Origin of the sequence: Bacteroides luti (genome assembly GCF_900128905.1) — a bacterium.
In the GTDB taxonomy this organism is placed as follows: Bacteria; Bacteroidota; Bacteroidia; order Bacteroidales; family Bacteroidaceae; genus Bacteroides; species Bacteroides luti.
In genome coordinates this window covers 57,672-173,014 of the sequence record NZ_FQTV01000004.1, presented here as the reverse complement: position 1 = coordinate 173,014, position 115,343 = coordinate 57,672, and the positions used below count along the sequence as shown (strand labels likewise).

At 36.4% G+C, this 115,343-nt stretch carries 94 protein-coding genes and 2 pseudogenes (2 of these 96 cut by a window edge); 34 read left to right on the top strand and 62 right to left on the bottom strand.

Going from position 1 to position 115,343, the window contains the following annotated elements; genetic code table 11:
• A protein-coding gene (locus BUC21_RS05120; RefSeq protein ID WP_073399887.1) for a Crp/Fnr family transcriptional regulator crosses the window boundary here: on the bottom strand, positions 1-239 show its start. 424 nt of this gene lie to the left of the window's left edge; only the first 239 of its 663 coding nucleotides appear in the window; its start codon is at positions 237-239; the stop codon falls past the left edge of the window.
• Between the two features lie 189 nt (positions 240-428).
• Between BUC21_RS05120 and ric the strand changes: the two genes are divergently transcribed.
• From ric to BUC21_RS05105, 3 genes are read left to right on the top strand one after another with little or no spacing between them, the layout of a single operon-like run.
• On the top strand, positions 429-1,127 hold the full coding sequence (gene ric, locus BUC21_RS05115; RefSeq protein ID WP_073399885.1) for an iron-sulfur cluster repair di-iron protein: 699 nt from the start codon (positions 429-431) through the stop codon (positions 1,125-1,127).
• A 31-nt stretch (positions 1,128-1,158) separates the two neighbouring features.
• On the top strand, positions 1,159-1,350 hold the full coding sequence (locus tag BUC21_RS05110; protein ID WP_073399883.1) for a 4Fe-4S domain-containing protein: 192 nt from the start codon (positions 1,159-1,161) through the stop codon (positions 1,348-1,350).
• A 10-nt stretch (positions 1,351-1,360) separates the two neighbouring features.
• The gene (locus tag BUC21_RS05105) at positions 1,361-1,906 is read left to right on the top strand and encodes a hemerythrin domain-containing protein (RefSeq protein ID WP_083547603.1); all 546 of its coding nucleotides are present in this window, start codon (positions 1,361-1,363) and stop codon (positions 1,904-1,906) included.
• Between the two features lie 69 nt (positions 1,907-1,975).
• Here the strand turns inward: BUC21_RS05105 and BUC21_RS05100 are convergent, their stop codons facing one another.
• The 3 genes from BUC21_RS05100 to BUC21_RS05090 all read right to left on the bottom strand — a co-directional run bounded on the left by BUC21_RS05100 (position 1,976) and on the right by BUC21_RS05090 (position 4,421).
• Positions 1,976-2,704: an SDR family NAD(P)-dependent oxidoreductase gene (locus BUC21_RS05100; RefSeq protein WP_073399881.1), complete on the bottom strand. Its 729-nt coding sequence runs from the start codon at positions 2,702-2,704 to the stop codon at positions 1,976-1,978.
• Positions 2,705-2,835: 131 nt separating this feature from the next.
• Entirely contained in the window at positions 2,836-3,588 is a 753-nt protein-coding gene (locus BUC21_RS05095) for an early set domain-containing protein (RefSeq protein ID WP_073399878.1), read from the bottom strand.
• Between the two features lie 20 nt (positions 3,589-3,608).
• Positions 3,609-4,421, bottom strand: coding sequence for a J domain-containing protein (locus tag BUC21_RS05090; RefSeq protein ID WP_073399876.1), 813 nt, complete (start codon positions 4,419-4,421; stop codon positions 3,609-3,611).
• A 163-nt stretch (positions 4,422-4,584) separates the two neighbouring features.
• Here BUC21_RS05090 and BUC21_RS05085 point away from each other — a divergent pair, with 163 nt between their 5' ends.
• Complete coding sequence (locus BUC21_RS05085) at positions 4,585-5,931, top strand: alpha-L-fucosidase (protein ID WP_073399874.1); 1,347 nt, start codon at positions 4,585-4,587, stop codon at positions 5,929-5,931.
• Positions 5,932-6,172: 241 nt separating this feature from the next.
• Here BUC21_RS05085 and BUC21_RS05080 read toward each other — a convergent pair whose 3' ends face one another.
• A complete protein-coding gene (locus tag BUC21_RS05080) occupies positions 6,173-6,952 on the bottom strand; it encodes a LuxR C-terminal-related transcriptional regulator (protein WP_073399871.1) in 780 nt (259 codons plus the stop codon).
• A 210-nt stretch (positions 6,953-7,162) separates the two neighbouring features.
• Between BUC21_RS05080 and BUC21_RS05075 the strand changes: the two genes are divergently transcribed.
• Positions 7,163-7,360 carry a ferredoxin gene (locus BUC21_RS05075; protein WP_073399869.1) on the top strand — a complete coding sequence of 66 codons (198 nt, stop codon included), beginning with the start codon at positions 7,163-7,165 and terminating at the stop codon, positions 7,358-7,360.
• A 30-nt stretch (positions 7,361-7,390) separates the two neighbouring features.
• Here BUC21_RS05075 and BUC21_RS05070 read toward each other — a convergent pair whose 3' ends face one another.
• On the bottom strand, positions 7,391-8,485 hold the full coding sequence (locus BUC21_RS05070) for a nucleoside hydrolase (protein ID WP_217653503.1): 1,095 nt from the start codon (positions 8,483-8,485) through the stop codon (positions 7,391-7,393).
• Positions 8,486-8,669: 184 nt separating this feature from the next.
• Positions 8,670-8,882 (bottom strand): hypothetical protein, encoded by a 213-nt coding sequence (locus tag BUC21_RS05065; RefSeq protein ID WP_073399867.1) that lies wholly within the window; start codon positions 8,880-8,882, stop codon positions 8,670-8,672.
• Positions 8,883-9,042: 160 nt separating this feature from the next.
• Between BUC21_RS05065 and BUC21_RS05060 the strand changes: the two genes are divergently transcribed.
• Positions 9,043-9,240 (top strand): ferredoxin, encoded by a 198-nt coding sequence (locus tag BUC21_RS05060; protein ID WP_073400067.1) that lies wholly within the window; start codon positions 9,043-9,045, stop codon positions 9,238-9,240.
• A 34-nt stretch (positions 9,241-9,274) separates the two neighbouring features.
• On the opposite strand, the gene BUC21_RS05055 is transcribed toward BUC21_RS05060, so the two are convergent.
• The gene (locus tag BUC21_RS05055; protein WP_073399865.1) at positions 9,275-10,009 is read right to left on the bottom strand and encodes a lysophospholipid acyltransferase family protein; all 735 of its coding nucleotides are present in this window, start codon (positions 10,007-10,009) and stop codon (positions 9,275-9,277) included.
• A gap of 273 nt (positions 10,010-10,282) precedes the next feature.
• Here BUC21_RS05055 and BUC21_RS05050 point away from each other — a divergent pair, with 273 nt between their 5' ends.
• The 3 genes from BUC21_RS05050 to plsY are packed head-to-tail and all read left to right on the top strand — an operon-like array spanning position 10,283 to position 13,524.
• Complete coding sequence (locus BUC21_RS05050; protein WP_073399863.1) at positions 10,283-12,079, top strand: DAK2 domain-containing protein; 1,797 nt, start codon at positions 10,283-10,285, stop codon at positions 12,077-12,079.
• A 27-nt stretch (positions 12,080-12,106) separates the two neighbouring features.
• The gene (locus BUC21_RS05045; protein ID WP_073399861.1) at positions 12,107-12,883 is read left to right on the top strand and encodes a DUF1295 domain-containing protein; all 777 of its coding nucleotides are present in this window, start codon (positions 12,107-12,109) and stop codon (positions 12,881-12,883) included.
• Positions 12,884-12,897: 14 nt separating this feature from the next.
• Positions 12,898-13,524, top strand: a complete 627-nt coding sequence (gene plsY / locus BUC21_RS05040) for a glycerol-3-phosphate 1-O-acyltransferase PlsY (RefSeq protein ID WP_083547602.1) — start codon at positions 12,898-12,900, stop codon at positions 13,522-13,524.
• 199 nt (positions 13,525-13,723) lie between these two features.
• Here the strand turns inward: plsY and BUC21_RS05035 are convergent, their stop codons facing one another.
• The 4 genes from BUC21_RS05035 to BUC21_RS05020 all read right to left on the bottom strand — a co-directional run bounded on the left by BUC21_RS05035 (position 13,724) and on the right by BUC21_RS05020 (position 20,400).
• A complete protein-coding gene (locus tag BUC21_RS05035; RefSeq protein ID WP_073399859.1) occupies positions 13,724-16,480 on the bottom strand; it encodes a hybrid sensor histidine kinase/response regulator transcription factor in 2,757 nt (918 codons plus the stop codon).
• A 97-nt stretch (positions 16,481-16,577) separates the two neighbouring features.
• Positions 16,578-17,465, bottom strand: a complete 888-nt coding sequence (locus BUC21_RS05030; protein ID WP_073399857.1) for a carbohydrate kinase family protein — start codon at positions 17,463-17,465, stop codon at positions 16,578-16,580.
• A gap of 4 nt (positions 17,466-17,469) precedes the next feature.
• Positions 17,470-18,621, bottom strand: coding sequence for an MFS transporter (locus BUC21_RS05025; protein ID WP_073399855.1), 1,152 nt, complete (start codon positions 18,619-18,621; stop codon positions 17,470-17,472).
• 21 nt (positions 18,622-18,642) lie between these two features.
• Positions 18,643-20,400, bottom strand: coding sequence for a glycoside hydrolase family 32 protein (locus tag BUC21_RS05020; protein WP_245797070.1), 1,758 nt, complete (start codon positions 20,398-20,400; stop codon positions 18,643-18,645).
• A 345-nt stretch (positions 20,401-20,745) separates the two neighbouring features.
• On the opposite strand from BUC21_RS05020, the gene BUC21_RS05015 reads away from it, so the two are divergent.
• Genes BUC21_RS05015 through BUC21_RS05000 form a run of 4 tightly spaced genes read left to right on the top strand, consistent with a single transcriptional unit; the run spans position 20,746 to position 28,499 of the window.
• Positions 20,746-23,850 carry a SusC/RagA family TonB-linked outer membrane protein gene (locus tag BUC21_RS05015; protein ID WP_073399851.1) on the top strand — a complete coding sequence of 1,035 codons (3,105 nt, stop codon included), beginning with the start codon at positions 20,746-20,748 and terminating at the stop codon, positions 23,848-23,850.
• A 14-nt stretch (positions 23,851-23,864) separates the two neighbouring features.
• Positions 23,865-25,547 carry a RagB/SusD family nutrient uptake outer membrane protein gene (locus tag BUC21_RS05010; RefSeq protein ID WP_073399848.1) on the top strand — a complete coding sequence of 561 codons (1,683 nt, stop codon included), beginning with the start codon at positions 23,865-23,867 and terminating at the stop codon, positions 25,545-25,547.
• A 33-nt stretch (positions 25,548-25,580) separates the two neighbouring features.
• On the top strand, positions 25,581-26,960 hold the full coding sequence (locus BUC21_RS05005) for a DUF4960 domain-containing protein (protein WP_073399846.1): 1,380 nt from the start codon (positions 25,581-25,583) through the stop codon (positions 26,958-26,960).
• A 15-nt stretch (positions 26,961-26,975) separates the two neighbouring features.
• Complete coding sequence (locus tag BUC21_RS05000) at positions 26,976-28,499, top strand: glycoside hydrolase family 32 protein (protein WP_083547601.1); 1,524 nt, start codon at positions 26,976-26,978, stop codon at positions 28,497-28,499.
• A gap of 237 nt (positions 28,500-28,736) precedes the next feature.
• Here the strand turns inward: BUC21_RS05000 and BUC21_RS16410 are convergent, their stop codons facing one another.
• Positions 28,737-28,898, bottom strand: coding sequence for a hypothetical protein (locus tag BUC21_RS16410; protein ID WP_175550482.1), 162 nt, complete (start codon positions 28,896-28,898; stop codon positions 28,737-28,739).
• Positions 28,899-29,177: 279 nt separating this feature from the next.
• Between BUC21_RS16410 and BUC21_RS04995 the strand changes: the two genes are divergently transcribed.
• The 3 genes from BUC21_RS04995 (at position 29,178) to BUC21_RS04985 (ending at position 32,910) form a co-directional block, all read left to right on the top strand.
• The gene (locus BUC21_RS04995) at positions 29,178-31,259 is read left to right on the top strand and encodes a BT4734/BF3469 family protein (protein ID WP_073399842.1); all 2,082 of its coding nucleotides are present in this window, start codon (positions 29,178-29,180) and stop codon (positions 31,257-31,259) included.
• Between the two features lie 297 nt (positions 31,260-31,556).
• Positions 31,557-31,895 carry a type II toxin-antitoxin system MqsR family toxin gene (locus BUC21_RS04990; RefSeq protein ID WP_073400063.1) on the top strand — a complete coding sequence of 113 codons (339 nt, stop codon included), beginning with the start codon at positions 31,557-31,559 and terminating at the stop codon, positions 31,893-31,895.
• Positions 31,896-31,914: 19 nt separating this feature from the next.
• Complete coding sequence (locus BUC21_RS04985; protein WP_175550481.1) at positions 31,915-32,910, top strand: type II toxin-antitoxin system antitoxin SocA domain-containing protein; 996 nt, start codon at positions 31,915-31,917, stop codon at positions 32,908-32,910.
• Between the two features lie 248 nt (positions 32,911-33,158).
• Here BUC21_RS04985 and BUC21_RS04980 read toward each other — a convergent pair whose 3' ends face one another.
• From BUC21_RS04980 to BUC21_RS04950, 7 genes and pseudogenes are all read right to left on the bottom strand, one after another.
• Positions 33,159-33,617, bottom strand: a complete 459-nt coding sequence (locus BUC21_RS04980) for a DNA-processing protein DprA (RefSeq protein WP_245797064.1) — start codon at positions 33,615-33,617, stop codon at positions 33,159-33,161.
• A gap of 288 nt (positions 33,618-33,905) precedes the next feature.
• The gene (locus BUC21_RS04970; protein WP_245797063.1) at positions 33,906-36,578 is read right to left on the bottom strand and encodes an Eco57I restriction-modification methylase domain-containing protein; all 2,673 of its coding nucleotides are present in this window, start codon (positions 36,576-36,578) and stop codon (positions 33,906-33,908) included.
• The gene (locus tag BUC21_RS16585) at positions 36,512-37,141 is read right to left on the bottom strand and encodes a hypothetical protein (protein ID WP_245797062.1); all 630 of its coding nucleotides are present in this window, start codon (positions 37,139-37,141) and stop codon (positions 36,512-36,514) included. Before BUC21_RS16585 ends, BUC21_RS04970 begins: the two co-directional genes overlap by 67 nt.
• Positions 37,142-37,143: 2 nt before the next feature.
• A complete protein-coding gene (locus BUC21_RS04965; protein WP_073399836.1) occupies positions 37,144-40,536 on the bottom strand; it encodes a helicase-related protein in 3,393 nt (1,130 codons plus the stop codon).
• Between the two features lie 331 nt (positions 40,537-40,867).
• Positions 40,868-41,461: pseudogene (locus BUC21_RS04960) on the bottom strand (BRO-N domain-containing protein); the annotation flags it as partial.
• A 44-nt stretch (positions 41,462-41,505) separates the two neighbouring features.
• Positions 41,506-41,679: pseudogene (locus BUC21_RS04955) on the bottom strand (transcriptional regulator); the annotation flags it as partial.
• 48 nt (positions 41,680-41,727) lie between these two features.
• The gene (locus tag BUC21_RS04950) at positions 41,728-44,304 is read right to left on the bottom strand and encodes a family 78 glycoside hydrolase catalytic domain (RefSeq protein WP_073399832.1); all 2,577 of its coding nucleotides are present in this window, start codon (positions 44,302-44,304) and stop codon (positions 41,728-41,730) included.
• Positions 44,305-44,505: 201 nt separating this feature from the next.
• Between BUC21_RS04950 and BUC21_RS04945 the strand changes: the two genes are divergently transcribed.
• Positions 44,506-44,808, top strand: coding sequence for a GNAT family N-acetyltransferase (locus BUC21_RS04945; protein WP_139261283.1), 303 nt, complete (start codon positions 44,506-44,508; stop codon positions 44,806-44,808).
• 77 nt (positions 44,809-44,885) lie between these two features.
• Here the strand turns inward: BUC21_RS04945 and BUC21_RS04940 are convergent, their stop codons facing one another.
• The 18 genes from BUC21_RS04940 to BUC21_RS04855 form a co-directional block, all read right to left on the bottom strand.
• Positions 44,886-48,749: a TIM-barrel domain-containing protein gene (locus BUC21_RS04940; RefSeq protein ID WP_073399828.1), complete on the bottom strand. Its 3,864-nt coding sequence runs from the start codon at positions 48,747-48,749 to the stop codon at positions 44,886-44,888.
• 336 nt (positions 48,750-49,085) lie between these two features.
• Positions 49,086-50,177: a competence protein CoiA family protein gene (locus BUC21_RS04935; RefSeq protein WP_073400059.1), complete on the bottom strand. Its 1,092-nt coding sequence runs from the start codon at positions 50,175-50,177 to the stop codon at positions 49,086-49,088.
• 502 nt (positions 50,178-50,679) lie between these two features.
• Positions 50,680-51,027 carry a hypothetical protein gene (locus BUC21_RS04930; RefSeq protein WP_073399826.1) on the bottom strand — a complete coding sequence of 116 codons (348 nt, stop codon included), beginning with the start codon at positions 51,025-51,027 and terminating at the stop codon, positions 50,680-50,682.
• A gap of 20 nt (positions 51,028-51,047) precedes the next feature.
• Positions 51,048-51,398: a hypothetical protein gene (locus BUC21_RS04925; protein WP_139261273.1), complete on the bottom strand. Its 351-nt coding sequence runs from the start codon at positions 51,396-51,398 to the stop codon at positions 51,048-51,050.
• A gap of 199 nt (positions 51,399-51,597) precedes the next feature.
• Positions 51,598-55,977: a tape measure protein gene (locus tag BUC21_RS04920; RefSeq protein WP_073399822.1), complete on the bottom strand. Its 4,380-nt coding sequence runs from the start codon at positions 55,975-55,977 to the stop codon at positions 51,598-51,600.
• Between the two features lie 8 nt (positions 55,978-55,985).
• Positions 55,986-56,297 (bottom strand): hypothetical protein, encoded by a 312-nt coding sequence (locus tag BUC21_RS04915; protein WP_139261270.1) that lies wholly within the window; start codon positions 56,295-56,297, stop codon positions 55,986-55,988.
• Between the two features lie 64 nt (positions 56,298-56,361).
• Positions 56,362-56,568: a hypothetical protein gene (locus tag BUC21_RS04910; RefSeq protein ID WP_073399819.1), complete on the bottom strand. Its 207-nt coding sequence runs from the start codon at positions 56,566-56,568 to the stop codon at positions 56,362-56,364.
• Complete coding sequence (locus BUC21_RS04905) at positions 56,555-57,157, bottom strand: hypothetical protein (RefSeq protein ID WP_073399817.1); 603 nt, start codon at positions 57,155-57,157, stop codon at positions 56,555-56,557. Before BUC21_RS04905 ends, BUC21_RS04910 begins: the two co-directional genes overlap by 14 nt.
• Positions 57,158-57,196: 39 nt before the next feature.
• Positions 57,197-58,183 carry a helix-turn-helix domain-containing protein gene (locus BUC21_RS04900; RefSeq protein ID WP_073399815.1) on the bottom strand — a complete coding sequence of 329 codons (987 nt, stop codon included), beginning with the start codon at positions 58,181-58,183 and terminating at the stop codon, positions 57,197-57,199.
• Complete coding sequence (locus BUC21_RS04895; RefSeq protein WP_073399813.1) at positions 58,161-58,397, bottom strand: helix-turn-helix domain-containing protein; 237 nt, start codon at positions 58,395-58,397, stop codon at positions 58,161-58,163. The genes BUC21_RS04900 and BUC21_RS04895 overlap by 23 nt, the downstream gene beginning before the upstream one ends.
• Before the next feature lie 2 nt (positions 58,398-58,399).
• Positions 58,400-58,693, bottom strand: coding sequence for a helix-turn-helix domain-containing protein (locus BUC21_RS04890; RefSeq protein WP_073399811.1), 294 nt, complete (start codon positions 58,691-58,693; stop codon positions 58,400-58,402).
• Between the two features lie 139 nt (positions 58,694-58,832).
• Entirely contained in the window at positions 58,833-59,546 is a 714-nt protein-coding gene (locus tag BUC21_RS04885) for a hypothetical protein (protein ID WP_073399809.1), read from the bottom strand.
• 53 nt (positions 59,547-59,599) lie between these two features.
• The gene (locus BUC21_RS04880; RefSeq protein WP_073400057.1) at positions 59,600-60,769 is read right to left on the bottom strand and encodes a site-specific integrase; all 1,170 of its coding nucleotides are present in this window, start codon (positions 60,767-60,769) and stop codon (positions 59,600-59,602) included.
• 188 nt (positions 60,770-60,957) lie between these two features.
• On the bottom strand, positions 60,958-62,346 hold the full coding sequence (gene mnmE / locus BUC21_RS04875; protein ID WP_073400055.1) for a tRNA uridine-5-carboxymethylaminomethyl(34) synthesis GTPase MnmE: 1,389 nt from the start codon (positions 62,344-62,346) through the stop codon (positions 60,958-60,960).
• Positions 62,347-62,353: 7 nt separating this feature from the next.
• Positions 62,354-63,223 carry a nucleoside phosphorylase gene (locus BUC21_RS04870; RefSeq protein WP_073399807.1) on the bottom strand — a complete coding sequence of 290 codons (870 nt, stop codon included), beginning with the start codon at positions 63,221-63,223 and terminating at the stop codon, positions 62,354-62,356.
• A gap of 89 nt (positions 63,224-63,312) precedes the next feature.
• The gene (gene floA, locus BUC21_RS04865) at positions 63,313-64,311 is read right to left on the bottom strand and encodes a flotillin-like protein FloA (RefSeq protein ID WP_073399805.1); all 999 of its coding nucleotides are present in this window, start codon (positions 64,309-64,311) and stop codon (positions 63,313-63,315) included.
• A gap of 12 nt (positions 64,312-64,323) precedes the next feature.
• Positions 64,324-64,806, bottom strand: coding sequence for an NfeD family protein (locus tag BUC21_RS04860; protein WP_073399803.1), 483 nt, complete (start codon positions 64,804-64,806; stop codon positions 64,324-64,326).
• A gap of 44 nt (positions 64,807-64,850) precedes the next feature.
• A complete protein-coding gene (locus tag BUC21_RS04855; protein WP_073399801.1) occupies positions 64,851-66,287 on the bottom strand; it encodes a tetratricopeptide repeat protein in 1,437 nt (478 codons plus the stop codon).
• A 153-nt stretch (positions 66,288-66,440) separates the two neighbouring features.
• Here BUC21_RS04855 and BUC21_RS04850 point away from each other — a divergent pair, with 153 nt between their 5' ends.
• Both BUC21_RS04850 and BUC21_RS04845 read left to right on the top strand, forming a co-directional pair.
• Complete coding sequence (locus BUC21_RS04850; protein ID WP_073399799.1) at positions 66,441-67,187, top strand: PP-loop family protein; 747 nt, start codon at positions 66,441-66,443, stop codon at positions 67,185-67,187.
• Positions 67,188-67,213: 26 nt separating this feature from the next.
• The gene (locus BUC21_RS04845) at positions 67,214-67,582 is read left to right on the top strand and encodes a DMT family protein (protein ID WP_073399797.1); all 369 of its coding nucleotides are present in this window, start codon (positions 67,214-67,216) and stop codon (positions 67,580-67,582) included.
• A gap of 441 nt (positions 67,583-68,023) precedes the next feature.
• Here BUC21_RS04845 and BUC21_RS04840 read toward each other — a convergent pair whose 3' ends face one another.
• From BUC21_RS04840 to BUC21_RS04820, 5 genes are all read right to left on the bottom strand, one after another.
• The gene (locus BUC21_RS04840; RefSeq protein ID WP_073399795.1) at positions 68,024-70,318 is read right to left on the bottom strand and encodes a bifunctional dihydroorotate dehydrogenase B NAD binding subunit/NADPH-dependent glutamate synthase; all 2,295 of its coding nucleotides are present in this window, start codon (positions 70,316-70,318) and stop codon (positions 68,024-68,026) included.
• A 179-nt stretch (positions 70,319-70,497) separates the two neighbouring features.
• Positions 70,498-71,772: a serine--tRNA ligase gene (gene serS, locus BUC21_RS04835; RefSeq protein WP_073399793.1), complete on the bottom strand. Its 1,275-nt coding sequence runs from the start codon at positions 71,770-71,772 to the stop codon at positions 70,498-70,500.
• Positions 71,773-71,930: 158 nt separating this feature from the next.
• The gene (gene rpmA, locus BUC21_RS04830) at positions 71,931-72,200 is read right to left on the bottom strand and encodes a 50S ribosomal protein L27 (protein ID WP_073399791.1); all 270 of its coding nucleotides are present in this window, start codon (positions 72,198-72,200) and stop codon (positions 71,931-71,933) included.
• 22 nt (positions 72,201-72,222) lie between these two features.
• Positions 72,223-72,540, bottom strand: a complete 318-nt coding sequence (gene rplU, locus BUC21_RS04825; protein ID WP_073399789.1) for a 50S ribosomal protein L21 — start codon at positions 72,538-72,540, stop codon at positions 72,223-72,225.
• Positions 72,541-72,736: 196 nt separating this feature from the next.
• Entirely contained in the window at positions 72,737-73,186 is a 450-nt protein-coding gene (locus BUC21_RS04820; RefSeq protein WP_073399787.1) for a cupin domain-containing protein, read from the bottom strand.
• A 255-nt stretch (positions 73,187-73,441) separates the two neighbouring features.
• Here BUC21_RS04820 and BUC21_RS04815 point away from each other — a divergent pair, with 255 nt between their 5' ends.
• Positions 73,442-73,807 carry a winged helix-turn-helix transcriptional regulator gene (locus tag BUC21_RS04815; protein ID WP_073399785.1) on the top strand — a complete coding sequence of 122 codons (366 nt, stop codon included), beginning with the start codon at positions 73,442-73,444 and terminating at the stop codon, positions 73,805-73,807.
• Between the two features lie 4 nt (positions 73,808-73,811).
• Positions 73,812-74,207: a VOC family protein gene (locus BUC21_RS04810; protein ID WP_073399783.1), complete on the top strand. Its 396-nt coding sequence runs from the start codon at positions 73,812-73,814 to the stop codon at positions 74,205-74,207.
• 344 nt (positions 74,208-74,551) lie between these two features.
• Here the strand turns inward: BUC21_RS04810 and BUC21_RS04805 are convergent, their stop codons facing one another.
• From BUC21_RS04805 to BUC21_RS04775, 7 genes are all read right to left on the bottom strand, one after another.
• Positions 74,552-75,436, bottom strand: coding sequence for a TraB/GumN family protein (locus BUC21_RS04805; protein WP_073399781.1), 885 nt, complete (start codon positions 75,434-75,436; stop codon positions 74,552-74,554).
• Positions 75,437-75,473: 37 nt separating this feature from the next.
• Positions 75,474-76,181 carry an ABC transporter ATP-binding protein gene (locus tag BUC21_RS04800; protein WP_073399779.1) on the bottom strand — a complete coding sequence of 236 codons (708 nt, stop codon included), beginning with the start codon at positions 76,179-76,181 and terminating at the stop codon, positions 75,474-75,476.
• A 43-nt stretch (positions 76,182-76,224) separates the two neighbouring features.
• Positions 76,225-77,706, bottom strand: a complete 1,482-nt coding sequence (locus tag BUC21_RS04795) for a DUF5687 family protein (RefSeq protein WP_073399777.1) — start codon at positions 77,704-77,706, stop codon at positions 76,225-76,227.
• Positions 77,707-77,785: 79 nt separating this feature from the next.
• The gene (locus tag BUC21_RS04790; protein ID WP_073399775.1) at positions 77,786-80,617 is read right to left on the bottom strand and encodes a M16 family metallopeptidase; all 2,832 of its coding nucleotides are present in this window, start codon (positions 80,615-80,617) and stop codon (positions 77,786-77,788) included.
• Between the two features lie 218 nt (positions 80,618-80,835).
• Complete coding sequence (trxB, locus tag BUC21_RS04785) at positions 80,836-81,783, bottom strand: thioredoxin-disulfide reductase (RefSeq protein WP_073399773.1); 948 nt, start codon at positions 81,781-81,783, stop codon at positions 80,836-80,838.
• 8 nt (positions 81,784-81,791) lie between these two features.
• Positions 81,792-82,403, bottom strand: a complete 612-nt coding sequence (locus tag BUC21_RS04780; protein ID WP_073399771.1) for an outer membrane lipoprotein periplasmic chaperone LolA1 — start codon at positions 82,401-82,403, stop codon at positions 81,792-81,794.
• Between the two features lie 37 nt (positions 82,404-82,440).
• Positions 82,441-84,903 carry an FtsK/SpoIIIE family DNA translocase gene (locus BUC21_RS04775; protein ID WP_073399769.1) on the bottom strand — a complete coding sequence of 821 codons (2,463 nt, stop codon included), beginning with the start codon at positions 84,901-84,903 and terminating at the stop codon, positions 82,441-82,443.
• Between the two features lie 317 nt (positions 84,904-85,220).
• On the opposite strand from BUC21_RS04775, the gene BUC21_RS04770 reads away from it, so the two are divergent.
• The 9 genes from BUC21_RS04770 to BUC21_RS04730 all read left to right on the top strand — a co-directional run bounded on the left by BUC21_RS04770 (position 85,221) and on the right by BUC21_RS04730 (position 94,100).
• Entirely contained in the window at positions 85,221-85,796 is a 576-nt protein-coding gene (locus tag BUC21_RS04770; RefSeq protein WP_073399767.1) for a DUF5063 domain-containing protein, read from the top strand.
• The gene (locus BUC21_RS04765) at positions 85,793-86,431 is read left to right on the top strand and encodes a 3'-5' exonuclease (RefSeq protein ID WP_073399765.1); all 639 of its coding nucleotides are present in this window, start codon (positions 85,793-85,795) and stop codon (positions 86,429-86,431) included. Before BUC21_RS04770 ends, BUC21_RS04765 begins: the two co-directional genes overlap by 4 nt.
• A complete protein-coding gene (locus tag BUC21_RS04760; protein ID WP_073399763.1) occupies positions 86,432-87,616 on the top strand; it encodes a class I SAM-dependent rRNA methyltransferase in 1,185 nt (394 codons plus the stop codon).
• Between the two features lie 249 nt (positions 87,617-87,865).
• Positions 87,866-88,441: a bifunctional nuclease family protein gene (locus BUC21_RS04755; protein WP_073399761.1), complete on the top strand. Its 576-nt coding sequence runs from the start codon at positions 87,866-87,868 to the stop codon at positions 88,439-88,441.
• 19 nt (positions 88,442-88,460) lie between these two features.
• Positions 88,461-89,159, top strand: coding sequence for a 16S rRNA (uracil(1498)-N(3))-methyltransferase (locus BUC21_RS04750; protein WP_073399759.1), 699 nt, complete (start codon positions 88,461-88,463; stop codon positions 89,157-89,159).
• A gap of 15 nt (positions 89,160-89,174) precedes the next feature.
• Positions 89,175-90,710: a DUF4836 family protein gene (locus BUC21_RS04745; RefSeq protein WP_073399757.1), complete on the top strand. Its 1,536-nt coding sequence runs from the start codon at positions 89,175-89,177 to the stop codon at positions 90,708-90,710.
• Between the two features lie 26 nt (positions 90,711-90,736).
• Positions 90,737-91,381 (top strand): ATP-binding cassette domain-containing protein, encoded by a 645-nt coding sequence (locus BUC21_RS04740; protein ID WP_073399755.1) that lies wholly within the window; start codon positions 90,737-90,739, stop codon positions 91,379-91,381.
• On the top strand, positions 91,378-92,583 hold the full coding sequence (locus BUC21_RS04735; RefSeq protein WP_073399753.1) for a hypothetical protein: 1,206 nt from the start codon (positions 91,378-91,380) through the stop codon (positions 92,581-92,583). Before BUC21_RS04740 ends, BUC21_RS04735 begins: the two co-directional genes overlap by 4 nt.
• A gap of 581 nt (positions 92,584-93,164) precedes the next feature.
• Positions 93,165-94,100, top strand: coding sequence for a DUF5106 domain-containing protein (locus BUC21_RS04730; protein WP_083547599.1), 936 nt, complete (start codon positions 93,165-93,167; stop codon positions 94,098-94,100).
• A 56-nt stretch (positions 94,101-94,156) separates the two neighbouring features.
• Here BUC21_RS04730 and BUC21_RS04725 read toward each other — a convergent pair whose 3' ends face one another.
• From BUC21_RS04725 to BUC21_RS04695, 7 genes are all read right to left on the bottom strand, one after another.
• Positions 94,157-99,064, bottom strand: coding sequence for a T9SS type A sorting domain-containing protein (locus BUC21_RS04725; protein ID WP_073399749.1), 4,908 nt, complete (start codon positions 99,062-99,064; stop codon positions 94,157-94,159).
• Positions 99,065-99,076: 12 nt separating this feature from the next.
• Complete coding sequence (locus tag BUC21_RS04720; RefSeq protein ID WP_073399747.1) at positions 99,077-100,342, bottom strand: hypothetical protein; 1,266 nt, start codon at positions 100,340-100,342, stop codon at positions 99,077-99,079.
• A 13-nt stretch (positions 100,343-100,355) separates the two neighbouring features.
• On the bottom strand, positions 100,356-102,134 hold the full coding sequence (locus BUC21_RS04715) for an Mfa1 family fimbria major subunit (RefSeq protein ID WP_073399745.1): 1,779 nt from the start codon (positions 102,132-102,134) through the stop codon (positions 100,356-100,358).
• A gap of 29 nt (positions 102,135-102,163) precedes the next feature.
• Complete coding sequence (locus BUC21_RS04710; RefSeq protein ID WP_073399743.1) at positions 102,164-103,156, bottom strand: FimB/Mfa2 family fimbrial subunit; 993 nt, start codon at positions 103,154-103,156, stop codon at positions 102,164-102,166.
• A 228-nt stretch (positions 103,157-103,384) separates the two neighbouring features.
• Entirely contained in the window at positions 103,385-104,881 is a 1,497-nt protein-coding gene (locus BUC21_RS04705; RefSeq protein ID WP_073399741.1) for an Mfa1 family fimbria major subunit, read from the bottom strand.
• A gap of 45 nt (positions 104,882-104,926) precedes the next feature.
• Entirely contained in the window at positions 104,927-106,387 is a 1,461-nt protein-coding gene (locus BUC21_RS04700) for a DUF3868 domain-containing protein (RefSeq protein WP_073399739.1), read from the bottom strand.
• 17 nt (positions 106,388-106,404) lie between these two features.
• Positions 106,405-106,974 carry a DUF3575 domain-containing protein gene (locus tag BUC21_RS04695; RefSeq protein ID WP_073399737.1) on the bottom strand — a complete coding sequence of 190 codons (570 nt, stop codon included), beginning with the start codon at positions 106,972-106,974 and terminating at the stop codon, positions 106,405-106,407.
• 1,068 nt (positions 106,975-108,042) lie between these two features.
• Between BUC21_RS04695 and BUC21_RS16405 the strand changes: the two genes are divergently transcribed.
• Positions 108,043-108,219 carry a hypothetical protein gene (locus BUC21_RS16405; RefSeq protein WP_175550479.1) on the top strand — a complete coding sequence of 59 codons (177 nt, stop codon included), beginning with the start codon at positions 108,043-108,045 and terminating at the stop codon, positions 108,217-108,219.
• 55 nt (positions 108,220-108,274) lie between these two features.
• Here the strand turns inward: BUC21_RS16405 and BUC21_RS04690 are convergent, their stop codons facing one another.
• The 3 genes from BUC21_RS04690 to BUC21_RS04680 form a co-directional block, all read right to left on the bottom strand.
• Positions 108,275-109,324, bottom strand: coding sequence for a Gfo/Idh/MocA family oxidoreductase (locus BUC21_RS04690; protein ID WP_073399735.1), 1,050 nt, complete (start codon positions 109,322-109,324; stop codon positions 108,275-108,277).
• Positions 109,325-109,426: 102 nt separating this feature from the next.
• The gene (locus tag BUC21_RS04685) at positions 109,427-109,924 is read right to left on the bottom strand and encodes a flavodoxin family protein (protein ID WP_073399733.1); all 498 of its coding nucleotides are present in this window, start codon (positions 109,922-109,924) and stop codon (positions 109,427-109,429) included.
• 2 nt (positions 109,925-109,926) lie between these two features.
• The gene (locus BUC21_RS04680) at positions 109,927-110,988 is read right to left on the bottom strand and encodes a DUF2027 domain-containing protein (protein WP_073400053.1); all 1,062 of its coding nucleotides are present in this window, start codon (positions 110,986-110,988) and stop codon (positions 109,927-109,929) included.
• Between the two features lie 91 nt (positions 110,989-111,079).
• Between BUC21_RS04680 and BUC21_RS04675 the strand changes: the two genes are divergently transcribed.
• Genes BUC21_RS04675 through BUC21_RS04665 form a run of 3 tightly spaced genes read left to right on the top strand, consistent with a single transcriptional unit; the run spans position 111,080 to position 113,109 of the window.
• Entirely contained in the window at positions 111,080-112,297 is a 1,218-nt protein-coding gene (locus tag BUC21_RS04675; RefSeq protein WP_073399731.1) for an S-adenosylmethionine:tRNA ribosyltransferase-isomerase, read from the top strand.
• Positions 112,298-112,309: 12 nt separating this feature from the next.
• Positions 112,310-112,828, top strand: coding sequence for an NUDIX hydrolase (locus BUC21_RS04670; RefSeq protein WP_073399729.1), 519 nt, complete (start codon positions 112,310-112,312; stop codon positions 112,826-112,828).
• A gap of 38 nt (positions 112,829-112,866) precedes the next feature.
• On the top strand, positions 112,867-113,109 hold the full coding sequence (locus BUC21_RS04665; RefSeq protein WP_073399727.1) for a GlsB/YeaQ/YmgE family stress response membrane protein: 243 nt from the start codon (positions 112,867-112,869) through the stop codon (positions 113,107-113,109).
• Between the two features lie 588 nt (positions 113,110-113,697).
• On the opposite strand, the gene BUC21_RS04660 is transcribed toward BUC21_RS04665, so the two are convergent.
• Positions 113,698-115,077 (bottom strand): glycoside hydrolase family 28 protein, encoded by a 1,380-nt coding sequence (locus tag BUC21_RS04660; protein ID WP_083547611.1) that lies wholly within the window; start codon positions 115,075-115,077, stop codon positions 113,698-113,700.
• A 194-nt stretch (positions 115,078-115,271) separates the two neighbouring features.
• Positions 115,272-115,343, bottom strand: partial view of a phosphoglucosamine mutase gene (gene glmM, locus BUC21_RS04655; RefSeq protein WP_073399723.1) — the 3' portion only. Its footprint extends 1,317 nt past the window's final position; the window shows 72 of its 1,389 coding nt (coding positions 1,318-1,389); its start codon lies off the right edge, out of view — the gene reads right to left on this strand; its stop codon occupies positions 115,272-115,274.

Genomic DNA, 115,343 nt, shown 5'->3' with positions numbered 1-115,343 from the left:
GGCATTACAGCTTCCAGCATTTCTATTTCAACGGCATTACCTTCTTGTGTAATCATTTGGGTACGTACAATGCCTTTAACCAGTAAATACATGTAATTGATAACTTCTCCCTGTCTCACAACAGTTTCTCCTTTTTTATAATTAATTACCGCCTTTACATTTCTTTGTAAGAATTGATCATGTTCTTCCTTATTCATGTCTTTGAATAGCGGACAGATGGTTAAGTTATTATAGTTCATGATTACTGTGATTTGTAATATTCATTTTTGCTAAATAAGTAAACTTTATTTGCTTAGAATAAATAAATGGATTAAAGATTGTTAAACGTCTGGTAGTGTAATCCAGGTTACAGTTTAGGAGGTGTTGTGCCTGTATCTTTGTCGAACAAAAAAGATAGTGATTAAAACTAACCATTAAAACCACAGAATATGAAAGAGTTTAAGAAATTGAGAATTGGTGAGATTGTAGCTGATGATTTCAGAGCAGCGGAAGTCTTTAAGAAAGCGGGTATTGATTTTTGCTGTGGTGGAAATCAAAGTTTGGAAGAAGTGGCCAAAGAAAAGGATCTGAATATAGCTGAACTTGAAAATAAACTGAATAACCTGGAGACTGTTGTTCAGGGCAGTCAGCCCAATTATAAAGACTGGAATCTGGACTTTTTATGCGATTACATTGTAAATGAGTATCATAGTAAGGTTTATAGAGTTTTACCTCAAATAATGGATTACTTGAATAAGATAGTTCAGGTTCATGGAGCCGGTCACCCGGAGCTAAAGGAAATTGCTGATTTGTTTTCATTGGTAAATACAGAATTACCAATACACCAGCAACAGGAAGAAAATGTGTTTTTCCCGGCTATCAAAGAAGCTTTGAGTTCAAATTCAGCAAAAGCAAAAGAGATAGTAAATTCGCAAATTGCCCTGATGATGGAAGAACATGAACTGATAGGTGGTACGGTAGATAAGATAAGTTTGTTAAGCAATCACTACTCAGTACCCGATGATGGCTGTAATACTTATCATGTTACTTATAAGTTATTAGAAGAATTTGAGGAAGACTTACACGTACATGTGCATCTTGAGAATAATATTTTATACCCAAAAGCTTTGAATCTGACTAAATCTTAAAACGAAATCAAACAATTTAAATTTAGATATTATGGATGTTAAAAAAGTATGGATGGAAGAGGGCTGTATTGCCTGTGGAGCATGCGAAGGAATTTGCTCCAAAGTGTTTAGAGTAGAAGACATTGCCTATGTAAACGAAGGGGTTGACTATTCTGAATATTCTGAGGAGATTGAAGAAGCAGCAGCAAGTTGTCCTGTTGAAGTAATTAAATATTCTGAGTAAATTTACAATTATGATAAATGCTAGTGAAGAATTAAGACGTGAACATGAGTTAATTAAAACAGCTCTGAATTTGCTCGAAAAGATAGCATCTGGAATTGTACAAAAAGTAAATCCAGATGTAAGTGACTTAACGGAATTAATCAATTTTGTAATTGTATTCGCTGATAAATGTCATCATGGAAAAGAGGAAGATTTGTATTTCCCTTCTCTGGAAGAAGCTGGAATCCCTAATCATGGCGGACCTATCGGTGTAATGCTTTCAGAACATGATCAAGGAAGAAAATATATCCGTGAGATGAAAGAAAATATTTCCGGACAGAACTCTGATCTACAGGTTTTTGCAGATGCGGCTTTTGCTTATGTTGCTTTAATGAGAAATCATATTGAAAAAGAAAATAATATTTTATTTATGATGGGTGATCGTGTGATGCCGGAAAGCGTGCAAAATGATTTACTAATCAGGTTTAAAGAACATGAGGAAAAAGTAATAGATAAAGAGAAGCATGAAGAATTTTATGCATTAATAGAAAGACTCTCACAGAAATATCTGCACTGATTTTATAGACCTGTTTTTACTTTGGGATTCTTAAGGATACAAATGAATCCCAAAGTAAAATGAATACTACTATTTGCTTCGTACTGGAAGTCGTTCCCAAAGCCAATCAGGAATTAGTTTCCAGAAAAATACTATAAATGCATATCTCTTATCAATAATAATAACGCGTTTTTTACGGCTTAGAGCATTGATAATCTGTTCTGCTACCCTTTCCGGCTTCATTAGCAACGGATAATTCCCATCTTTCAATAAATCCGTCTGCACAAATCCCGGTCGGATATCAGTAAAGTGAATTTTTAACTTCTCCATGCGAGATAGCTGCGCCAATGAATCGATATATGTATTCTGAAAACGCTTTGTAGCCGAATAAGCTGGAGCAACGCCCAGTCCTTTTGTCCCTGCAATAGAACTGATTACTGCCAGATGTCCGCCTCCTTTTTCCTTGAAATAGTGAAAAGCAGTTGTTACCAGACGAATAAAACCTCCTACATTAGTTCGGGCCGTATTTATTTCAATATCAGCTTTTAATGTTTTGTTTTGAAATCCAATTCCCGAACTAAGCAGAAACAGATCCATTCCGCCCAATTTATTTATCAGTAACAATAACTTCTCAGGAGCATCCTCTTTTGTAACATCCAGTACCTGAGTTTCAATATTTTCGGGGTTGGTAGCCTTGAATTTTTCCAGCGCGCTTTCTCGCCTGCCTGCAACACCTACTTTCCAACCCTGTTTGAGATATCCTTTTGCTACCTCATATCCAATTCCGGAAGTTGCTCCTATAATTATGATTCGTTTCATCTATTTTTTCGCTTTAAATCCCGCAAATATAACTTATTTAGTTTGTTTGTTCTTTCGTATATTCAAACATTCTGCAATTATAATCCTATAGGTAACCTCAAGTGAGTATTCGATAATCCAGGTTGTAAGTTTTATTTAGAATTCGGCTTTAGTTTTTCAATAAGATTCATGATAAGTGTAGGAGAATCCTGATTTTTCATCATTTCTCTTATTTTTTGTTTTTGTTCAGGAGTAAGAGCGTCCGTCATTTGTTTCATGATACCGCCTAATGAATCAAGGATTTGTGTCACCATTTCCCCAAGTTCTTTGTTGCACTGTTTGTTTAGAGCATCATCCGGCTGATCGGATAGCATATTGAGATTTCCTTTTTGCATAATTTCCAAAAGACGAGGTAAAATAGCTGGTAAAGTTTTACCAACTGAGTCATTTAATGATTTAATGATTGCCATTTGTTTCTTGTTCAGTAAAAGAGTTGTATCCATTGGCGCAGCAGGAGCAGGTTGATTCCACAAAGCAACAACATCTTTAATTTTAAGTTTCTTTTTTGAAACGAATGTCCGGTTATCTATTTCTTTATTATCTATAGCTTTTTCAACACCCTTCCAGCTGCCTAGCGTATACTTGTAAGAGTACTTTTTATTCATGAAACAAGGAATTTCCAGAGTGTAGTGTTTACTGTCTATTCGCTTCATGCAATAACTGCTATCAGAAGGATTCCATCCGTTAAAGCTTCCGGCAATAAACACGGCGGAGTCTTTTTGAATGCCGTTACCCGGCAATTCAACATTAAGATGAACAGAACCCACTTGCGCATTTACATGTTGTGAAAAAAGCAAACTACCTGCCAGGCAAAGCAGCATGCAATAAAATTGTTTTGTTTTCATAATATTCTGTTGTTAAAATTCTAATTTGTTAATCCTGGTTTCCATTCTTCTATGACCTTAAGGTACAATACCTGTTTTTCCTTCTCTTTTGTAAGATTCGCAATATCTTCATCTAGTTTTTTCTGTATGGAAGTTAGCCATTCCTCATCATTTAATTCTTTTCTGTAAATGAATGGAAAACTGCGTTCCAGTTCCTCAATTTGCTTGCGTAAATTCTTAACCTTCTTTTCTAATTGCAAAACAATCCCTGTAAATTCCTCGGATTGAGAAATAGAATCTGCAGAATCTTTGGCTAAATCCAGTGATAGGAGTATTTCCCTTAAAGCCATGAAACTTCCAAGATGATAAGCAGCCTGAGCTTTGATAAAAAGTTCGGTTTCATATTCTGAAAGACCGAGATTAATGTCCGGATGTAGTTTCTTTATTATAATACGATAAGTCTCTTTCATTTCCTTCATTTCATCCGCCGAGATTAAAGAGTTTTTCAGATACTCTTTTGCTGCTGCCAGTTGCCGTACATTCTCTTCAATCTTTTTCTTGTGATCGGCAAAACGTATATGAATTTCCTCATCAACAGTTTTCAGTTCCGGTATCTCGTTTCGGTTTATGTAGGCCTGAATCAGCTCTATGCGTAGTTTTATTGCTGCAATTTTAGTACGCAAACAGAAAACCTCGTGCTGTTTTTCTCCCACAGTACTCAGGTATAGTGAGGTAAGACTGCTTTCTTCGTAAGTCTGCATTTCATTCTTTCTGGCAAAGAGTTCAGTAAACTCTTTCCGTAACGAACAGAATTGTTCCCGCAAAACTTGTTGTTCAGGTGTTAAATCAAGCATATTAACTACTTTTTAATTGCAATAATTAAAATATGAACACCTCAAATATAAATAATATTTTTGACATTTTTCATTCTTTATTCAAAAACATCCGTTACCTGTTATTACTATCTTTATACTATCCGTTTTTTTGTATCTTTGTTCCACACTAACAAATATAACGATGAACTTAAAATCAATCACATTAACATTGTTGGCCTTTTTAACTTTAGGCACAACCAAAGCTCAGCCCTTCAAGGAGTCGAAGGAAGAAAAAGAAAAGAGAATGCAATGGTTTCAGGATGCCAAATTAGGTATCTTCATTCATTGGGGAATCTATTCGGTAAGGGGAGTTACAGAGAGCTGGTCCTTTTATAATAACTATCTTTCTTACGATGAGTATATGTCTCAGTTGGATGGATTTACTGCTAAAAGCTATAATCCGGCAGAATGGGCTAAACTGATTAAGGAGTCAGGAGCAAAATATACTGTAATTACCTCCAAACATCATGATGGAGTAGCTTTATGGGATACTCAGGCCAGTGATCTGAATACAATAAAGAAAACTCCCGCATCACGAGATTTGTTGACACCCTTTACAAAGGCTGTTCGAAAAGAAGGCCTGAAACTGGGAATATATTATTCATTGCTTGACTGGTCGAATACTGATTATCCCTATGCAACACGTAATTCTACGCGTTATCAGATAAAAGAAGATTCAGCTCGCTGGCAACGTTTTCTAGATTTTGATAATAGACAACTAGCTGAATTGAACAAGCAATTCAAACCCGATTTATATTGGTTTGACGGTGATTGGGATTTCAGCCCGGAAACCTGGAAGGCCAAGGAATTATCAACCATGCTTCGAACCTTTAACCCTAAAGTTATCCTAAATTCACGTATTCAAGGTTATGGTGACTATGCCACACCCGAGCAGGGAGTGCCCATCCGTCGTCCCGATTCTCAATGGTGGGAGTTATGTATGACGATGAATGACAGTTGGGGATATGCACCAACAGATACGAACTATAAAACAGCTAATATGTTGCTTCGTACATTTGTAGATTGCATTTCCAATGGAGGAAACCTGCTTCTTGACATTGGTCCCAAAGAGGATGGAACCATTCCACAAGAACAAGTGGATATTTTAAAGGAATTTGGCCGATGGACAAAGAAACATGCCGACGCCATTTATGGAACACGGGCAGGAATTCCCGAAGGTCATGTTATGGGATATACCACATTGAATAAAAACCAGGATATTCTTTACGTCTTTCTTCCATATAAACCCAATGGACCTATTTCTGTAAAAGGATTAAAGAATAAAGTAAATCGTGCCTGGGTAGTAGGTAACGGGGCACTTTTGGAAACAAAGGTAGTAGGCAAAGCTTATTGGAGCAGCGTTCCAGGTATTTTATATTTCGATGTTCCTGAAAGTGTTCAGGATTCTCAAATAACAGTAGTTGCACTTCTGCTTGAAGGTAAGATTGATCTTTATCGTGAAGCAGGACAGGTTATTACAAGTAATTAATATTATTTTTTCACCCGAATTATAGGATATTGTGTGAAAATGGTTATAAATGGTTATTGCCGATAACAATATAACATACTACTTTTGCACAAAATCCTATATAATGTTAGTGAATAATAATAAAAAGGATTGCAGAAGATTTTTAAATCTCTTAAATTTAACTGGTTATGTGCAAAACAAACAATTTTTGTATTGTTAGTCAATCTTAAGGTTGAGTGACGGTACAAAAATTGGTTTTGTATTAAATTAATCCTAGTCTTGTAGCATAAAGCACAGCCTGTGCAGTATTTTCTGAATTTGTTTTTTCCAAAATGCTATGTCGATGTTTGTTTACAGTGTTTATACTTATAAAAAGGCGATCTGCTATTTCTTTACTGCAATAACCTTCCGAAAGAAGTTTTATAACATCTATTTCACGTTTCGATAGAACAGGTTTTTCAACTATATCAGTGTCATCAAAATAGTTGAAAGTTTTTCCTGTGTTTACATTTATCAGAATCCTTTTTGGCTTTCTGTTTTGATCCTGATTTGGAATAATATCTGATAAAAATAGTAGAAGCCAAAGATCACCATTGCTGTCGAGTTCGTAAATTACAATTCTAAAATTAACCCATACGTATTTTCCGGTTTTGCTTTTTACTCTGAATTCGTACTTCATAATACAACCGGTACGTTCCGAAGGAGGTACGCTATATGCATAATCATAACTCATAAGGCCAGTTTCTAGTGCAAAATACAAATCATCCGGATGAATATTATCATAGAAAGCCTCAAAACTATCTTCATCTATCCCTACAAAAACCGGATGATCAAATTTATCAGACTTCTGATTATCCCTGAATATGAACTGCATTTTGTTCAAATCAAAAATAGACATTTTCCTATTTTCTATCTTAGATAGCTGATCTATTGCTTTTTTTATTTTTTCGGCATCTTCGTAAGCATTGTCTGATACATTGCAACGATGATTTTCGAAAAGATCTTTATGACGCTTTTTGAGAGATTCTATAGAACTTGGCATAGAAAATGGTTATAAATGATTATTGCATGCAAATATAATCCATTTTATCCTTTGTTAAAAGCTTTATGATGTTATAGATAATTTTATTTTAAAAATGAGAAGGGTTATTAACAAATAACTAACAGATTTTATTAAACTTCTTTCTATTAGTATTTGTTATACCCTTTGTGATAATCTTATAAATTAATAATAACCTAAAAAGTTGAAAATATGGCAATTAAGAGTGTATGGCTTGACGAGAGTGAGGACGAATGTCTCTGTTGCGGGGGATGTGAAGCTATATGCCCTGAGGTCTTTGAGGCACCTGAAAAAATGTTGGTAAAAAAATGTGTTAACTATGATTTATATGAGGATAAAATAAAGGAAGCAGCTCAAGACTGTCCTTCAGGAGGTATAAAATATGATTAATGTGCATTATTTTTTCTCTTTGTCCTCTTTTTATTGTTGATTGAATAATTTCAATTTGGCAATCATATCAGCATATATTAATCTGCTGTCAATGCGATCATATACTCTGATAAAAGACTTTCCTGATTTATTTTCGTAATCTCCGTTCTTTTTTATTTCAGGCCTTGAAATGTTTACGTAGTGTGAGGAACACGCGTCAGCTTCAAAACCAGACTGTAGGGCTGTGAGAAGTACAAGAGGGCTATCCCCTAAAATGTATGTTTCTCCCATTTTCCAGTTCTTTGCAACGAGGTCGTTTAAAAAATTAAATAATTTATCAGCCAGATAACATCCTATTTTGCCTTGTGGCTCTATATCTGCCTTTATCTCAGCAAAGCTATACAGGCACTGTCGATAAGTATCTCTTGGAACTTGCCATACAGGCATTGATGAGTTGTTAAAAATTACCTGGGCGGCCGGAACAGAGATTGAAATATTATATTCAACGGCACCACCTCGTTTAGTTAGGATTGGTGATAGTTGTGAGTGGAAAGAAGAATCATATTCTTTCCCTCCAATCCATACAAGAGTAATTTTATCCGCAATTTTGGGTTCCATCAAATAGGCACTTGCTATATTGGTTAATCCAGCGCCACAAACTATATAGAGTGGAAGTTTAGTATCTTTACGCATTGCTTCTTTAATAATAAACTCTGCTCCTTTGCTTTGTTGAGGCTGAAATGATTCAGTTAAAGCATAATCGGCACCGGCTATAACGGGAACTTTGTTTTCTAATCCAAGTATCTTTACCACCTCTTTAGCTCTGGCAACTGCTGAATCCGCACTAAAAGGAAAGTAACCGCCAAAATCTGTATTTGGGGTTAGGTGTGAACCAATAATAGCTCTAACTTCTATTGAAGGACTTAATAACTGGTGAGCTAGCTGGAATAATCCGTCAGGGTCTCCTCCGAAGTCATTGTCTATAATAACTCGTGCCCGGGGAATGATTATAGGCTTTTTTCCAAAAAGTTCTGGAGAGGAAACTTGGGCTGATAATATATTATTAATAAAAAAGAATGCGATAAGAAATATAGAGGTTTTAAGAACTTTCAGCAGAAATGTAATATCTGTTTTTTTGTTTTTCATAAAATATTATTGATATTGTTTACCTTATTCCTAAACAAAGTTTATTTTGAGATTGCTAAAGTAATGTTTTTGTTTTCCATAACACATATATTTATCTGGTATTTTTATTTGAACTAACAAAAAAGGCAATCTGAGATTTCAGACTGCCTTGTTATTTGAAGGTGGCTTAATGAAAGATCTGTTTTTATTCTCCTTTAACACTCTTTCCAATCCGTTCTTTCAACTCTTCTGCTTTGCCTTTAGCAGCATCTACTACATTCTTTAGTTCATTCTTTGACATAGTATAGTACTTGTCGGCATATTCGCCAACGCACTCAAACTTGCCCTCTTCCTGCAGTTTCCTGACAATATAGCCTATTGCACAACCAACAGCTAAACCCCAAATAACTCCTTTCATAATTTAAGTTTTTAACAGTTAGTAAATTAGTGAACTCTCTATAAATAAAACACCTGAAATGGGTGCTTTGTTTAGCATGAACATCTTCTGTTTTTAATTGTTTTTTTATATGCTGAAGAGAGTAAAGTTGATGTTTGATAAACCTAAATACTTAAATAATATGGCAATAAAAAGAGTATGGCTCGATGAGAGTGAAAACGAATGTATTTCATGCGGCGCATGCGAAACTGCATGCCCGCAAGTGTTTGAGGTGCCCGATAAAATGGTAATTAAAGCAGGTGTTGACTTCAATCAATATGAAGCCGAAATACTTGATGCTGTGGATGGCTGTCCTACAGAAGTTATAAAGTACGAATAGATGTTTTTATTTGCATTAAAAAGATATTCGGGTATTATAGTCTGATTCCGGAAACAACAGCTTGTTCACTTTTCTCAAGTAAAGAATCGAAATCGCATTCGCTGACTTTAATAGGAGGATGAACTGTGAACGTTAAGCGGTTGCCTAATCCCAGTGGGAAGGAACCATATTGGAACATTTTCCAGGAGTCGTTAATTGTTACAGGTACCACATAGGCACTTGGTGCATATTTACATAAAATCTTTAAGCCATTAGGAGAAAATCTTTTTGGCTTTCCTGTTTTAGAACGAGTACCTTCGGGGAAGATTACTGCCGAACGAGAGTTGGTTTCAATATATTCGCCCAGTTTCTTTATTGCAGGCAATGCTTGTTTCGGGTTCTTCCTGTCTATCAGTACCGAACCACCGTGATTTAAATTGTAGGAAATACTTGGAATATGTTTTCCAAGCTCAATTTTACTAACAAATTTAGGGTGAAACTTTCTGAAAAACCATACAAAGCCCATAATATCAAAAAGACTCTGGTGATTTGACACAAAAATCAAAGGTTTACCTTCGGGAATGAGATCTAAGTTTTCAACTTTTGAGGATGAAAATGTAAAAACCATTGTTTTTAGTAGAAAAAAGCCTAAATAATCCACACTTTTCTTATGTGCATTATATCCAAACCAGTTCAGACAAACCCATTGAATAGGGTGAAATACACAGATTACTAACAAAAAGTAAAAATACGCAAGTAATGATAGCGGGTATGATAATAGTTTTTTCATCTTTTGGAAATTTTCTGCAAAAATAGGATTTTAATTGATTCTTGTTTATATATTGCCTAAATCTTTAGCTTTTATTTTAATAGTTTTCCTTCTTTCCAATTGCATTATTTAATACTGTATATTAAATAATTATTTAATTTTATTTTCTTCTTAAATATTGCTGTATGTAAATATTCTATATTATATTTGTTATGTTTATAATACCACAAAAAATTGAGGATAATATATAAAGAAGCAACAGTCATTGAGTAACCTATATTTTATAATTGAAAAATGAAAAACTCTAATATTCTTGAAATAGATGGACGGTCTTTATATTATGCCTTTATTGCCGGAGGTAATAAAATTCTGCAAAATCAGGCTGAAATAAACAAGATAAATGTATTTCCGGTTAAAGATAATGATACTGGAACAAATCTGGCATCCACCATTCGTTCTGTTATGGATAGTATTAATCCCGAAAAATCTTATAAAAATACGATAGATAATATTGCTGAAGCCGCATTAGTTGGCGCACGTGGTAACTCTGGGGTAATATTTGCTCAGTTTTTGTTTGGAATAAGCAAGGAAACCGAGTCTAAACACTGTGTCACTGTTTCTGAATTTGCGGCAAGTGTTAAGAAATCTATTCCCTATATGTACGAAGCCATTTCAAATCCGGTGGAAGGAACCATGCTTACAGTAATCAAAGAGTGGTCCGACTATATATTTAGTAAACAGTCTGTCATTAAAGATTTTAAGAGAATTCTAGTAAGTTCGTTAGAGGTCCTTCATCAATCGCTTGTCGATACAACATCTAAACTCAAGGTTTTAGAAAAGAGCAAATTGGTTGATGCCGGAGCAAAAGGTTTTGTTTTTTTTATGGAGGGTATTATTGATTTCATCAAAAGTAATAATATCCGTAAAATTGTATCACTATCAAATGAAAATATATCTCTTATACATTCCGATGATACATCTAATGAAGATATTAATTTTCGTTATTGCACAGAAGCCCTTTTAAGAGATTTATCTTTAAATAAATCCGATATACAGAAGCTGCTTATTGAAAATGGTGATTCTGTTGTTGTAGCCGGATCCGATTCTCTTTGCCGAATACATGTTCATACCAATCATCCGGCTGCGCTATTTAACACCCTTAAAAATTATGGAACAATATCCTATCAAAAAGTAGATGATATGGTTCGCCAAAATGAATATGTAAAGCATAGAAAGTGGAATATTGCACTGGTTACCGATTCTGCATGTGATTTGTCGCAGGAACTTATTGATTATTACCAGATAAATATGCTTCCGCTTAATATTAATTTGGATGGTAATTATTATCTTGATAAGGTGACTATGCAGCCCGATCAGCTCTATGATTTACTTGACAGTAGTGATGAACTTCCCAAAACTTCGCAAATAAACGAACGTACATTCACTAATCTATACTCTCAACTAGCCTCACACTACGATGCCATTATTGCCTTGCATCTTACGCAACAGTTTAGCGGAACTTATCTTAATAGCCTGAAAGCCGCAGAGCGAATAAAGAGCGAGTTTAATAAACCAGTGTATGTTATCGATTCGAAAAACCTCTCGGGCGCTCTGGGATTGCTGGTACTCAAAATAGCAAAAGCCATAGAAGAAGAGATGCCAATACAAGATATAGTTAAATCTGCAGAGGAGTGGATTAAGAATCTAAAAATATTTGTCAGTGTTAAGGATCTTAAGTATATGATTAAGGGGGGAAGAGTGTCAAAGAATAAAGGTTTCCTAGCCACTTTGCTAGGTATAAATCCGGTTGTTTCCATGGATAGTGAAGGTAAAGCAATGTTGTTTGGGAAAAGCTTTGGGCAGAAAGCAAATATCAATAAAGTGATAAACCATATCCGCACACTTACTGAGCGACAACAAGTATGGAATTATATTGTTTTGCATGCCCATAATAGAAAAGGTGCCGATATTTACATAAACAAAATGTATGCTCTCACAGGTAAACAGCCGGTTTCTGTAGTAGATATATCACCGGTTATAGGCATGAATGCCGGTATTGGGTCTATAGCTGTGTCTTTATTACTGGAATAGTTTATTTAAACTTTAATCTGTAATATTATGATTCAAATCTATTTAAACGCTCTGATTTTAATCATCAGTCTGATGTCAGTTTTGTGGATAGTCAGCATATTGATTAACAATGTAAGCATTGTAGATCTATTCTGGGGGCTGGGGTTTGTGATGACAAATACATATTATTATTTTGCTACTAAAACCTTTTATCCTGTTCAGACAGTTCTTTTTGTTATGGTTCTTATCTGGGGAGTGAGACTTTCAGGATATCTTGCCTGGAGGAATATTGGTAGGGGAGAAGATTTTCGTTATCAGGAGTTCAGGAGAAAGTATGGCGATAAGAATTATCGCTGGATTAGTTTCTTCCAGACTTTTTTGCTTCAGGGAGTACTTATGTGGATTATTTCTGTTACATTGCTGGGAGTAAACATGTATGCCAGTCCACATGGACTTACATTCCTTGATTATGTCGGCATATTTGTATGGCTTACGGGATTGTTTTTCGAGGCGGGAGGTGACTACCAGCTGGCAAAGTTTAGAAGTAATATTAATAATAAGGGTAAAGTTCTTAATACCGGTTTATGGCGATATACCCGTCATCCCAATTATTTTGGAGATTCCGCCGTATGGTGGGGATATGGATTGCTCTGCTTGTCGGCTGGCAGTTATCTACCGGTGATCGGGTCGCTTCTTATGACCTTACTTATTATTAAAGTGTCGGGTGTGGCATTGCTTGAAAAAACAATTAAAGACAGAAAACCCGAGTATGCAGAATACATTCGTAAAACAAGCGCTTTTATACCCTGGTTTCCTAAAAAATAAGATTAAATAATGATATGCTGATCAGTGCCTTATTTATATTAGCGGCTTATTTGCTGGGCTCGGTGCCATTTGGTTATCTGTTTACAAAATATGCAACCGGTAAGAATGTGCTCGAATTGGGAAGTATGAGTATTGGGTCCACCAATGTGGAGCGTGTGGCAGGTAAAAAGATCTCTGTATTAACACAGGTTTGTGATATGTTGAAAGGTCTTTTGCCTGTAGGTATTGCAATTGTGCTTCAAAAAAATAATATAATATTTCTTGAAGATTATTTTATCTGTCTTATAGCACTGGCAGCAATATTGGGGCATGATTTCTCAATTTTTCTGAAGCTGAAAGGAGGAAAAGGTGTGAATACCACTTTGGGGGCTTCAATATTGCTTGCACCTATACAGGTACTGGCTTCGGTAATCATTTTTTTCGTTGTAAAGAAGTTCACTAAATACGTATCTGTTGGTTCAATCTGTTTGGGCATATCATTACCCCTTACCGGACTATTCTTTCCCATATCCTATTGTTTTTACTATTTACTTACAGTTGCCCTGCTTATTGTAATTATGCACATTCCCAATATCAGCAGATTGATACGGGGTAACGAAAATGCAACTGCTTCTCAACAGAAAAAACAAAAAAATGCATAATCATCTCCCACCTGCTACTAAAATAGGTCTAATATTCATATAATCAGATTGTTATTCTGGTGGGAGATAAATGTTTTATACATTTTTATCTGCTACTAAATCCTGCTTTTCTTGAACTATGCTGAGGCGCGAAAGTTCACATTTTCAAACTCAACAGAAACTGCACGAATCTCATCTTTCTCTATTACCGGACGGGATTTCAGTTTGGCTGAGAAATTCCAATTTTTTTTAAATACTCAGTAGGACTTTCACCAAAATATTCTTTATAGCATTTGCTAAAGTACGATGGAGAAGTAAATCCTACTTCGTAACATATCTCTGCTATAGTCATATCTGAAGAGGACATCAGCGCAGATGCTTTCTTTAAGCGAGTTATACGAAGTAGCTCATTGGGAGCATAATTTGTCAGAGCTTTTATTTTTCGATAAAGTTGCACTCTACTGAGTCCCATGTCTTTGCCCAGATCTTCTACATTGAGTTCAGAGTTGCTAATCCCTTCTTCTATAAGTTTTTTGAACTTTTCGATAAAAACTTTATCAATGTCGCAGATAGGTTCTTTTTCGAGTATATTATTATCACCAAAGAATTTTTTCATTCGTTTGTGTCCGTCAATAAGATTTCGGACGCGTGTTGTAAGTACCAATGAATTGAAAGGCTTGGAAATATATGAATCTGCTCCATTCTCAAATCCTTCGATACGCTGTTCATCAAGAGAGCAGGCTGTAAGAAGAATTATAGGAATGTGGCAGGTTTGTAATTCACCTTTCAGACGTCGGCAGCATTCTATACCATCCATGCCAGGCATCATTATATCGCTTATAATTACGTCTGGTATATATTTCATAGCCTTACGGATACCTTCAGTTCCGTCTTTAGCTTCTATCACTTCATATTCTTGCTGAAGTAGTTGGCGTATATAAGAACGGATATCAGGATTATCATCAATAACAAGTACTGTCTCACAATTTTCAGAATGAATTTCATCAATAGAGAATTCGTCCGGTAATTCAAATAATTCTTGTTGAGTTTCGGAAGAAATAGTTGTAACCGAAGTTGCTTCACAAAACAATGCCTGTTCAAAAGGTAAGTCTACGGTAAAGATAGTGCCTCTTTGTTTATCACTTTCCACCTGAATATTACCCTTGTGCATATCTACAAAGGCTTTAACAAGTGCTAGTCCGATGCCGGAACCTTCGTGGTGCAAATCTGTTTTGTAGAATCGTTCAAAGATGTTCCGAATATGTTCAGGAGAAATAGCAGTGCCGCTGTTGGCAATAGTGAAACGTATATATTTTTTCTCTTCTAGCTCTATCGTAAGGAGATTCACATGTATCACTCCATTTTCCGGAGTGAATTTGAATGCATTGGATAGCAGATTAAAGTAAATCCGTTCCAGCTTCTCTACGTCAACAACAGCATGAAAATCCGTATTTGGAAGAACATCATAGATAAATTTTATATGTTTCTTTCTAACAACTGCGCGGAATGCCGAATTCCATTCTTCAAATGAAACTGCGAGATTGATCTTATTTAATACTAACTCCAGCTTCCCGTTCTCAAATTTGCGGAAATCCAATATTTGGTTCACTAGACGGAGCAGAATATTTACATTCTTTTTCACCAGTTGCAATGATTGTTGTTGGTTATTAGTGAGGCTTTTATCACCAAGAAGTTGATCAATAGGATCGGCTACTAAGGTAAGAGGTGTACGGAAATCATGTGATATGTTAGTAAAGAATACCAGTTTGGCATTTGTGGCTTCTTCCAGCTGCTTAGAAAGCTCTATTAATTGATCTCGCTGCAATTCCAGCTGTTCTTTTTGGTTAGTAATTTCATCATTCCTTTTTGATAGTTCTTTGTTTAATCTGTTTTTAGTATGCAGAGATTTCCATAAAATCAGAAACATTCCTGCAAAAAGCAACAGAACTATGAAACTTCCGTATAAAATAATCTTTTGAGTAGCATAACTAGTCAGATAATTATCTATGCGAGTATTTAGAAGTCCAATCTTCTTCTCGTTTTCGGCAATATGGTCAGTTTGCAACTTCATTACCCGGGCATTGGTCCTGTCTACAACGGCTGTGCTGAGTATTGTTTCCCGCGGATAGCTCTTCTTTTCAAGAATTTTCATAGCTATCTGCATTACACGGTCGCCTCCTGTGGGATAAATGAAAGTTGCATCCAAAACATTTCTAAGCACAAGGTCCACACCTAAATTTTTGCCAGGAAGAGCATCAATACCTATAAAGGCTGTACCTTTTTCTCTTTTCTGCTTCTTTGCAGATAGATAAGCTCCTGCAGCCATACGATCATTATGAGCAAAAACTATATCAATTTTTGGAAAACGAGTAAGGATTGAATTCATTTTCTGTTTAGCCTGAAATTGAAGCCACCCGGCATCTTCTTTACATAACAAAGTTATAGAGGGGTATTTACTGATAGCACTCATAAAACCCTGATGGCGATCAATGGCAGGTGTTGAACCACTCAGACCGGTTAGCTCTGCAATTGTTCCTTTTCCTTTAAGTCGTGCTGCGATGTATTGACCTACGGTTTTACCAATCTCATAATTATCTGCACCCACGAAAGCAGTGTATTTATCTGAAAGTATCTTGCGATCAACTACAATGACTGGAATTCCTTTATTATATGCTTCTTCAACAATAGGTGTCATAGGAGCTGCTTCATTAGGGGCAACAATCAGAAGATCTACTTTTTTATTAATAAAGTAATAAATATCTTTAGCCTGCTTTTGATTGTTATCCTTGGCTGTGCGTATCTCAACCTTAACTCCACTGTAAAACTGAGCTTCACGAAGTATTTCGTCGTTCATCTTGTGCCTCCATTCGTCATCACTGCATTGTGACACTCCAATAATGTATCTGGAAGAATCTTTTTTGCATGAAGATGACAAGAAAGTAAGGATAAACAAAATAATCAAGGTTATGTATTTCATTGTGTTCTCCAAAATGTAATTAAGGTACAAAGATAAAAAAAGGAGGAGCATCTGCAATAGATGCTCCATTAGAAGCTAAGGTATTATAATAATTCGACTATCTTAATCGCTTTTTAAGAGTTTCCGGCAAAACAGGCATGGCCCCACTTTGTGTACAAATATAAGCAGAAACATCTACAGCTAATTTATGGGCTTCCCGGACGGATTTGCCTTTAATTATTGAAGCACAGAATGCTGCAGTAAATGAGTCACCGGCCCCAACAGTGTCGGCTACGTTAACATTTGGTGTTTCAAGGAAAGAAACCTCTCCCGAAGCAAAGACATAACTGCCATTCGTACCACAGGTAAGAATCAGCATTTTTAGCTCATATTTGTTGATTAACTTCCAGCAAGTGTCCTGAAGGTCAATGCCGGGATAGCCAAACATACGAGAGATGATAACTAGTTCTTCATCGTTTATCTTGAGTATATTACATTTATTTAAAGAGTTCTCAATAATCTCTTTGTCATAAAAGTTCTGACGAAGGTTTATATCAAAAATTTTGCATTGTCCTTCTCCATCTGGCATCGTGTCAAGAAACCGGTTTATTGTTTCTCTTGATACTTTGCTACGTTGTGCAAGTGAGCCAAAACAAACGGAACGTGTAGAGAGGGCCAGAGTTTGCAGCGCTTCGGTGAATGGAATGTTATCCCATGCTACTCCTTCTTTTATTTCATAACAAGGTACACCCTCAGCATCCAGTTCCACCTGAACTGTACCTGTTGGGAAGTTTACCTTTTCCAATTGATATTTCAGATTCTTTTCATGAAAAACATCTAGTATTTCATTCCCCAATGCATCGTTGCCAATAGCACTTACTACACAGCTCTCAAGACCAAATTGTGATACGTGATAAGCAAAATTAGCAGGTGCTCCGCCTATTTTTTTCCCTTCAGGCAGCATATCCCAAAGTGCTTCACCCAATCCAACAATTATATTATTCATAATACTAAAATTTTATGTTTCTTGTTAATAATAAAAGATAAGCAACTCCAATGGTCATAACTAAAACTGCACCAATCTGGGCTAACATTATATCGGATACTATCCCCATCACAAGTGGAAATATTGTACCACCAAACAATCCCATAATCATCAGTCCGGATACTTCGTTCTGTTTGCTTGGCTTGTGCAGCAATGCCTGGGAGAAGATAATGGAAAAGACATTGGAATTCCCGAAACCAATCAATGCTACGCAGGCGTAAATAGTTATTTTTGTATCTACAAAATAGAGGCCACCCATACCAAGAGCCAACATGATAACACTTATTGCGAAAAACATCTTTCCGGAAACTTTAGCCAAAATAAAAGCTCCTGATAGACATCCTATGGTACGGAAAAGGAAATATACACTGGTAGCATATCCTGCATCAGCCAATTCCATACCCAAACGTTCAATCAGAATTTTTGGAGCAGTTACATTTGTTCCTACATCAATACCCACATGGCACATAATACCAAGGAATGACAATAGAATAAGTTTATCGCCCAATAAAGCGAAGCATTCGCCAAAACTGGAACTTTTACCTTCAATCTTTTTTTCTTCAATAGATGTAGAGCTAAGAACAACAATAGCAATAATTGCAATAATGGTAAAGATGGGGAACAGAATTTGCCAATAAGAAAATTGTATTGCACCCCAAGCTGCAAGAATTGGTGCCACAAATGAGGCTATGGCTTTTACAAACTGCCCTAATGTTAAAGAACTAGCTAATCTTTCTCCACTTACAATGTTGGAAATAAGCGGATTGAGAGATACCTGCATCAATGTATTGCCGATCCCTAATAATGAAAACGAAATCAGCATACCTGCATATGAATGGCTAATAATAGGTACAATTAATGCCAGTATTGTAACAACGAGGCTCAGCAATACAGTCCTTTTTCTTCCTATACGGTTCATCAGCATACCTGTTGGGACTGAGAATATCAAGAACCAGAAAAATACCATTGAAGGAAATATATTTGCCTCCGTGTCAGTGAGACTTAAATCTGCTTTTACATAATTAGTGGCAATACCTACAAGGTCTACAAATCCCATTGCGAAGAAACAGAACATCACTGGGATAAGCTTAGCATATATTTTTTTTGTATTTTTCATAAATTAACTTATGAATTAGGATTATTTTAAACCGAGTTTATATGTAGTAAACGAAGTAACATTATAAGAACCGCCTTTCGCATAAAAACTAATACGATTGTAAGGCTCAGATGGAAAAATAAGATTTGTCATAACAAAACGTCCTCCATCACCAAAAGCTTCAATGCTGGACTTATCAACAAATAATCGAAGTGTCATCTCTTTATCATTTCTCAAGGGAGCAGTTGTTACTGCTGGGAATTCTTTACTAAAAGACGTTATCCCACTTTTTGTTCTATCTATAGAAAAACTCTTTTCCACCAAATTATAGGTTACATCTACTTCTTCACCCTTAGAATTAAAGAGTTGAAAGCCTATGATTTCTGCATTCTTATTCTTTATAGTCATTTCTATCTCATATGCTCCGGAATTATCTGTCATTAACTTATCCACATTGTACGTCCGATCTACTTTAAATGAACGCTTTTTTATCTGTTCGCCACGTAACTTCAGTAATTCGGGAGAAGGGGTACTCTTCAAATAAGTTCCACCTTTGTAAGTATAAAGACTTAAGTCGCGTGGAACAGAGTTTGCACTACGATACTGTTTCGTAGGTACATCATTGGCATATTGCCAATTACTCATCCATGCCAACGCTATGTGGCGTCCTTCTAATGCATTACTCCAGGTTACGGTTGCATAATGATCTTTTCCCCAGTCCATCCACTTATTCACATTCGGAGATTCGTTTATGAATTTCTTTCCATCGAAATTACCAACAAAATATTGTGTTGCCGAACCACCAAATGGTCCACCAGGATTTATATTACAGATAAGTACCCATTTTTTCAGTTCGGTTCCTTCAATGGGTAATTCAATAAGATCAGGACATTCCCATACACCACCGTGTGCACCTTGTCCATCACCAAATCGGCTCTCCATAGCCCACTCCTTGAGGTCGGAAGAAGAATAAATTCTCATCTCTTGTCCGGCTGCAAGAATCATAACCCACTTTCTTGAAGGCTCATGCCAAAATACTTTCGGATCACGAAAATCACGTATAGTAGAAGTTAGAATCGGGTTTCGTGCATATTTAATAAATGTACGGCCATTATCAAGACTATACGCCATACTTTGCACCTGACGATCACCGGCCGAAGTATAAAAAGCCACAAGAGCTCCTGCGCCAAATCCTGCTGTATTATCTTTATCAACAACGCAACTACCACTAAAAATGCTTCCCAATGCATCGGGAGCAATAGCTACAGGAAGGTGCTCCCAATTCACTAGATCTTTGCTTACAGCGTGTCCCCAATTCATATTTCCCCACATGGAGCCGTATGGATTATGTTGATAGAATAAATGATATTCTCCATCTTTATAAACCATTCCATTGGGATCATTCATCCATCCGTAAGCTGGTGTAAAATGGTAGACTGGACGAAAGGCTTCAATATTCCTGGTATCAAAAGAGTCAGCTAGTTTCATCTCTTTCCAGCATACAGCAGAATCAGGAATGAATTGGAAGTTGAAAGTAATGCTCTTGTTCTTATAAGCAGAAATTTCAACCGGAACAAAATAATCAATTTTATTTATAGCCAGACGGACATTGATAGTTTTTACCACATCATTATCAACAATCATGTATAGCTTAGCTTCTCTTGAGGTTTCCTGAACTGGCAAGAGCAGATATTTTTTGTGTGCATCAATTTGGACGATGCTTTGTTCATCGCCCAAATGTTTAATCACTAATTGTGGATTAGAAGCCTGACAAGACAAAAGCAAAGTAAACAGTCCCATTAATAAGGAACTAAAAGATCGTTTAACTGTTTGGCATAATTTACTTAGTGAAATCATGTTTTTATTGGTATTACATTCAATTAATAAATAGTTGCCCGGGAAAGCATATTGCAAAGAAAGAAAATAATAAAACAGAATGATATAAGAATTGTTTCATAATGTATTAAATATGATTCACTGTTCTATTAAATTTTATGCATGAAACAAAAATAATCATCTTTGAAACAAAAATTATAGTTCACCTAAATAGAAATTATTTCCTTTACGACATGAAATTTAAGCCGGGAAAGCTTTTCTTGAGAATTGAATTTTTAAAATGTTAATCTTTTTAATCTATAATGAAATATGAGAAATCTTATCATTATGATTTTCCTTCTATCTTTCTGTGGTATCTTAAACGCGCAGAATGTTACGATTAAAGGAAACGTAAAATCAGCTGCTGGCGGCGAGCCTCTTATTGGCGTAAATGTAAGTGTCAAAGGTAAAGCAGTAGGGACAGTTACAGACCTCGATGGTAATTACCAATTATCAGTACAAAAAAATGAGATACTCACCTTTTCTTTCATTGGATACGATAAACAGGAAGTAATTGTAGGTGCACAAACTATTATTAATGTTGCTTTAAAGGAATCTTCCCTATTATTAGATGAAGTTGTTGCTGTAGGTTATCGCACAGAACGTAAAGCTGACCTCACCGGAGCTGTTTCTGTCGTGAAAGTGAACGATATGATGTCCGCAGCCGAAAACAATCCGATGAAGGCGCTGCAAGGACGTGTTGCCGGTATGACAGTCACTTCTGACGGAACACCAAGTGGAGCTGCCACTATTCGTATTCGTGGTATCGGAACGCTGAACAATAATGATCCGCTATATATTATTGATGGTGTTCCTACTACTTCAGGCATGCACGAACTAAATGGAAATGATATTGAAAGTATCCAGGTACTTCGCGATGCATCGTCTTCAAGTATTTATGGTTCGCGTGCGGCAAACGGTGTCATTGTTGTTACAACAAAGAAAGGAAAGAAAGGCCTTGTCAAGGTAAACTTTGATTCATATGTTACGATGTCCAGCTATACTAATAAAATAGATATTCTTAGTTCAAAAGAGTATGCTGAAGCTATGTGGAAAGCCTCTGTAAATTCAGGAAAAGATGCTAATGATAATAATATAGGTATCCGTTATCAAGAAAGTATTGATGCAGCAGGCAACAAAGTTTTAAACAACGTTTTATTTCCGGAATATCTTGACGATGCAAAAACTATGAAACCGGCAAATACTAACTGGTTTGATGAAGTTACACGCACAGGCATCGCACAGTCGTATAATCTTTCTGTTAGCAATGGTACAGAAAAAGGAAATAGTTTTTTATCACTGAGTTACTATGATAATGAAGGACTGGTAAAATACACTGATTTTAATCGTATTTCTGCCCGAATGAATAGTGACTATAAACTATTGGGCGATATTGTTACAATAGGGGAGAATTTCACAATAAACAAAACTTCCGAAGTAACTCAACCATATCAGATAATTGAAGCTGCATTGATTGCAGTTCCTTTTATACCAGTGCATACAGAAGATGGGAAAAACTGGGGAGGTCCTATAACCGGACTTCCGGATCGTCAAAATCCAGCCCGATTAGTAAATGATAATAAAGACAACCGTTATAATTACTGGCGTACATTTGGTAATGCTTATATAAACATTCAACCCATTAAAAAACTGAATATTCGTTCTAGTTTTGGCTTGGATTATGGCAATTTTTATAAAAGATCGCTCACATATAGTTATCAAACAGGTTATCTCCAAAGTGATAAAACCAAATCCTTGATAGAGCAGGCACACTGGACAAAATGGACATGGTCGAATACTGCAACATACGATTTTGAAATTGGGAAAAATCGTTTTGAAACTATGCTAGGTATGGAAATGTTTCGTCAGAGTGATATCAATTTTTCAGCTTCACGTGAAGGCTTTGCTGTAGAAACTCCGGATTATATGTGGCCAGATCTTGGAACAGGAACCAGTGAAGGCACTGGTAGCTCTACTGCCTATTCACTGCAATCATACTTTGGTAAAATTAATTATGCATACAACGAAAAGTATCTTGCTTCTGTAACATTACGTCGTGATGGATCATCTCGTTTTGGAAAGAATAATCGCTGGGGTATGTTTCCTGCCTTTAATCTTGGATGGAAAATTAATCAGGAAGCTTTCATGGAAAAAACGCATGACTGGTTGTCTGATTTAAAGCTTCGTTTTGGTTGGGGACAAACAGGTAATCAGGAAATGGCAAATACAGCAATATATGATATTTATGTTACTGATTACGGAAAAGGAGATCCTACATGGAATGCAGTATGGGGGACAGCTTATGACTTGAATGGAACAGGTTCTGGATTGCTAAGTTCAGGCTTTAAAAGAACACAACTTCAAAATCCTGATTTAAAATGGGAGACAACTACACAAACCAATATTGGTCTTGATTATGGATTCTTTGGACAAGCTCTTTACGGCTCAGCTGAATACTACATTAAGAAAACAAAAAATATTCTTTATTTACCGGGCTATGCCGCAATCATGGGAGAAGGAGCAAATAAATGGTATAATGGTGCTGCTATGGAGAATAAAGGCTTTGAGTTAACATTAGGTTATCGCGGAAAAATGAATTCAGGTTTGCAGTATGACATAACTGGTAATATATCAACCAATGCAAACAAGGTGACTTACCTGCCTGAATCGGTGAAAAAATCTTATGGTGGTAACGGTACCTATGATAACATACTGGGACGTCCACTAGGTTCATTCTATGGATATGTGGCCGACGGTATTTTTAAAACACAAGACGATCTTGATCAACACTCTAAACAAGATGGTAAGGCTTTGGGACGCATTAGATACAGAGATCTGAACAATGATGGCGTAGTAAATGATAAAGACCGTACATGGATTGGTGATCCGTTTCCTGATTTTGCTTACGGTTTAAATATAGATTTGTCATATAAAAACTTTGATTTGATAATGTATTTTCAAGGTATTCAAAATGTAGATGTAGTTAATTCTGTAAAATATACAACAGATTTCTGGAGTGTATCAGATACCCGTTCAAATAAAGGCGCTCGCCTTCTTAAAGCTTGGGATCCAGTTACTAATCCTAATTCAAATATTCCGGCATTATCTTATAGCGATACTAATAATGAATCTCGTTTTTCTTCTTATTTTGTTGAAAATGGTTCATACCTGAAACTCCGTAATATCCAGTTAGGATACAATATACCTCAGCAAGTATTGCATAAAATAAAAGTAGAAAAATTCCGCATCTATGCTAGTGCTCAGAATCTATTTACGATCAAAAGCAAAAATTTTACAGGCGTTGACCCTGAAAATCCAGGATGGGGTTATCCTATTCCTTTGACAGTGACCTTTGGTGTTAATGTTTCATTTTAAAAAGACCTCGTACAATGAAAAAAATTAAATATTTAGTTTTGGCTTCTGTTTCAGCATTAATGCTCAATAGTTGTAACTTTCTTGATGAAACTCCTCAGGGAATCCTTGATGAAGAACAGGTTAAAGGTCCTGAGCAGATAGAAGGACTAGTATCTGCAGCTTATTCTTCTTTAGGAAACGACCATTATGATAAACCTTTCAGTCTTTGGCCATATGGTAACGTACGTTCCGATGATGCATATAAAGGTGGTAATGATGAAAATGATATTGTAAACTTTCATTTTTATGAAATATCAGAAAATATAAAATCAGATTTTGGTGAAGCAGATGGCTTATGGTTTTTTATTTATGAAGCAATCTCGCGTGCCAACTCTGCACTTAGTGTTTTGAAAAGTGTGGATAAATCTCAATTTCCTAATAAAGACGCCCGTATGGGAGAAATGTATTTCTTGAGAGGACATTTCTACTTTATGCTAAAAGAAGTTTTTGGACATATTCCTTTGGTTGATGAAGATACTCCGTTGAATGAGTATGATAAGGTACCTAATACATTACCTAATGACAAACAATGGGAATTTATTTGCAATGACTTTCAAAAAGCATACGATTTATTACCGGTAGCTCAAAGTCAGGTTGGAAGAGCCAATAAGATTGCAGCGGCTGCTTATCTTGCAAAAGCGTACATTTTCAAGGCTTACCGTCAGGATGAGAAAAATAGTGTGACAGAAATAAACGCTCAGGATTTAAATCAGGTATTAGATTATACCCAGGTAGTGATGAATTCTTCTTATAAGTTAGAGCCGGATATAGCATGTAACTTTTTACCGGGAGCCTATCAAAACGGACCTGAATCATTGTTTGCAGTACAATATTCTACAGGAGACGGTACTATGTTTGGTCGCTTGAATTGGGGAGATGTACTTTCTGTGCCAATGGGATTAGGTTGTTGTGACTTCCATAAACCAAGTCAAAATTTGGTGAATTCTTTTAAAACAGCTAACGGATTACCAGAATTTGACTCCTTTAATAATAAAAATTACGATAAAACTCTTGATAAAGTAGACCCACGTTTATATCATACAGTTGCTCTTCCTGGAGTACCCTATAAGTACAATGAAGAGTTAATTTATCAAGAGAAATGGAATAGAAATCCTTCTGTTTATGGTCTGTATGCTTCTTTAAAAGAAAATGTAGATCCTTCATGTGACTGTTTTGTAAATGTCTCTCCATTTTATGGAAACTCTAAAAATAGAATTGTACTACGTTATGCAGATGTTATATTAATGCGTGCTGAGGCTCTTATAGAACTGAATCGTGAACAAGAAGCACTTCCACTTATCAATATGATTCGTGAACGTGCCAAGAATAGTACTACATTTATTCCGTATGCAAATAATCTTAATATTTCCTTGTATAAAAATGGAGTAAATTGTGTATGGAATAAAGATTTTGCTCGTCAGGCACTTCGTTGGGAACGTCGTTTGGAACTAGCAATGGAAGGAAATCGTTTCTTTGATCTTGTACGTTGGGGTATTGCCAGTCAGGTTATGAACAATTATTTCAATAGCGAGTCTGCCCGACGTTCATTCCTTTCTGCTGGTAAGTTTGATAAGAATCAGGATGAATACATTCCAATACCTCAGCAACAGATAAATTTCACAAATGGGGTGTATAAGCAAAATCCAGGATGGAAATAATGTAGTCAAATTACAATTTAAAGATATATTAAAATGAAAAAATCTATATACATATTCTTATCTTTAATAATGATACTAAATTTAGTATCATGTAGCGAAGATTACAACGGAATAAGCAATTCGGGTGAGGTGAAAATCAAGACCTTTTCTGCGAATGCTAAATTAGAAACATTGAATGAAACATCTGGTCTTATTGAATTAGTTTTCCCTTCTGCAACCGATTTAACCAAGATCACACCTGTTATAACTCTATCTGAAGGTGCACATATTGTAAGCCCTGAAAATCCTGAAGGGCCAATTGACCTTTCAAAAGTGACAGTTTACCGTGTTGTCAATGGGAATCTTTATCATGATTATAATGTTGTGGCTTCTCATGTAAGTGATAAAACAAAAATCCTAACGTTCTCAATCGGCAAATATAAAGGGGTTATTCATCAGTCAGTCCGTACTATTACAGTACTTTATCCAAAAGGGGAAGATGTTACAGCTTTAACTCCCAAATTTACAATTACCGATGGGGCAAAAGTAGTATCACCAACTGCAACGACTCTTGATTTTACGAGTCCGGTGGATTACAATATCTCCTATCTGGACGAAACATTTACCTACAAAGTAACAGTAGTGCCTACAGATCTTACTCCGGTAGGATTCTTAGGAGAAGCTGCTACTGCCGGTGAAATTACTAATTTGGATGAAAAAGCTGCATGGAACTGGTTATCTGAGAATTTTGTAGACCCTGTATATATATCCTTCGATGCTATCAAGAAAGGGGCCGATTTAAGTAAGTATGGTGTGCTTTGGTATCATTGTGACCCTGATAAACTTGAAATTCCGTCTATTGCTACCGATGCAACAGTTATTGATGCGTTGAAGAAGTTCCATACACAAGGAGGAGGTTTATTACTTACTTCTGCAGGTGCTTCTTTGGGAGCATCACTTGATATTGCCAAAAATGGGAAAATGTGGAATAATGACTGGGGATATGGAAATAGTCCTTCAACCTTAGGCGAAAATTGGGGAATGAGATTCACCGGTCACGAAAACCATCCTATCTTTAAAGGTTTGCGCATGGAAATTGGAGAAACATCACGCTTCTACATAATGGGCAAGGGAGTGAAAGTAAAAGGACACAATGCCATCTGGAACTTTGATACATGGACAGGTTACAATTTTGATGTAGCAAAATGGCAAAACGAGAATGGTGGTAAACAACTAGCTAGTTTCTATTGGGACGATGCTATGAATCAACGTTCCATTATTACTGAATACGAACGTCAAAATGGTAATGGAGCTACTATCACCATTGCTGTAGAAAGTTATGACTGGTATAATGAAGATGGATCACCTGCTAATTCTTATCTTGACAATTTGGAGACTCTGACTGGGAATATTTTGAATTATCTGGCTAAATAATAAAATTGAAGAATTATGAAACTTAATTATATTGTAACAACTCTCCTTTCACTTGCAAGCCTTACGGCTTGCAGTGATCAGGAATACGTGTGCAACGATCCAAATGCAGATCTTTCTGCTCCTTCTTATTTTGATGTAAACGACTTACACCAGACGTATGCTTCCTTCTGGAAGCCATCCAATGGCTGGGTGGGGGACCCAATGCCTTTTTACGAAAATGGGAAATTTCATGTGTTCTACTTGTTTGATGCACGTGATGGAGCTGCCACTTTTCACCCTTGGGCAAAGACAACTACAAGCGACTTTATGACGTATGAAGATAACGGCGAAGTAATTCCTTGCGGAGCGGACGGAAGTCAGGAAGATGCTTTGGGTACAGGTTCGGTAATAAAAGCGGGCGATACCTATTATGCTTATTACACTGCACACAATGCAAATCTTAATCCTGCCGAGAAAATTTATTTAGCTACATCAAAGGATATGAAAACTTGGACTAAGCAAACTAATTTTTCACTTCAGGCTGCCAACGGATATGATGCTAATGAATTCCGTGATCCATTCGTGATGAAAGAAGGTAACGTTTATAAGATGTTCATTACTACCCGTGGTTATGTGGCAGCAGTGAATGATTGGCAAGCAGTTATTGCACAATACTCTTCTACCGATTTGTTGAACTGGAAACTGGAAGACCCCTTCTACTTTAATGGAGAACGAGTAATGGAATGTCCGGATGTATTTACTATGGGAAATTACCAATATTTGGTATACTCTAACTGGGACTGGGCTAATAATGACCGCAAAGTGCACTATCGTTATCGGGTTGTAGGAACTAACGACTGGAAAGTTCCTTCCTATTCAGCTCTGGATGGCATTGCTTACTATGCCGGAAAGACTGCAAGTGACGGTACAAATCGTTTCTTATTCGGATGGTGTCCTACCCGTAGTGGAAATAATGATACCAGTGATTATGGTTGGGCAGGATCATTGGTTGTTCACCAGTTGACACAAAATAGTGATGGAACGCTGAATGTAACTATCCCCGCATCGGTTGATCAGAAACTAAACAACGAAGTAGCTCTAAAGGCCTTGGTAAATAACAATGCACAAGTGCAAGACAATAGTTATACATTGAATGGTACAAGTGGCAAGGCCATAGCACTGTTTGATCGTCAAAAAGGAACATATAAAATTACGACTACAGTAAAAGCAAGTACGGCTACCCGCTTTGGCTTTGAGTTTGGTGCCGGAGGTGCTCGCAGTGAGGTACATGATCTGGTATTCGATTTAACTAGTAAAACGTTGAAACTGGACTACATAAAAGACGGCAACGTATTGGCTACGCGCACTTCAACTCCTCTTACAATACCTGAAAATAAACAATTTAAAGTGACTATTGTTATAGAAAACTCTGTTTGTGTTATTTATGTAAATGGTGTAATTGCATTGAGTAACCGAATTTATCAAATGAATCAGAACCCCTGGGGTATATTTGCCGAAGGTGGTGAAGCAGTATTTACAGAGGTAGCACTGAATAAGTAAAGAACTGGCAAACTTTACAATTGCAATTATTTTGAATTAAGCGGATAGATTAAATACAATCTATCCGCTTTTTCTATTAGAAAAAAACGAAAAAAGCATTATCATCTGCTACCTGCCACTAAAATGCATCTAATAATCCTATAATCAGATGTTTAATCTGGTGGCAGATAAATGTTCTATACATTTTTATCTGCTACTAAATCCTGCATCTGCCACTAGTTTGTAATGGCTCAATTTTTATTTTTTATGCTCAAAGAAAGCAGAGAAATTTCTTCCGGAAATACCCGTGATGGAGTAGTTCTTTTTCGACATAATGCGTGAGTGTAGTGATTGCTTTTCTCCATTCATTTTAGGGTTTAAGCCTCTTCCTGAAAGTCGGTTACTGCTATCGTGTTTCATTTAGTCTGTTATATAATTCTTTCCTTAATGCTAAGTAAGCCCGCAGCCGTGAACCGATAAGCCCGCATTCAGGGGCCCATGGGTTTACGGCTGCAGACCGATGGGCCCTCGAATGCGGGCTTACTAATATTTCTTTAAGTTTTTGCTTATGTTACGCCAGTAAATAGCTTAATTCTCTTGTTATTATGTAGTAAAAAATAATTAAATAATAGTGGTGTTTTTATTTGGTTTTTAATAGTTTTTGATATTATCTTTATACCACAAAACAATAAAATAAATATGAATATAACGCAGATTAGAAGCCTTGGAGAGAAGAAGACACAACGTATGGTAAAGTTAGAAACTTTATTAGATAGCATGAAAAATGAGGGTAAAGAGCACTTGGTTACAACCATGAGACATTCTTTACAAATTCATTATGATACCGAAAGCAATATTTATGCAAAAAAAGTCCCTCGGATACTATTTGCCGCAGGATTTAAAAAAGAAAATGAAACTCAGGTGATGAAGCAGTACAACGGACTGGTATTGCTGGAAGTTAACAATCTTTCCGGTACGGATGAGGCCGCCAGTATTCGCCACATTGCATCCGGTTTTCCACAGACAAAAGCAGCGTTTATCGGCTCTACAGGCAAAACTGTGAAGATACTTGTGCCATTCACCCTCCCTGACGGCACTCTGCCGCAAACGTACAGAAAAGCGGAACTGTTTCATGCACATGCCTATCGCCGTGCAGTCCTGTTATATCAGTCGCAGATACCATTTCCTATAACAATAAACAAGCCATCATTGGAGCATAGTTGCCGTCTCTCTTTTGATCCCGAACTATATGTTGCGCCCCATGCACACGCCATCCGTCAGGAACAGCCCACAGAAATGCCTGCCGAAACCACCTATCAGGAGGCAGTGCAGGAAGAGAACAATCCTCTGCAGCGACTTGTTCCGGGATATGAACGAAGCAGAGTTGTTTCCACCCTGTTTGAAACCTCTTTGAATGCCGCATTGATCGAAACTGGAGGTTGTTCGGGAGAAGAAGGAGTGAAGCCGCTTCTGGTGGCACTGGCAAATAACTGCTTCAAGTCCGGCATTCCCGAAGAGGAGGTGGTGAATGGCGCAATACTTCATTTTGGCATGAAAGAAAAAGAAGTAGAAGTGAGGCAAACCATTCATAATGCGTATCTCATTGGCAAGAGTTTCGGCAGTAAGCCTTGCATCCGTCCCGAGCAAAGTATGGCGATGAAAGCTGATGAGTTTATGAAGCGCCGTTATGAATTCCGCTATAACACACAGACCACCGAGGTGGAGTACAGAGAACGCAATTCATTTATCTTTGATTTTCGTCCTATCAGTGACAGAGCCTTGAACAGCATTGCCCTCAATGCCCAGTTTGAAGGGCTGCAACTGTGGGATAGAGATGTGAAACGTTACGTTTACTCAGACAGAGTTCCGCTATTTTCACCCATTGAACACTATCTTTCCGCACTTCCCAAGTGGGACGGGAAAGATCGTATTCGTGCTTTAGCCAATACAGTGCCGTGCGACAATCCACATTGGCCCAACTTTTTCCACCGCTGGTTCCTTTGCATGACCGCCCATTGGAGAGGAACAGATAAAAAGCACGCCAACAGCACAGCACCATTGCTCGTTGGTCCGCAAGGATATAAAAAGTCCACCTTCTGCCTCAATATAATTCCGCCACCGTTGCGTGCATACTACACGGACAGTGTCGACTTCAGCCAGAAGCGCGATGCCGAGCTCTCCCTTAATCGGTTTGCGCTGATTAACATTGATGAGTTCGACCAAATTAGCGCAGGCAATCAAGCCTTTCTGAAGCATATTCTTCAGAAACCGGTGGTGAACACCCGCAAGCCGCACAAAACCGCTGTGCAGGAGCTTCGCCGTTATGCATCGTTCATAGCCACGAGTAATCATGCCGACTTGCTGACCGATGAATCCGGTGGCCGTCGTTTCATCTGTATCCTGCTAACCGGAAAGATAGACGACACACAACCCATTAACCACGAGCAACTCTACGCCCAGGCAATCAGTGAGCTGCAAAGCGGAGAACGCTATTGGTTTAACGCAGACGATGAGGTTATACTAATGAACAAGAACCGCGAGTTCGAGCAAACCCCGGCAGCCGAGCAACTCTTCCACCAATACTATCGCCCCGCAGAAGCAGGCGAGGAGAGCAGTGAACTTCTTGCCGTGGAGATTTTCACCCAGTTACAGAAGAAAAGTGGAATTAAGCTAACCGCCACAAGAGCCATTCATTTTGGGCGTATCCTTAAAAAGCTAAACATCCCCAGCCGAAGGATTAACGGGAATACCTATTATGATGTTGCGGAACGCCCAATTTAGTGGGAGATAGTTTTGATTTAGTAGCAGATGAAAAGTTGAACTTTTTTATCTGCTACTAGTTGAAAGCCCTTTTGTTAGGGCTTTTTAGGTGTTTTAGTGGGGGATATGGGAGATGAATTTGAGAAATTGCGATAAATTGTGGAACTATTATTTTATACTAAATAAGTAAGGTATAATATCTTCTTTTATTTCAATTATTTTCATTTTATAGTTAAATATAAATATTATATTAAACTTTAAAGTGGATATCTTTGTTTCATAGATTAGAAATCCTTATTTTTGTTTTCAAAAGAACAGATGGTAAAATCAGAGCAAGAAGTTGAGGCATTTCTCCGACAATTCAAACCTAAATTCAGCCTATGGGGAATTATTTTCTTGAATAGAGATAAGAATATTGAAGCTTTGAAATTACTAGGCATCACTCCACATGCCAGAGAGGAAATTATCAAAGAGATAGAGGTTGATGATTATGTTGAGACTATTGATGCTATTGGTTTTGGAGATATGTGGGTGTTTGGCAAAGATTATGATGGTACAGAATTGTATATTAAGATATCTATGGGTAATACAAATAACAGAACCATTTGCATTTCTTTTCATACAGCAGAATTTCCGATGAAATATGCATTCAAATAGTATTTAAAAACAAATGAATATGGAAAAATATGTAGATATGGTTAGTCCTTTTACCGGTGGAAAGGTTAAGGAATTTAGTACTGTAGAAGAACATGAGTTCCGAAAAGAAACATATTCGGTACATGTTTGCTATTATATGTGCGAAGACACTGGAGAAAAGTTTACTACTACAGAACAGGACGAACTCTTATTCAACGATCTCTATTCTCAGTATAGAGTAAAACATGGTATTCCTTTTCCTGAAGAAATCAAAGAAATCCGAACACGCTATAAGTTGAACTACTCCCAAATAACAAGAATATTAGGATTTGGAGCTAATCAGTATGCCCAATATGAGAATGGACAAATACCATCTGAATCAAATGGGAAAATGATTCTGGCTATGCAAAACAAACAAGTTATTTTAGGACTTCTGGAAGCCAGTAAGGAGGAATTTGAAATAGATGAATATCTAAAAGTATCAGAAGCAATAAGTTGTGCTTCCGATAAAGTAACGTGTTCAGCTCAACAGAGTCTTTTTTATAAAGATATTAAGCGGTCTGTTTATAATGGTTTTAAGCATCCTAATGTTCAAAAACTTATGGAAATGATAAAATACTTTGTATGTAATTCCAAATCCATATTTCCTACAAAATTGAATAAAGAAATGTTTTATGCTGACTTCTATCATTACAAGCGTTTCGGTATTTCAATCAGCGGACTTAATTATCAGGCTATTCAATTTGGTCCGGTTCCGGTTCATTATAATACCATTTATGATAACATTGATGGCATAAACAAAGAAATAGTACTTGCTCACGATATGGAAAGCACACGCCTAACTTGTGATGAATATGATTTATCGTTGTTCGATGAAAAAGAAAAAGAGACTTTGGAAACGATTGTTCGTATCATCCAGCCTATGAAAACAGATGAGATTGTAGCCGAAAGTCACAAAGAAGATGCATGGATCAATTACTCTCAGGAAAATAAACTGATTCCATATTCTGAAGCTTTTAGTTTGAGACTAATTTAGGTATTATCTGCTTTATTCTAAAGGCCTCGAATTCGAGGCCTTTAGAATAAAGCAGATTAAATATTTCTCTCACAATTCAATTCATGCTGAACCAGACTAAGTGCCTGTTTTATGGTTTCTGTTAACAAAAGGAGGGATTATTTTCTTTCTCCAACTCGTGATTTTTTTAGTAGCTCATTGCTCGAATTTAAAGCTGCATTTTTTAAAAGTATTGATTGCTGTGTATAATTCTTTTTACTTTGTCATAACTATAATACTTTTATCGGTTTTCCATTAGCTTTAGCTTTTTCATATAAAGGATATAGTGAACTTTCTTTATTAAGAGAACCGAAGACTATCTCGTCTGCAATAGAGATTATATATTTATTTCTAGCAAAAGCAGTCTCGTTTGATTGTCTCATTGCGTCAGATATTGATATTATTAGTAACCTTTCTTCACTAACTGCAACTTCAAACTCTTTGGGTAGTTTCTTGTATGGCGCGCGTCCTAGAACTAATATGGTTGGAGTTTTACTCTTTAGTAGGAAGTGCAAAACATCTTTTTCGAGTTTTGAATGAAACCCGCTAACTACGCAATTGCCTAATTTTTTTTGCTCAGTTGCCCAATCATAACATTTTAGTACCGTTTCCGACGATATAGTGCGAGAGGCAAGAAATGCTACTATTGATAATTTTATTAATTCCTTATTTCCAAGATTAGTATTCATTATAATTTAATTCATAACGTTTTTCATAACTTAGTGTTGAAGACAGGAATATCCTTATAACACTTGCTAAATCAATATATATAAAGGATATATAGATGGCAAGACTAAGTAAATCATCTACGATTATCAATTCAGTTGCTTTTTCAATATTGAATTGTTTCTTTATTCTATTAATTAACATGTAATAATGTATCCAAACATCGACTCTACTTGACATTGATAATATCATCTTTTACGTTGAAAATAGTAGACGTTGCTTTCCTTCTTTAGTTAATGGCCTTTTATTGTTCATTCTCCTCCCTCCAATTCGTCCCCCATACGGTATTTGATATCGTAGTTTATGATGAAATCAAGCTCCTCATCGTTGAACCCATAGTGTTTTGTTAAGGCTTTGTCAATTTCATCAATAATTAGCTTCGATTTCTTTTTCTTATATACAAACGAAGCTACGGTTCCTCTTGTCTTACTATTGGTAATTAATTCATTTTTATTATTATCTAAGTCTAATTCTAATTTATATGCCAAATCGATCAATGCTTTATCATATATATAATTTAATCTAAAATTGAAAATCATATAATCTTTAAGATTAAACATATCATAATTGATAGCATAATACCACCAAAACAAGTTAGAGTTAAAAACACTCATATAGAATGGAGCCATATCTCTTTCAATAAATGATGATTCTTTATTGCTTAGTGAATCAGAGTTAAACCCATTTAAGAGAAACATTATCCAATATCTAACTCCTGCTGTACGATAACATATTTTGTTCTCTGTTTTGAATGTTTGTGATAAGTATAAAGAAACAGGATTATGCTTAATAAATTTAGCATAAATTTGACTTTCAATTGTAGATGATAATCTCCAAATATTATTATTATTAAATGATTTTGCATATTTTGTAAGTCTAAAAAGCGAATTTCTATCTTCGGAACGCCATCTTGTAACAGAAGTACTATATATTTTTTTGAAAGTCTCTTGCCTGATGATAAAAATAGACAGCCTCTGTTCTACGCCTTCGAATAATTTTGCTGGACGTATTTCATAGTGACTAAAATAAACAGTTCCAATATTACAGATATAGTTTCTTAATATCTGCATATTATTATTAGATGCTATTGTTAAGGGAACAATAATTCCAATATTATTATTTCTAATTATAGTGCAACTTCTTTCAATGACAAAAGCGTATAAGTTGTTACATTTAATTGTTTTGTATTTTTCAAGTTTATATTTATCACAAATAGCTTTATGAGTTTGTTTATCTTTCTTGGTATATTCCACATATGGTGGATTTCCAATAATAACATCAAACCCACCATTGCCTTGTATAATCTGATAGAATTCAGCTAGCCAGTGGAACGGTTGGTGTGAAGAATGCCAATCTTCGTAGGTGAGCGCGTTGTTTATACCATACAATCTGTGATTAAGAACATCATTCAAGATTGCAAGGCGTTCAGTAAGAGCTATTTTTGCTTGTTTGAATACAACTATATCATCTTGTTGGTTAAGTTGAATCTCCTTGAAGCGTTCATAAGCCATAGCAACCTTTTCCATTTCGTTCTCTACTTTTTCTTTGAACTCTTGATTGGCAAAAAAATCGCCATAGGTTAAATCTTTATTTAGTTCTTCTTTAGTGGCATATCCTACCAATGTATTTCCACAACGGATATTAAAATCAATATCTGGTAGAGGGTCTAAACCAAGGTTGTCTGCATGTCTATCAACATCGACTACAGCTACCATCTTTAGGAATAGACGCAGTTTGGCAATCTCAGTAGCTTCAACCATTATATCAACTCCATAAAGGTTGCGAAGTATAATGCTTTTGTATATAAAGTGTTGTATATTACTACGATATTTATTTTCTATTTCGCTTAATTCATTTGTGAATAGTTTCTCGTTAGTTGTATTAAATTCTTCCATACGAGAAATACATATCTCGTAAAGTGGTTCTAATATATTAAGTGCTGCAAATAAAAATGCGCCAGAACCACAGGTAGGGTCTAAGATTGTGACTTTCTGTAATGCTGTATAGAAATGTTTAACGAAAAGGTGATCGGTAGTATTTGCTAACAAATCATATACAAACGAGCGGATATCGAGATTATACGTAATAAAATCATTAATTTGTGTGATTTCGCCTGCATTGATTTTATTTATTATATCGTTATATCGAGAGCGTCTTTCAATCGTTTCACGCCATATTTCTGTAGGAAGTGCCAGTTGTTCATCAGTCTTTTCATTCCAACGAGCACGGCGTTCTAATAAGTTTGGTTTTGAGGTGTTAATACCTTGTTCAATGTAATCGGGGAGTGACAATTTTACACCTTTTTTAACAGCATCGTAGATGTATTTATCTCCGCTTTCGCGTAGCATTTTCCAAACAAAACCTTCTGACTTGAAGTCTTTAGCTGATGAAGTTTTGGTAATTTCGTCAATCAAGAATGGTATAATACAGTTTTTGCCTATATATTCAGTAATATCCTCTTTCGTGTAATATGCTCCCATATTAGCTCGGTCGTTGATGTACTGTTCAAATATATAACCTAGCACATCGGGGTTTATGTCCTTGCCGGTAGCGGTTATTCGGATGTCAAGATGCCAACACCATTTATCAAAGAAAGCGAATAGATTTTCAAAAGCGTCATCAGCAATATCTATATCGGCATATTGCTTTTCCAATTGATGCTCATCGAACATACCTCCATTAAGGTATGGTATACGTCCGTAAACCTTTTCAAAATCAGAATTGTGCTTTGGATTATTCAAACCTCCATGGAATAAAGCGCGCAAAAAACCTTTATAGAAACTTTTGAAAAATTTATCTTCGCCACGTTGCTTCTGGCTCAATTCCAAATTATGACGCAAGTAATCTGCATCGAAATTCAAAAAACCTTTCTTCTGAATAAAGTAGAAAACATCAGACGGTTGAGCATTACAGAAGCGTACCACTGTTTATCACCATCTACTTCAATGCCTTGTATAAATGAAGCAAAAGAATTGTGTTGCTTCTTGAATCCCGCATAAAAATCTTTAGTGATTTTGCTTGAATTTACTTCAAAAGCCTCATGTATACGAGCTGTTACATCGACAATTGTAACATTTTCATCTATATCGAAACTAATACTGTCTAATTTGCTAAATAAGAAATCGGCTTGCGCTGAGGTTGCATATTCAATTGTTACTAAATCTCTTTTTTCAACAGTTTTAATAGGTGCAATCCATAAATGATGTTTGCTGTTACGTTGTACAAAGATTAAGATGTAGTCGTTTGAATATTTACGCAATCGCATATCAATTTTACGGCACGTAGCATTTTGAGGTATTATATCAACCTCGCAAGTATAAACAATAAATCCACTTTTACGAGTAATAGCTTTCATCTCATAATTTATCTCATCAATAGAGATTGACGCATCGTATTGGTAAGCAGGAATATTGTCCCAACCTAATTCATTAAATAAAGTGCTGAAATTAGCATCTGTGATATATCTATTAAATAGCGTTCTGTTCATAACTATTCTATGTTTTTTAATCCCATTGAGCAAATAATCTGTGGTTCGTTATGTTGTGAATCTTCTTCGTTAATGATACACAGTTCATCGTTTTTACGAAGCTCTGTTACCATATCGACAATATCCTCAATTTTTGCACCTCTTTTGAGTTGTTGGCCCAAAATGTATTTTGCGTTATCACGAAGTGGGTAGTTGTATATGTCGTCTGTAGCTAATTTAACTTCATCGCTTAAGAACAAAGAGCCTTGTTCACGTTTGCAATATCCGTCAAGTAGTGTATATAGCCTATATTTAGTACTAAATCTGCTACCCAATATACCACTTGTGCGCACTTCTTGTTGTTGCATTAGGGCTAATGACTTTGCAACAATATCGTGATGAGAATCTATGGCTGTTTGTGCTGGTTCATCAATGGAACAAGATAACGTTTTAAGTATGGTTTGTTGAGACTGAGTGACAACGTTGTTTTTCTTATCCATCCAAGTTAGCATATCATTACCTTCAGGTGTTTTTGCGTAAGTGATAACCCCTTCTTTTAACGTTCCATAAGTGTTAGTCTTGGTTGAATATACAACATTGTTAAGGCTCGGAATAATTTTCTTTAATTTAGGATTTGCTTCTGTAGCTGTTTTCCATATTTGGAATGCTTGTGACGCTAAGTCTACTTCACCATCATCTTCTTCATCCAGCACTCCATTTTTTTCATTGTATAAATCTGTTAGATTTTGCTCATTACCTTCAAAAAAGATTTCGTCACCTCCAACAATATCTGCACTTTCATTGATTCTGTCATTTAATCTTCGTTTAAGATTAATAATGTTCTCAACCCCATCTGCTGGAAAGAATGAATAACAAAAAATCTCTTCTGCAGTTTGTCCTATTCGATCAACACGACCAGTTCTTTGAATAAGGCGTATGATAGCCCAAGGCAAATCAAAATTTACTACGATATGAGAATCTTGCAAGTTTTGTCCCTCACTTAATACGTCGGTTGCAATTAGTACTCTGTATTGTTTGTCCAAAGTTAATGGATACTCAACTTTATTGCTAATAGGAGAAAAGCGTTCGACCATATCAGATGGATTGGCAGTCTCACCTGTTACGCAACCTACATTATTAACCCCCATGTTCTGTAGTTGATTTGCGATGTAGTTTGCAGTATCGGAGAATTGAGTAAATACGATTATTTTATCATTTTTATGACTGTTTTCAATTATATCCATCAATGCCTTCAATTTTTGATCCTCGGCTGGCTTCCATAAACCACACAATTTTAACATTTGTATTAAAACGTCACAGTCTTGCTTTAAAGTTTGTTTAAGTGTACGTGTGAAATATTGACTACTAATCCATGATACATTACTTCTATTATCTGCTGAAATTATGTTATAATGCTTTTCGCCAAGTTTAATGTATTTTTCATACTCATCACAAAAACTAATCACATTGTATTCTTCGTTATTCTTGTTTTTGTCTATATTCTCATCAAACAATGAATTTTCAACATCCTCATCGTCTCTGTATCCATCTGGTAAATTACTCTCGACTCCAATAGGGAGTGGAAGCTTCTTATCAATAGCATACAAGTAAATAGAATTTCTCAAGATGTGGCGATATAAAGATATCAAAAATGATATTCCACTGCTATCTAATCTTTTGAAAAAATTTGTTCGACAGAATCCCATCATACGAATTCCTGCGCGAGATAAATTCTCCAAAACTTGCATTTCAGATTCAGAAGCTTCTGCTTGTTTTTTTTCCGATATATAGCGACTCAATCCATAACGAGGTAATTTTAATGCCCCCATTAAATCCATCATTTCTTGAGAATATAATCGACTAAATTGGTCACCTTCTTTTATAGGAAATTTTATTGCTTTAGGTAGCCTTTCAGGGAAATATGATTTGGTACCGTCTTTAAATTCGAGGTATTTTCGATTATTATTCGGATCTGTTGGTGCGTAATTATCCTTAATAAATGTTCGAGTCCTTCGAACTAAGAATAATCTCATTAATTCCCGCCAATCATCAGTATCTGTACTTCTTTCAAAGGCTTTTATGCTTCTAATAAAATCTTCGCTATGTTTCATCGAGAATTCTCTACTTCCGCCTAATTGACGAATGTAACCTTCTGGTTGAATACCAAGATCAGTATCTTCTCCTATGAATAATTTTAATTGGTTACTTAAATCTCTGTAATCTTTGTTATATGGAGTAGCTGTAAGAAGCAATACTTTACTACCTTGATATTCTATGAGCTCTTTGATATTTCTGTATCTGGTCCCTTCGTTATTTCTAAGATTATGACTTTCGTCTACTATTACTAAACGGTAATATTTCATATGCTTGTAATCAAGCTTTTTAGAAATAGAAACGACATCTGCTTTTAAGTCATATTTAATGATGTATTTCTTCCACATCTCTTGAAGATTAGCAGGACAAATAATCAGTGTACTACAAGCATTTCTCATCTCATATACTTTAGCTATAGCACAAGCTGTAATGGTTTTACCCAACCCTACAACATCACCAATCATAGCCCCCCCTCTTTTATCCAAATGGCGTGCTGCTAACTTCACGGCAGTTTCCTGAAATTCAAATAAATCTTCTTTAAATTCAGTAGGTAATTCATATTCATTAATACCATTACGTGCTTCCTGGCTTAAATGATATGCAGTTTTTAAGTATATGTAATATGGAGGAATAATATTGTCGCTCGCCCAACTTTCATCTATAATTTCAATCAACTCCTTCGTAATATCGACACAATACCTATCTTCCCAACGATCATCAAACCATTTTGCTAATTTCTTAGCACTATCACTATCTCCAAATTCGGCATTTAATTCACCTTGCTTCGACAAACCGCTATAAGTTAGATTACTACTTCCCATTATAGCTTGAATCTTATTAAAATGGTCATCAGGTCTATAAGCTAAGTATAATTTAGCATGAAGTGGCTCTTTTAAGTATAATTTTACACAAGTCCGTTCTTCCTTCATCTGAGCTGATAACCTTCTAAGAGTCCATTCGTCTGAAGCGGTTGGAATTCCCATAGTTAACTGTTTGCGGAACTCATTCGCTATTTGTCGTTTGCATTTTTTTACAGATTCAGTATCTATCAAATCATTTTTATTTATCGAGTAAAATGATTTAATCAAATCATCTGGTGGTCTGTGCATTCCTATAAGAAGACGGCATGTCCTAGAAATACGTTCATCTTTTTCAGACACAAAATCACCCGGAAGTTTATCTATTTCATTTACAATTGTTTTCCATCCTCTTAAATTGAAGTATCCCACACAAAAATCAACTCTTTTAACACCATTGTTTGAAATTATACCTTTTAGACCTTCTGTGAATGAAATCTCGATATTATCATATATACGTGCCATATTTTTTTATTTGCTTTTATTCAATAAATTTCGTCTACCGACTTTAGGTGGTTTTGCTATTCTATACTAAAGTTTTTGACTTCGGTATTATTGTACGAATTGAAACCGTTTTGAGCTTCCTTTACTCAGCTATTAAAACAACTATTTCCTTTTGATTTAATGGATTTTATGGATTTAACACATCGATATGCTGAATTTGTTGCACCATTTTAGTTTATAATAAGATACTATTTACCAGTAATTAATTATGATTGTAAAGATATGAAGAAATACTTTATAATCAATTTTGTAGAGCTGAATTTATAAGTGCTTAATTTTTTGCTATTTCTTTTTCTTTTTTCAATCCCTTGAATTGTTTGTATTCTTTGGCTGTTCTGTCTGCCCAGGTTTGGTAGATTATATCAGTTAAAGTAGCAAAATGTATATCTTCCAGTAAACCATGCTTCTTCTATTCATCCGTCAAGTCCTTACGTATCTCGATAGACTTTAGCCGTTGATTTATCCAATTATCAGAATATCCAAGACATTTATAGTCCATCATTGTCTGCTCAATAAAAAGTTCCGGATCCTGAATCTGGTCTAACCGCTCACTTGCAACGCTTGCCATCCATTGTTTGAAAGGTTCAGCTTTAGGTGAAGGTATAGATTGAATAAGACGGAATAGTTGTTCGGTATCGGCAACATCAGTTAAACGCATTTTCCCATCTGCTGCTTGCATTTTCAACTGGTGACAATTTGTCACCGTTTCATTTCCTTCTTCTTTGAGTCTCTTTTTCAGCTTATTCCAATATTTTCTGCCGTCAGCACTATCTGTTAAGATGCTAACTACGTCAACAATAGAAAAATACCATTTCTCCTGTTCATCGTCCCAAATTGTGCGTACTTGTTTTTGCTCAAAGAGCTGTATTGCTTGTTTTTTGGTCATAGACTCATTTCTTAAATCACAAACGATAAAATATGTGAGTAATATTAACCTTTCTTTGAAGCTCTTTCCCGTTGCTTCAGATTCAAGTCTTGTAGCGCTTTGCCCATAGTATCTTCTTTGGCTAAAAGAAGAATATCATCATCTAACTGCAGAGCATAAAGAATTCGCAGATAGATACCGATAGCTACTGTTGGTAACCCTTTTTCCACACGAGATACATTTTATATGTTTGAGTGAAATTCCTCCTACTCGATTGAAACAAAGAATTACATATTTGCAACAACTGTATAAGTTCCTGCCTTGTACTCTTTTGTTTCTTTACTGCCAGGGATGGTGACAGAGGCAGTTGCACCTTTTGGAATGGTGAACTTCCAGATCCATTTGTTGCCTTTGTATTTCCAACTGCTTTTTATTGTTCCTGCAGCCGACTTATACTGTGCATTGATATAACCTAATCGTTTGTCGGGAACAGGGGACATGATGATATGTTTGAATCCTGGTTTTGCTGGGTCGGCAGAGATGCCGGCTGCTGTTTCCCATATCCATTCACATACGCAACCGTAGGCATAATGATTGAAACTGTTCATTCCCTTTGGTCCCATACCGTTTTCTATCATATAACTGTTCCAGCGTTCCCAGATGGTTGTTGCACCATTATCTATAGAATAGAGCCATGATGGATTCTTACGTTGGAAGAGTAGGTTGTAGGCTACATCTATCATTCCATTTTCGGTGAGCGTAGGCATAAGGATTGATGTTCCCAGGAATCCTGTCTGCAGACAGTCGCCATGGGCTTTGAAATTTTCTCGTAGACGGGTAATCATTTCTTCACGTGCCTTTCCTTTGATGAGTTTATTTTTTAATGCAAAGAGGGCAGGGGTCTGCATGGTGTTCAGAATGTCCAACTTAAACTTGCCATCTGTGGTAAGGAAATTGTCTAAGATATATGATCTGGCTTCCTGCATCATCAACTCGTATTTCTTTGTGTCACGAGAAGTGGCTTTAGCCATGTCGCGCATCATCTCGGCATCCATCAACCAGTATGCTGCACTAAGATAATTCCAGTATTCTTCTGCTTCAGGAAGTGTTCCATTTTTATCTCTCGACTTTCCACTGCATGTCTCCAATGGTTCGTAACTTAACCAGTCGGCCCACTGTGAACCTTTATTCTCTTCAAATAATAAGTTGTGAGTGTAACGGGTTTCGTTAGCATGGTTGATAAACTTCTCCATGGAAGTCCAGTTCTCATTTATGATGTCTACATTTCCAAACTGTTTCCAAACTGTATATGGAACGATTACTCCGGCATCGGCCCATCCTAGTCGCATACTCTCATCGGAACAATATTGACCAAATGGTGCTACACCCGGGAAACCTCCTTGTGGACTTTGGGTATCGCGCATATCGCCCATCCACTTATGGAAGAAGTTTTGCGTGTTGGCAAAGAATGTTCCTGTCTCGGCAAACACTTGTGTATCAGCAGTCCATCCCAAACGTTCGTTGCGTTGAGGGCAATCGGTAGGTATAGACAGATAGTTGGAGCGCTGTCCCCACTGAGTGTTGGATATAAGTCGGTTTATTGATTCGTTTCCGGTGGTGATATTACCTATCTCCATGTCTTTGGTGATAGACGTTATCGGTATGGAACGAATGCTTTTAAAAGTGACCTTCTCGGTGGCAACGATAGAGATAAATCTATATCCATAGAAGGTGTTGCGCGGTTGGAAACAAACTGGTTTGTTATTGCCAAAGATATAATCAAGCATCATACCTGTGTTTGGAGTACGAAGGTTGAGGCGATGAACGCTACCTTCGGGACCATCCATACCTCTGCTGTAGGCTCCATTACCATCGTTTAATAATTCTGCAGGTTCGCAATGAATCTGTGCTCCCTTTTCTGCCTGGAATACAAACGATGGTACTGCAGCACAGTTTTGCCCAAAGTCAACTACAAGTGTCTGATGTGGCATGAGTGTGATAATGTCGCCATCGGAATACTCTTTTGTTATTACCACTTTACCATATTCTTTGTCGCTTTTCCCTTCTATGCCATCCCAGATGTATGCTCTTGTTGGTTTAAGTGCCAGGTCTTCTCGGAAATATACTTCAGCACCCTGAGAAGGTAATATCACGCCATTGAATTCTTTGTTGACTTCGGGAGTGGTAAGGGCAACAGAAGTGTCGTATCCTGCAGTTTCTCTATCGTCAAAGATTTCTCCATCGAAGATTGCTGCATGTTTTACTTTTCCTGCTATGCCTGCTTTCCAGTTGTTAGTGTCTGTACCATATAGTTTTGTGGTACCATCAGTGAAGATGAGTTTCAACACTCCGCGAAAGGCACACTTCTTTCCAATCATACCATTGTTGTTGCCCGGAGTGATAATCTTGTCGGCCCACCAACCTGGTGTTACCTGTACGGAAAGACTATTTTCGGCACCTGCATCCTTCTTGAAGGCATCGGAAACATCGTAGGTGAACGACCGTTTGGTTTTGGCATAATGAGTGAAACCTGGTTTGAGAATCTCTTTTCCTATAGGTGTACCATTGACATACAGGTCGTAGACTCCCAGTCCGGTGGTCATCCACAGGGCTGTCTTTACTTTCTTATCGTTTTTGACAGTATTTTTAAACCAGTTTGCTCCATCTGCAGAACGTGAATTGTCGTTAATGCGCTCTGTGACTACAGGAGCATTGGCAACAGATATCCACTCGGAACAATTCCATGCAGAATTGTCGAGCGCACTGGTCTTATACCCCTTAGCTTGTTTAGCCGACTGGGCATAAGTGGATAATGAAAATACAGTAAATGAAAAAATAATAATTGATTTAGTAATGTGTCTCATGTCTTATTATGTTTTGTATTAGATGGTTCTGGGCTTAAAGATAATATTATTTTTCAATTTGTATTTCGTCTATTAATAATCTTCATAATAATATATATACTGATAAAACAATAAATATCTGAGTTTTATAGATTGATAATTAGTTTTATTATAGATTCAATTATTATATTTGTGATAAGATGAAATATTTATTGAATGATTATGAATATAGAACATGATAAGGAAAAAAAGATTTTCAGTGTGGTAGTTGATGGAGTAACTGCTCATGTTTCTTACAAACTGATTGACGGCGGTTTAGATATCCGTCATACAATTGTTCCCGATGAAATTGGGGGTAGGGGGATAGCTTCTGCTTTAGTAAAGGCGGCTTACGATTATGCTCTGGAAAATGGGTATAAACCTGTGGCTACCTGTTCGTATGCGGTGGTTTGGCTTCAAAGGCATCCGGAGTATAACGGCATTACGGGAAAAGATTTTGGAGGTGAAGGTACCTGTGCGGTGTAAACAGTAAAGAATGACAAACAAAAAAGCTACCCGGAACTCAATGCTCCAGATAGCTTTTATTAAGGTATGTTTATCTCTTAAAACTTATGAGTGTTCAGACTCTTGTCAACCAATATTCCGTCCACAACTTTCAGGTCGAACTTCACTTTGTGTTTAGCCTTTAATTTAAGGATAAACAGATCTGCTGTACCTTCAATTGCTTCTTTGTTACCAATGTTGACGAAGGTAGGATAGAGAGCTTTCGATCCGTTTGTATGAAGACGGTCATAAGTAAGATTCTCCATGTTCTTCAGATTCAATGGCTGTACTCCCATAAATTCAAAATCTCTCTGATTATATGGCAAAGCAAAACTTAAGGCGTTGACAGATTTTAGGTTTTCACCTTTTACAAGAACTTCGACTATCTCATCCTTGTTATACATCTGTTTGGCTGTGCCTATCTTAATACTTCCGTCAACTTTCTCTATTTGTTGATTGCTTACGCCATCTTCAAGTTGTGTTGCTACAACAGAAATATCGTAAGCATCGATCAGATCATTCTTGTTGATATCCCCATTGCTGATATAACCAAAGTCGGAGTCACCTATTCTTAAACCGTTATAATTAGTATAAGAAGTAAGGTCGTTACCATCAATCTTGCCATCGTTGTTGATGTCTCCCTGAAGATAGCTTGCTGTTCCAGGCACTTTAAATACATATAATTCTCTGCCCGAACCGTAGTTGCCAACGCCTTCGGTTACAGCTAGCTTAATGTATCGAGCTGTAGGATGACCGGCAAAATCAAACACCTTCACATCGCCATTCTGTTTCCAGTTAAATGCACCGGCTTCTGTCCAGTTCATCTTGTCCGTACTGTAATAAACAGTTCCTTTCAACATAGTTCCGTTACCACCGTCATTGCGTGGCAAGTATTGGAATTTATCGAGCTGGTTCACTGTTTTCAGGTCAATAACCATATCGAATGGCAAAGCATTTTCTCTGTATTTGGTATGCCAGATATCACCCGATTCGGCAAAGTCGAACAAACGGTTCACTTCGAAACCTTCCTGATCCAAAGCTGTTGTTGTGCCCTGTATTCCCTGAATTGCAAACTGCAACGGATTCGATTTTGTTTTAGCGCTGCATTCTGTCCAGTCGGAATAACCATCTTTGTTTACTGCACGTACCTTGAACGAATAAGTTGTTTCGGCCGTCAAGTCAGTAAACAATAGTTCTGTGTCCTTAATAGTAGTGTAAATCATTCTGTTGAACTCAATTTCATAGAAATCGGCATTCGCCACTTTGCTCCATGTTGGTTTCAATGTATATGCTTCGGTATTCTCTGCCGTAATCTGCGCTTGTGGAGCAGTCAGTGTGCCTGTTGTGATTCGGTATGTATCAGTAGGCTCAAATACAAATCCTGCGATATTTAATATAGTCTGAGTTGCAGTAATATCAGTAGCTGCAAGCTTTACAAGGAGCTGTGGATTCTTGGTAATCACCACTTTATCGAATTCACTTCCTTTCGTTGCAAACTTGTTCAGATTAGGAGTAGCATCATAGAAACAAACATTTTCTCCCTTCAGGAACTCTTCCATAGAATTCACCTCAGTTAGCTTAACATTCTTGTTCCCGATTTTGGCAGACACCTTCTTTGGTTTTGCTGTTACATTGATTCTGAACTCTGTTGATTTCTCTTTCACAAAGTCATTGAAACTTCCTTTTGCAGGATGAATGGTAACGGTTACATTGTTCTTCTTATCAACACTCGATTCGATCTTTGTTGTAACTCCCTTGCCTTGTCTGTACTCTTCTGAAATACCATCGTCATCGTATTCTGTGAACGAACTGTTTCCATACGGATAGATTTCGTAAGCGCGAATGCCTTTATTAATTTCAGAGACATTATTGTTAGGATTGGCCATCGGGATAATTGCTCCGTTCTTCACGAAGAGAGGCAGTTTCCACAGAGATGCTGCAAAGCTATTCACAACGCAATTCCCGGTATACTTTTCTCCTGTGAAATAATCAATCCATGTACCTTCTGGCAAATAGATACCATTGCGGATATCGTTACCTTTTTTATCCGACTTTGTTTCCTGATAGATAGGTGCCACCAGGAAGTTAGGCCCGTACAAGTACTGATATTGTGTAGCTGTTCCCTTTGTATAAGCATTAGGATATTCGAGGAACATGGCTCTGATTATCGGCATTCCGTCTACCGCTTCTTTTGCAATGCTATATGTATAAGGAATCAGCTCCGATTTCAACTTCAGATACCAACGGTTGATAGATGTAGCGGGTTCTCCCAATGCGTGAGGATATTTCTCATTAGAGCCCCAACCGTCCATATTCAATTCCATTGGAGTAAATGTTTTCCATTGAAAGTCTCTTGTGTTTATAACCAGATTTTTTCCACCAAAAATACCATCCATATCAGAAGTAATATTAGGTTGACCCGACAATCCCGAACCTATATAAGTAGGGATATGGAAACGAATGTATTCCCACACACCACCGGTTTGGTCGCCCGACCATATTCCGGCGTAACGCTGTGTTCCGGCCCAGCCATCCAAAGAGATAATAAATGGTCTGGCATTACTACCATAATAAGGCATAATGTGACTAACATCGGCAACTCCATTTAATCCGAAAGAATATCCATCACCAACCCAAGCTACGTCTGTTTTTAAAACACGCACTCCGGCATCGCGTACCTCTTTTACAATGTCTCTTTGCAGTAAAGCGCTGACATCGGCTTTGGGATGCAAATCAGATTGAGTCCACAAACCAATTTCCACTCCATTCTTGCGTGCATAATCACCCAGACTTTTCAGGTTTTGAATATTGCCGTCCAAAGTTTCTGTTTGTCCGTATCCGGCTCCATATCCGTCATTTGGCAAAATCCAACCCAACGGCATATCGTGATTCTTATAACGGTCAATCACAGCACGGGCCGAGAACTGATAGTTATTCTTTTCACCGTTCAGCGATTCTTTGATTCCGCCATTATCTTTTTGACTTTCTTTGTAACGCTTTCCGTCCTCAAAAAGGATTCCTTTTTCGTCCTCTTTCCAGAAGTCACGGTTATAAGCATTCAAGTGTCCCTGGTAGAAACCGAATTTAGGTAGCAGTACCGGATTTCCTGTTAGCTGATAAAAATCATTCAGCAGAGCCACCGCTCCGTCGTTTATCATATAAAACACGTCTAGATAGTTTGATTCGTGAGATAACTTCACTTTCCCCCTTTCTGATGCACCAAAGTCGTATTTCCCTTTATTAAAAGTATGCCACATCAGCCCATATCCATTGGTAGACCAATAGTAAGGATTAGGAGAAGCAACTCCACCATCCGTCCAGCTATTCTGGTTCTCAATAGCAATTACTTTTCCTTTATGCGAGAATCGTCCGTTCTGTACCCCGCCTCCATAAAAAAATTCCTGCAGGTTTTCTTTTAATGTCAAAACTACTTTTCCTTTTTCAAAAAGTACAGGTTCAATCTCTTCCAATACAACGGCATTAGTGGCAAGATTGATTACCTTCATCAGCAAAGTCTTTTTATTTAGCTGAATATTGATTTTCCCAGTCGTGATTGAAATAAGATCATTGCCATCTTTCAGATTGAGTGCTGCGATAGTTTTTCTAGGGTTATTAACTAAGATATGTGCTTCCGGCTTTGCTTCGGGATCTCTTAATATTCCGCCAAAATTATCTTGAAACACTCTAAAGATGTTTTCTCCATAAAAATCAAATGTCATTCTCTGATTGTCAGAGAGCAATACTTCAATTGTAGTTGGATTGATTTTTCTTGCACTGATAATTTTTAGGCTTTGTTGCGTTGCTTCTCTGACACTTTCGGCCCTTTGTCTGGCTTGCATTGGTGCAGATGAAAACATCAGAGGCAGAGTGAGCGCAAGCAAAATAGCCTTCCTCTGCTGGCAATTTCTAATTAAGTTTTTCATTTTAATTATTTAAAAATATAATTAAATTAGCGCTTATTTATAAATAAGTGATGCAAAAATAAAGATTTATATTTAAATAATATACTTAATGTATTGGAAATGTGGTTTTTTTAATATATTCGCTCGTTATATAAAGAAAGCCATTATAATATAGGTGATTATAACGGCTTATGATAATTGTTGTTTTGTCTTTTATGACAAGTTAATTCCCAAATAGCAACTTTTTTCTCTGCAGAAAGATTTATCTATTATTCAGGAATTTTTTTATTCCACACAAGTTGCAATTGTCTGTTAATGCTTGCTTCTAATCTGTATGTATTAAAATGAATCCGTTAATTATTTCATGCTATATATATTTTGAGGCCAAATATCTACATGGTTTTGGGAAGTAAACTTATTAAATTCTGAAATAGCTAGATTTATAATATCTTGGTTCATCCTAAACATAGTACATATTGCTGCATCATTATCTCTACAATATTTATGATTTCCGCATTTTTTATACAACTTGCATAAATCATTACCCTCTGTGTCTTTAGAATGATATTTGCATAAACTGCAATCCTTTTTTAAGAAGTTATCATAATAAGCTTTAGCCTTACCAACGACATAAAAGCCACCACAATTAAGGAAAAGTGATCTACAGTCATTGTATGGAAAACTAATTTCATAAATGCCCTTATGTAACCGATTAAAATTCTTACATGTATAGCTGATCTTGTCTACATAACTTTTCATGTTTGAAAATAAGATGTATTTCTCGAAAGGTCTTTCTAGTTTATCGGTATATTTGTCTTTTCGTTTAAAGTTGTACAACATAATATTGTCACCTTCTCTAATCTCAGAAGAATTTATGATGTTCAATATATCTTCTTCTGATTGAACATGAAACTCAATTATTCTAATACCAGAATCTATCTTTGCTTGCTCGCATTTGTGAGATACATAAATCTCAAGAAAAAGAGGAGAAGATGAATTCGTTTTGTTGTTACATAATATATCTGCAACAAACGCCTTGTCATTTACTATATATCGCTTTTCTAAGGAACAGTTAGAATAAAATGTTTTTAATTCAAAATCAGCAGTGTCATCTTTTCTACAATAGAAAGAATTATAAAATTTGCAGTCTTCATATTTACTACATTTATTATCTGTGGACAGTACAAGCTTTATAGAATCAGTTTTATTGAACCAATCCATTATTAGTTTCTCTGCAATTGTGTGTAAATATTTATCATAGGAGCATTCTTCCTTGTCGGATTTGTGAGCAAAATGCCATTGTCTTATGTCTCCACGTTTGGTTATCATATCCTGATGGCAGAAGGGGCAGTAATATTTTGTGGTGCCATTGTTTACTGTGCTATTAATATGTACTAACTCATTGTTGGTGTTAAGTGCATAATGTTGGTATGCATGAATGTGTTTCATAGTTTTTTTGTTAAAGTTCAACGAGATCAATTCTCTTTTCCAATGTAGCTACTAACTCATTCTCTCAAGGAAAAGTGTTGATTCGTGTTTTTAAAAGTCACATTTTGACGTGAAAAACTTTCTATAGTATAAGATGCAAGAGTAGAAATAATATCGGAATATAGGAATAAGTATCTTGAATTAAAAAGATTAAAACAAGCTGATTATCAGCCTGCTTTAATCAATAGTAATATATGCTAATCGATGATAATCACCAATTACTTGCCAATACAAAATGTGAAGTGTTGCTGTTAATTAGTTGTTTATCATTTGATTAAGTGCTATATATTTTGTTATAAGCAACAAAACAGCAACAAAAAAATAGATTTAATGTCATTTCAGTTCCAAATTTAGAAGAATAAAACTAATAATAAAGCTGATTCTCATTTTTTTTATAAAACATAAAAAAGGCGACTTGCCCTCTCGGGTTTGCCGCCTTACTGCTATTTAAAAAAGGATTGGATTAATTATTTATCAATTCATATAGAAGTGAGTCTAAAAAGACTAAGTTTTCATTCTGTCGGTCAAGAAAAGTTCTGGTTGCTGTTTCAGTGTGTAATCCTGATATCATAATTTTCTTCTGAAAATCAGGATAATCACTTTTATTTATTGCATCAACAATAAAGGGCACACTATCAATAAAATATTCATTAAAATCACAAATCGCTTCAGTTATACTTCTTGCAGATAATAATCTACAATAAGCATCATCACTATTTGTAATCCCACCATTGGTATATTTTTTATTAAACTCGACTACTTTTGCTATTATTGCTTCTTTATCTTTGCTGGAAAAAATAGTTTTTTTCATAATGATTAGTATTTGTGTTATTATACGTCTGCTATTTCGGTTAGTAAACAAGAAAAGAAAGAAATATCATCTAGGTTGCGGTTTATTAGGTTTCTTAATTGTACTTCAATAGACACTGATTCAATCATACTTCTTTTTTCTTCTGGTTTATATGAACTATTGTTTATCGCATCAATAATACTGGGCGTATTATCCATAAATCCAGCATTAACAATGTTCATTTTCTCCATTATTGAGGATAAAGTGTTTATCTTACTTTGAATTTCATCTTCACTGACAAGCGCACCCCCAGTATATGTTTTGTTGTAATCAATGAGTTTTGCAATAATAGCGTTTTTTTCATTTGTTGAAAAAGTGATATCTGTTTCCATATTAATAAAAAATTTAGTTGTAAAATAATGAAATTGTTGTTGTGGAGCTAATGCTTTATTACCCCGGGACAAATATCTACGAAAGATTTAAAAAAAAACCTATTGCAAAATCAATTTGTTTTTAGTAAATTATGTAAACGTTTATACGGTAAACGCATAAATGTTAAACTTTGCAAAGCGTTTATATTATAAACGTACTTTAATTTCTTATTTTAACGCCTCTCGAAGAAATATCATCTAAGGTTGTTTTCAGTGAACCTATACTTGATTGTATAGGGGCCAATCTGTCGGTGTTAGTCTTTATTCCTTGCATTGCTTCCAGCATCTTACTGTTTTGTTCTACAAGCGTTTTACTACACTCAGATATGGTGTATGTATGTCCCTGAATGTTCGTTGCTCTCCCGGTAAGATCATCAACGCTATCCTGACTTGCTGTTGTTACACCTTTGGTTGTTCCCGATCTGGATGAAGAATCAGTATTAGTAATATCAATTCCAATTCCATTAAGGCCAGCTGATATATTTTTAAGCATATCCTGTAACGTTGGCAATTGTGCTTGATAACTATTCATTAACGTAGCCGTACGAGCTGTAACTTGCGCCATTAAGTCCTCATAAGTAAGGTTGCCAGCAGACCACTTTTCATAAAATCCGGCAATATCATTCTGGAACCCGTCTACAACCTTATCAAGAATCATTGTTTTTAGCATATCGGAAACAATGTCACGGAAAGTATTACTTGCGTAATCTTTAAAGCTGTCTAAGGCATCTTTCCCATTATCCAACCAATCCCACATACTACTTACGAAATCATCAACGAGTGGTTCATATAGTGAGCTGACATACTCCCGGAGCTGCTTGATGTATTCGTCATACTGTTCCCTCATTTTAACAAGGGCCTCTAGTGTCTCCTTTGTCTGGCCAACGAGTTTATCACCGTATTTATCAAGAATAGTGTCGGCAAGCTCTTTGTTAATCATATTTTGATTATTGGCATCAAATAGGTCTCCAAGATTTGATAATTCAGGGACTGATTTTATCCAGGCAAGCAAATCCTCTGTCTTTTGAGATTTACCGCCGATTCCCGAGCCAAGGAATCCCTTGCTTGATTTTCTGGTTTCAATCTTTAAATTATTAATAGCCGCCGCAGTTTCTTTATTATATTTATGCCCGGTTAAATTCGTTCCAAAAACGGTATCAGTAAACCATTGGCCAGTTAGAAGCTGGGCTGTAGATGTCAACCAACCTCCGCCACTTTTATTTTGATAAACGGCCTGTTCTTCTGTTATTTTCTTCTGATATTGTTCGAATATTTTTCCCTGCTGATCTTTATAATCCTTAAGGCTTTGAAGTTTATCATCTGAGAACCAATTTAACTCCGCTTGATTGGCTTTTAAAACAGCCAGCTGATATTCATTAACAGCATCAGTGATTTTATTTATCTCTTCAATTTTTGCATCATATTTAAGGTAATCTTCATATGCTTTATTTGATAAAAGAGAATCAAGCTTTTCCATCAGCTGGATAGCCATAGAAATAATAGTAAGGATGACAGACGCTTTCTCAACAGCTTTTATTGAATTTGCGCTTGCAGTTGATACTTTATCAATACTCTGCATAGAAGTCATTACAAACGAGCCGATATCGCCTATAAAGGAAATTATTTCGCCTTCTGTTCCTCCAATAGCATCACCAACCTTTTTAAAGGAGTCGGTAAGTTCTAAAACTTGGTCTGAAAGTTGCTTTTCAGCTTTCTTTGTTTCGTTATCAGTTTTATTATACTTATCCTTAGCCGCATTAACTTTCTTGATTGCCTGTTCCTCAGTAATATATTTCTGGTCAATCTTACCAGTTGATTTATTATAAGTAGTTTCACCATTTCCGATCTTTCCACCATTCTGAATGTATCTAAGCTCCAATGTTGCTTTCTTAAGCTCTTGTTCAGCTTCAGCAAGTTCTTTTTTGCGGTCAATAATAGTCTGCCAAGGGTTTCTATTCGCCAATTCGTCAATAATAGACTGAATAGTGGTGGTGTACTCTCGCAATTGGTCGGGAGAAAGGACCGTTGCAGCTGTCTGCTTTGCATCTTGCAACTGAGACAACAGGGAATCAAGCGTTTCAGATGAAGTATTTTTCAAGTCCTCAAAAGCCCGGACATATTCAGGAGATTCTTTGAGCCTTCCAAAATCAAAAGTCATTAACTCTTTACCCTTGTCAACGGTTGCTTGAGCAATAGCCTTATCCATTTCATCAACGCGTGATTTATTACCGCTTGCAATAGCTTCAGCACGTCGTTGACGCAACGTTTCAATGTCCTTATTAAACTTTTCCTCAATGGCTAGGCGCTGATCTGCATAATTCTTGTATTTATCTGTCAGCGTCTTATAAAAATCATCATATTCTTTTTGCTGCTTGGCTTCAGTGGCTTTTCTGAAAGAGTCGTATTCGTCAATCTGCGCTTGTGGAATCTGGACGTTATCAATATTAAATAACTTTCCCTTATTCTTTGGGTCAGCGTTGAATTTTGCCCTTTCAGAATCTATAATTTTATTGATATAGTCTTCTTTTTGACGGTCTAATTGCTGCAACTCTTTTTTATGGTTGAATTGCATTTGAGCAAGTGTTTTTTCGTTGCCGTCTTTTAAAATATCAATATGAGCTTGCTCGATCTGATTTTGTATGTCTTCATCAGCTCTTCGTTCTTCAAGAGATTGCTTGCTTTTTAATTCCGATATTTTATTTTCAGATTCAACTTCTTGCTTTCTTTTGTTTTCTGCTGTGTGAGCTGCTTTCTGTGCGGCCGATTCAGTTGATTTTGTTACCCCGGTAAGAGTAGAGAGCCTAGTTTCCCAAGTTTTTAACTCTTTACTTTTAGACTCAATTTCTTCAGCGTAATTAGTTGATTTAGTTTTCCCACTTCTTAGGCTTGCAATTTCCTTCTTTAGAGTTCTTATTTTGCTTGTGGCCTCTGTTGTTTCCTTAGAAATGGATGATAAAGGAGTAGTCGCCGCCGCTTTTAATGCTTTATTTGATGTATCGGATGATGATTGAAATAATTTCCAGGTATCAAGTTTCTCAATCATATCATCTCTTAAGACAGGAGATGGAGCGCCGTTCACTTTTAAACTATAGAAATAGGCTTTTTTGGCAATTTCGTAGTCCTGTTTTGCTTGTACGGCCTTGACAGCTATACCCATTCTCATTGTCCGGCCTAGCTCTTCATTACGCATCTTTTGAACATCAACGAGATTCATCGTTTTAATTCTTTCAATATCCAGATGCTTAAAGGTTTGAGGCATTATCTGTTGTAATTCAAGATATGCCTTATTTGCTTGATACCTTGTTGAGGATTCATCGCGGATAGTTGAGATTAACGAATCTGTTTTAGACTTTAACGCGTCGCAATTATCTTTAATGCCATTCATCGTATCATTAAAGTTCTTTTGCGCTTTCTCCGCTGATGAAGTTGAATCTGATAAGGCCCATAGAGTTACAGCTAATCCGGCTACTAATGTAGCAGCTAACACATACGGGTTTGATAACATAGTTTTATTTAGAAAAGCTTGAGCCTTTTGCAGCCTTTCTGTCCATAGCCATTGAGCAGCTAAAGATGAATTAAACACACCATTTGAAGCGGCTACCATTGCATTTATTGCGGCCTGCTCTTTTAGCACTAGGTTAACAACTAAGACAGCGGCCTTATAGGTTCCATACGTAGCGACCAAGCCAGCGATAACTTTACCTAATGTCTCATAGTTCTGCACAAGTTGAGTAGCAAGGGCTATACCCCCGGTAATAAAGTCTTGGTTATTACTTCCAATATTATTAAAAGCATCTTCCATTGCTCCTTCAAGATTGGAAATGCTGCCTTTAATTCCTTTACTTTGCTTTTCAAGCATACCATTAAATTTCCCTCCTTCAGCTGTGGCAGAAGCAAATGCTTCAGCTACCATTTTGGAAGAAATAGAACCAGCCTCCATATCTTTCTTAAGATCACTGATTGATTTGCCTGTTTTAGCGGAAATTTCAGTTAATGGATTGAACCCGGCATTAATCATCTGCAATAGGTCTTGTCCCATCAATTTTCCAGTAGATGACATCTGAGAGAATGCAAGGATTAGCGAATTAAATTTATTCGCATCGCCCATAGAAATATCACCAATTTGCTTTAAGATTGGCATTATATTCTGGGCCTCTATATTGAATGATAAGAGAGTTTGTGCGCCTTTGGCTAAGTCCCCTAGCAACATAGGAGTTTCAACGGCGTACTGTCGGATGGACGACATCAGTTCCTGAGCTTCTTTCTTATTCCCAACTAATGTTTCAAATGAGATTTCAAGAGATTCAACCTCACCTCTAACATCAATTATCGACTTTGCAAATTCAGTGGCTTTCTCTATTGTGAATATCCCGGCAGCCGTAGCAGCGATCTTATTAAAAGCATTGTCTATCCTTGAGCCCTCTGATTCTGCACTATTGCCTATTTGACTGAATGCGTTTTTGACACGCGCAGCAGCAGCTCTCAATTCTGAATCATCGAGGCTTATGCCGTAATATTCTTTCCCTTCGTCGTAATTCATAGCGCTTACTATTTATTGTTTAAATCTAATCTTAAAGACTCTATCTGAACCATTAATTCACCTGGACGTGTTGAGGCTTTATTTTTTAACTCTTCTTGGTTCACAACAATACTTCTCACTATTGCAATAGTGATATCGGCCAAATCATAAAGATTAACGCCTCTATTTTGGCTTATTTCTTTTAATTTTTGAAAATCTACATCAGAATAAACCGACATTCTGCCTGTTTCGGGGTCTGTGTCTTTTTTAAGGATGTCTGCTATATCTTGCATCAATAGCCCTATTTTATTAGGATTTATTGCTTCTAATTTCTTTTCCATAATTATTTTTATATTAAAAAGTGTTTGTACCATAAGCGTTTGTACTGTAAACGCTTTCATAAATCTATTCAGAGCGACTACTATCTAAACAAAACTCTCTATGTGGAGTGTTTTCCCTCATCTTTTGCAAGGCTGATTCCATAACTCCGTATTCGATAGAAAGAGTTCCTTTGTTTACAATATGTGAGATTTTTTGTTCTTCTGCTTCTTTTTGCAATCTTGCAATTCTAAGTTTGTGCGCTTTTTCTAAAGCTTCTTTAGTTACTCCCATTTCCTAAGATGTATTTATAATTAGCATTCGGGTTAATAATAAATTCTCCATTTTTAACGTCAAATAGAGTTTGCCAAAGCATTGGTATTCTTCCATTAAAGAACTCATTGAGAGCTTCCACAACCTTTTTGTGAGCCTTGTAAGCCCTGATTTCATCTTCTGACTCTAAATAATACCTGCAACCTTCTTTAATGGATTCTATACCTTCTTCACTCAGAATGCACACCCCATCTTGAATATCCAAATATCTTAGATATTGGTTCTGTCCTCTGATATCATATTTTGCCCGTTCAAAGTAGACTTTAGTATTTTCTAATACTTTGTTAGCCTTTGCTCTCAAATTGCTTTTAACAGCCCTAGAATCAAACTTAGAGATATCTTTTTCAACCATCTCATTATAAAGTTCTGTTGTTATTCGGGCTTCTTTTAAAACATCAATTATAACCTCATTACTGGGCTGTATGCCTAACTCTAGTATTTGAGGTATTACTTTCTCATTTATGTATAAAGCTACTTCCTTGGCTTCATCTATTCTTTTTTCTTGTAGAATTTCGTCTTCTTTTAAAAGAATTCTTTCTTTATTTTTCATAATGCTTAATTTTATAAATTAGTGATTCCATCTCATTGATTAACCAATTCTGACGGAGTTAATGAGTTCTTCAATTCCTGCTGTTTCGGCATTCTTATTTCCCCAACCCATTTGGGTTGCGATGTGCTCTGCAAATTCCCGGTCACGCTTTTCTTTAGCTCCATCTGAGGAAGTATGTTCCCCACTGTTTTTGTAGTTTTTGTCATTGTCGTAATTCCCTTCAAATACTTTAACCCAATTTTTGTCGTTTTCAAATATCCAATCAAAGGATGCTTTCCATCCTCTTTGATTCTGACCTTTTAGAAATAAATTATTTTGAACGTTAGTGAAAATTTGCTGCAAAACAGGAAGAGCTTTTTCAATTCCTCCCATTTCTTCAACGCGGATGCGTATTTTGTTTTTACGGCTTTCGCTTAGATTTAGAACCTTGGCATAGCTTGTACACGTTTCGTTCCATAACTCAGTTATTTTCTTGAAAGGAAGTGCCGTAATTGTACTTTTTTTGCCATTAGAGGCTTTCACGCCTTCAGGTGTGGAAGGTATATTATCTTCTTTAGGAGATAATATATTATATTCTTTTGTTTCTTTTTGTTTATGTTTTATGTTGACGGTAGTGTTTCCGCCCGAATAGGGGTCTTTTATTTCCACTTTTTGGGTGCTTTTTCGGGTACCTTTATTGTTCTGAATGTTATAAAAGGGGTCTTTTATTTCCACTTTTTGGGTACCTTTTTCGGGTGCATTTTCATCAACTTTTAAAAGCGTATAAGAAGAAACATATCTTCGGCCTTGTCCGTGTTTATACTCAATTAACCCGGCTTCTTCCAAATGCCGCCTTGCTGTGACAATAGTTTTTTCAGTTACGCCAAGGACGGACGCAATTCTTGCATTTGCTTGTTTAAATGGGTTTTTCCATCCTAAGTGATTGGAAACATCCAACAAATGCATATACATAAGGCCTTCAGCGGGGGTAAATTGTTCTTCGGTATGAAGTCGCCAGAAGTCGTTAATCAGTTCTATGTAATTCATCCCCATAGTATTCAGGCCTTTTTTGATCTATCCAATAAAGTTTATACTTCTTCCCACTTGGAGTTTTTACCCATTCATCGGAAACGTTTACACCCCTGTTTCTGATGTTTCTAATAACGGCTCTTGGGTCAACAATGAACAGCCGTTTAACTATTTCTATAACGCTATGTCTTCCACCGTCAGACAGTAGCAATATTAACTTTGCTTCATCCATTATTAAAGCCCTCCTTTCTTTCCATTGACTACATAGTTGTTAGCCTTTTGGTCAATCTCTTCTGTAGATGCAATCTTATTTCGTTTCATCCAGCTTTCAACATCTGCACGGTCAAAGAATATGTTCTTATTGTTAGGCTTGTAAAATGGTATTTCATTTCTGCAAGTCATTTTATACAAGAAACCTTTACTTAATCCTGTAAGTAGTGAAACATCTTCAATGTTTAGCACATTCTTAACTGATAAGAGGGTGAGCTTTTCAATCCTATCAAGTTTACCCATTAATTCTTCATTCATATCTACAAGTTATTAATTATTAGTATTAAGGTGCGCACCTTATTTCTTGTAATTACATTGCAAATATCAAAGAAAATGAAACAAAAAAAAGGCTAACAGAATAACCCGTTAGCCACCCGTTAACTTATTTGGTGCAATTTTAATGGTCTGCTACTAAATCTTTAAAAAAATTATAGTCTTTGTGTAGTTTTTTTCCACTAACAGATGATTTTATTGAACCTACACTAATTGTTTTCCCATTTATTAGAAAGCAATTTTGTGCTATTGCCCATCTATTGAAATCTTCAGTAAATGCATTTATGAAAGTAGCAAGTGCTTTTAGTTCCTTTTTCCAAACTATCTTATGAAATTCTTTTGGCTTATCTATTATATTACCAAATACATAATAAAAATCATCGTGTAAGGCTTCCTCAATATATCCTTTATCTAAAAGGATTTTATATACATACTCAAGTCCTTCATTTTTAAATGAACGGCTAAATTGATTATTGTTAAATCGACTATTTGAGATCGATTCATTTTCTTTAGGAGATAATATATTGATTCCATCCTTAGAAATAAAATCCAAATATTGACCTATGATTCCAGCGCCCTCACATTCACTAATTAAAGCTCCATAGCAAGCTTTTAAAGCACTGTATATGTTCTTTAAACGATCTGTTTCTGCTTCAATGTAAAGGCTTATAGGAAGTCTTGTATTTGCGTAGTCTTTTATAAGCTTATCGGTAAAATTCTCCGCTTTAAACTCACCTTTTACTTGGTTGTTAATGCGAATTCCTATACGATGTAATTGGGTGTCGCCTCTTACTTGGGCTTCTTGCACCTCTTTTAAAAAATTATTTTTTAGCCTCATAATTGCTTTTTTAAATTAAAACTAAGAAAGTCACTACCAGATACAAATCTACCCTATGTAATGTCCGGGATAAGACAAATAGCTTCTTGTTTCTTTTTATCTAAGACTTTGGCATAGATTTGTGTAGTCTTTATCTCTTTATGCCCTAGTAGCTTTGAGACAGTGTATAGTTCGGCCCCTAAATCAAGCATCATCACAGCGAATGTGTGCCTACCACTATGGAAAGTAACATCTTTTGTTATTCCGGCTTTTAAACACCATCGTTTCAACTCAATAAGCACTTGGCTATTATATCTAAATCCAGAAAAGACGCGGGAATTGTCTATATCTCTTTCACCCAAATATTCTTCTGCTTGTTTATTGATATCCAAATACTCTTGACCTCCTGTTTTCTTCTGCTTAAATACGACTCTTGTAAAATCGCCAAAAGTTTGAATCTCTCCCCATATCATTTTTTCGATATCGCTTTTTCTGATACCTGTTAAGCAACTGAAAAGGAAGGCTCGTTTTAATACAGGGTATTTGCAGTCTGTTTTAGCTAATTTTTTCACCTCATCCAAAGTAAGGTACACTCTTTCTGTTTCATCTTGTTTAAACCCATCAATACCTCTTAATGGATTTATTGGAAGTATACGATCATCAAACGCTTGGTTAATACAGGCCCTTAGTTTATTAAAGTAGCTTACTTTAGAGTTCTGAGAAAGTGGTTTTGTAGCCTCATTATCTGATATATTGTTTAATCTATATTTGTGTAGGTCCTTAGCCGTGTTGTTCAGATAGTCTTTAAATCCGTCTATAAAATCAGGACCTATTTGTTTAAAAGTTGTTTTTTCGTTGGCGTAATGTTCAAGGTGTTTCAAACAGCTATGCCAATTTCCATAATTACCCGTGCTCGCTTTTCTTTCTTCACATAATTTTCTGAAATATGCCAGGAAAGGAGTATCTGTTTTAAATGAGCTTGCAAATCCGTATTCTCCGTTTTGTATCTCTATTTGTCGTTTGGCTTTAATAGCTTGAGCAGTGCCCAATGTTTGGCGATTCTGTTCTTTTTCTATTGGTGTGGTAGCTTTGATAAGATAGAGCTTTAAATACTCATATTCTCGTTTACCATCTCTGTAAATATCAAGATACAGACTTTTACTACCGTTGGTTAATTCTCTTTCTCTTAGTCTTACAGGCTCTTTTTGTGCCTTTGTTGAGGCTTTAACTTTTGTTGCTCCCATATATTTTTTTGTTGCTGGTTTGTTGCTCTCTATCTTCAGCAACAAAGTAACAACAAAAAACACAATAAAAAAAGCAAACTAAAATAAAAAATAATTTTAATCTGCTTTACTTTAATGCCTTGTTTAATAAGGCTTTTATTGTTTTATTTATGCTTTCTTTATATCTTTGTTTATCTTAAAAATAGACATCACTTTCCAATACAAAAATGTGAAAAGATATTCCCTAAAATTTCATCGTTAGATATAGTTCCTGTAATCTCTCCAAGGTAATGCATACACTCACGGATATCCTGTGAAAGGAAGTCGCCTGAGATGTTATTATGTAATCCATCTTTTACTCGATGAATAGAATCGAGGGCATGTACCAGTGCTTCGTAATGACGGATGTTGGTTACAATCACATCATTCTGAGTAACGGTTGGAAGATTGGCGGTTTTTACTAGCAGGTCTTCCAGTTCAATGGTGTTTTCACGGTTCTTTGCCGAGATAAAGATATGGCTCGATTTATGCTTGATAGCCAGTTTCTCCAGATCGTTTTTCTGTTCTTCGGTGATGAGGTCGCTTTTGTTGAAAACCATAATGAGTTGCTTGCCTTTGCACTTTGGCTTGATTTTGGCAGCCAGTTGTTCTATTTGCTCGTGACTATCGGTAGCAGCAATCATGCAGAGTACGATTTCGGCCTGATCGAGCTTGCGGAAGGTGCGCTCAATACCGATGCTTTCAATCTTATCGTGCGTTTCGCGGATACCGGCTGTGTCGATAAAGCGGAACAGCGTGCCTTTTATGGTTATGGTATCTTCAATCACATCGCGTGTGGTACCGTGAATATCGCTGACAATAGCTTTTTCTTCATTAAGCAACACATTGAGCAGTGTGGACTTTCCGGCGTTTGTTTCTCCAATAATGGCTACGGGAATTCCGTTCTTTATGGCGTTGCCCACATTGAACGAATCTGCCAGGCGAGTAATGACTTGCTCGATGTTCTCTGTCAGCTTTAGAAGTGCGTCGCGGTTGGCAAACTCTACATCTTCTTCACTGAAGTCGAGCTCCAATTCTACCATGGAAACAAAGTTGAGCAGTTGGGTACGTAGGTCGGTTAGCTCTTTACTGAATCCACCACGCATCTGACTCATGGCAAGGCGATGGGTTGCTGCAGATGAGGAAGCGATAAGATCGGCTACCGCTTCGGCCTGACTGAGGTCCATCTTTCCATTGAGAAAGGCACGTTGTGTAAACTCTCCCGGAAGGGCAGAGCGGCAACCTTTTTCTATAAGAAGCTGCATGACCTGTTGCAAGATATATGATGAACCATGACACGATATCTCTGTGGAGTCTTCGCCTGTATAGGAGTGGGGGGCACGGAAAAGGCTGACAAGCACTTCATCTATCACCTCTTCTCTTTTGCAGATTTTTCCAAAGGTAAGGGTGTATGCTTCTTTTTCTTGCAGTTTCACTTTTTCCTGCACGGGCATAAATATTGAGCTAGTTATAGCTATGGCTTCGGGGCCTGAGACTCTGATTATGCCGATGGCTCCTCCTTGTGCGGTGGCTACGGCGCAGATTGTATCCTGGTTTATCATCTTGTTAAATTCTGTCGAGTACGGTTTTAATTAATGTATCAATAGAGTTTTTATAATTAGGGTTGGCTTCCTTGATAAGGCGGTTGGCAATAACCATGCACACAGTCATGGCTTTGTGACCCATCAATTTTGAGAGCCCTGCTAATGCCGAACTTTCCATTTCGAAGTTGGTGATTTTATAACCGTTGTATTCAAATGACTCTATCTTTTCGTTTTGTTTTGGGTCGGCAAGCGGCACACGAAGTTCGCGTCCTTGCGGTCCGAAGAACCCTCCGGCAGCAATAGTTACACCGTTTACCATATCTCCTTGGTTTATGCGTGCAATGAGTTCCGCATTGGCGTCAATCACATAAGGTGCGCATAGTAGGGGAGACCAGTTCATGTGTTTCTTGAATGCCTCTTCAAAAGCAAGATCACAAGCTTCATTTCTTCCGGCATAGAAATTAAGTAATCCGTCGAAACCGATTGATTTCTGTGAGCAGATAAACGTGCCTACCGGTGTATTGGGTTGTAATCCGCCGCAAGTTCCGATGCGAACAAGTTCGAGACTACGAAATTCTTTCTTTTCTTCACGAGTGTTGAAATCTATGTTGGCCAATGCATCAAGCTCATTTACCACAATATCTATATTATCACATCCTATGCCGGTGGAGAGAACTGTTATTCTTTTTCCTTTGTAGGTACCGGTAATGGTTCTGAATTCTCTGCTTTCTACTTCAAACTCTTTGTTGTCAAAGTGGGCAGCTACGGTAGCTACTCTGCCCGGATCGCCAACAAGGATAACTTTATCTGCCAGTTGTCCCGGTTTTACGTGTAGATGAAATACCGAACCGTCGGGGTTTATTATCAATTCTGATTCAGCAAAATATCTCATATTGTTTCTGTTTTAGGTCAATATATAAAAGAAATGTTGCCATAGCTGAGAATACAACAATGGCAACATATATTAAGTTTACCGATCTCTTATTCAGTCAAAGGTTTCTTTGGTGATGAAGATACCGGCTTTGCAATAGTTTCGCGCATTGAAGTGTCTGCTTCTATGTTCTTTATTTTGCAATAATCCATGATCCCAAGATTGCCGCTTCTGAAAGCATCAGCCATAGCCTTTGGAACTTCTGCTTCTGCTTCGATTACCTTTGCACGGGCTTCTTGTGCTTTGGCTTTCATTTCCTGTTCGGAAGCCACAGCCATGGCACGACGCTCTTCTGCTTTAGCCTGAGCAATATTCTTATCAGCGTTAGCCTGATCTATCTGAAGTTCGGCACCAATGTTCTTACCAATATCAATATCCGCGATATCAATGGAAAGTATTTCGAAAGCAGTACCTTGGTCGAGTCCTTTATGCAACACTACCTTGGAAATGCTGTCCGGATGTTCCAGTACATCTTTATGACTGTCTGCAGAACCAATGGAAGCAACAATGCCTTCGCCTACACGAGCAAGAATTGTATCTTCGCCAGCTCCACCCACCAGTCTTTTAATATTGGCACGAACTGTTACACGTGCTTTAGTAACTAACTGAATACCATTCTTTGCCACAGCGTAAACAGGAGGTGTATCAATAACTTTAGGATTAACTGACATCTGCACGGCCTGGAATACATCACGACCGGCAAGGTCAATAGCTGTAGCCATCTGGAAAGATAATTCGATATTGGCTTTTGAAGCGGAGACTAGTGCATGAACCACTTTTTCAACATGTCCGCCCGCCAGATAATGGGCTTCCAGTTCGTCACGGGTAATGGTGCTGAGGCCAGCTTTGTGGGCTTCAATCATTGCCGGAACAATGATGTATGGCGGAACATTACGTATGCGCATAAGAAATAGCTGCACCAACGATATATTTACTCCTGATACTTTAGCTGAAAGCCAAAGGAAAAACGGTACATAATGAAAGAAGATGACCAGGAAGAGGATACCTCCTCCAATAAGAATCATCGTCAGAAAAGTAGGACTGATCATTTTTTTATCGTATTAGTTTGTAGTTTCTTGTTTTATTCTCTCTACCAGAATGGTACCATTGTCTATACGGGATACAACGATAGGTGTTTTCTCTTCAATATATCCGTCAATGGAACGAACTTCTACATGGTGTCCGTTAATATCGGCCATGCCAATCAGCGCCAGACGTGTGAATGCTATTCCTTCGTCGCCAACCTTTACGCTTTGTTCGGCTTTATTGTCAACGGTTGAGGTTATATTTTTTTTAAGAGCCATTTTATCCAGCGTTTTTGACTTCATAAATATAATTAATGAAGCTACGCAAGCTATGGCTGAAGCAGCCAAAGTAATGAATCCGGCTGTATTTCCTAAATTAGAGAAAGCAAAATAATTAGCATATATAAGACAAAAGAATGCACCTATTCCAGCAAAACTGATTCCTGGAATGACAAATATTTCAATAAGAAATAAAATGATTCCGGCTATAATAAGTCCTATTATAATAAGTATATCCATATAATCTTCTTTTTGCCAAATATAAGTAAAAATATTACAATTGTCTACTTCTTTAGGAAATTATTTTCTTCGTTACGGATACTGATCTCTAATAATTTTATTTCATTATCCATCTGTTCCACTCTTTTCTCCAAGTCTAGTATACCGGGAGCCAGAGAATTTTGCTTATCCTTAGTGGATTTGTAATAAGTATCACGTTGTTTCTCCAGTTTCTGAGCCTGTTCTTTATAATCAGAAAGAGCTTGTTGCCATTTCTTGACTAGTTCTATTGCCTTTGGAGAGGTAAAATCAGCCTGACGAGTGTATGTTATATTATCATTAATTACGAATTCAAATTCATTGTTTTCTTTAGCCTGAGGTTTACTGTTTCTAACTTCTGCCAAACGTTCTTTTGCAGCTTTTACATCCGCTTCTCTTCCTTTCCAGCTCTCTTTTATGGAACTGATTTTTGCAAGTGAAATTAGCTTGCCATTATCAGTAGAGTCGTAATCATAAATCTGTTTAGATTCATTTGGAATAAAGATATAGATGCATACTTTACCTTCCGGTTGGTAACGATCGGATGCAAACCAGCCCAGGTTATTGAATTCGTCGATTACGTACATGTAATCATTGAACGGTGAATTAAATGGCATACCTACGTTTTCAGGATTCAGATAATTATCTGTATCGCTATTATAACGGGTAACGAAAATATCATATCCACCCACTGAACCTTTTCCTTTGGATGCGTAGTAGATGGTGATTCCATCCGACATAACAAACGGATAATTGGCATCGCTGCCTGAATTGATTGAGGTAGGAAGTAATGCGGGTTCACTCCATTGATCAAGTAACTTGGTTTTGGTGTAAATATTTAGATGATTTCCTTTACCTTTATCGCCGTAGTAAAGCTTATTCCCTAATTCTGTTTGATAAACAATACCTTCATTATTTCCTTCTGTTTCAAAGAACTCATTAAAAGGAGAAAGTGATCCGGATTCTTCACTAATTTTATAAGCATTCAGAAAATTGCTCTTATTAACAATAATACTGTCTACAATTGCAACTTTCTCAACTCCCTTAATCATCTGATTTCCTAAGGTTGCTTGCTTTATGGCATTTTCGTATTTTTCAGTTGGCTGATTATTTTTTATCAGCATTGCTTCGTAGGCGCTAAAATTTTCTTCAGCTTCTTCATAGCGATACTGCTCGCTGTATAGTTGACCTAAGTAGCGGAAAGCTTCCTGAATTTTCTTGCTGGCACCAACAACTAAATATTTTTCAGCATTATTTTTTTCTCCGGTTTCATAGCAGCATGCACCATACCAAAAATTGTAGTTTGGGTTTTTAGGAGTACTTTTTAATAACTTGTAGAATGCAGGTTTTGCCTGTTCAAACTGCCCATTCTTAAATAGCTCTTTAGCTTCTTCCAGGGTTTGAGCAGATATTGAAAAAGCCGACAGGCAAAAAAGAATAAATATTACATGTTTCTTTTTCATGCTAGTTTCGTTAAATTAAGAACTTCAAAAGTACAAAGTTTTTAGTTATTATACGAATTACAAATATGCTATTATGTTAATTCTTCTTTAAAAGATTATTTTGCTGTATTTATTCATCTGGTTTCATGTAATTTTGTGCCCAATTTAAAGAATATGGCGCAGTTTACAGAAGAAGAAAAGATTTATAGACGTGTAGAAACACGGTTTAATAAGGGGGTTGTGAAATATCGTTTGATTGACGAAGGTGATAAAATCCTTGTAGGACTTTCCGGAGGGAAAGATTCTCTGGCATTATTGGAACTTCTTGGTCGACGTTCAAAGATATTTAAACCTCGCTTTTCTGTTGTGGCAGCATATATTGCCATGACTAACATTCCTTATCACTCGGATGTGGAGTATCTGAAAAATTATGCCGAATCATTTGGTATTCCTTTTGTGTATAGCGAAACTTCTTTTGATGCATCGACTGATACTCGTAAGTCTCCTTGTTTTCTTTGTTCATGGAACAGACGGAAAGCTCTTTTTACAGTGGCTAAGGAACAAGGCTGCAATAAAATTGCATTAGGTCACCATATGGATGATATTCTGGAAACGCTGCTGATGAATCAGGTTTTTCAGGGAGCGTTCAGTAGTATGCCTCCGAAACTTATGATGAGAAAGTTTGATATGACAATAATCCGCCCAATGTGCCTTATTCCTGAAGCGGATCTTATTGCTCTGGCCGGAGTGAGGAACTTTAAGAAGCAGAAAAAGAATTGTCCGTATGAGGTTGATTCTCACCGTTCGGATATGAAAGAAGTGCTTCGCTTATTCGAAAAAATGAATCCGGAGGCTCGTTACAGTCTTTGGGGAAGTATGAACAATATACAGACTGATTTATTGCCTGAAACGGGTATTTAATATAGTGTATTTTAATATTTAAAATTATGCAAGGTTTTTATTCTATTTTACTTTTGGTTATATCGAATATATTTATGACGTTTGCCTGGTATGGCCATTTAAAATTGCAGGAAGATAAGGTTATTAGTAACTGGCCTTTAATAGGAGTTATCATATTTTCGTGGAGTATTGCTTTGGCCGAATATATGTGTCAGGTTCCAGCCAATCGGTTAGGATTTAATGGAAATGGTGGTCCTTTTAGTCTGATGCAATTAAAGGTTGTGCAGGAGGTGATTACTCTTATTGTTTTTACGGTGTTTTCTACCATGTTATTTAAAGGTGAATCTTTGCACTGGAACCATGTAGCTGCAGGAGCTTGTCTGGTAATGGCTGTTTATTTTGTTTTTATGAAGTAATTATAACCCAATATTCGTTTCGCTCGTATATAACGTATAATAATAAAATATCAATATGTTAACAAATCTATAATCGGTTTTAAATAAGATGATTTTAGGAGGTATTTTATTCAAATGGGCATAAAATTGAGAAGAAAATATTATTGATAATCAGTTGTATAACACATTTTAACTCGAAAAAGACTCTATGAATGATAATGTTTCGCCAGCTTTTCTGTCTTACTATTTTATTTTTAAAGATAATATACTGATTATTAGGCGCGGGCATTTTTATCTCACCCCGTAAGAAAACAAAAAAATGGCATGGTTGCCCGCGCACTTTAAACTAGCACTTATCAGTCGGCCGTGAATATTTGTAGACCTAACGTTTATCCAATAAAAAAGGCCAGACTTTTTCAAATCCGGCCTTTCGGTTATATAAGTTGAAATGCTTTATGCAAGTTATTTGTTTTTGAATTTCTGATCCATTGCTGCTGCAGCTTTACGACCATCACCCATAGCAAGAATTACGGTTGCTCCGCCTCGTACAATATCTCCTCCTGCAAAAATCATTGGAATTGATGATTCCATTTCATCGTTTACATTGATTGTTCCTTTTCTTCCTGTTTCCAGTCCTTTAATTGAACTTGGAACAATTGGGTTAGGAGATACACCTACACTGACAATAGCAAGGTCGATGTCGATTGTTTCAGTTGCACCTGGTATGGCAACCGGGCTGCGACGGCCGGATGCATCTGGTTCGCCAAGTTCCATTTTCTGAAGAACTACCTGCTTAACAAATCCACGTTCGTCGGCAATGTATTCAATAGGGTTATGTAAAGTAAGGAATTCAATACCTTCTTCTTTTGCATGCTTAACTTCTTCTAGACGAGCTGGCATTTCTTCTTCCGAACGACGGTAAATAATCATGGCGCGTTCTGCTCCCAAACGTTTTGCAGTACGTACAGAGTCCATTGCAGTATTACCTCCGCCAATTACAGCTACGTTCTTACCGAAAGCTACAGGAGTATCCGATTCCGGATTTGCAGCATCCATAAGATTAACGCGTGTAAGATACTCGTTAGATGAAAGAATGTTCAGTGAGTTTTCGCCTGGTATATTCATAAAGTTAGGAAGTCCGGCACCTGATGCAACATAGAAACCTTTAAATCCTTTTTCCTTTAATTCTTCTACAGTGATAGTTTTTCCAACAATACAGTCTTTCTCGAAAGCAACTCCCATCTTTTCGAGGTTATTGATTTCTACATCGACAATATTATTTGGTAAACGGAATTCAGGAATACCATATTTAAGTACTCCTCCAATTTCGTGTAATGCTTCGAATACAGTTACATCATATCCCAGCTTAGCCATATCTCCGGCAAAAGAGAGTCCGGAAGGACCGGAGCCGATAACTGCTATTTTAATTCCGTTGCTTTCATCTAAATCTGGAACTGAAATTTGTCCGCTTTCTCTTTCGAAATCGGCAGCAAAGCGTTCTAGGTGACCAATGGCAACAGCTTCTTTATTCATTTTCTGAACGTAGATACATTTTGATTCGCACTGTTTCTCCTGTGGACAAACACGACCGCATACTGCTGGAAGCGCGCTTGTTTCTTTAAGAGTTCTGGCTGCTTCTAGCACTTCTCCACGTTCTATGTTTTTAATAAACTTAGGTATATTGATTTCAACCGGACAGCCAGTTATACAACCAGGATTAACACAGTCAAGGCAGCGTTTTGCTTCTTGTTGTGCTTGCTCCATGGTTAAGCCCTGGTTTACTTCTTCACGGTTGTGTGAACGATATTCAGGATCAAGTTCGTTCATGTGAACGCGTGAAATATCGGTACGTTCTTTTGCTTTCATGCTTTTACGCAATTCTTCACGCCATGGTGCAGTGCGGTCTTCGGCATGCTGACTTTTGGTAATCTCGCATTTTGGTGATCCTAACTTCTTGATTTCTTCTTTTTCAGCATCCTTGAAGGCACTCATACGTTTAATCATTCCGTCAAAGTCTACCTGATGAGCATCAAACTCAGGACCATCTACGCAAACAAACTTAGTTTTTCCTCCTACAGTTACACGGCATGCTCCACACATACCAGTTCCGTCTACCATTATAGTATTCAGAGAAGCTTCAGTAGGAACTTCATATTTTTTAGTTAATAAAGAAACGAACTTCATCATTACTGCCGGTCCGATAGTAAAGCATTTATCTACCTTTTCACGAAGAAGCACTTCCTCAACGCCAACTGTAACTACACCTTTATTACCGTAAGAACCGTCGTCGGTCATAATGATTACTTCATCAGAACTTTCGCGCATCTCTTTTTCAAGAATGATAAGTTCTTTTGTACGTCCGGCAAGAACAGTTATAACCTTGTTGCCTGCAGCCTTTAATGCCTGAACAATTGGTAGAAGAGGAGCTATACCTACACCACCACCAGCACAAACCACAGTTCCGAAGTTTTCAATGTGAGTTGCCTGTCCTAATGGACCTACTACGTCAGTAATATATTCTCCAACTTCAAGATTACATAGTTTTGTCGAAGAAAGTCCCACTTCCTGGACAACGAGAGTGATAGTTCCTTTGTTTAGGTCTGCTCCGGCAATGGTTAATGGCATGCGTTCGCCTTTTTCTCCAACGCGGACAATTACGAAATGTCCTGCTTTGCGGGAGCGAGCAATCAATGGTGCTTCAATTTCCAGCTTAAAGACTTTCTCTGAGAAGTGTTCTTTATTAATTATTTTATTCATAAAAGTAGAAATATGATATTTATATTAGACTTGTAATTTCAGTATGTCGGTATTGGCAAAGGTAATCTTATTGTTTTTCATTTCAAAACTATGACTATAAAAAAACCAGAGCGTTTCACTACACTTAACATAGGAAACGCTCTGGTTTATGCTTATTTAATTCCCTTTTGGGGGATTACTTAGTCGATGATATCAAATCCGGTATAAGGAACCAATGCTTTTGGTATGCGAATGCCTTCCGGAGTTTGATTGTTTTCAAGTAGGGCAGCTACGATTCGTGGTAAAGCTAAAGCACTACCATTCAGTGTGTGGCAAAGTTCTGTCTTCTTGTCTCCTGTACGGTAGCGACATTTCAGACGGTTAGCCTGGTATGATTCAAAGTTGGATACAGAACTAACTTCCAACCAACGTTGTTGTGCTGCTGAGAATACTTCAAAGTCGAATGTAATGGCTGAAGTGAAGCTCATATCACCTCCGCAAAGACGAAGAATACGATAAGGTAATTCCAGTTTGTTAACCAGATTTTCTACGTGAGCAATCATTTCTTTCAGTGAATCGTAAGAATGTTCAGGCTTATCTATGCGAACAATTTCTACTTTGTTGAACTGGTGCAAACGGTTTAATCCTCTTACATCTTTTCCATAAGAACCAGCTTCGCGGCGGAAACATGCAGAGTATGCACAGTTCTTAACAGGTAGTTCGTTGTCTGTAAGGATTACATCTCTGTAGATGTTTGTTACAGGAACTTCTGCTGTAGGGATTAAGTATAAATCATCCTGATTATCATGATACATCTGGCCTTCTTTGTCAGGTAACTGTCCTGTTCCGTAACCGGAAGCTGCATTTACTACATAAGGAGGCTCAATTTCCAGGTAACCTGCGTTACGGGCTTCATCAAGGAAGAAGTTAATTAAAGCTCTTTGAAGGCGAGCACCTTTTCCTTTGTAAACAGGAAAACCTGCACCTGCAATTTTAACTCCAAGTTCGAAGTCAATCAAATCATATTTCTTGCAAAGATCCCAGTGTGGAACTGCATCTGCAGGAAGTTCGGGAGTAACACCACCCATTTTCTCTACTTTGTTGTCGTCGGCGCCATAGCCTTCAGGAACTGAAGAGTGGGGTAGGTTAGGGATTGTGCAAAGCAGAACCTGAAGTTCTTCTGCAGCTTCGTTCATTGCTGTTTCCAAAGCTTTGTTTCCCTCTTTGATTTCGCTTACTTTTGTGCGCGCCGATTCTGCTTCTTCTTTATTCCCTTCCTTCATTAGTTTACCAATGGATTTCGAGAGAGTATTTACTTCGGCAAGATTCTTATCCAGCTCATTTTGTGCAGTACGTCTTTTTTTATCTAACTCCAGCACTTTATCTATGGCTTCCTGTGCGCCTTTAAAGTGTTTCTTTTCCAGACCACGAAGAACCTCGTCGGTCTTTTCTGTAATTACTTTAAGTGTAAGCATATCTTATACTGTTTTTATAGTTTTTTTATTTAGAGCCACAAAGATAAATAAAAATAAGATAAGATGATATTATAATCTTTTTAATCCTTTAAATAATAAAAAAAGTTCCTGCAACGAATGTTACAGGAACTTTTTTTTATTTGAAACAAAAATCGTTGTTATGCTTCTGTTGTTTCAGCAGGGATGATAGATACGTATGAACGATCTAATCTTCCTTTCTTGAATGTTACAACACCATCAACTAATGCGTAAAGTGTGTGATCTTTACCCATACCCATGTTTAAACCTGGGTGATGTTCTGTACCTCTTTGGCGAATGATGATATTACCAGCTTTGCAAGTTTGTCCACCATATACTTTTACGCCTAATCGTTTGCTATGTGATTCGCGGCCGTTCTTAGAACTACCGACACCTTTCTTATGTGCCATTTCTTCTTAAAAATTTAATTGATTAAGCTACTACTTCTTTAATGTTTAACTCTGTAAATTGTTGACGGTGACCGTTACGTTTTCTGTAACCTTTTCTTCTCTTCTTGTGGAATACGATTACTTTGTCGCCTTTTACAAGGTGAGAAACTACTTCGCATACTACTTTTGCACCTTCTACTGTTGGGGCTCCTACAGTCACTGCGCCATCTTTGTCAACTAACAATACTTTGTCAAATTCTACAGTCGCTCCGTTTTCAGCGTCTTGTATGTGATGAACATACATTCTTTTTCCAGCTTCTGCTTTAAATTGCTGGCCGTTAATTTCTACAATTACGTACATCTGTTATATTTTGTTATACAGGTTCTCTCCGGAAGGTGGATCTTAATCATTTAACATCTCTTATTTACCCGCGCGGACTAATTAGGGCACAAAATTACTTATTCTATTTTAATTGGACAAATATTTTAGAGAAATTTATTCTCTTTATTATGAGGGCATTTGCTATTATAATAATCAGATTTACCGGAAATTTATGTTACCAATTAATTTTTTCTTTCAGCATAACCCCATCTGTTACTCCTAAATCTTTCAACGATCCGTTTTTACTTTGAATACAAATCATTGTTAGCGGAGTGTTTCCGGTATTTTTCCATGCACGTTTGCCATCAGGTGATATTCTAACTACGCTACCTTCTGAAATAGGAAAGTGATTGCCATCAACCTGAAACTCTCCACTACCTTTTAATACAATGTAAAGTTCTTCGTTTGTTTTGTGAGTATGAAGAAAATCACCACCTGCTCCCGCAGGAACTACTGTAAAAGATACTTCTGTACCAGTACTTTGTACTGACTCGCCAACAAAAACTTTTCCTGGAATCTCTATACCTGGAGCAAGTACAAACAGATGTTCACTTAACTGATCAAAATTGCCGATTGTTACAGCTGCATAATTTTCTGCTGCCGAAATTTTTTCTACTTTTTTCATTTTCTTACTGATTGATTCTTATACTAATTATGAAAAGCTAAACTAACTTTTACGTTACAAAAGTAAGTATCAAACAGATGATTGTCAAGTAGGTACTTGCATGTAAGATGGTTACCTCAATGAAACCTTTGTTGATAACGAGTAACTTACGGAGTACTTTTTTTTGAAAATATTTTTAGAAGGTAAATGACTGATTCATTATTCGTTGTATTTAATATTATTAGTTACTTTTGCTGCGCTAAAAATACATAGCTTATGAGTAAAGTCAAACTTTCAGATAGTTTTAATCCCATGTGCCCTATTAGGAACATTCTCTCACGAATTAGTGATAAATGGTCCATGCTTGTGCTATACATATTGCATGAGAAGGAAGTTGCTCGGTTTAAAGAATTGCAGCGTTGCATCCCTGATATTTCACAGAAGATGCTGACTGCTACGCTTCGCACACTGGAAGAGGATGGCTTTATAAGCAGAAAGGTTTATGCGGAAGTTCCGCCAAAAGTTGAGTATACGCTTACAGATAGGGGGCGGTCTCTGTTGCCTCACATTAATATGCTTATAGCCTGGGCGATGGAAAATATGGATGGTATAATGAATGACCGTATAAAAAAAGTGGAATAGTATTATGAGAATAGACCATTTCGCAATTTGGTGTGATGATATTGAAGCAATGCGCACATTTTATACAACTTATTTTGATTGTGTAAGTAACAATCGATATCATAATCCGTCAAAGAACTACACTTCGTATTTTCTTTCGTTTGGTGGTGGAGATTGCCGAATAGAATTAATGAATCGTCCGGACATTGTAAATGAACCGGCAAAACGTGGATTTATGAAAGGTATTGCCCACTTTGATATTGAAGTTGGTAATGAGGAAATGGTTGATAGTTTAACGGAGCGACTCCGGACGGATGGTTATATTATAGCCAGCGAACCTCGTAAAACAGGAGATGGCTATTATGAAGCTGGAGTTTTAGATCCTGAAGGTAATTATATTGAGATTTCTGCGGAAGTATAGAATAGAACGTTTGCTCTGAAAATCTTTGGTGAATAAATAAAAATATAACCTTATAAACTGGGCAAGATAACCTGTTAGATTTTAATTTATTGGGGTTTAATTGCCATCAACTCTTCTTTTAATTTTTAGTGTATCTGGATAAAGTGTTATTAATGAGTGATGAAACACTTTTTAACTCGACTGTCTCGTTTTGAGAGACAACTTATAAGGTCGTTTTCTGACAATACGTTTTACTTTTTGAGTTAACAAACTGATTATAAGCTGCGGAAAAATTAGTTTCACCCCCTATAATAACAAAAAATAGAGGTCATTTTTCCGCAAGCTTAATTATCTTGTTTGGAGTGTTATTTCACAGGCTCAACCTTGAACCCTTGCTTTCTGAGTAAAGTAATCAATCCGTTTTCTCCGGGAAGATGTAAGGCACCAACAGCAATAAAAGAAGGAGTTTCTTTCATAATAGCAGGTAGTTTAACAGCCCAGTCTTTATTTCTGTTGTCTATCATTGATTCCATTTCCCCTGGTATAGGGTCGCAGCTGTTTCCTTGTTTTTCCTCAGACAGCTTTTGCATCTTGTCAATATTGAAATTGTTATAAGCTTCTGTTAGTTCTTTGGTATCTCTTACAATTTTGGCCGTATCGTTTAATGAACATACAAGTAAACGTGCCTGGCGTTGAAGAGATTGTGAGTCATACAGAAGGTCTCTTTGAAATTCTAAAGTTTCGAGTGCTGCAATCTTTTTCCCGCTTTCTTCTCCCTTAGTTTGAAAATATCCGTCGAGCTGTTCTTTAGGATTGAAAGAAAGGGCTTTGGCTGCAATAGTCATTGCTACCATCATACTAATAAATGCAGGTCTTATTTTGGGCACCTGATTAAGATCAAAGCCCATGTTTGCTTTTAAGAACGAATTTATAGTCGCCTGTTCTGTATCACTGAAAAGAATTTGTGCGGTAGTATCATTGGTAATGAACATTTTATCCTGCATCTTTTTCATTCCTTCAGGAGATTGTGCATCTTTCATATTCAGTTCACCTACCACTTGTTTGCTTGCATCAAAAGCTTCTTTAAAGCCACTGACTTTATCAAGGAGAGATAATGGGGCGAGATGGTGAGTTCCGAATATATACGATGGAGTCTTTAATCCATTGCCCGATACTTTCCACAAAAGAGATTGTGCGCCTGCAGATATTGAAAATAGCAAGATGCACGAAAGAATAAATAGTTTTTTCATAAAAGATTTTTTATAGTATTAATATTTTGTTGAAAATCTATTCAACATTGAAGTAAGCTTCCAACTCTTTTTCAGCGGAATTATTAATGTTGTCTATGTCTCTGATAATCTTTCCATCTTCCAGCAAAGCAATGCGTGGACAGATATCTGTAGTGTGGTTCAGGTTATGACTGGAAATCAGTATTGTAGCACCAGTCTGTTGGCTATAATCTTTAAGGATGTGTTTTATAATTGACTGTGAACTTGGATCAAGGAAGTTAAATGGCTCATCCAGTATAAGAAGTTCCGGATTGTGAATCATGGCCGAGATAATACCAATCTTCTGTTTATTTCCGGCCGAGAAATTGCGGATAAATTTCTTTTGGCCTATAACTTCTCCGTTCATAAAGCGTTCGAATGTTGTTAAACGTTCGTCTACTTCTTCTTTCTTTAGTCCATACATTTTTCCGATAAAGTAGAAATACTCTTCCGGAGTGAGGTAATCAATGAGGAAACCTTCGTCAATAAATGCACCGGTAAAGTTTTTCCACTCTTCACTTTTGCTGGAATCGATGTCGTTGATAAAGGCAGCTCCGTTGCTGGCTTGCAACAAATCCAGGATTAGACGGAAGAATGTGGTCTTACCAGCTCCGTTGTTTCCTACCAAACCCAATATGTCTCCGTTGTTTATTACGTAATTATCTATATCTACAGCTCTTTTTTCGCCGAAGTCTTTTTGTAAATTATTGATTTTTATTGTTGCCATGGCTTATTTGAATTTAAATGATAAGGTAAAAAATGAAACACTTTTATTTGGAATCTCTGAATCCTTCCATATTTTTATATCTTCTTTTCATGAAGCGTTTATAGATATTCTTGATCCAATAATTTGAAGTAAATGTCAGAGCAAGACCAATAGCCAGAAATATTAGCTGACTTATTATTTCTCCGAAAGCTATTCTGAGCAAATTGATAACCAGCATAGGAACACCAAAGGACATTAAACTGATAAGGCTCTGAAAACCAGTTCCGGTAGATTGACGACCTATCAGACTTTCGTTCAATGGTGTTGTTTTATTATTATAAACAGCTAATTGAAAGATAATGAAATAGATAAATCCGGTAGTGAAGAAACAGTAAGATATAGCCATTAATAGTGTTATTTTCCCCATTATTATCACTGGAATCATTAAAATAAAGGGAACTATCACAGCAAAACTGTAAAAATAGTATTTGGCTCTAAGCAGATTATAGATGGACTCCTTGCGACTCATTAGCCCATCAAGGTAATTCCCTTCGAAACTCATTATTTGTGTGAGCATCAGGATTCCAAGAATTGCAAAGTTGTAGATTCCTACAAAGCTCTTGCCAAGTGGCCCTTCATAAGAAGGTGTAAATAGCATTCCGGTAAGCATGATTATAAGGAAACATCCCATACGGAACATAGATTTGCTTCTTTTGTTTCTGAATAATAGCTTCAGCTCTAAACGGAAGTATTCTCCAACTTCACCGTATTGTTCCAGAAATTTATATTCTGAGACATGTTTTATTTTAGTGTCGTTTGTTTTGGCTAGTTCGGCATACAGATTTCTGATCATGATAGTGCGGTTTATCCAACCCAAACCAGCTGCAACAATCAGTACACCAAGGAAGCTAAGCAGATTTCCTTTGATAAATAATTCGCCTACCTCCATAGTGAATTTGCTCACCGGATTGCCTAAGGTAAGTTCCAATGTTAATAGAAGTCCGTAAAATACGATAGGTATAATTACGAAATAAGTTTTTTCATTAATTAAAGTGCGGCACATTTGGTACCAGTAATTATTGAGAATCATCAATAAATAAAATCCCAGACTATAGGTGATGACTCCCGTTATTCCAAAATATTTAGTAACAGTAATGAATGCAAAAGGAACAATCATAAATAACCAAAAGGCATTGTATGAGTTTGTTGCCGATTTTAAAAGAAGAATATTGAGTAGCTTGTTCTTCTTAACCGGTAATAATAGATAAGGTTTTATTTCCTGAGTAGGAGTTTTTTGAAAGGCGAAGCGGAAAAGAAAGTCGATGGCAAGGATAATGAATAACCCTTTATTCATTATATGATATGGCTCCATGGTTGGAAACATATCTGCAAAACCAAATCCGAAGATAATACCAAAGAAAATAAAATATCCGGCCCAAAATAACATCATAAAGTAGATATAAAACTTCCCGAATTTATTCTTTTCGAACATGGGATGCCGTTTGGCGGCCAATTTGGTGTGTTTTCGTAATTCTTTTAAAAGCATAAACAGATATGTATTTGAACTTAAGATAAAAGTAAGAAAAGACCTTTTCAAAAGGTCTTTTCTTATCTCTGTTATTTAATTATTTAGCTTCAGGAGAAGTCATTGTTACTTCAACCTGATTCTTTTGGCTGAACATACTCTTTGCAAATTTCTGAAGATCACTTATTGTTATTTTGTTAACAATAGCTTCATAATTAGCGTCCATGTCTAATCCGGTGTAAAGATATTCATCAATACAACCTACCCAATAGCTATTTTCTTTTATGTTCTCTTTGTATTTCTTCAACATATATTCTTTTACTTTAGCCAGATTGGTTTCTGATGGGCCAACTTTTGAAATGTTGTCAATTTCATCAAAAACAATCTTAATCAGTTTATCCTTTTTAGCAGGATCTGTTTGGAATACAATTTGAAGAGAACTTTCTTCTTTAGGGTATTTAGTAGTGTTTCCATATACACTAACACCATAAGTACCACCTTCTTGTTCGCGGATCTTTTCAGTATAAACAATGTCAAGAACCTGAGCAAGCATACTCATCATGATATCATTCTGAGATGTGTATTTGCAGCTTCCATTATAGAATGTAAATACAGAAGCTTTAGCAGTTTGCTGTTTCTTCTTGAATTCATTCTTGTATTGACCTTTACGCGTATACATCTTTGTATCTTTGAATGTCTCTTTTCTGTTTATTGATGGAAGAGATCCAAGATATTGTTCAATTAGCGGTTTAGCCTTTTCAAGATCTACGTTACCAACCAGAATAAAGGTAAAATCACTTGCATCTTTAAAGCGATCTTTGTATAAGTCCATACATTTCTGATAATCAATTTTATCAATCATGTCAGCCTTAATACGTATTGTTCTTGGGTGATTACCATACATACCGAATGTAATAGAATCATTGAAAGCTACCATAGGATTTGCTTCTCTGTTCTGCAAAGAGGCTTTCATACGTGTTTTGTAAGATGTGAATGCATCAGCATCCATTCTTGGAGCAGTAAATGTAAGATAAGTGAGCTGTAACATTGTTTCCAAATCTTTAGGAGAGCAGCTACCGTTAACACCTTCTGTATTTGTTCCAACAGAAGAGCTTACAGATGCTTTTTTACCTGCTAAAACTTTCTGTAAGTTAACTGCGCTGAAGTTTCCTAATCCTCCTAACTCAACTACATCATTAAGTGATTTGATATTAATAATTTCAGAGTTTGGCATTAGTGAACTACCACCTAAACTAACACCTTTCATTTGAATTTCATCAGCTTTGAAATCAGTCTTCTTAACGATAACCTTCACACCATTTGATAATGTAAGTGTAGTTGTACCAAAATTCGTATTTTCTTTTGTAGAAATAATCTTACCAGCTTTTGGAGCTACCGGAATAAGTGGTTCGTTAGATACCTTATCCACGTATGCGGTAATGTTTTCAGCTTTTACGTTTTTAAGAATAGATAGAATCTTATCTTTAGTAGGATATACTAATCCTTCTTTATCAGGACCAAAGATTGCTACAACCTGGTTTGTGTCAGAAACGAATGATTTCATAACCTCATTAATCATGGCTACTGGCAAATTTGGAGCTATTTTGTTCATAATAGCAAAATTGTCATCAATGCTTGGGATAGGTTCGTTATCTGTAAAGTTGTTAACGTAGCTATTTATGTAGTCTTCGTTCTTCTTTTTACCGCGTTCGTTGTATTCAGATTCAAGATTTCTCAGATATTCAGCACGTGCACGTACATATTCTGATTCAGTGAAGCCAAAGCGATGAGCACGTTCTATTTCGCGAAGAAGAGTACTTAATGCATTTTCAACTCCATCTTCTTTGCATACTGCAACACCTGTAAAAGCATCTTTTGTTTTTGAAACAAAGAAGCTGTTATCGTATGCGTATCCATAGACAAATGGAGGATTAGCAGATTGAGTAAGCTCGTTTAAACGGGCATTCAACATGTTACCAATCATATTTTTTGCGTAATCAAAAAACAAGTATTGCATGTTGTTCTTTAAAGAATCAGGATATACATCGTGTTTATTGAAAAGCAAAATCTGCATATTGGTTTGCTCTTTGTCTTTCTCAATTACAACAATCGGTTCTTTATTGTCATTAACAGGGAAGTAAGTACGTAATGCAGGATTTACCGGTTTTGGAATATCACTGAACATTTTCTTGATTTTAGCTTCAACAGCATCTACATCAATATCTCCTACAATAACCAAACCTTGCAAATCTGGGCGGTACCATTTTTCATAATAATCACGAAGTGTTTTGTATTTAAAGTTATCAACTACGTCCATTGTTCCAATAGGCATACAGTCTGCATATTTGGTTCCTGCATACATTATAGGCAATGCTTTTTCACGTAGACGTTGCATAGCACTCATGCGAGAACGCCATTCTTCATGAATAACGCCACGTTCTTTATCAATTTCTTTGTCTGTTAGTAACAAGTCATTTGACCAATCATGTAAAATAAGCAAGCAAGAATCCAATATTCCTTCGCGGGTAACAGGAGCGTTGGAAATATTATATACGGTTTGATCAATACTTGTATAAGCATTAAGATTTACTCCGAATTTTATTCCTACACTTTCACACCATGGAACAATGCCTAAGCCTTTATCTGTTCCCGGAAAATTCTTTGAACCATTGAAAGCCATGTGTTCCAGGAAGTGTGCTAACCCTCTTTGTTGTGGTTCCTCAAGAATAGAACCAACTTTCTGCGCTATGTAGAAATCAGCTCTTTTTTCATTGGTTGTGTTTTTACGGATATAATAAGTTAATCCGTTTTCTAACTTACCTATCCTTACGTCTTTATCAATAGGTATTGGTGGCATTTGCTGTTGTGCAAAAGTTGTACTAGCACAAAATAGTAGTGATGCCGTGAATAAATTTTTAAATAGAGATCTCATAATTTATATAAATTGGATGTTTAAATATATTTTTATTCAGTTAGTCGCTTCATAAATATTAAAAATCACAAAGTAAGTAAATTTATTGTCATAAAAATGAAATTCCCCGATAAAGTTTTTAGATCTTTATCAGGGAACTCTTAAAGTATTACATTATAATAGTTATTTTGATTAATAGCTATTAATGAATAATTGATTATTAATCAAATAGTGATATATTATAATTTGTGCTCAGCTAAATAACGCTCCGCTTCAATCGCAGCTTTACATCCGCTTCCGGCAGCTGTTGTAGCTTGTCGGTATACAGGATCTGCTACATCGCCGGCTGCGAATACTCCTGGAACTTTAGTACGCGGGGTATCACCTTCTGTAATAATGTATCCAACAGGATCGGTATCAAGATAAGGAGCGAATATTTCAGAGTTTGGCTTGTGACCAATTGCTAAAAAGAAACCGTCGATGGCTATGTCATAACGTTCTTCATCTGCTTCTCCCATGCGTTTTACAACATGCGCACCTTCTACTCCGTTTTCTCCGAAGAGACCTAAAGTGTTATGCTCGAACAGAACTTCTATTTTCTCGTGATTTAATACACGTTCCTGCATAATTTTAGATGCTCTCAGGAATGGCTTACGAACAATCAGATATACTTTCTTAGCCAATCCTGCTAAATAGATGGCTTCTTCGCAAGCTGTGTCACCTCCACCCACTACTGCAACTACTTTTTTCCGGTAAAAGAATCCATCACATGTAGCACATGCACTAACTCCCATTCCGGCATATTTCTTTTCATCTTCCAGTCCCAGGTATTTAGCAGTAGCACCGGTAGCAATAATGATAGTATCTGCTTCGATAACTTTTTCACCTTCAATCGTAATCTTGTAAGGAGCTTTACTAAGGTCAGCAGCAGTAGCTAGTCCGGTCCTGATGTCGGCACCGAAACGAGCTGCTTGTCTTTTCAAGTCATCCATTAATTGGTTACCATCTACTCCATCCGGATAACCAGGAAAGTTTTCAACTTCTGTTGTAGTTGTTAGCTGTCCTCCAGGTTGTAATCCTTCATATAGGATAGGAGATAAGTTTGCTCTTCCAGCATAAATAGCTGCTGTATATCCTGCCGGTCCAGAACCGATAATCAGGCATCTTGTTCTTTCTATATTTTCCATTTTGTTTTTTATCTTAAGTCAATAATTTCTGCATTTGGATATTTCTTTTTATTAAACTGAAACAAAGAGTCCGAATATGATTGTTTCGTTTTATAGCTTGTAATAGTTATTTCACTATTGTTGTTAGGCTGCTCTAAAGTAATATGTTGAGGTTGATAATTACTTTTTGAGATTAGCAGGACAATACGTGAAAATGCTTTTTTCTTATTTTCCGGAGTCAGAGTAATTTTATAATTGTTACCTACTACGCCGTTTAATTTATAATTATATCCATTTTTATAAATATTAAGTAAGGCATAAGGATTCATACTTTGCAGTTCGTCTTCAGTAGGTAAGCTGATGTTTACTTCATCACTATGTTTAAGATAGCTCCATTGAGTTTTTCCATCAAACCAAGTTGTAGCATCATTTGTGTCTAAAAAGAACTTTCTATTCTTTAGCTGCAGTACACCATTTATCTGATTACCTCCCGATTTAATTCTGAAAGTAGCTTTTATACCTCCTGCTTTAGCAAAAGCAGCCGATGTTTCGTCAAGAATCTTTTTAGCTTGTGCATCTTTTTGCGCAAAGCAAGGCAAGATCAAAGCACTAATAAGCAATGTAATGATATACTTTTTCATTGTTTTATTCTTTGTTTTTTTTATGCTAAATAAAAGACTATTGTCTCAAATTACCCAATCGCATTTCCAAGTCGGTTTCGTCAATGCACATAACCTGGCGGGCTTTACTTCCCTCTGACGGACCAACAATTCCAGCTTTCTCCAATTGATCCATAATTCTGCCGGCACGATTATATCCGATAGAGAATTTTCGTTGTATGAGTGATGTAGAACCTTGTTGGTGAATTACAACCAGTCGAGCTGCATCCTCGAACATTGGATCGAGACGGTTCATGTCAACATCTCCAACAGTACTTTCACTCTCTTCTCCTACATATTCAGGCAAGTAGAATGCTGTAGTATATCCTTGTTGACGAGAAATATAATCGGTGATTTTTTCTACTTCAGGAGTATCAACGAATGCACATTGTACACGAACCGGATCACTTCCTTGTAAGAAAAGCATATCCCCGCGACCAATAAGCTGATTAGCTCCCGGACGGTCGAGAATTGTACGTGAGTCCATCATTGACGACACACGGAATGCAACACGAGCCGGGAAGTTGGCCTTAATTGTACCGGTGATAATATTTGTAGTAGGACGTTGAGTGGCAATAATCATGTGAATACCTACGGCACGTGCCAACTGAGCAATACGTGCAATTGGAAGTTCAACTTCTTTTCCGGCAGTCATAATCAAGTCACCAAACTCATCTATAATCACTACAATATATGGCATAAACTTATGTCCCTTTTCCGGATTTAGTCTACGATTTATAAACTTCTCGTTATATTCCTTAATATTACGAGTGTGTGCCTTTTTAAGCAAATCGTAGCGGGTATCCATCTCAATACAAAGAGAATTCAGTGTATGCACAACCTTGGTAAAGTCTGTAATAATGGCCTCTTCGCCATCAGGTAATTTAGCAAGAAAATGCTTTTCTACAGTTGAGTAAATGCTAAATTCTACCTTCTTTGGGTCGATCAAAACAAATTTCAGTTCAGCAGGATGCTTTTTATAAAGTAAAGATGTAATAATAGCATTTAATCCTACAGATTTACCCTGTCCGGTAGCTCCGGCCACAAGTACGTGAGGCATCTTACAAAGGTCTACCATGAAAATTTCATTGGTAATGGTCTTACCAAATGCAATAGGGAGATCAAATGTCGATTCTTGAAACTTTCGGGATGAAATGATTGAATGCATGGAAACAATCTTTGGATTGGAGTTTGGAACTTCAATACCAATGGTTCCTTTTCCTGGAATTGGTGCAATGATACGAATACCTAATGCAGAAAGACTAAGAGCGATATCATCTTCCAACCCGCGAATCTTGGAAATACGTACACCTGCTTCAGGGGTAATTTCGTATAAAGTAACTGTAGAACCTACAGTTGCTTTAATTGAACTTATTTCAATACCGAAACTTCTTAGCGTACTGATAATCTTATCTTTGTTGGCAGTCTGTTCTTCCATATTAATGGCAGGCTCATTGTTATCGTACCGCTTCATCAAGTCCAGACTTGGATGACGGTAGTTCTCCAAATCAAGTGTAGGATTATACTTCCCTAAATTAGAGGCATCATAAGTTTCATCATCACTGGATTGTGCAGATTCTATTTTGAATTCTGGTTCTTTATCTTCAGTTTCCTCATCATTTTCTTCAGTAAATTCTGGAGATTCTATTTCCTCTTCATTTACTATGTTTGATTTTACCCAATCTTCAACAGGTGCTTCTTCGATAGGTGCAGGGGGTATAGTTTCCATGGGCTTAGATACTGCTTTTTGTTCAAAACTACGGTCTAGCTTGAAATTTACAGTCTTAGGCTCAGGATTGGTAAATTCTAGTGTGTCGTCTTCTGCAACCAAAGCTTCTTCTTTCTCTTTTTTCTTTCTGAAATTAAGCTGTAGTGCACGTCGGATATAGATAATAGTCTGTGTGCTTAGATAAATCAGAAAGCAAAGGGCAGTAGCTAAAAGAAGCAAAGATATGCCTGGAACACCTATTTGCGAAACCAGCCAATTGCTAACGTTGTATCCATGCAATCCTCCAAGGTAAATGAAGCTATCTTTATAGTTGTCCATGAATACAAATCCAAAAAATACAGAAAACCAGATAAGCAGCAAAGAACAGCCAATAAACCATTTCCAGATACGGAAATTACGTACTCGCATCAATTTCATACCAACTATACTCAGAAATAACAGTATAAAGTATGACGAGACTCCAAAGCATTCGTTAATTAAGTAATTTGCCATCTGAGCACCTCTCGAACCAGCATAATTTCTTATGTGGTTATTTATCGATGATAGTTGGTCTGGATTAGGATTGTCCAGAATACTTTGATCGGCTGCTCCGGTAAAAAAGAAGGAAGTAAAAGCCAGTAGTAAATAGACTGAAAAAATCACCATCATTAAACCAATAATAAAATGAAAAGTCTCATTATGAAAGGTTTTTGTTAAATTATTGGTGGAAACAGGCTCCATTGCCGGGCTCTTATCTGTTTTTTTCTTTGCCATTAAGAATTTTATTTTTATTGTTTGATTCTGCAAAAATAATAAAATAACATTAGTTGGAGATTAAGAATCAAATAAAAATTTAGCAAAAAATAATATGAATATTTTGTAGAAAAATAATGGATTTTGTACAAAACGAATAGTTTTCTTGTACAAGATGATGCTTTTGGACTAAGAAGAAAAGTTTATCGTCATATTACAGGTTCTTATCTCTCAGATTACTAAAAGGTGCATTGTACTTACATTTCACGTTAAAATACATTGATTTGCAGTTGGATTACTCCTTTTTTGTTAACTTTGCGGCTTAATTGAAAAGTTGTATGGAAAATAATCATCAAGTGATATTCAGCAGAGATGTTGTGGAATTTGTAACAGTGGCAGCTGAATTTTGTGCTTATCTGGAACGCGCAGAAAGTGCAAAGCGAAGTTCTTTTGTTGATACCACTCTAAAAATATTGCCATTGCTTTATCTTAAAGCATCATTATTGCCCGAATGTGAAATGGTTGGAGATGAAGCTCCGGAAACATATGTTACTGAGGAAATTTATGAATTGATGCGTATGAATGTAGCTTATGTATTAAGGGAAAAGGATGACTATCTTGAAGTTTTTCTTCCTGAAATGGCTTATAGCGATACTCCTATAAAAAAATGCATATCGGAAGATTTAGCTGATATTTATCAGGACTTGAAGGATTTTATTTTTGTTTTTCAATTGGGATATAATGAAACAATGCATGATTCATTGGCTATTTGCAAGGAACATTTTGCTTTATATTGGGGACAAAAATTAGTTAATACTTTGAGAGCCTTGCACGATGTGAAGTATAATGCTGATAATAAAGATGAAGATGAAGACGAAATTGATGATGATGAAAAGTTGAACGAAGTATTATGATTGTAAAAAGAACTATAACAAAAGACGATATATCAGAAATGCCGAAAGTAACTTTCGATGGCAAAATTATAATGATTTGTACTGAAAAAGATGCTGAACGTGCTATTGAGTTTTTGAACAAGTATGCTGTACTGGGAATTGACAGTGAAACAAAGCCGTCTTTTGTTAAGGGAAAATCACATAAAGTCTCTTTGCTGCAGGTTGCTACAGATACTCATTGCTTCCTGTTTCGCTTAAACCTGATAGGATTTCCTAAAGTACTGATTGATTTGCTGGAGAATCCTTCGATTGTAAAAGTAGGACTCTCGTTGAAGGATGATTTTTTGGCTTTGCACCGCAGAGTCTCTTTTAAACAGCAAAATTGTATCGAGCTGCAGGAATTTGTTAAACCATTCGGTATTCAGGATAAAAGTCTGCAAAAAATATATGCTATCCTTTTTGGTCAGAAAATATCTAAATCGCAACGCCTTTCTAATTGGGAGGCCGAAACATTAAGTCCGTCACAGCAACAGTATGCTGCTACAGACGCATGGACATGTCTCAAGATTTATACCTTGTTGCAAGAGTTGCATCAAACGGGTGATTATGTAAAAGAGGAAATAGTAGAACCGGTAATTGAAGAAAAAGAAAAATAAATGGCTTACAAAAAAGTTTATCTGAAATCGGGGAAAGAAGAATCGCTGAAGCGTTTCCATCCCTGGATTTTTTCAGGAGCAATTAGTCGCTTCGAGGGAGAACCAGAAGAGGGTGAAATTGTAGATGTGTATACTTCAAAAAAGGAGTTTATTGCTTTAGGTCACTTTCAGGTGGGAAGTATTGCAGTACGAGTCCTTTCTTTTAAACAAGAAGAAGTAAACCATGATTTCTGGGTTAAGAAATTAGAAGTTGCTTACGACTTACGAAAAGGGATAGGACTAGCTGGTAACCCTACCAATAATACATACAGACTGGTTCATGGTGAAGGTGATAACCTGCCAGGCTTAATCATTGATGTTTATGCCAAAACAGCTGTTATGCAAGCTCATTCAGTAGGAATGCACGTTTACCGAATGGAGGTAGCTAGTGCTCTTTCTCAAGTAATGGGAGATGCCATTGAGAATATCTATTATAAATCTGAAACAACATTACCTTTCAAGGCAGATTTAGGACAGGAAAATGGCTTTATCAAAGGTGGTAGTTCTGATAATATTGCTCAGGAATATGGATTGAAATTCCATGTAGACTGGTTGAAAGGGCAAAAAACCGGATTCTTTGTTGATCAAAGAGAGAACCGTTCTTTGCTGGAAAGATATGCTAAAGACCGTTCGGTGCTCAATATGTTTTGCTATACAGGTGGTTTCTCTTTTTATGCAATGCGTGGAGGTGCCAATCTGGTTCATTCAGTAGATAGTTCTGCTAAAGCAATTGACTTGACTAATAAAAATGTAGAATTGAATTTCCCTGGCGATGCCCGTCATACAGCTTATGCTGAAGATGCATTTAAGTATCTGGATAGAATGGGAGATCAGTACGATTTGATTATTCTCGATCCACCGGCTTTTGCTAAGCATAGAGCTGCACTGCATAATGCTTTGCAAGGATATAAGAAATTAAATGCTAAAGCTTTTGAGAAAATTAAACCGGGCGGCATATTGTTTACGTTCTCTTGTTCGCAGGTTGTAACAAAAGACAATTTCCGTACAGCAGTATTTACAGCGGCTGCAATGTCGGGTAGAAGTGTGAGGATTTTACATCAGCTTACCCAGCCTGCAGATCATCCGGTAAATATTTATCACCCGGAAGGAGAATACCTTAAAGGGTTAGTATTATATGTAGAATAAGCGTTAATAATATAAAATCTGAAACTTTCGTGTAAAATATGTTAATATATTGAATGTTTTATGTAATTTGCTATGTTACATAACATAATTCATCTATATTTGCATCATGTTTTTCATGGTATTAGATTTAAGGTTAATAAAGATTGGGTTGTCGTGATGACAGCCTTTTTTTTTATAAATACCTTTTAATAGACTCATCATCCCAAAATTATCCCTATATTTGCCACATAGTCTAAAATTGGATTCAAAGTGGATAATAAAGTAGAACTTCGGGTATTAAATATTTCCAACAGTCAGTTACAGGCAAATGCTTTCGCCTTAGTTTTGGAAGAAGTAAACGGGCCACGTCAGTTGCCTGTTATTATTGGTTCTATCGAAGCACAAGCAATTGCTCTTAAATTGAAAGGACTAACAACTCCTCGTCCTTTTACTCACGATTTATTTGTAACCTTTGCTGAATATCTTCAGACAAGACTCACACAGGTTTTTATCTATAAGGCCAGAGATGGAATATTCTATTCTTACCTTTATTTTGAGAAAGAAGATGGAGAATCGTTTAAGGTAGATTCCAGAACATCTGATGCTGTTGCATTGGCTTTACGTTTTGGTTGTCCTATTTATACGACAGAAGAAATTCTTAGCGCCGAAGGATATATTCCAGAAGTAGAAGATGAAAAAGATGAATCAGAAATGTATTGTGAAACAATTGAATCATTAAAAGAATCTCTTTCACAGGCTATTAAGGATGAGGATTATGAACTGGCTTCCGAACTACGTGATGAAATAAAGCGAATAGAAGAGGAGGAAAAACGTTTAAATCAATAAAGATTATACCCCTATAATAATGCATGTATTTTATACTCCCGACATTTTAGTCAAAAACGAGCTACCTGATGAAGAAGCTCAACACTGTCTGCGCGTATTACGATTGTCTCAAGGTGATGAGATTATGTTGACTGATGGAAAAGGCTCATTTTATAAAGCCGAAATTAGTTTGGCGACAGGGAAGAAATGTTTTGTATCTATCATAGAAACAATTCCGCAAGAGAAATTCTGGCCGTGCCACTTGCACATAGCTATGGCTCCCACTAAAAACATGGATCGTAATGAATGGTTTGCAGAGAAAGCTACCGAGATAGGTTTTGATGAACTGACTTTCCTTAACTGCCGTTTTTCGGAAAGGAAAGTGATAAAGGCGGAACGGATTGAAAAGATTCTTGTTTCTGCTATTAAGCAGTCGCTTAAAGCAAACCTCCCCGTTTTAAATGAAATGACCGATTTCGATAAATTTATTTCCCGTGATTTCCCCGGACAGAAGTTTATTGCACATTGTTACGAGGGTGAGAAACCTTTATTGAAAGATGTTCTCCGAAAGGGAGAAGATGCAGTAGTGCTGATTGGTCCCGAAGGAGACTTTAGTCCGGAAGAAGTAGAAAAGGCGCTTTCTAAAGGTTTTCAACCAATAAGTCTTGGAAAATCCCGGTTGCGTACGGAAACTGCAGCATTGGTGGCATGCCATACTATGAACCTGATGAATCAATAAAATTATATATTAGCTATGAATAAAACAAAATTCTTTTTCCGCTTATCTGTGCTGTTGATTGCAGTACTGGTACTGGGCTCTTGTTCTAAAGATAAAGAGTATACAAGAGTTATTCCTTCTAATGCCTCACTGGTTATATCGTTTGATATTCAGTCAATCATTAAGAAAAGTGGCTTGATGGATAATAAGGAATCTATAATGAAGAATCTGACTGCCTCTTTGAATAATGAAAAATTGGCAAAGATGGTTCAAAATCCTTCCGATGCGGGTTTGTCTCTCGAGAATAAAGCCTATTTTTTCGTTACGTCGAAAGAAGAACCTGCTGTATTGTTTAAAGTGTCCGATGAAGATAAACTTGAAGATGCTTTCGGACTGATGCAGAATGAAGGAATCTGTGATGCTATTGAGAGAAACGGTGATTTCTCAACTGTAATACTTCGCGGATATGGTATTTGTGCATTCGATGAAAGCACTTTGCTAGTAATAGAGACTACCAATGCCCGTTCATTGCCGGTGAAAGAACAGGTTGAGAAAATGATGCACACCACTGAAGGAGTAAGCATTGCTTCGAATAAGGGCTTCCAAAAGATGATTGAAAAGAAAAGTGATATCGGATTATATGGCTCTTTTGCTTCACTGCCTCAGCTTACATCTATGTCCATGAGTCTTGGACTTCCCGAAGATGCTGACATGCGCCAAATGATGGTGCTTGCCCAGATTAATTTCGAGAATGGAAAGGTTACTATGGAAGGTGAGTATTATACAGAAAATGAATCTTTAAAAGCATACATTAAGAAGCAATCCGATATGGGTGGAAAGATTAATCATACTTTCCTTAAACGTATTCCTGCATCCTCTCTTGCATACCTTTCCACAAATGTGAAAGGTGATAAGCTGTATGAGATGTTAATGAGTGGAGCCGAGTTTAAGAATATGGTAAGAGATTCTCGTCTAACTCCCGGATTCGATTTGAAGAAGAGTGTAAACTCATTAAAAGGTGATGTTGCTATTGCTGTAACAAATGTTAGTGCAAATGGAACTCCTTCTTTGCTGGCTTATGCCGAGGTTAGTGACCCTTCTGCAGCAGGAATTGTTTACGCATTTAAAAAAGATTTCGACGAAGTTGGCTTAACTGTTGCTACTTCCGGCAAAAATGAATATGTGGTAAAGAGTGCCATGCTTCCTTCTCCAATCCGTTTTGGAGTAAGAGGTAATTATTTCTATCTCACCAACGATGATAATCTCTATAAAAATATAGGTAAGGACGTTGCAAATTCGCTTGCAAATGCTAAGTACGAAAATATAAAGAGTGATGCAAAGGGTTACTTTGTTCTGGATATGGATAATGTAATGAAACTGCCAATGGTGAGCAATGCATTTGGACGTTTCGGATCACAAGGAAATATGGTTCAATCTATCCTTGCCGGATTCTCTTATGCTGAAGCATATAACAAAGACGATCAAAAGAGTGTGGTTAATATCTATTTTAAGAATAAAAACGAAAATGTTCTGAAGCAACTTATCACAGGATTAAAGAAAGTGCTTGGTTAGAACTGATTTTAAATTGAATTGCATCAATGAATAACATTAACTTACAGCAGACTCTACCTAATGTGTTTGCCGAACGCGAATCAATTGTTTCGGAAGTCTGGAAAAAAAATCTGGAGTTCCGCAAAGGAGAAATTTATCTGATAGAAGCGGATTCAGGTACAGGTAAGTCTTCGCTCTGTAGTTATATATATGGCTATCGGAACGATTATCAGGGAACTTTTAATTTTGATAAAGAGAACATTCGGAATCTTTCTGTTTCTAAATGGGTAGATGTCAGAAAGCACTCCCTTAGCATGCTTTTTCAGGAACTGAGACTTTTTTCAGAACTCACTGCGCTGGAGAATATTCAGTTAAAAAACAGCCTTACCGGCTATAAATCGAAAAAAGAGATTGAAACTTTGTTTGAAGCTATGGGAATAGATGATAAATATAATTCCAAAGTAGGCAAGCTATCTTTCGGACAACAACAGCGCGTGGCGTTTATCAGATCTCTTTGTCAGCCTTTCGATTTTATATTCCTGGACGAACCAATCAGTCACCTTGACGAAACCAATGGTCAGATTATGGGTGATCTTTTGATGCAGGAAGTGAAAAAGCAGGGAGCAGGCGTTATTGTAACGTCTATTGGTAAACATATTGAGTTGAACTACAATAAAATATTTAAGTTATGAAACTTGTTTGGAAACTTCTTCGTCAGCATATAAGCTTGGGGCAGTTGGGCGGATTTTTCTTTGCCAATCTTTTTGGTATGATGATTGTAGCCTTGAGCGTACAATTTTATAAAGACATAGCGCCTGTATTTACTCAAGGTGATAGCTTTATTAAAAAAGATTTTATAACCGTAACTAAAAAGATAAGCACGCTTGGCTCAATAGCCGGTGCAAACAACTCTTTTACGCAGGATGATATTGATGAGATTAAGTCTCAGTCCTTTGCAAAGAGCGTAGGTTCATTTATGCCTTCGCAGTTTTCGGTAACAGCCGGATTTGGTATGCAGGAATCAGACTTTAAACTTGCCACAGAAATGTTTTTCGAGTCAGTGCCCAATGAGTACGTTGATGTAAGTCTTGATAAATGGCATTTCGATAAGAATTCTAACTCAATCCCAATTATTATCCCTCGTAACTACCTCAACCTTTACAACTTTGGTTTTGCACAGGCACGAAGTCTTCCTAAATTATCCGAAGGATTGATGGGGATGATTAAGGTAGATCTTGTAATTCGTGCCAACGATGGACGGATTGCTAAATATAAAGGACGAATTGTAGGCTTTTCTAATCGTTTAAATACCATTCTTGTTCCGGAAGAGTTTATGAACTGGGCAAACAGTACATTCGCTCCCGGCAAGGAAGTACAGCCATCCCGGTTAATTGTAGAAGTGAAAAACCCAGCCGATGAAAAAATAGCTCAATTCTTCCAGAAAAGAGGCTACGAAACAGAAGATAATAAACTGGATGCAGGAAAAACAACTTACTTCCTGAAACTGATTACCGGTATTGTGCTGGCAGTAGGATTACTTATCAGTGTACTTTCATTCTACATTTTGATGCTTAGCATTTATTTGTTATTGCAGAAAAATACTACGAAACTGGAGAACCTCTTGCTGATAGGGTATAGCCCCGGACGAGTAGCCTTGCCATACCAGATACTTACGTTAGGGCTGAACTTCGTCGTTCTTATTTTAGCTTTATTATTGGTCGGTTGGGCGCGTTCCTATTACATGGGAGTTGTAGCATCGCTCTTCCCTCAGATTGCCGCAGGATCAATTATTCCAGCAGTAGTTATCGGAACAACACTGTTTGTTGTAGTCTCTTCAATGAATATTGTAGCCATTCGCAAAAAGGTTCAATCCATCTGGATGCATAAATCATAGAACGAAAAAAAATAAATTTATCTGCCACCTGCTACTAAATTTTAGTAAATCGCCCTGTTTAAGGGCCTTTCAGTAGGTGGCAGATAAATTATTAAAACACTTCATCTACCACCAATTTCTTCTATCTGCCACTAACTCTTTTTATAAGTCTTCGATCAGGCTTTGTTGTTATCTAAAAAGTTGAATCCAACTTAACAATTCACACAGAACTTTTTTAAATATCACGTCAGAGTTGTAAAACATTCCGGCTTACTCTGAAAAAAGTATTAATCTGCTTTTTGTATTCTTGTACAGAAGAATGCATTCTTTTGTACAAAACAATTAATTCTTTTGTACAGAACAAATATTTGTTTTGTACAACAATGCAACAATCTTATTCCTGAGAAATGCAATGCTCTTAAAGATATATTGTACACTTCACCGGCTTTGTAATCTTGCAAATAGATAAAAATGTATCGTAATACCATTTGTAGAATAAGTATAAACAGGTGGATGACTAAAATAGTAATTCGATAAAATGAATTATAAATAAAAAATAGTAACTTTGTATATACCAGTTAATTATAAATAATATAAGAATAATGAAAACACACATTTTATTGTTGTATATAATTTGTTCTGTCCTAACAATAGGATGCAAAGAAACGAAAAAGAGAGAATCACAAGGAGTTCAAATGGAAAAACAAACATTCCGTTTGCCCGAAATACCAAATACGCTTACTACTCCTCAGAGACGTGCAAAATATTTAGTTGAACATTATTGGGATCATTTTGCATTTACAGATACATCTCAGATTCAGAGTTTGGATTCTATAGAACCTATCCTTGCCGATTTTTTAGGTGTGCTTCCTCATACTTCTTATCCTATAGCATGTTCCGGTATAAAAAAGCTGATGTGTAAGGCTGAATCAAATACCTCTATTTATTCTTTTTTGAGCAAATTGGCTGAAAAATACCTATATGAATCCCATTCACCGATATATAACGAGGAATTATATCTTCCTTTTTTAGAATCTATTGTTGCATCAAAGAAAGTGGATGATACATATAAACTTACTTATCGCTATCAGTTATCCATGGTTCGCAAGAATCGTCCCGATAGTATAGCAACTAATTTTGTATACACCCTTGCTTCTGGTAAAAGTAGTACACTTGCAGGCCTTAGCAGCGAATATACTCTTCTTTTTTTTAATAATCCCGATTGTGAGTTATGTGAAGAAATCAGAGAGCAGATTATTGCTTCGCCTGTTTTAAGTTCGTTACAAAATCAGAAAAAAAATAATAAGCTGATAATTCTTTCTGTTTATACTGAAGATGAATTTGGCAGTTGGAGAAAACAATTGTGGAAATACCCCTCTAACTGGATCTGTGGATATGATAAAAAGCAGAAGATTCGTAATAGTGAATTATATGATTTGAGAGTGATACCTTCTATATATCTTTTAAACCGTGAAAAACGGGTTCTTCTTAAGAATCCTTCGTTTGCAGTACTAGAGAATTATTTTGAAAAACGATAAAATAACGGTCTGCCTTTTTATTCAAAAAGCAGACCGTTTTAAAAACAGGGTATTAACTATTGCTTGCAAGCTATTTTTTTAGTTTCAATATTCTCCAGACTTTGCACTCTAATTATATACACTCCACTTGGTAACAATATTTCCACCTTTGCAGTGTCTAAACCAGTCAGCTCTTTTAATATAGTGCCACTTAAACTAAATATTTTGATATTCTGAAGCTTATCCGATGCAGAAGTAGCTACAACCACTCTTTCTCGTTCAGGAGAATAGACTACTATATTACTTTCTTGCTGACCGATAGCTGTACTTGTAAAGTTCAGATAATAGCGACCGTGAGTATTACCAGGCATTGTTACACTAGCATTTGTTCCGTTTAATTCTGTAGCTTGATTCAATAATGCGTCATAAAGTTCCATATATCCGCCAAAGTTATCAAGACCTTTAAACGTCAGATTCACGTTGTTATTATTTTCACTATATATGCCCAAAGGTATAGTTTTTTGAGAAGACATCACATTGATACTTACCGCCTGGTTTCCTGCCATGGAGTAGAGGGTAGGGGCATCTGCCAGATTGGAGTCCATTAATACCGGAACATCTTCCTCTGAATTGTAATTGTCGGATGCATTAATATCTTCTTTAATAAGAATAGCACTTGAATAACCATCCCGTTCAGCAATAATACGCAAGCAATGTGAATTATCGGATGTATTATCTTCATTACTAATGGAACGGACAGGGGTACCCAAAGATGGTTTGGCAATTGTCATATCAGGTGTAAAAGTAATGATTGGATCGCCTGATATGGATGACTTCTTTTCTACAAAGAAAGACTGCATTGGGGCTACTGTTCCCGTTAATATTTCGCTTCCGGAAGTAGTTATCGCTCCATTGTTATCAATTGCAACTGTACTTTGTCCGGTTCCTGTTAATATCCAGAATCTTCTTTCAAAAGACGGATGTGCGTTCAGGAACTTTGCCATATCTAGTGTAGCCATAAATGGATTGCCAATTAGGTATATATTATTTGTTCCTGTATTATTTGAAAGTATTAATGATATATCCGATGCATTGTTTTCGAAAGCCAGTTTTCCATTATTGGCACGATTTATTGTTGTATTATTATTAATAATACTGCCATCATAGGAATAATAGGAATAGTTAGCATCATCTTTCGGTATACGGAACAACACTTTATCTGTACCTTCTGTACCATAAACCGGACGAATAGAAAAACCTTTACCGGAAGTATATGTTTCATCTACCTTATTATATACCTGACTCCAGTTAGCAGATATAAATGAATCATAAGTGTTTCCGTCTGTCTTAAATACTGTAGAAGAACTGTGGTCCCAACTTCGTTGATAAATAGCCGGACTGAAACGGTTATTTGTTGTACTGCTATATGTTATAGACTGGAATGCTTCTGTGTTCTGTTTCCCATTTGCCGAAGGAAGGTACATATCACCAGCTACTACACCTTTTAACGGAGAAGAAAGCATATACCAACGACCGGAAGTTAGTTCAAAATCTACCCATGCTTTATTATAGGTGAGATAATTGGTGTTTCTCATTTCGGCAGAAGGTTTGAAATAAACCTGACTGCACGTATTTCCATAGAAATTACTACAATTGTAGTTTGTTCCGTTTGCTTGCACCATCAAACTATACTCAATACTTGTTGTTGCAGCATTGGCAATTCTGTCAGTAACATCTGTATAGTTCGTATTAGTCATATTAAAATATGGCGAACCTGTTAAACTGTACAACCATGGAGCTTTTGTACTATTGGGGATTGTTACTTTTGAAAAATTCATTGGTACAAAGCCTTTATTATTGGTATCGTCTGTATAATTTGCATCTTTATACAACTCTGCTTTCAAGGAACGTCTCCAATTACCATCGTTATTCCAGTTATCGCCATTAACACCTGTCCATGTCAGATATTCGGGAACTATTTTCAGGTTAAAGGATGCTACACCGTCGCAAGGTATTTCTCCATTTGAAGAATATGCCTCATTAAAATGAAATTCTATTTTATATGTATATCCCTCTTTAACACTAATAGTTCCTGAAGAAAATTTGAATGTAAGGTAGTCGGTATCTCCCGTAGCAGGAGTAACATTTACTGTTTCTAAGGTTGCTATTATTTTACTTGGATTTAAAGAATCAACGCCTGAAATAGATGAATCATCAGTTTTTATCAGATATACATTGCTATCACTTGCCTTAATAAGATTTTTAGTATTGCTTTGGTCTGAATTTTTAAAACTATATACTGGTATTGTCAGCATTTTTGTAGAATTATTTTTTAAATCATTAAATTGGCTTAAACCAATTCTAACAGATGCAGTCTTACTTGCTCCTTCTCCACTCAATTGTATCGAAGGATTTTTGTGGTTTGCTCCTGCTGCTATAACAATATAATCACTACACAGATTTACAGTTGTGGTTGTGGATGTTGTTTCTGCTGTTCCTATTATTGGAACGGCAATAATAGTCTCTCCCTCCCTTAAAATACGGGTAATGCTTGTTTTGTTAAGTTGAAGATTTTGATTAGTGATTAAACTATTAAGTAAATTGTAGGCTGCCTGAGTGAAACTACCGCTTGCCGGAGATAATCCAGTATATGTTTTTGATGGATTAGGGTAGACTTGCCGATATAATCCTAAAGCTGTGCTTACAGACATTCCACCAGATGGAGTTGTTGTGAATTGATCTTCCGTTCCAATATACCAATCGTAGCGGCAAACTATTTCTTCGAGAGTATTTCTGTCTCTCAATTTAGCTCCGAATTCAAGCTCATTACCATAACATATTCCATTACCAGTTACCCAGCTTTCTCCGTCAACAGTAGCTGTAGAAGATCGTACGACAACAAACGGATCGCTGATCATATCACAAATACCAGTTAAGAAAACTCCCTGTGAGTTAGCAACCGACAAATAATAAGTATTGTTTATTTTCAGCATATTATTACTGGGTGCTTGAAATACGATATAACGATATGTCACATTATCAATTGTTTCTGTTTCGGTATATGCAAGTGCAGGTGTCTGGCTGTATGTAAGAGGAGGTTCTGTTCCACTTGTGAGAGCCGTCATTGCACTAAATTTTGTGCTAAATCTAACTACGCCATTATTAGTAACTGGATTTGTGTCTGTGTTGTAGTTGTAGTTTAATGTATTCTTAGAGCTATCCAGTATCTTATAGTTTGCATTTATAATAGTTCCGGTACCTGAAGTTACTTCTGTTAGACCTAAAGTAGAGAGAAGTTTACCATACTCTACTCTGAACTTTACTTTATTATTATTACTTCCGCACTCAAGTTTCATTTGACTAGCTTGCACAGATGGTTTGCTTCGGTATATACGGATATCATCTACAGCATAGTCTCCACCGGATGTGTTTTTACAGTTGTTCTCTATCTGTAATCTGTAAGATGAATATTCAATATTGGAATTAAAAGTAAACGAATAGAAAATCTGATACCATGGGGCTATTGTTGTTTTGCTGGGAATATCACCGGATGTATATCGATTAAGTTCGGTTTCATTACCACTTGCATCAACTCCAATAAAAACAAAATTCAAATCAGGGTCGGAATCGGCAGCATCTTCAGTTAAACTGCAAATTCCTGCTGAAACGAAAAGTTTAGTTCCTGAACAAAGCTCACCAATATCTAGTTTTGCAATAATACCAGGTGTCTCGGCTGCATCTACATAAAGAAAATAGCCAGCCTGATTCCCATTACTATCATAATACTTTCGGTCTCGAACTTCGCTCTTGCTATTATTGTACCAGGTATAATTGGCACTAGCATCGCTGACATTAGTAACATTGGCTGTTTTATAAAAACCATATTCATTCCATTGACTTACTTTATTGTCAAAACCACGATTTGTAGTTGCTGAAAAACCGTATGTACAAACATCCCAAGGTAGCGGACTAGCATACATATTATTAGCTGCAGTTGCAGGAACGGTATTATAATCGAAATCTAATTTACTTAATAAAAAGTAGTTATTATTTAAATAACTAATGGAACGCCTTTCATTTCCACCGGTTAAATTATCATACGGCATTGGGAGGTCAGATACAAAGTAAATAGTGAATTTAGCTATATTATAAGTGTTATAACTAGTTCTATTAGGGTTAGAAGTGTTTTGACACTTCATTGTAACTGTTATTGTCTTAGAAGTACCTGCGGCTCCTGGGGATACATAACAAAAACGCATATTTGTACTAGTAAATGCCTCAGATGCACCATTGAGTGTAAAGTTGGAATAACCGCCTTGTACTAAACCGTTATTTGGATTATATCCAAAGTAGTTGTCTGCATTGTATTTTAAACAGACTCTAGGATTATCATTCGCATTGGTTAGTTTTGCTGAAGGCATATATATAGTATATTCTTCTAGATAGCTGGTGCCAGATGAAGGATAAATTTTCAGTTTATCAGCAATTTCATATGCACTTCTTATATTGTAGATACACCGATAAGAAAGGGTTGGTTCTGTCAAAGTACTACCACTCAGATTATAGTCAGTATTTGCTGATACATCACAGGCAATAGCATCTGATGTAATATTACTTGGTACCGAATAGGTTATATTTTCGATCAGTGTTCCTCCACCATATGCAACTCTACCATTAGAGTAATCGGTACCTAAAGTTGTTGATAATAGAGTAGATTTGCTGTCTGTGTCATAATCATACCAACGATAATAGTGGTGTGGAGAAGTTGTGGTTGTAGAAGGTAAACTTAATGTAATGTTGCTATTAGGTTTAGCATAAACAGTTGTGTTATATACATGTGTTTTCTGCATATTATTCACCATATAGCCTGAATAATATCCTCCCATTTTATGGGCTACAGTTTTAGTCTGTCCTGATACATTACCTGCAAAAGCAAATATTAACAAGAAAAGGAGGCCTGATATATAATTTGTATAGTTTTTCATATGAAGTTTTTTTTAGTTCTGACTTATATATACTCTATATGAAAGCATGCGGGTTATATTTTCCGATGTAGAGACATTTACTGAAATAGTACACAGTGCTGTACCTGTGGCTGAAGATTTTAGTGTTCCTTTTATCTCGCCATTATTTAGCATTGGAACTTTATCAAATATTGATGGTGATGTATCTGTGTATGTAAAACTCCAGTTAGCATTAGTTACAACAGAATTGCTCGATAGTTGTATGAGCTTTGGTGTGATAACGAACGGGCCACCCCCCGGAAATGTACAACGATATCCGTCTGTTGTTGTTGAAACAGCCGCGGCATAACCTCCGATAGGAGGATACGATTTTAGATCTAACTCCAATTTATAATCCGTTAGGATAATATTAAGCGGTAGATAGTCATTCCGGTTAATAAAAGTAAGATCGGTGAGTGACATGCGTACTTCATTATCAGTTCCATTTATGGCATTAAGGGTAAGTTTAAACCATCCATTATTGTTAACTTGTGATTCATTGAAATAGAAAATGTAATCTTTTAATTCAGCTTTATCAGCGAAACTTGAGCTGCTATTGAAAGTATATGTATAATTACCTGTCGTCTTAGTAACAGGTAATGCAGGAGCTGTTAAACCATTGGAACGTGGTAGTAAATAGATAGCTGATGTTGTAACAGGACTAAGTACTATATCTTTCAATGTAATTGAATGTCCGCTTTCATTCTTAAAATTCAACTTCATTTTGCATAGCATGCGGATCAGTTCCATGTTGAAGCTTTGATTTGCTATGTTTGTAACGTTAAACGTGGTTTTATTACTCATGGGAAGGTAATTACCAGATATTGCATCTATGGTGAAACCATTTGCTATAGTTAAGGCAGAATTCGTTAAGTCTGGCATTGTATTTCCTATTTCTAAATTTGCAAGTCCTGCTTCTGTTAGATTACTTGCCGATAAGTTTGAAAATCCGTAAACTGTTTTTGTCCCTGGTGTCAGCTGAATTTTGATTTCATATAGTTTTTTCATTTCCTGAAATGTCTCTGTTACCTTCTTTTCAATCTTGTTGTTAGCATTTACAACAAAAAGGAGAATTGATTTCATCATCTCATTATCTGAAGCATTAGCATCACTACTGCTTCGCGTACTGATACGATAAGTCACAGAATAAGTTTCTTCTCCCGATTTAACTGTTGTTATAAGATTATCGTCTTTTGTACAACTACAGAGAATAAGAAGTAGAAGAAGGCTTAACACCGATATGTAATTTTGTTTTTTCATATTTCGCCTTTTATTAAAGTACTACATCAGGATGTGCTATCAATCTCCAGGGAGATACGGTTATGAATACGCTTACAAATGATTCTTCATCAGGGTTATCTGGCGTATCAGTCGGGCTGTAAGGCATTGGTTTTCCAAGTCCTGAAAAAGAAATGACTTTTAGTTTGTATACATTATTGCGGACAATACCAAATTCCATGATTGATTCATCTATGGTTCCATTATTTGAATGACGAATCCAGTATGGATAGTAGCAAAGTCCATTAATGTAACAATTAATATTTTTTCCAAATAGCACCAGTCTTGTATCTATGCCATTTTGATTGATACTTCCATCTAAATATCCATAGGTTGCTGATACAAAATTATCCCATGAAATAGTCTCATTAAGATTTGCAGTTAACACTTTACCATTTAGTTTATCTGATAAATAGGCTTTGAACCCCAATAAGTCATAATCTTTTATACGGTTGGCATAGTTTTGTACTTCCTGCCAGGTATTAGCAGCCGTAAAGATCTGAGCAAAGAAATCATTTGCTGGCTGAGAACTTTTTAGTGAAGCAAACTCAATGGCTTCAAGAGAATTACACACTACATTATTGTTATCATAAGTGTAAAATGTGATTGCATTGGTTAGAGTTTTCGCTTCATTTATTCTGGTTGTAGCATTATAAGCAGTTACAGAAGCTGGCATGTATGTTGTTTCAAACATCACTCCGGTAGAATAACCGTTCATTTGACAACTCATGTCGGTAGTATTCTCAAGCGTATAACCTAGTATATAAAATTTTTCTCCATTACTTGTACTTGTTAAATTTGCTGTTTTTACTACATCTTCGCTTCCAAGAGTAAAGCTGTTATTAAAATAGTTGGTATATAATGAAGATGCTGGATCAGATCCGGCTCCACCATTTAATAAATTAAAATGTGAACCTGTAAGGTTAGTCTTAGTCTTTATGATAGTCCATGGATCAATAACGTAATTACTTTGAAAGCTGTTTTGATCTAATGTTTCGTTCCCTAAGTATGAAGGAGTAGCAGACATGCTTGCAGCAACTCGCTTAAGTAGATAGGAGCCTGCTGTTAATCGGTTAATGAGCTTTATTTTGTTAATAGTCACTTGCCCTGTAGTATTACCACTATTGCTAACGTAGTAGGTATTTATGGGTGCATTGCTACTATTATAAGGAATAAAGTCCACTCGGGCAGCTAAACGTTCCACATTTACATCAATTTCGATAGGAGATGCTTCGGTTGATGTTCCTGTAAGTTCAATGGATGAATCATTGGAAGACGACATTACAAATTTAGAATAATCAGTGCCACTAACAGTCCAGGCGGTTTTTTGCAAATAATTGCACACGTTTTTTACTGTAGTAAATTCATATGTCAAATCGCCTGCATTAGCCACTATTATTAGGTGATAAATACCTTTAGGAATCTCAACTCTACGAGTCTTGGTAGTGTTATTAATAATGTCTGAAGTCCCGAAGTATATAGACTTTGAGACTAATACATTATCAGTAATAGCCTGATTTATATCACTGCTCTTGTAAAAGAATATGGTTATATCTGAGACTGTATTCTCATTAGTCTGACCTATTTCTGTTCCGTCTCCTGTTTCTCCTCCGGTAGGGTTGGCTCGGGTAATGGTTGGTGTATTAAGAGTGACAGAAATGAAAGTTCCGGCTTTGTCAGCTGGACATATATCCTTGTCGAACAGAATACAATCCTGGCAAGCAATTGTAGCCAATGCTAATATTGGCATCCATATAAGCTTCTTGGTTTTCATTATAAAATTTGTATATATCATAATTTAAATCAAAGTCCGGAACTATTGAATCGTACAGTCCATCCGTTAATTATAATTTGTGTCTTAAACCATGATAGATTATCATCAAGGAAGAAAACTAAAGAATATTCGTCTTGACGATCCAGATATTCCTGTGCGGTCATTTCTCCTTGGTGTCCTTCCATTTCAGTAAGCATTAGATATGCTGTTAATGGGATATCAACTACTACGTCACCATTCTGAACTTTGGTAATACGCAGACGTGATTTGCTATCAGTCATTAAGCGGGATGTATGTATTCCTGCATAAGCTGTGGTAACAGGTTGAACATCACCCACAGAGTTTTGTTTGGTTACATAAGGCCGATAAGTTAAATCACCATTTGGAATTATATTATTATCATAGTTTATCAGACTATTGTCATCGGTTATTTCGAAATGGAAAGCAGTATCACTTACAGCTGTTCCATTAATTTGTTGTAACACGATGCTCACATAATGAGTGTCTTTTACTAAAGAAACAACTTCTTCCTGGTATACTCCGGTTACTGTTATTTCTTTTATTTCACCATGCCATAACGGATGAAGATCGTTTTTTGATTCATTATTGATTTTTTTTAGAGCTACTCTAAGATCAGATAAAGTAGACTTCCCGGTAATAAGTGAATTGGCAGTAAATGATTCTCCGTCTAGTCCCGCCCATGCTACTATATGATATTTTCCCCGAGAAACTCCAAGTTTTAAGAAATAATCATTCTCCTTTAGTGCATCTCCTTGGTCTGTTTGCATCTTTACGAAGCGATCATTCTCGTCGAAAATGTAAACAGTTACCTGCTTTACTTCATTAGAAAAAGCATCGGCAAACTTCATGTTATAGTCATACTTAAAACGAATGTGACACTCTTCCGGACAATCTGTTCTCTCATCTTCCATAAAGGAACAGGCTGAAAATGTACCGATAAGAATGAAAAGTAGCAGTGCATTGCTAATTTTGCTTCTAATGTTATACAACCGTTTGTTCATTACTTTTTTATTTTATTGTTATTTTTTCTATATATAGAAGTCACCATTTATAGGTTACTATTATTCTCATTTTTTTGTGGGGAAGTGGTTCTTGTACTCTTCCCAAATGCCTACCTCTCTTTGCACCGGTATGCTAAGTGCTTTCTTAATTTAGTTGAAAGAAAACCCGGAAGGAAGAATTTTCCATCCTTCCGGGATTTTTTATTAGATTAGTTGCTTCGTTTTTTATCAGAAATTGATATTGTTGACTCTAACTGTCCAAGGTAATACATAAATTGACATAATTAGAGATGCTTGGTCTACTTCATCTGGTATAGGAGTAGGATCAGGATCTTCAGGACCATTAGGAACCCAAGGTTCGCCAATATTGGCTATTCCTTTTACAGCAAGATAATAAACATTATTACGAACTACACCAAATTCCATTATTCCTAAGTTCTCACTTGGTTGGTCAATATGTTTAATCATCCAATTGTAGAAGCAAGTTCCATTATAGTAGCATCTTATGCCTTTAGCATAAAGTTTTGCATTGAAAGTCTTGATGTCTGTGCTTGTTCCTGCGTAAGCAGTTGCTACTGCATTCTCTAGGAAAACTTTATCTAGTTGTTGAGCAGCATCTGGATAATCTGTATTATAAGCAGTTTGTAGGGCTGCGTAAGAAGTATAGATTATATTTTTATATGTATAAAATGTTGTTGCTGCTGTACTACCACCTATTTTTATTTCAGCTTTATATACAATTGAAGTTGTTTTATTATCATATTGTTCAGTTCTCGTCATCGTATTTTCAAGGCAATATGTAATTTTCGAACCTGCAGTGAATGTCTTATTGATATCGTTGTTACCTACTGTGAAAAAATCACTTGTATACCATGGCGCTGCATCAGTTACTGATGATAAATAATTTGCTTGAATAAAGTTAGGATCTTTAACATAATTTGCATCATGGTTTCTAAGTATAAAAGAACGCTTATTCAGATTATTATAGTTATAATTTACAAGTGTAGCACTTACAGAACTAGCTCCAAGTTTATTAGAAATAGTAAAAGTAGCATCTGATGTATATTCTACTAATTTAACGGCGGCTCGTTCTACACATAATCTAATATTTGTAGGAGCGGTAACAGTTCCATTAATTTCAAATGCAACAGCAGGTGTTACGTAATTTCCCATTAAGAAATTATTTGAATTGGCAATTTCTCCTTCTCCGGTAATGTCAGGACCTGTAGAGCTTGTTAATGCAGTCATTTCTGTTGTTAGAAGCGTAGGAATATTAACAGGGCTAGTTTGATAATTAGCTTTTTTAAGAGCCGTTATGTCTGCTGTTGGATTTAAAAAGACATACACTCTTGCTTTTCCTTTAGTTACTAACTTTGCTGATTTTGCCAGATAATTTTTAGATTCCGCAGTACCACCATCAACAGCAGAATTACCATCTGGAGCAAAATCGGTATTGGCGTATTCCAAATAATCCGTAATATTATTTGTAACTGAATCAACCAAAATAACAACGACTTTTGTGAACTCTTGTTCAATAGCCAATCCATTCTCTGTGCTACCGTCTATGGGATCGGCTTTTGTGATAGCGGATTTTGGAAATGAAATTTGCAAACCCAAGTACGCTTCTTCTTTTGCTGCACTGTTAGTGACTACATTTTCATCTGTACTACAGGAAAACAAGGCTGTTGTTGCTAATCCTGCGAATAGTAAATTTCTAATTTTCATAGTTTATAAGAATTAATTAATTAAAATGGTAAAAATATGTTATCTCTAATTGTCTTTTTCTAACTCTTTGAGGTTTGATAATGCCTGAGGAACTCCTGCTGTGGAAGCCTTTTCAAATAATTTTTCGGCTTTTCCCTTTTGTTCTTCAAGTACTGCCAAAACTCCAAGGTTATTAATTGTCTCGGGTGATTGTTTATTTGCTTTTGCAAGATATTTTTTAGCTGCTGCTATATCGCGTTTAATTAGGGCTATGGAAGATGCATTCAGGTTTGCAATAGGATCATCCGGAAACATACGCACTGCTATATCGAATACCTCATTGAATTCGTTACTTCCTTTTTCATAAGTTTGGGCAAGAAGATACATTTCTTGTAAACTTAGCTGTTGAGGATATTTCTTAATAATCTCTTTTGTTTCTTCTATACTAAATCCTTTGACTATATAACTCACCGTGTAATCTGAATGACGTAGAGCCGGGAAGTATTCATGCAGCATAAACTGATATGATTCTCCAGCATTGAGGTTTTTTAGTTTTTGCTCTTTAGCATCAGGGGAAATATTTTCGTTGATTATTGCTAAAATTTGATTTTTATTTTTCAGATTTGATTTTTTAATATAACTTGATAATCCATCCCAATCTTCAGGAGTTGACTTTACCGTAAACTTGATATTGCCGAGATTATACAAATTGTTTATATACTGTTGCAAAGCTTTAGCTCTTTCATTTGCCAGTCGAGAGTTTTCTGTATAATTACCTTCTGGAGATGCATATCCATGAATTGTCATGTCAGTGATATGAGTGTTTTTATCATTCTTTATTTTATCAATGGTTTGTCTAATCTTTTCCAATTCGATAGGATTGTGCCTATAATCGAAATTAATGATTGTTTTATTTTCCGGGAAATCCAGGTAAGCTTTTCCTTCTTCTTTTCTAGTCTTGATCTCTTCTGCCTGGGGAGTTATATATGCAACATCCGGTAATTCATTAGATCCTTTAACATCTTTAACTTTGATATCGGCAATATTAACAAGAACTAGCTGGGAATCTTTTTCTTGTTTTCCTCCGCAACCGCATAAATTAATATTGAGAGCCAAAATAGACTCACGCATCCATGTCTCGATAGGAACACTTGTTCTGTATTTTATCTGTTGCTTGGTTTTGTTGATTCGCCGAACTTCTGTGTATAAATTATTACCAGGATTATTGCTTAACAAATTGCGAGTGTATACAATATGTTTTCTTTTTCCGTTAATCAGAACTTCCGGTAACGCTTTACTCTGGTTCTGAGTTTCAAGAATAGGAATAATAGTCATTGTACGATTTGATGCAAGTTTTAGGTCGGATATATCCAATATCATCTCAATAATTAAATCAGTTTCATACTTGCGTACATCTGTTGAGAGTACACGTACTGATTCACTGGATACAGCTTGCTGTGCATTAATTTTTGTATTCTGCAGGGTCAATAATAGAACAAATGCAGATATATAGATTTTAAGATTCATAGCTAATTGATTTTATATTAACGTATCACGTAAATCAAAGAAAGAGTAACTCTTGTTATACCCCAGTAGTTTTTATTGTAAGTGCCAATTCTTTCTCCACATTGAGGACAGAGGTATTTATCGTAATGACCATATGCATATCCTCCACCAATACTAGCTTCAAGCCCTAAACGCTTGTTGAAAATCCACTGATGTCCAATACTTACACCTCCACCGTATAGATTACCTTCGTAGCGGTGAGTTTTTACGTCAGGAAACATGTTGAATGGGAGCGTAATTCCTCCAAAATTGAATTGCCCAACATGTGCGTGGATGCCAAAGAAAGTCCCATTAAACCTTTCACATGTCCAAAAGCGAAGTTCAGGCTGGAATAGCCAGTGCTTAAATTTTTTATTATTTTCAAAAGTGAAAGGATTAAAACCTCCATAAAGATCCAAGGTGGTCTTTTTTTTCAGGCCTATTTCCAGTGCAAGATTGGGAGTAGTAGTCGCATCGTAAATAATGTTATTCTTTAATGCTATTTCCTGTGGACTGACCGTTGAGGAAATTCCCAATACAAAAAATAAGGTTAAAAGTTTCTTTTTCATTTTTTAGTCACGTAATAAAGAAGAAGGAAGTCCTTCTTCATGATTTAGATTTATTTAGGTATGTTTTTCTCATGTATCAGAACTAACATTTCAAAAAAAAAAAAGTTTTGAAGTATAAAACTTGTAATAGTTTACATTATGTTTTAATATATTACTAATATTAACAGGTTAGGATATGTCTGGTATTATTGCATAAAAAAGTGCTTATTACTGCTAGGATTTTTTATGATTTTCTTGTTCTTATATATTTTTCTAATTTGACATTATATGATCTGTAATGCCTATAGAATTTGCTTTATTAAGATTTATAAGTGTAGATCTAGATTTGTTCTTTAAATACTGGAAAGAAAATAATCTTATTTATGAATTTTTGATTATAGCTTTAGTTTTTGTCTAGTTATAATTAAAAAGTAAATGCACAATGTATATTTAAAGCGGTTTTTAACTTGCAATATCTATTTTATTTGTTCTGCTGAAAATGAAATATTATTTAATATTTAGTAATTTTATTCAGATTGCGTAAAATTGTGTCTATTTAGATTTTATTTATGTTGTTTTTTATTTGTGTTTTTTAAAGAAATACATTTAATAAACTATAACGTATGATAACATTTTAAGCTTGTATTTTATCTTTCTTTAAATAGTATAATTGGATTTAATTTTGTCATTTTAGTCATTGTGTTGTTGTTTTGCATGAGTATTATTTAAAAATAAAGTATAATTAAAAAACTAAATTTCCGTTTAGTAATATTCCTGGTTTAGCTACTATTTCCATTATTTTAGAATTCAGCACAAGAAGTTCTGAAAAATAAGTTGGAGGCATTGCCTGGAGTCAGTGAGGTTGAGCTTCTTAAGAGTTCTCACTATAGCGAAAAATATACAATGATGTTTGAACATCTGGTAGAATAAAAATCATCAGGCTGGGACTATAATCAAGGGGTAATCATTTATTGCTTTTTAAGGACGAACTATTTAAAATTATGTTTATCTAGATAGCTGATAAAGAAAGATTGACAAAAGTGATAAGAATAGGTTTTGAGAAGAGCCTGACAAATATCTGGTTGAGTAATGTTATCTGGAGGAATTGATCCGTGGAGTGCTTCTGGATGCACATGGATTAAAGATAAGAAAAATATCAAAGTGTATGTTCAGCCTGATGGTAGTCATCGAACTCGTATATCTACCATGCAGCCGGATGTACAAAAAGAAATTATTGATAGGTTGAACTTCTGGTTAAATAACTAAATGTTACATTTGATTAGTCCTAAATAAACATCAAATGTTTATTTAGGACTAGCTATTAGTCTGTTACAGAAATTACTCTTTTCTCTTCACTACTCTTGAATGCTGCTTCAATGATTTTCATAACCCGAATACCATCATCTACAGTAACCGGCATCGGTACGTTTTGCGTGAGAGAATTATATACTCCGTTGTAGAATTCAAGATAATTGCCCTGTAAAGTCTCTATCCTTTTACGGATTGTTTCTCCTTCAGCTACGTAGTTTATAAGTCCTTCTTCCTGTTTTGGCTCCGTTCCCCAATTGGGTGCATCAGGAGTGAGCCCTTTTTGCAGATCTGCTTCCTGTACGTCGGCACGAGATTTCAGGAAAGAGCCTTTTGTGCCATGAACGATATAAGCCGGCAAAGCCTCTTTTACAATATATCCACCTTTTATTCTTACTCTGAATGAAGGATAGTAAAGAAGAATGTCGAGACTATCTTCAACGATGGAATTGGGGCGAGTAATTCTCAGGTCGGCAAAAACAGCTTCTGGCATACCAAATAAGTATAGAGCCTGATCGATAATATGCGGACCGAGATCTCTCACAATTCCGGCTCCTGGATTAGGTTCTTCTTTATGCTTTTTCGGACTCAGTTCCAGGTTAAAACGATCGAAATGTATTTCCATTTCATTAATATTACCAATTACGCCGCTCTCAATTACCTGCTTCACTGTTCTGAAATCACTGTCCCATCTTCTGTTCTGGAAAACTGCAATCTGTTTGTTCTGTTCCAGAGCGATAGCTTTAAGCTCTTCTGCTTCCGAAACAGTCGAAGTGAAAGCCTTCTCAACTACCACATGCTTTCCGGCCTTCAGAGCTTTTGCTGCATATTCAAAGTGAGAATAAATAGGAGTATTCACCACAACCAAATCAATTGAATCGTCATTCAATACAGCTTCCAGCGAATCATAAGAATGCACTCCGGGATAAAACTCCTGAATATGTTTCTTACTTCTTTCCCACGAACCGGCAAGATGAAATCCGCTATGCAGATTTATAAACGGGGCATGGAATACTCTTCCGCTCATTCCGAAAGAGAGTAGGGCAGTGTTAATCTGTTTCATAACCTGATTTATTTTATAAATGATAAAATAGCTTATTTAAACTTGCGTTCTATCATTTCATAGATTTCAATGGAATGATTATCTGGAGATTAAGTTCAGCTGTTATAATTCTTTTGAAGCAAACAGTTCTATGGCTTTGCTTGCAATTCGCTGTCCAAATACCTCGAACATCGGTTTGCTTTGCTCGAAGTTTTCTTTCAGAGCTACAGCACCAAGGTGAATAAATGGTTGTCCCAGTGCCGAACCGCCGGAGTATACCAACATTCCTTTTACCATCAGGTGATTAATAATAGTTAGAATAGCGGTATCTGCACCACCTTGTGCATAATCTGCAGTTGCGAATACAGAACCAATTTTGCCTTCCAGCTTGTAGTTTCTCGACTCATCGAACCATTTCTTTATCTGCCAACAAGTATTTGCATAATAGGTTGGTGTTCCGAATACTACAGCTTTACTTTCTGCCAGAAATTCATCATCTATATGTTCCAGATCGAAGATTCCTACTTCAATACCTTGAACACTTTTCATTCCACTTGCTATTACTTCGGCCATCTCTTTGGTATGACCGTTTTTGCTGAAATATAATATGGATAGTTTCATGATTATTTTATCGTCACCATAGTAGCTCCATAACCATACTCTTTAAAGGAAGCATCCTGACTTTGATAAGTCTTATATTTGTGCTTCAGTTCGTCAAGAATTGCTTTGCGCAACACTCCGTCGCCTTTTCCGTGAATAAAGACAATCTTTTGACCTTTTTTGTTCTTGTTTTCTTCGAGTACTTTGTGGAATTCTCCTAACTGGTAGTCCAGAATTTCTTTGTTACTCATATTGGCAGTGTTATCAAGTAACTCATTGATGTGCAGGTCTACTTCGATAACTTCATTTTTTACAGGTCTCTTCACTATTGGAGTTGCAGCTGGTCTGTCTACATTCTTCTTTCCAAGTAAAGCTTCCTCTATTTCTTGTGCAGATACATACATCTGTTTTGCTGGTTGATCGTTTTTTACGATATCATAAATCAAAGCAGGATCTTCAAAATAAACAGATTCACGGAATGTATGCAGCTTATAAAACTTAACTGTATCTATGCGAAGCTCTACACTCACTGCTGGTTTCAACATGAAACTCTTAGAATCTTTGAAAGCGATTAGCTGAACGGCTACATGTTCCAGCTCATTCAGAATATCTTTATTAAACTCTTCCAAAAAGAGTTTAGTATTAGGCTCAATCAGTCCGTGAGAACGACTTTTCCATGCTTTCCCTTCTGCACTTAGGTAATTATAATAAATATAATAATTGCTATCGTTTACCAGATAAGCTTCGAATGGAGTGCCCGAGATTGCTTTGGCATCAATTGGAACGTATGCCAGAAGTACGTTCAGTACTTCTCCCTCACGTGTTTCGGTAGGACGAGAAGTTATCTGAGGTGCTTCGACTTTCTTTTCTGCTTTTGCCGATTCATTTGATGTAGCTTTTGAAGTATCAGCCGGCTTTCTTTTTAAGTTATAATCATCTGTTTCAATAACTACACATTCGCGTATAAGCATTGGTACCTCAAACCCATCTTCACCCTCTACTATTACTTGTTCATTCCTTGCAAATCCAGTCACAATTCCGCCTCCCACTTCGCTGAGGAAACGCACTTTATCGCCTATTTTAATACTCATATTCTTTCTACGTTTAAAGTTCTTTGAGCAATCTGCTCTATTTTCCGTCAAATATCACTAATTTTGCCGAGATAGAAAAGAAAAGATGGAAGAAACAAAACATATTAAGATTAGTGAGTTCAATTATCCGTTGCCGGATGAGCGAATTGCAAAATTTCCGCTTCCTGTGCGAGATCAGTCTAAGTTGCTTGTCTATAAGCATGGAAACGTGAGTGAAACGATATTTACTTCTCTGCCCGAACTTATTCCGGCCGGAAGTCTGATGATATTTAATAATACGAAGGTAATTCAGGCACGGCTTCATTTCCGTAAAGAGACTGGCGCTCTGATTGAAGTGTTCTGTCTGGAACCTATTGCTCCGAATGATTATGTGCTTTCTTTTCAGCAGACCGAGAGATGCAGCTGGCTTTGTATGATTGGTAACCTGAAGAAATGGAAAGAGGGATCTCTTACCCGGGAGATTGTGGTAAAAGGAATGCCGGTGGTATTGAAAGCTACCCGGGGAGAATGTCGTGGCACAAGTCACTGGATTTATTTTTCATGGAATAATAAAGAAGTTACTTTTGCCGAGATTCTTGAAGTTGTTGGCGAACTGCCTATTCCTCCATATCTCAACAGGGAAACTCAGGAAAGTGATAAGGAGACCTACCAGACTGTTTATTCAAAGATTGATGGGTCGGTGGCTGCTCCTACAGCCGGACTTCATTTTACTGAAGGAGTTATGCAGGATTTGGAAAAGCGTGGTGTGGAACTGGAAGAATTGACTTTGCATGTAGGTGCCGGAACGTTCCGTCCTGTGAAGAGTGAGGAAATTGCAGATCACGAAATGCATACGGAGTTTATTTCTGTAACAAGAAAAACCATTGAAAGGCTTATTGCTCACCAAGGGAGGGCTGTAGCTGTTGGTACAACTTCGGTTCGCACACTCGAAAGCCTTTACCACATGGGTGTAACTTTAAGTCGACATCCTGATGCTACTGAAAAGGAACTTCATGTAAACCAGTGGCAACCGTATAAGTTTCTTCCGGATCTGACAGCTGTTGAGGCTCTTGAGCATATTCTTGCTTACATGAATCGTAATGGACTGGAAGTGCTGCATAGCAGTACGCAGATTATTATTGCTCCGGGATATGAATACCACATTGTAAAAGCTATTGTAACCAATTTCCATCAGCCACAAAGTACATTGTTATTGCTGGTTTCGGCATTCGTTCATGGCGACTGGAAGAAGATATACGATTATGCGTTGAGTCACGATTTCCGTTTCCTGAGTTATGGAGATAGTTCATTACTGATTCCTTAAAGAGATAGACTTATGTATAAAGATAATAATGAAGAGATGTTCCCGTTGGTAGATGAATTGGGAAATATAACCGGAGCTGCTTCGAGAGGGGAGTGCCATAACGGTAGTAAGCTATTGCACCCGGTGGTACACCTTCATGTATTTAACGATAAAGGTGAGCTGTTCCTGCAGAAGCGTCCGGCATGGAAAGATATTCAGCCCGATAAATGGGATACAGCGGTAGGCGGACATATTGATTTAGGCGAGAATGCTGAGCAGGCCTTGAAGCGTGAAGTAAGCGAGGAACTTGGTATTACCGAATACGAACCTCAGTTTGTTACCAGTTATGTGTTCGAATCTAAAGTAGAAAAAGAACTTGTCTTTGTATATAAAACCATCTATAATGGTGAGATTACTCCCAGTAAAGAGGAGCTAGCTGGTGGACGATTTTGGGGCATTCAGGAAATAAAGGAGAATATCGGGAAAGAGGTATTTACGCCAAATTTCGAAGGCGAGATTAAGCGAGTGAATTTGCTTCCCGGTATTGAATGATAACTTAAGAAATAGTATAACCTTAAAAGAATAGTGGTATGTTGGGTGGTATTGTTATTGGCATCATAGCTGGTTATGTAGCCGGCAAGATAATGAGAGGCGGTGGCTTTGGTTGTTTTGTGAACCTGATTCTCGGAATAATAGGTGGTGTGTTGGGCAGTTGGCTGTTTGGTTTACTCGGCATTTACACCACAGGATCTATCGGACACTTAGTAACAGCAACTGTAGGTGCCATTGCTCTGCTTTGGGTTTCTTCGCTGTTCTCCTCAAAAAAGCATTAATTCTTTTTATTTCTGTTTATCCGCTATCTCTCTCATAAATATTAAAAATGAGAAATTGATCTAGCAATCTGGCAGTAGGTGCTTAAACTGTTGTATATAAGTATTATATAGGTGCTAGATCAAATTTAATTGATCTAGCAATCTAGCGCTTAGTCTCGTCCTGATTCTGGTGGTTCTTTATTTGTTCAGATGAAGTTATATGTCGATAATGCAAATCTCTAAGATATATAAATGTTTTTTATTAGAGTTTTAGTTGTTTGACTCTGCCTAAATGAGTTAGAATAGAAGCAATCCTGCGATTAATAATCCTAACTTGAATAAGGCACAAATCTTATTATTATAATCTTTCCTTTGCATTCAATTAATCAGATTTTATTTCTAAAAAGTGATAAATCCTGGTACACCCGGGTGGAAGTTATCCGTACACCCGGATGGAGAAGATTGTTACACCCGGGTGTACCGGTTATTTACACCCGGGTGTAGAACAAAAAGTATGACCAATAAAAACGAGCGAAGAAGGCAGACTTACCTTCTTCGCTCGTTTTGTTTTATAATAGGATATAGGAAATGCTTATTGAAAAGCTAAAATTATTTTTTTTCAAAGATTTTATCTTTGTCCGAAACTGTAGATGGAGCACCTACAATGCCTCCAATAGTGACATTAGACATCTCAATACGTTCTGCATTCGTGAAGCTAACACCTATCTTTGCTTCCTGAACTTCTACGTTCTTGAAGTGAATATCATGTACAATATTCTTTGGATAGCCCTGAATTACTAATCCGGCATTCGATGCCTTCTTGCATTTCAGCCCATTTACATATACATCACAAATATCAGTTACATTAAATTGGTTGGTCTCGGTACGGGCATAGGCTGATGTTATAAAGAACAGATCTTCAACATTATCGAATTCTACATTATTTATATAGATATGGCGAATAAAGCCACCACGATCGGGATTTGTTTTAAAATAAATACCTCGTTTGCAATAACCGGCAAATGAGCAATCTCTCACGAATACATTTTGAATGCCGGATGACATTTCGCTTCCTAATACCACGCCGTGTAGTCCCTTAAAGCGACAATTCCGGATAATAATATTCTCCGACGGTGTTGCTGTAGCACGTCCTTCGTTGTCTCTACCAGCTTTTATGGCAACATTATCATCTCCGTTATTGAAATCAATATCTTCAATAAGGATATTCTTTGAATACTCAGGATCAATACCGTCGTTATTTACCAGTTTGGCATCGTATTTCAGTTTTCTACAAGTAATGTTTTCACTTTTAAGTAAATGAATGCACCAGAAAGGGGAATTGGTTATAAACACACCTTCCAATAATATGTTTTTAGATTTGTAAAACTGTATCAGTTGTGGACGTAAGTAATGTCCTTCACCAAAGCTACGTTCGGCAAACGGCACATTATTATGGTTCACATAACGTGTACGCTCAACATCTTTTTCCTGATTGCTTCTCCATGTACCAAAAGTATTCTGTGCATTTCCGTCTATTTTTCCTTTACCGATTATTGAAACGTTTTCTACTTCGTATCCATAAATAAACGGACTGTAATTAGAAACGAATGTTCCTTCCCAGCTTGTTGATACAACCGGAAGATAATCAGCAGGATTATCGCTGAACTTCAGTTCGGCTCCTTCGGCCAAATCAAGACAGACATTGCTTACAAAGTGAATTGGGCCTTTTATAAAATATACACCGGCGGGAACAACAATGTGAAATCCTCCTTTGCTTTTCAGGGCGGCTTTCATTGCCTTGTCGAACGCTGGCTTGCAATCTTTTACACCATCGCCTTTTGCTCCGTAACGGGTAATGTTTACTGTCTTTTCGGGAATAGACGGAGGAGTAATTTTACTTAAAATTGATTCATACAATGCCTGTTCATTCTGAGCAAACATGATGTTTGCGAATAGCAAAAACAGACTCAAACAAATTATTTTTTTCATTGTTGCATTATTTAAAGCCTTTACCATTTTATTAATCCTAAAGATATTGTACAGACAATGATTCTTGTTTTATCAGGATTTTAGTTTCAGGCCCGTTTCATTTATGATAATATTATCGCAAACATACAAAATAAAAAAGAGCGAAGAAAACTGATCTACCTTCTTCGCTCATTTAATATTGTAAAGGATGAATTTTATTTTGCCAGTTCAGCAATTACATCCATAATCTTCTGACCAATTTCTTCTGCAGCTTCCATTGTTGAGGC

Coding starts and splice junctions, on each gene's coding strand:
- BUC21_RS04930 (WP_073399826.1), bottom strand. CDS start 51,027: ATGAAAAAAACTATTTTTTCCAGCAAAGATAAAGAAGCAATAATAGCA.
- BUC21_RS04725 (WP_073399749.1), bottom strand. CDS start 99,064: ATGAAAAACTATACAAATTATATATCAGGCCTCCTTTTCTTGTTAATA.
- BUC21_RS04715 (WP_073399745.1), bottom strand. CDS start 102,134: ATGAAAACCAAGAAGCTTATATGGATGCCAATATTAGCATTGGCTACA.
- BUC21_RS04790 (WP_073399775.1), bottom strand. CDS start 80,617: ATGAGATCTCTATTTAAAAATTTATTCACGGCATCACTACTATTTTGT.
- BUC21_RS04860 (WP_073399803.1), bottom strand. CDS start 64,806: ATGGATATACTTATTATAATAGGACTTATTATAGCCGGAATCATTTTA.
- BUC21_RS04925 (WP_139261273.1), bottom strand. CDS start 51,398: ATGGAAACAGATATCACTTTTTCAACAAATGAAAAAAACGCTATTATT.
- BUC21_RS04900 (WP_073399815.1), bottom strand. CDS start 58,183: ATGAATTACATAGAACTGATTAACGACTTCTGGCGACTTCATACCGAA.
- BUC21_RS04985 (WP_175550481.1), top strand. CDS start 31,915: ATGGAAAAATATGTAGATATGGTTAGTCCTTTTACCGGTGGAAAGGTT.
- BUC21_RS04800 (WP_073399779.1), bottom strand. CDS start 76,181: ATGGCAACAATAAAAATCAATAATTTACAAAAAGACTTCGGCGAAAAA.
- ric (WP_073399885.1), top strand. CDS start 429: ATGAAAGAGTTTAAGAAATTGAGAATTGGTGAGATTGTAGCTGATGAT.
- BUC21_RS04915 (WP_139261270.1), bottom strand. CDS start 56,297: ATGGAAAAGAAATTAGAAGCAATAAATCCTAATAAAATAGGGCTATTG.
- BUC21_RS04870 (WP_073399807.1), bottom strand. CDS start 63,223: ATGAGATATTTTGCTGAATCAGAATTGATAATAAACCCCGACGGTTCG.
- BUC21_RS05050 (WP_073399863.1), top strand. CDS start 10,283: ATGAAAAACTCTAATATTCTTGAAATAGATGGACGGTCTTTATATTAT.
- BUC21_RS05020 (WP_245797070.1), bottom strand. CDS start 20,400: ATGGGACTGTTTACTTTGCTTTTGTCTTGTCAGGCTTCTAATCCACAA.
- BUC21_RS04890 (WP_073399811.1), bottom strand. CDS start 58,693: ATGAATGAAGAATTAATGGGTAAACTTGATAGGATTGAAAAGCTCACC.
- BUC21_RS04810 (WP_073399783.1), top strand. CDS start 73,812: ATGAGAATAGACCATTTCGCAATTTGGTGTGATGATATTGAAGCAATG.
- BUC21_RS04990 (WP_073400063.1), top strand. CDS start 31,557: ATGGTAAAATCAGAGCAAGAAGTTGAGGCATTTCTCCGACAATTCAAA.
- BUC21_RS04775 (WP_073399769.1), bottom strand. CDS start 84,903: ATGGCAAAGAAAAAAACAGATAAGAGCCCGGCAATGGAGCCTGTTTCC.
- BUC21_RS04695 (WP_073399737.1), bottom strand. CDS start 106,974: ATGAAAAAGAAACTTTTAACCTTATTTTTTGTATTGGGAATTTCCTCA.
- BUC21_RS05005 (WP_073399846.1), top strand. CDS start 25,581: ATGAAAAAATCTATATACATATTCTTATCTTTAATAATGATACTAAAT.
- BUC21_RS04705 (WP_073399741.1), bottom strand. CDS start 104,881: ATGAAAATTAGAAATTTACTATTCGCAGGATTAGCAACAACAGCCTTG.
- BUC21_RS04690 (WP_073399735.1), bottom strand. CDS start 109,324: ATGAAACAGATTAACACTGCCCTACTCTCTTTCGGAATGAGCGGAAGA.
- BUC21_RS04950 (WP_073399832.1), bottom strand. CDS start 44,304: ATGAGACACATTACTAAATCAATTATTATTTTTTCATTTACTGTATTT.
- BUC21_RS04935 (WP_073400059.1), bottom strand. CDS start 50,177: ATGAAACACATTCATGCATACCAACATTATGCACTTAACACCAACAAT.
- BUC21_RS05060 (WP_073400067.1), top strand. CDS start 9,043: ATGGCAATAAAAAGAGTATGGCTCGATGAGAGTGAAAACGAATGTATT.
- BUC21_RS04795 (WP_073399777.1), bottom strand. CDS start 77,706: ATGCTTTTAAAAGAATTACGAAAACACACCAAATTGGCCGCCAAACGG.
- BUC21_RS04855 (WP_073399801.1), bottom strand. CDS start 66,287: ATGAAAAAGAAACATGTAATATTTATTCTTTTTTGCCTGTCGGCTTTT.
- BUC21_RS05035 (WP_073399859.1), bottom strand. CDS start 16,480: ATGAAATACATAACCTTGATTATTTTGTTTATCCTTACTTTCTTGTCA.
- BUC21_RS05065 (WP_073399867.1), bottom strand. CDS start 8,882: ATGAAAGGAGTTATTTGGGGTTTAGCTGTTGGTTGTGCAATAGGCTAT.
- BUC21_RS04720 (WP_073399747.1), bottom strand. CDS start 100,342: ATGAAAAAACAAAATTACATATCGGTGTTAAGCCTTCTTCTACTTCTT.
- BUC21_RS05030 (WP_073399857.1), bottom strand. CDS start 17,465: ATGAATAATATAATTGTTGGATTGGGTGAAGCACTTTGGGATATGCTG.
- BUC21_RS04700 (WP_073399739.1), bottom strand. CDS start 106,387: ATGAATCTTAAAATCTATATATCTGCATTTGTTCTATTATTGACCCTG.
- BUC21_RS04675 (WP_073399731.1), top strand. CDS start 111,080: ATGGAAGAAACAAAACATATTAAGATTAGTGAGTTCAATTATCCGTTG.
- BUC21_RS04670 (WP_073399729.1), top strand. CDS start 112,310: ATGTATAAAGATAATAATGAAGAGATGTTCCCGTTGGTAGATGAATTG.
- BUC21_RS04750 (WP_073399759.1), top strand. CDS start 88,461: ATGCATGTATTTTATACTCCCGACATTTTAGTCAAAAACGAGCTACCT.
- BUC21_RS04905 (WP_073399817.1), bottom strand. CDS start 57,157: ATGAAAAATAAAGAAAGAATTCTTTTAAAAGAAGACGAAATTCTACAA.
- BUC21_RS04965 (WP_073399836.1), bottom strand. CDS start 40,536: ATGGCACGTATATATGATAATATCGAGATTTCATTCACAGAAGGTCTA.
- rpmA (WP_073399791.1), bottom strand. CDS start 72,200: ATGGCACATAAGAAAGGTGTCGGTAGTTCTAAGAACGGCCGCGAATCA.
- BUC21_RS05090 (WP_073399876.1), bottom strand. CDS start 4,421: ATGCTTGATTTAACACCTGAACAACAAGTTTTGCGGGAACAATTCTGT.
- serS (WP_073399793.1), bottom strand. CDS start 71,772: ATGCTTACACTTAAAGTAATTACAGAAAAGACCGACGAGGTTCTTCGT.
- BUC21_RS04665 (WP_073399727.1), top strand. CDS start 112,867: ATGTTGGGTGGTATTGTTATTGGCATCATAGCTGGTTATGTAGCCGGC.
- BUC21_RS04845 (WP_073399797.1), top strand. CDS start 67,214: ATGCAAGGTTTTTATTCTATTTTACTTTTGGTTATATCGAATATATTT.
- BUC21_RS05000 (WP_083547601.1), top strand. CDS start 26,976: ATGAAACTTAATTATATTGTAACAACTCTCCTTTCACTTGCAAGCCTT.
- BUC21_RS04820 (WP_073399787.1), bottom strand. CDS start 73,186: ATGAAAAAAGTAGAAAAAATTTCGGCAGCAGAAAATTATGCAGCTGTA.
- plsY (WP_083547602.1), top strand. CDS start 12,898: ATGCTGATCAGTGCCTTATTTATATTAGCGGCTTATTTGCTGGGCTCG.
- BUC21_RS04710 (WP_073399743.1), bottom strand. CDS start 103,156: ATGAACAAACGGTTGTATAACATTAGAAGCAAAATTAGCAATGCACTG.
- BUC21_RS04660 (WP_083547611.1), bottom strand. CDS start 115,077: ATGAAAAAAATAATTTGTTTGAGTCTGTTTTTGCTATTCGCAAACATC.
- BUC21_RS04735 (WP_073399753.1), top strand. CDS start 91,378: ATGAAACTTGTTTGGAAACTTCTTCGTCAGCATATAAGCTTGGGGCAG.
- BUC21_RS16585 (WP_245797062.1), bottom strand. CDS start 37,141: ATGAACAGAACGCTATTTAATAGATATATCACAGATGCTAATTTCAGC.
- BUC21_RS05055 (WP_073399865.1), bottom strand. CDS start 10,009: ATGAAAAAACTATTATCATACCCGCTATCATTACTTGCGTATTTTTAC.
- BUC21_RS04995 (WP_073399842.1), top strand. CDS start 29,178: ATGAATATAACGCAGATTAGAAGCCTTGGAGAGAAGAAGACACAACGT.
- BUC21_RS05015 (WP_073399851.1), top strand. CDS start 20,746: ATGAGAAATCTTATCATTATGATTTTCCTTCTATCTTTCTGTGGTATC.
- BUC21_RS04685 (WP_073399733.1), bottom strand. CDS start 109,924: ATGAAACTATCCATATTATATTTCAGCAAAAACGGTCATACCAAAGAG.
- BUC21_RS04740 (WP_073399755.1), top strand. CDS start 90,737: ATGAATAACATTAACTTACAGCAGACTCTACCTAATGTGTTTGCCGAA.
- floA (WP_073399805.1), bottom strand. CDS start 64,311: ATGATCAGTCCTACTTTTCTGACGATGATTCTTATTGGAGGAGGTATC.
- BUC21_RS04880 (WP_073400057.1), bottom strand. CDS start 60,769: ATGGGAGCAACAAAAGTTAAAGCCTCAACAAAGGCACAAAAAGAGCCT.
- BUC21_RS04815 (WP_073399785.1), top strand. CDS start 73,442: ATGAGTAAAGTCAAACTTTCAGATAGTTTTAATCCCATGTGCCCTATT.
- BUC21_RS05070 (WP_217653503.1), bottom strand. CDS start 8,485: ATGAAAAACAAAAAAACAGATATTACATTTCTGCTGAAAGTTCTTAAA.
- BUC21_RS05095 (WP_073399878.1), bottom strand. CDS start 3,588: ATGAAAACAAAACAATTTTATTGCATGCTGCTTTGCCTGGCAGGTAGT.
- BUC21_RS04850 (WP_073399799.1), top strand. CDS start 66,441: ATGGCGCAGTTTACAGAAGAAGAAAAGATTTATAGACGTGTAGAAACA.
- trxB (WP_073399773.1), bottom strand. CDS start 81,783: ATGGAAAATATAGAAAGAACAAGATGCCTGATTATCGGTTCTGGACCG.
- BUC21_RS04730 (WP_083547599.1), top strand. CDS start 93,165: ATGAAAACACACATTTTATTGTTGTATATAATTTGTTCTGTCCTAACA.
- BUC21_RS04765 (WP_073399765.1), top strand. CDS start 85,793: ATGATTGTAAAAAGAACTATAACAAAAGACGATATATCAGAAATGCCG.
- BUC21_RS04780 (WP_073399771.1), bottom strand. CDS start 82,403: ATGAAAAAGTATATCATTACATTGCTTATTAGTGCTTTGATCTTGCCT.
- BUC21_RS05080 (WP_073399871.1), bottom strand. CDS start 6,952: ATGCCAAGTTCTATAGAATCTCTCAAAAAGCGTCATAAAGATCTTTTC.
- BUC21_RS04840 (WP_073399795.1), bottom strand. CDS start 70,318: ATGAATAAAATAATTAATAAAGAACACTTCTCAGAGAAAGTCTTTAAG.
- BUC21_RS04980 (WP_245797064.1), bottom strand. CDS start 33,617: ATGAATACTAATCTTGGAAATAAGGAATTAATAAAATTATCAATAGTA.
- BUC21_RS05075 (WP_073399869.1), top strand. CDS start 7,163: ATGGCAATTAAGAGTGTATGGCTTGACGAGAGTGAGGACGAATGTCTC.
- BUC21_RS04910 (WP_073399819.1), bottom strand. CDS start 56,568: ATGGGAGTAACTAAAGAAGCTTTAGAAAAAGCGCACAAACTTAGAATT.
- BUC21_RS04760 (WP_073399763.1), top strand. CDS start 86,432: ATGGCTTACAAAAAAGTTTATCTGAAATCGGGGAAAGAAGAATCGCTG.
- BUC21_RS04770 (WP_073399767.1), top strand. CDS start 85,221: ATGGAAAATAATCATCAAGTGATATTCAGCAGAGATGTTGTGGAATTT.
- BUC21_RS05110 (WP_073399883.1), top strand. CDS start 1,159: ATGGATGTTAAAAAAGTATGGATGGAAGAGGGCTGTATTGCCTGTGGA.
- BUC21_RS05045 (WP_073399861.1), top strand. CDS start 12,107: ATGATTCAAATCTATTTAAACGCTCTGATTTTAATCATCAGTCTGATG.
- BUC21_RS05010 (WP_073399848.1), top strand. CDS start 23,865: ATGAAAAAAATTAAATATTTAGTTTTGGCTTCTGTTTCAGCATTAATG.
- BUC21_RS04940 (WP_073399828.1), bottom strand. CDS start 48,749: ATGAAAAACTTAATTAGAAATTGCCAGCAGAGGAAGGCTATTTTGCTT.
- BUC21_RS16410 (WP_175550482.1), bottom strand. CDS start 28,898: ATGAAACACGATAGCAGTAACCGACTTTCAGGAAGAGGCTTAAACCCT.
- BUC21_RS04885 (WP_073399809.1), bottom strand. CDS start 59,546: ATGAGGCTAAAAAATAATTTTTTAAAAGAGGTGCAAGAAGCCCAAGTA.
- BUC21_RS05085 (WP_073399874.1), top strand. CDS start 4,585: ATGAACTTAAAATCAATCACATTAACATTGTTGGCCTTTTTAACTTTA.
- BUC21_RS04745 (WP_073399757.1), top strand. CDS start 89,175: ATGAATAAAACAAAATTCTTTTTCCGCTTATCTGTGCTGTTGATTGCA.
- BUC21_RS05105 (WP_083547603.1), top strand. CDS start 1,361: ATGATAAATGCTAGTGAAGAATTAAGACGTGAACATGAGTTAATTAAA.
- BUC21_RS04805 (WP_073399781.1), bottom strand. CDS start 75,436: ATGAAAAAACTATTTATTCTTTCGTGCATCTTGCTATTTTCAATATCT.
- BUC21_RS04920 (WP_073399822.1), bottom strand. CDS start 55,977: ATGAATTACGACGAAGGGAAAGAATATTACGGCATAAGCCTCGATGAT.
- BUC21_RS05100 (WP_073399881.1), bottom strand. CDS start 2,704: ATGAAACGAATCATAATTATAGGAGCAACTTCCGGAATTGGATATGAG.
- BUC21_RS05025 (WP_073399855.1), bottom strand. CDS start 18,621: ATGAAAAATACAAAAAAAATATATGCTAAGCTTATCCCAGTGATGTTC.
- BUC21_RS04895 (WP_073399813.1), bottom strand. CDS start 58,397: ATGGATGAAGCAAAGTTAATATTGCTACTGTCTGACGGTGGAAGACAT.
- rplU (WP_073399789.1), bottom strand. CDS start 72,540: ATGTACGTAATTGTAGAAATTAACGGCCAGCAATTTAAAGCAGAAGCT.
- BUC21_RS16405 (WP_175550479.1), top strand. CDS start 108,043: ATGTTATCTGGAGGAATTGATCCGTGGAGTGCTTCTGGATGCACATGG.
- BUC21_RS04945 (WP_139261283.1), top strand. CDS start 44,506: ATGAATATAGAACATGATAAGGAAAAAAAGATTTTCAGTGTGGTAGTT.